The organism is Streptomyces sp. NPDC002206 (genome assembly GCF_053593595.1).
In genome coordinates this window covers 55,524-152,028 of sequence record NZ_JBSFCW010000016.1, presented here as the reverse complement: position 1 = coordinate 152,028, position 96,505 = coordinate 55,524, and the positions used below count along the sequence as shown (strand labels likewise).

The following is a 96,505-nucleotide window of genomic DNA, read 5'->3' as shown; positions in this document are numbered from 1 at the left end:
GGGCACTACCGCCCCCGGGGGGCCGGGGGGGGGGGGGGCGGGGGGGCGGCCCCCCACCCCGCCCACCCCACCTGGGCCCGCACCTTCGTGTGCGGGCCCGCCTTCATACCCGGCCCGCTCGGGCCGCAGGAGCCACCATGCACACTCGTACTCTCCGGTCCCTCCGGCGCGGCGCCGCCGCCGGCGCCCTCATCGCGCTCCTCACGCTCTCCGGCTGCAGCTCGGACGGCGGTTCCGACGCGGCGGCGAACCCGACGCGGAGCATCTCCGACGACCAGGCGGCCGGCGTTCCGGACGACCAGGCGAGCCCGGCTCCCGAGGAGTCGTCGAGCCCTTCCAAGGGCCCGGTTCTGCCCGACGCGAAGCTCACCCCGGCGACCGGTTCCTTCACCGCCGAGCAGAAGAGGTACCTGCACGGCCGTGTGCCGAAGAACATGGACCCGGCCGCCGTGCTCCAGGCCGGCCAGGAGACCTGTCAGCGCATCGAGCGCACCGCCGCCCACGACAAGGACGCCGCGATCGGCGCGCTCATCGCCGGGGACCTGCCGTCCGCCGGCGACGCGATCGCCCAGCTGTGCCCGAAGCAGAAGCCGCTGCTGGACAAGGCCGCGACCGGCTTCGCCGACGGCACACGCAAGAAGCCTGCACCAGGCACCTATCGTGCGCTGACCAGCGCCGAGGGCTGCACCTGGAAGGCACTGGGCGCGGACGACAAGGTGCTGGCCTCGGGCCCTGGCCCGGACGCCCCGAAGAAGGTCACCGCGAAGATCCCGTCCGGGACCCGTACGTTCGTCTCCTCGGGCTGCTACGCCTGGCTCCCCGCGTAGCGGATGTCGTTCGGATAGGCGCGGGTCCGCACCGATCCGAACGACCGAGGCCGTCGTTGCTAGGCCCGCTCGTACACGTCGAGGAGTGTGCCGAGGACCGCGTCCATGGCGAACGTCTCGGCGGTGAGCTTGCGGGCCGCCTCCGACGCGGCGCGCCGGGCGGCCGGGTCCAGCAGGTCGAGCACCGCCGGGGCGATGCCGTCGGGTCCCGTCACGACCCGGCCGGCGCCGGCCCGGTCCACGTCGCGGGCCAGGCCGTTGGAGTCGGTCACCACGACCGGCGTGCCCACGGCCATCGACTCCAGGACCGACATCGGGAACGGCTCGTCCACCGACGGCAGGACGTACACGTGCGCCCTGCGCAGCTCCTCGGTCATGCGTGTCCCGTCGAGCGGTCCCGGGCAGCTCACCCGCGCCGCGAGTCCGAGTTCGTCGATCCGCCGCCGCACGGCGGCGAGTTCGCCCTCGTCGGGGCCCGCCACGACGAACGTGGCCTCGGGGTGCCGGGCCAGGATCGCAGGGGCCGCCTCCACCAGGTCGACGGGGCGCTTACGGGCCTGGAGCCGGGCCGCGTACAGGATGCGCGGCGGTCCCTCCGGTGCCGGGCCCTCGGGCTGCGCGGGCACGCCGTTCACCAGGCGGACGGCGCGGTCGAGGCCCGTCCCGCCCACCACGGCCTCCAGGTCCCGCAGTTCACGCGGGGTGAGGTGCAGAACGGCGGTGGCTCCGCGCAGCACCCGCCGCACCGCGATCGCGTCGAGAACCCTGGCCGAGCGCCGCTCGCTCGGGTCGACCATGCCGTGCGTCTGGAGGACCAGCGGCTTCCCGGCACGCAGCGCGGCGAGCGCCACCGGCAGGGTCACCAGGTCGCGCGCCAGATGCACATGGACGACGTCGGCCTGCCGTACGAGACGGTGGGCGCCGGCGAGCAGGGACGGCGAGGTCAGGCCGCTGAACCCCAACGGCAGGATCCTGCGGGCCTGGTGGAGGCGGGCGGGCACGCCCTCCACCTCCTCGGGCAGCGGCCCCTCGAAGCCGTCGGCGAGGGCGGTGAGCCGGGCGTCGTGCCCGCGTTCCCGCATCCCCTTGCAGAGGTTGAGGGCGACCCGGACCGGGCCGCCGAAGGCGTGGGTGGGGCTGTGCAGGGTGACCGCGTGCAGCACTCTCACGCCGGCTCCTCGACGGGTCGGCGCCGGTTGTCGGCGGTGTGCAGGGTCAGCTCGGGCAGGTCCTTGTGGAGGACCGCGCCCGCACCCACGACGGCACAGCGGCCGACCTTCACCCCGGCGAGGACGGTGGCGCGGGTCGCGACCCAGGCTCCGTCGTCAACGGTGATCGGCGCGTTGCGGTACCGGAAGTCGGCGGCGCGGTGGTCGTGGCTGCCGGTGCACAGCAGGGCCTCCTGCGACACGCACACATGGGCGCCGAGGGTGACCGGCTCCAGGTTGAGGATCCATGCCCCCTCGCCGATCCAGGTGTGGTCGCCGACCGTCAGCTTCCACGGCCAGAGCACGCGCACCCGGTGCCGGATGAGCACCCCCGTGCCGATCTCGGCGCCGAAGGCCCGCAGCAGCGCCGTCCTGACCCGGGCCGGGGTGAACCACGCCATGAAGACCGTGTTCATCACCGCGAACCAGAGCGCCTGGACGAGTATCCCGCGCCCCTTGTCGTATCCGGCCAGTGTGAAGGCCGGGAGATCACGCATCGATCCATCCCCTCAACAGCGTCTCCCCGGACGCTACTTCGCCACACTCTAGTAGCTGACCGTTCACCGCAGGCCAGGGCTCGTTAGACTGCGCCGGGGATCTCTTTCGGGGCGGGGGCGCCATGACGCAGCAGATGGTCCGGGGCACGACCGGTACGCCCGGGTCACCGGAGCGGGGCTGGCAGGTGGCGGTGCCGCCCTTCCGGCCGCGCACGCTCCTCTCCCGCGCGCTGTCGGTGCCGCTCGTCCTCGGTTTCACGGTGTTCCTGCCGTTGCTCGTGCTGGTCCAGCCCGGCACCGGTCTGCACGACTCGGCGCTGTGGCTCCAGCTCGCGCTCACCATGTACGCCGGCATCCGGCTCTCGGGGATGATCCTCTCCAGCCGGCGCAAGCTGCTCGCCGGTTCGTTCTGGCTGTTCGTCTACATGGCGATGGGCGTGGCACCGCTCGCGCAGGCCGTGCTCGGCCGTACGCCGACCCCCGTGGTGGGTGCGCGCACCGATCTGACGGAGGCGGTCGCGCTCGTCCTGATCGGCTGTGTCGCCTTCGACATCGGCACCCTGCTGGCACGCCAGCGGCCCGAGCGGAAGCGGGAGGACAAGCTGCGGCCGGCGCTGGTGCACCGCCGCCGCCTGTACCTGCTGACCCTCCTCGCCTTCCTCGGCTCGGCGCTCCTCGTCGTCAAGCTGGGCGGTCCCGCGGTCTTCTTCACGAGCCGCCAGGAGATCATCAGCAGTGTCCAGGAGGTCGGGCTCTCCCAGGCGGACTCGCAGGCCGGGCAGGCCATCGTGCGCGGCTTCGGCACCGTGCCCGCCCTCATCGCCTGGCTGGCGTACACGCGCTGGCTGGTGACCTCGCGGCGGGCCCGCCGTTCCGTGGTGATCATCGCGGTCTGGGGGGCGCTGGCCGCGCTGAACGCGGTGGTCAACAACCCGATCTCCAATCCGCGTTTCTGGTTCCTCACCGTCCTCTTCTCGCTGCTGTTCACCGTCTTCCCGGTGAGCGCGGCCTTCTACCGGGTCGCGCTCAGCCTGGGCGTGATCGTGGCGCTGGTCGTCTTCCCGTTCGCGGACCGCTTCCGCTACGACGACGCCAACTACCGTCCGGTGCAGACCACTTCGCCGCTGGAGCCGCTGGCCCTCAAGGACTACGACCAGGTCGGCATGTTCGCCAACACCATCACGTACGTCCGGTCGGGCAGCGGCCACACCTTCGGCCGCCAGATGGCCGGCTCGGTGTTGTTCGCGGTCCCCCGCTCGGTGTGGCCCGACAAGCCGATGGACACCGGGGTCATGGTCGGCCAGTGGATGGGCGCGACGAACACGAACCTCTCGTCGCCGGTGTGGGCCGAGCTGTGGATCGACTTCGGCCCGGTCGGGATGGTGGCGGGGTTCGTGGCAATGGGATACGCGGCGGCACGGGTCGACCGGCGCTACGCCCGCCGCGCGGTGCGCAGTGCCCGGCCGGGGAGCCTGATCGCCCTGGCCGTCCCTCTGGTCGCCGGCTACTCGTTCATCCTGCTGCGGGGCCCACTGCTCCAGGCATCAGGGCGCGTGGCCATCGCGGCGTTCTGCATCGCCCTGATCACCACGTTCCGCCAGGACCGGGCGCCGGGGCTGCGCTGACCGGAGGGCCGGGGCCCTGGGGAGCGGCCGCGCGCCGTGCGCTCCGCTCCCCCACGCGGTGACGCTCAGTTCGCGGGGACCGCCGGTACCGCCGTCGTCGGGGTCGTCTCCTCCACCCGCAGGCGCGCGACCCGGGTCCAGGCCGCCACCGCCTTCAGTGCGGAGCCCGCGGCCAGACCCCAGGCCGCTCCGAGCGCCGAGCCGGTCAGCAGGTATCCGGTGAGCATGAGGACGACCGAGAGCAGCGAGAACACCACCTGCACCGACAGGGTGGCGCGCGGCCTGAGCACGCGCAGGGTCACGAGGGCGCAGGTGCCCAGGCCCATCACCGCGTACTGGGCGCCCGAGGCGGGCAACAGAGCGGCGGCCGACTGCCAGGTGGCGCCGAGGAGTTGGCGTCCGACGTGGTCGGGAAGGGCGTACAGCACGAGCCCCCAGGCGAGGCCGACGGCGCTGAGCACGAGGCCGAGCAGCGCGGCGGCGCGGGTGGTGGCGCGACGGCCGCCGAGCCGGTTGAGCAGCGGCGGCCCGAAGGCGTTGACCGAGTTGAACAGGACGTTGAGCGGCCCGAAGAGCGTGGTGGCGCCGCGCAGGGCGCCGACCGCGAGCGGGGCGGCGAACAGGCCGAGGCCGAGCACGGCGAGCTGGCTGGAGGCATTGCCGACGGCGAACTCCACGACGAAGCGCTGTCCGAGGTGGCCCCGGCGCACGTAGGGCCGCAGGTCCGCCCGTGCGCCGCGGACAAGGGGCCACAGCAGGCGCAGGCCGAGCAGCAGTGCCGGGACGGCCGACACGCCCCACACCGCCACGAGGAGTCCGGGCGCGGCGTGCCGGGGCTGGAGCAGCAGCGCGGGAACCACGCACACCAGACGCAGGGTGTCGGCGGCCAGGGCCAGGCCGGGGCGCCGCAGGGTGGAGAACGCGTACCGCAGCCCGTCCTGCACGAGGACCAGGGGCAGCACGACCCCGAGGGCAAGGAAGGCTCCGCCGGGTCCGGCCCAGCCGCCGGTGACGGCGCCGGTGACCGCGCCGACGGCGGCTAGCAGGACCCCGCCGACGGTGGAGGCGAGGGAGGTGAAGGCGATCGCGGACCTGCAGGCGGCGCCGGTGGCGGCGGTGTCGCCCCGGGTGAGGACGACGGCCTGGCCGACGTACGCCATGTTGAGGCCGAGCAGCACCGTGAAGGTGAGGTACACCATCGAGAAGGTGGCGAAGCCGTACGCGGTGGAGACGCGGGCGGCGATCACCAGCACGGCGATGTTGGTGAGGCTGGACGCCGCCTGGTCGAGCACCGAGGCGAGGGCGGCCGCCGACCGCCGCGGGGTGCGAGGCGGGTCGGACGGCGGCTTTTCCTCCGGGGCGGTCACCGGTCCCCCGAGCGGACGGTGCGCAGCGCGACCGTGTCGCTGCCGTCGCCGTCGAAGTGCCGCTCGGGTTCGGGGGTGTTGCTCGGCTCGGGAGTGGGGACCGGCTGGCTCTTGGGCGCCCGGCGTCGGCTGCCACGGCGGGCGACGGGCGCCCGGCCCCTCTTGGAGTCGGTGTGCGTCACCGCGCCGAGGACGGTACCGCCGGCGCCGACGATCAGTTCGCGGATACGCATCAGGTCGGCGCGGTGCACGGTCCGCGGGTCGCAGACGATGAGCACGCCATCGACCCGGTCGACGAGCGCGAGGGCGTCGGCGTACGCGAGGACGGGCGGGGCCACGACCACGACGGTGGCGTCCGGATCGTCGGCCTCGGCGATCAGCCGGGTGGTCCGGGCGGAGGTGAGCGCGCGCGGTACGTTGCGCACGCGTTCGCCGGGGACGAGTACGAAGGCTCCCGACTCGCCCGCGTCGACGAGGAGTTGTCCTCGGCTCGGCCACTCGCCCTCGGCGTGCTCACCGGTACGGCTCCAGCGGGGCCGGGAGGCGGCGGACACGTCGAGCCGCTCGGAGAGCGACGGGGTGCGCAGGTCGGCCTCCACCAGCAGGACGTTCTTGCCGGTCTCGGCGAACGAGGCGGCGAGGTTGACCGCGACGGCGACACTCGACTCCATGGAGCCGCGCGGGGCGACGACGAGCAGTCGGCGCCGGTCGGCGAAGCGCTCGTCGTAGGCGAGGCGGAAGGCGATCGAGCGGTACTCCTCGGCTGCCCGGGAGTCGGTGTGGCCGACCACCAGGGTTCCCGCCGAGCCGCGGGGCAGCGCGCCGAGGACGGGACCGCGGACGGCGCGGGCGACGTCACCGGCCGAGCGGGGCGCCGGGTCGAAGACGAGCCGCACCCAGGCGCCGAGCAGGCCGAGACCGACGCCGACGAGGCCGCCGAGGCCGAGCGACAGCGGCAGGCCGGGCCCGTCGGACGAGGAGGGGACCGTGGCGTTGCGGATCACGTTGCCGGGCGTCATGTCGAGCGCCTTCAGGCTGGTGATCTTGCTGCGGAGGTCGGTGATGCGGTTGAGCAGGTTGGCCTGCACCGCGTAGGCGGAGTCCGCGGCGGATCCGTCGGGAAGCTGCTTGATCTGCCGGGAGAGCTCGTCGTTCTGCTTGGCGACCGGATTGAGCTGGTCCTGCAGGCTCTTGAGCATCGAGTCGCGGACGGACTCCCACTGGTCCTTGCGCATGTCGATGTACGACGCGGTGAGGGCGTTGGCGCGGCGCGCCGCCTCCTTCGGGTCGGACGCGTTGTACGTGAAGTGCAGGACGAGGGTCTGCGGCGGGTTGGTGACCTGGAGCCCGCTCTGGAGCTGATCCACCTCGTCCGCGCTCATCTTGAGCTGCTTCGCGGCGCCTTGCGCGACCGAGCGGCTGAGTGCCGTCTGCCGCTCGGACCCCATGTTGAGCGCCTTGTCGCTGGAGAGCGTCGGCGCGAACGGGTCGCTGGTGGGGGCGCGGAGCACGATGTCGGTGGTGGCGGCGTAGCTGTCGGCGCCGGTGACGCCGAGCCAGGCGCCGGCCAGCAGTCCGACGCCGACCCCGCCGCCTATCAGCCACCGGTAGCGCAGCAGTTGGCGGAACTGCTCACGCAACTGCTCCGGCTCGTCCTCCCCCCGGACGGGAACGTTTGTCTCGTTCACCTTCCAAGTCCCCCCATTGCCTCGTCGATCAGCGCGTCGATGCGCGCGAGACCCGCCTCCCGTGACAGATGGGCCGCTACATGGCGCGGCCCCGCCGCGCCCAACTCGTCCGCCATCTTCGGATCTTCGGCGAGTCTACGCACCGCTGACAAGAACTGATCAGGATTCTCCGGTTCCACAAGCATTCCGGCACCGGATCGCAGCACTTCGCGGGCCGTACCGCCTTCGGCTGCGACCGAGGCGACCACCGGGCGGCCGGCCGCGAAGTAGGAGGTGAGCTTGGAGGGGACACTCATGTCGAGGACGGAGGCGCGCTGGGTCACGGCGAGTACGTCGGCGGCGGCCAGGACGTCCGGGAAGTCGGCGTCGTCCACCGACGGCAGGAACTCCAGGTTGGGCAGCCCCTCGGCGAGTGCGGTGAGGTGCTCGCGCTGGTTGCCGTCGCCCATCAGGACGATCCGGGTGGCCGGGTCGCGGCGGGCGGCGTCCACCAGCACCTCCAAGCCCTGCTTGAGGCCCATGTTCCCGGAGTGCAGGACCACGGTCTGCTCGGGCCGCCAGCCGAGCCGCTCGCGGGTACGGTCGCGTGGCGCCGAAGGGGCCTGTATGTGCGACCAGTTGGGCACCAGGCGTATGCGTCCGGGGTCAACACCCATGGCCCGCACCCGCTCGACGAACGTCTCGTGGATGACGCCGACCAGCGTGGCACGCCGCAGCACCCAGGACTCCGCGCGCTCGGCCAGCTCGGCGGCGCGGCCACCGCCCTGGATTCCCGACTGCGCGGCGGCGGCCCCCATGAGGTCCTGCACGACCGGCACGTACGGTACCCGGTGCCGGGCTGCGACGCGGGCGCCGAGCACGCCCCCGGCAAGGCTGGGCAGTTGGGCGAGTACGGCGTCGAGGCGGCCGGTGCGGGGCGGCACGACCAGGCCGTGGGCGAGTATCGAGCTCTCGAACAGGGCCCTGCGCAGGGCGCTCTGGCGCGGTGGGACGCTGTGCCGCCTGCGGTGCACGGTGACTCCGGCACGCTGCTCGGTGGCCCGCCACACCGTGCGGTAGGCGGGGTCGAGGCGCCAGGACGGGTAGTGCGGGAGCCCGGCAAGGACATGGGTGTCGTGGCCGCGGCGCGCCCAGTGCTCGGCGATACCGGTGGCGTACGGGCCGACACCCGTGTGCTCGGGCGCGTAGTTGGTGGACACCAGGAGCAACCGGAGTCTGTACGGGGCGAGTTCACCCTCCTCGTGAGTATCTGCAGCGACGTCCGGCTGAGTGGTGCGCTGCCGCGGCACGGAGGCCGCTGCGCGGGCAGCCCCGCTCCCGTCCCGATTGCGACGCTCGTCGTGGGTGTGTGTCACGCGACGAAACCCTCCCCCGGCCGCCTCGGCGGCCTCCCCTGTGTGTCCGCGCCTTACGGGACCCCCCGGTCCCACGCACTGCTCGGCAGTGAACCAGGACGCACCCCAATTGTTCACCCTTCCTGCACCGAGCGTGGACGCTATCGTCAAAGTCCGCACATCCCCGCAAAGGAGTGCGCACAGGGGGACATCATCGATCGCGGGGGCATCTGTGCCATTGAGCAAGCCGTATCGCGTGGGCTATGCGCCGGGCGCCTACGATCTTTTCCACATCGGGCACTTGAACATCCTGCGCCACGCACGTGCCCAGTGCGACTACCTGGTGGCAGGCGTGGTCCCGGACGAGATGACCGAACGGGCCAAGGGCAGGCGGCCGATGATCCCTCTCGTCGAGCGGCTGGAGATCGTCCGCAGCATCCGGTACGTGGACGCCGCTTTCGTCGAGACCGTGCCGGACAAGCTGGAGACGTGGAAACAGGTTCGCTTCGACGTGCTGTTCAAGGGCGACGACTGGCGGGACACGCCGAAGGGGGCACGGCTGGAGCGGGACTTCGCCACTGTGGGCGTGGACGTCGTCTACTTCCCGTACACCGTGCACACGTCGAGTACCCAGCTGCGACGTGCCATCGATGCCCTCGGCGGGACGCGGCTCACCGACGAACTGCGGACAGCTCCCGGAACCACTTGGTGAGGAAGGCGACGAGGAAGAGCACGGCGGCGACCGCGAGGACGGCGTAGGTCCACCGGAGGACGCCGCCGCGTCCCCCGAATACGGCCGTCTCCTCCGGGGGACGTACTCCCTTCGGGCCCGACGACGAGCACGATCTCCCGTCCGCGGGAAGCGCCGCGGACGCCGGTCCCGCTCGTCGCCACCCGGTCCTCGTGCGGCACGACGGTCGGGCCGGCCGCGGCGAGCGGCGCCGCAATCTCCTTGGGCGCGGCGTCCGTGACCTCGGGAGTCGGACCCGCCGGGACTGCTTCCCGACGTCACGCGCCGTGGCCGGACCTCCCTCGCCGGACCGACCCCGGCCCGCACCGACTTCCATGCGACGCCGAGCTGACACCTTGTCAGTGAAGTCAGCAGAGGGTCGGCATCGACCCGCCCGAAGGCGGTTACATGTGACGCCGGCTGCACATAGGCTGTCCTCCCTGAGGTCTTCGCTGACCTGGCAGAATGTAGCCCTGGAGCCGATCCGGCAGCGCTAGGAGCCGCCCGTGTTCTATTACGTGCTCAAATACGTCATTCTGGGGCCGTTGCTGCGGTTGCTGTTCCGGCCCAGGATCGAGGGACTGGAGCACATTCCGGAGGACGGCGCGGCGATCGTCGCCGGCAACCACCTGTCGTTCTCCGACCATTTCCTGATGCCCGCGATCATCAAACGGCGCATCACCTTCCTCGCCAAGGCGGAGTACTTCACCGGTCCGGGGCTGAAGGGGCGGCTGACCGCCGCGTTCTTCCACAGCGCCGGGCAGATCCCGGTGGACCGGTCCGGCAAGGATGCGGGACAGGCCGCGATCCGTGAAGGGCTCGGGGTGCTGAGCAAGGGCGAGCTGCTCGGGATCTATCCGGAGGGGACCCGTTCGCACGACGGCCGGCTCTACAAGGGCAAGGTCGGTGTCGCGGTGATGGCGATCAGGGCGCAGGTGCCGGTGGTGCCGTGCGCGATGGTCGGTACGTTCGAGATCCAGCCTCCCGGCAAGGTCGTCCCGCGGATCAAGCGGGTCACCATCCGCTTCGGTGAGCCGATGGATTTCTCCCGCTATGCCGGGATGGAGAATCAGAAGGCGGCGATCCGGGCGGTCACCGACGAGATCATGTACGCGATCCTCGGGCTCTCCGGTCAGGAGTACGTCGACGAGTACGCGGCCAAGGTGAAGGCTGCGCAGGCCGAACAGACGAAGAAGTTCCCGAGGCTGCGACGCTGACCGCGAATCCGCGATCGGCGAACGCGCATGGCCCAACGGGTCCGCTTCCGCCTAGCGTTCCTCCCATGGGCAAAGGGCACGCGTGGATTCTTGGAGCGACGGGACAGATCGGGCGGGCCGCGGTGCGGGCGCTCGTCGAGGACGGCTGGGAGGTGACGGCGGCCTCGCGCGGCGGTGGGCGGGACGAGCAATGGGCCGACGGCGTACGGACGACGACCCTCGACCGGGACGAGGAGGGGGCGCTCGCCGCGGCGCTGGGCGACGGCTGTGACGTACTCGTCGACATGGTGGCGTACGGCGAGCAGCACGCCCGGCAGCTGACCGGGCTGGCCGACCGGATGGGTTCGGCGGTCGTCATCTCCAGCGGTGCGGTGTACGAGGACGATCGCGGCCGCAGCTTCGACACCCAGGGCGAGCCCGACGGGGCCCCGCGGTACCCGGTGCCGATCCCGGAGACACAGCGCACGGTAGCGCCGGGGGATGCAACGTACGGGACCAGGAAGATCCGGCTGGAGCGGGACCTGCTGGCGGCGGGTGACGCCCTGCCGGTGACGCTGCTGCGGGCCGGTGCGATCCATGGCCCGCACTGCCGCTCGCCGCGCGAGCTGTACTTCGTGAAGCGGCTGCTGGACGGGCGCGGACGACGGGTGCTCGCGTACAACGGCACGAGCCGCTTCCATCCGGTCCACGTGTCCAACGTGGCCGAGCTGATCCGGCTCGCCGCCGGGCAGCCCGGGTCGAGGGTGCTCAACGCGGCTGATCCTCAGGCGCCCACGATCGCGGAGATCGCGTCGGCCATCGACGGGGTGCTCGGCCGGGAGACGGAGACGGTGCTGGTGGACGGAGCGCCGCCGGTGGGCGAGGTCGGCGAGACGCCGTGGAGCAGTGCCCATCCCATCGTGTACGACATGACGGCTGCCGCGAAGGAGCTCGGCTACCGACCGTTGACGGGCTACGTGGAGTCGCTGCCGGAGACCGTCGATTGGCTCGTCGGGCAGCTGGCCGGCCGGGACTGGCGGGACGCCTTCCCGGCGATGCTGCGGGCGTACGGCGAAGGCCTGTTCAACTATGAGGCGGAGGACGCCTGGCTGGAGCGGTACGGCCGGGAACGGCCGACGCGGTAGGGCCGGGGTCGGCGAGCGGGGCCCGTACGGGGGGACGGGCGGCCGGTGATGATCCTCCGGCCGCCCGCCCCCTCGCTCAGCCGATTACGGCTTCGGGGTGGCGTGCGGGGCGCACGTCACGTCCTGCCGGTCGGTCTGCCCGGTGAGCAGGTAGTTGTCCACCCGGTCGTTGATGCAGGGGTTGAGCAGGCCCGTGACGCCGTGCGAGCCGGCGTCCTTCTCGGTGATCAGACGCGAGCCCTTGAACCGCTTGTGCAGCTCGACGGCGCCCTCGTACGGAGTGGCGGCGTCACGCGTGGACTGCACGATCAGCACCGGCGGCAGGCCCTTGCCGGTCTTGACCTCCAGCGGGGTCTGCTGCTTGGCCGACCAGGTCGCACAGGGCAGGTTCATCCAGGCGTTGGCCCAGGTCATGAACGGGTAGTCCTTGTGCAGCCGGGTGTTGTCGCGGTCCCACTTCTGCCAGCTGGTGGGCCACTTGGCGTCCGCGCACTCGACAGCCGTGTACACGGCGTTGCCGTTCTCCGAGGAGGCGTTCCCCGCGAGATCCGACATGTCGGGGCCCGCGGCGTCGACCAGCGCCTGGGTGTCGCCCGCCCGGTAGTCGCTCCAGGTCTGGGCGACGAGCACCCAGGTGGAGTCGTAGTACGGCGTGTTCTGGAAGAAGCCGATGAGTTCGGCGGGTCCGACGACGCCGCCGATCGGGCTCTTCTTGGCCGAAGCGCGCAGCTTCAGCCACTCCTGCTCGACCTGGGCAGGCGTGGTGCCGATGTGGAAGGCCGCGTCGTTCTTGGCCACCCACGCCGTCCAGTCCTCCCAGCGCTGCTGGAAGGCGATGTCCTGGTTGAGGTTGGCCTCGTACCAGATGTTGTCCTTCGCCGGGTTGACCACGCTGTCGACGATCATGCGCCGGACGTGGTCCGGGAACAGCGTGCCGTAGACCGCCCCCAGGTACGTGCCGTAGGAGACGCCCAGGAAGTTGAGCTTCTTCTCACCGAGCGCGGCGCGGATGACATCCAGGTCGCGTGCGGTGTTCGGCGTCGTCATGTGGGGCAGCATGTCGCCGCTGCGCTCCGCGCAGCCGTCCGCGTACTCGGCGGCGAGCTTGCGCTGGGCGCGCTTGTCGGCCTCGCTGTCGGGTACCGGGTCGGCCTTCGGGGCCTTCACGAACTCCTGCGGGTCGACGCAGGAGATCGGCGCCGAGTGGCCGACACCGCGGGGGTCGAAGCCGACGAAGTCGTACGCCTTCGCGGCCTTCGTCCACAGCGGGTTCTTGTTGGTGATCCGGGCGGGGAACCGCAGCCCGGAGCCGCCGGGGCCGCCCGGGTTGTAGAGCAGCGCGCCCTGCCGCTCCGCCTCCGTACCGGTGCTGACGTGCCGGTCGACGGCGAGCTTGATCTGCTTGCCGTGGGGCTTGGCGTAGTCGAGCGGTACGGTCACCCAGCCGCACTGAATCGGAGTGGCCAGGGCCCAGTCGGCCGGGCAGTCCTTCCAGTCGATGCCGGTGTGGGCCGCCTGTGCGGCGGCGATCTGGACGCCGCGCGCCTCCGAACCGCTGTCATGGCGGCCGTCGGCTGTGGCCGTCGGTGCAGCTATCGCGCCCGCTATGAGCGTGCCCGCTATCAGAGTGCCGGCCGAGCCGAGCACTGCTGTGCGTCTCAAGTGGAACCTCCCCCATTGTCTGAAGCGCCGCGGTTGGCGGCGCAGTTCACATCGAGACCTCCCGCGGATCCTGTCGCCTGTGGGGTTCCTGAGAACAGGGCGTACACACACTTCTTTACCGAATCGATAACCGGACATCCGTGTCCCGCTGAGCGGTGCGCAACCGCGTCAGCCGGCCAGCACCTCGTCCAGCGCACCGTCCAGGACGCTGCGCAGCAGTCGTGCGTCGGGGGCCACGGCGGTCACCAGTACCGCGGGGCCGACCAGCCGGGTGAGAACGGCGGTCGGCCCCAGCAGTCTCGTATCGGGGCACTTGTCCTCGAATGCCGGGTCCACCACGAGGAGCTGGCCGATCGCACGGTGTCCGCCGAGCACGGCGCCACCGTCCCAGCCGCCGGGCGCCCCCGGTCCGTACGCCACTTGCTGATCGAGAAGCGGGCGTCCGGCGCGGTGGACGGTGAGGCGGCTGATGAGAGTGCCGGTGGTCTCGCCGTGGCGTCCGAGGATCTGCTCCTCCCGAAGCACCAGCTTTGCGGTCTCGGCCAGTTCGGCCCTGGTGGTCATGCGCAGCTCGCTGCCGCACGCCGAAATGAGCTGCTCCGGAAGCCAGTTGAGCTCCGCCCTCTTCCCCACCTTCAACTCGATGTCATATGTGGCGGGTTGGACATACGGTCCAGGGCCGGGCAGCGCCACGGTCGCCGCCGCGGAGTCCACGGTGAGCCGGGCGCCGTCCTCGACCCGCGCCTCGATGGCGAGCCGGTCGCCCCCCAGCGGCGCGCTCATCGCGCCGACGACGGTGACCCGGGCGCACGGGGCGACGATGGCCCTGGTCCGGCGCAGGGCCAGCGGCCCGTCGCTCTCGAGGACGGGAAGAGCCGTGGCGCCGCGGCCGTCGGGGACGGCGGTGATCCGGGCGGTCGCGTGGACGCTCATGCGGTCCAGGCGGCGAGCTGCGCCCGTACCCAGTCCGCGACGGGCTTGACGCCCTCGCCGGAGGTGAGGGAGGTGAAGGCGACGGGGAGTGTGCCGCGCTGCTCCGCGGCGTCCCGGGCCATCCGGTCCAGATCGGAGCCGACATACGGCGCGAGGTCGGTCTTGTTGATCACGAGGAGGTCAGAGGTGGTGACACCGGGCCCGCCCTTGCGCGGGATGTCGTCACCGCCCGCCACATCGATGACGAAGATCTGGGCGTCGACCAGGCCTTTGGAGAAGGTGGCGGTGAGGTTGTCGCCGCCGGACTCGACGAGGATCAGATCGAGAGGGCCGACGGTGTCCTCCAGGTCCTCGACGGCTTCGAGGTTGGCGGAGATGTCGTCGCGGATGGCGGTGTGCGGGCAGGCGCCGGTCTCGACGGCCTGGATGCGCTCGGGCGGCAGCACAGCGTTGCGCAGCAGGAACGCGGCGTCCTCGCGGGTGTAGATGTCATTGGTGACGACGGCGATGGACAGCTGGTCGCGCAGCGTGCGGCAGAGCGCTGCGACGGTCGCCGTCTTGCCGGATCCGACCGGGCCGCCGAGCCCGATGCGCAGGGCGCGGCGGGTGCCGTCGGGGCGTGCGGCGTCGGCACTGATGGCTGCCGGGCCGTCGTGGGAGTGGTCGAGGTGCATGGGGTGCGGCTCCTGAGGGGTGCGGTGCGGGTGGTCCTATGAGGCGAACAGGCGGACCGGCCAAGCGGCATGCGCTTCGGCGGTGATGTCGAGCAGAGGCGCGGAGGCCGCGGGCAGCGCGTCGATGCCGTGGTGAACGGCGGCGGCGGCCTGTTCGGCGACCCGGTCGAGTTCCGGCGCGAGGCGGGCGAGGACTGCGGTGGCCTCGAAGGGGTTCAGGGACAGCAGCCGGACCGCCGCGGTGGCCGGTCCGCTGACCGTTTCGTAAGCGACGCAGTGGGCCGCGTCCTCGGGTCCGAGACCCGCCGCGCGTGCGGTGAGGCCGAGCACGACGGGCTGGTGGGCGCCGCGCGGCCGGGCCTCCGCGAGTGCGGCGAGTTCGGGGCTGGGCCAGGTGGCACGGGCGGCCCGCATCAGCTGACGGCCGAGCTTGCGCGCGACCGCGCGCAGTGCGGGTGACGGGGTGCGGGCATCGGCGGCCTCGTCGAGCGCGAGCGGGTCGAGGCCGTGGGCGGCCGCCGCCGCGAGTGCGGCGGAGGTGAGTCCGGTGGTGTGCAGGCGGCCCCGGCAGAAGGCGGCGAGGTCCTCGACGTTACGGATGCGTCCTGCCTCGACGGCCGGTTCGGCGCCACCGGAGTGGGCGTGCCCCCCGGCGGGGAACCGGCCGTCGGCGAGGACGAGCAGTGCTGCGCGGCTCATCACTTGGCCTGTCTCAGAAGAGGAAGTAGCGCTGGGCCATGGGGAGTTCAGCGGCGGGCGCGGGTTCGACCGGTTCGCCGTCGATGGTCACGGCGAAGCTGTCCGGATCGACCTGGACCCGCGGCAGCGCGTCGTTCTCCCGCATGTCCGCCTTGGTGACCCCCCGAGTGCTGGTGATCGGCACGAAGCGTTTACCGAGTCCGAGGCGTTCCGGCAGCCCGTCCTCGATGGCCGCGCTCGCCACGAAGTTGAACGAGTTGGCGGCGGGCGCCCGGCCGAGTGCGCCGAACATCGGCCGGGGCATCACCGGCTGCGGAGTGGGGATGGACGCGTTGGCGTCGCCCATCTGTGCGTAGGCGATCTGTCCGCCCTTGATGACGGTCTGCGGCTTGACGCCGAAGAAGGCCGGGTCCCACAGCACCAGGTCCGCGAGTTTGCCGGTCTCGACGGAACCGATTTCCTGGTCGAGGCCCTGGGCGACGGCCGGGTTGATGGTGTATTTGGCGACATAGCGACGCACTCGGTGGTTGTCGGCCCGCCCGTCGCCGGGCAGGGGGCCGTGGCGCTTCTTCATCACATGGGCGGTCTGCCAGGTGCGCAGGACGACCTCGCCGACGCGGCCCATCGCCTGGGAGTCGGAGGAGATGATCGAGATCGCTCCGAGGTCGTGGAGGATGTCCTCGGCGGCGATGGTGGACGGCCGGATCCGCGATTCGGCGAACGCCAGGTCCTCCGGGACGGCCGGGTTGAGATGGTGGCAGACCATCAGCATGTCGAGGTGTTCCTCGATGGTGTTGACGGTGTGCGGCCGGGTGGGGTTGGTGGAACTGGGCAGGATGTACGGCTCCGAGACCACGGTGATGATGTCCGGCGCATGCCCGCCGCCGGCGCCTTCGGTGTGGTAGGCGTGGATGGAGCGGCCGGCGATCGCGGCGAGGGTGTCGCCGACGAAGCCGGCCTCGTTGAGGGTGTCCGTGTGGATGGCGAGCTGGGCGCCGCTCTCCTCGCATACGTTCAGACAGGCGTCGATGACAGCCGGGGTGGCCCCCCAGTCCTCATGAATCTTGAATCCGAGGGCCCCGCCGCGCAGTTGAGCCCGCAGAGCTTCGCCGGACATCGTGTTGCCCTTGCCGAGCAGTCCGATGTTGACGGGGTAGGCCTCCAACGACTCGAACATCCGGGCGAGGTGCCAGGCGCCCGGGGTGACCGTGGTGGCCTTGGTACCCTCGGCCGGTCCGGTGCCGCCGCCGACGAGCGTGGTGACACCGGCGGAGAGCGCCTGGTCGACGATGGTCGGCGAGATGAAGTGGACGTGCGCGTCGACGGCACCGGCGGTCACGAACTTGCCGTTGCCCGCGATGATTTCGGTCTCCGGGCCGATGACGAGGTCGGGGTGGACGCCGTCCATCGTGTCCGGGTTGCCCGCCTTGCCGATGCCGGTGATCCGGCCGTCGCGGATGCCGATGTCCGCCTTGACGATGCCCCAGTGGTCGATGATGACGGCGCCCGTGATGACGGTGTCGGGAGCCCCTTCGGCCCGGGTGGTGCGCGCCTGGCCCATCGATTCGCGGATCACCTTTCCACCGCCGAACACTGCCTCGTCGCCGGCGCGTCCGGGGCCACCGGAGCGGTCCTCCTCGATCTCGACGAGCAGATCGGTGTCGGCGAGCCGGACGCGGTCGCCGGTGGTCGGCCCGAACAGATCGGCGTACACGGCGCGGTTGAGCTCAGCCATCGAGGGCACCTCCGGTTTCGCCGCGCAGGCCCGGGACGATGCGCCGTCCGGCGAGGGGCACGAGTTCGATGTCGACGGGGATGCCGGGCTCGAAGCGGACCGCGGTCCCGGCGGCGATGTTCAGCCGCAGGCCGTGGGCGGCCGCACGGTCGAATTCGAGGCCGGGGTTGGCCTCCGCGAAGTGGTAGTGCGAGCCGACCTGGACGGGCCGGTCGGCGGCGTTGAGGACGGTGAGTCGGGTGATCGGGCGGCCCGGGTTGAGCGGCACCGGCCCGTCCGCGTAGAGGATCTCTCCGGGGATCATCGGCGGCGCCCCGTCAGACGATCGGATCATGGACGGTGACCAGCTTGGTGCCGTCCGGGAAGGTGGCCTCGACCTGGACATCGTGGATCATCTCGGGGATCCCCTCCATGACGTCGTCGCGGGTGAGTACCTTCCGCCCGGACGCCATCAGTTCGGAGACCGTACGGCCGTCGCGGGCGCCCTCCAGCAGATGCGCGGTGATCAGCGCCACCGCCTCGGGGTGGTTGAGCCGCAGTCCACGCGCCCGACGCTTCTCCGCCACGTCGGCGGCCACATGGATGAGCAGGCGTTCTTGCTCATGCGGGGTCAGTTGCAACGCTTCCACCTCACAGTCTTCCGCCCAGTACGGTGCTGGGCGCAGCGAGACATTAACTGCGCTCAACAGACTGTTGAACTCAGAACCGGTGTCTCACTCCGAGGTATTGCACGTTAGGGCGGAAGTTTTTCCGGCGCGTTAACTGATCTTTTGCAGGTCCATGGACATCAGGCCACGCAGGCCGTTCTCCAGCACCTCGGGCGCGGCGTCCCCGAACATCGCCGGCTGCACAATGAATCCCCGGGCGGTGGCGATCAAGGTGCGGGCCACATGATCGGACGGCACGTCGGCGGCCAGAATGCCGGCCTCGCGGTAGACCTCGACCAACTCTTCCCAGCCCGAGCACAGCCCTCCGTACGCCTCGCCGAGGGTGGCGGCGAGCCGCTCGCTGCGCAGGGTCTCGGACCACACCTGCACGATCAGCCCGGCGTAGGCCCGTCGGTCCATCCCCCGGCCTTCGCCACTGAACAGCGTCCGCGTCGCACGGCCGATCAGCACATCAGGGGTGGGTGGCGGGCTGACCCGGACCGCCTCCTCGAACGCCTGCCGGACACTGCCGACCGCCTCTCCGGCGATGGCCGCGATCAGATCGTCCTTGCCGCTGAAGTAGCGGTAGACCGCACCCGCCGAGAGCCCGACCTCGTGCAGTACGTCCTGCATGGAGGTGCCGTGGAAGCCGTTCCGTGCGAAGCAGCGCGCGGGACCATCCAGGATCTGCCTGCGGCGGGCGTCGAGGTGTACCTGGGATACGCGAGCCATGGCCGCAATCCAAAACGAACGTTCTTTCTTGACAGACGCCGCACTGGAGGACAGGTGACGCCCGCAAAACGAACGATCCTTCTCTCTGAATCGAGGCCCTCCATGCCCGCCACTCCGAACCACCGCATGGTGGCGGTCGTCCTCCTGATCCCCGTGGTGGTGACCATCGCGCTCTGGGCCTTCGCCTGGCCTGCCGCCCGGATCGCACCACGGGACCTCCCTCCGGGCATCGCGGGCTCCGCACCGGCCGCCGACCGGCTCCAGCAGCAGTTCGGGCAGCACGGGGACGCCTTCGAGATCCACCGCTTCGGTGACGGGGCCACGGCCCGTACCGCCATCGAGGACCGGGTCGTATACGGCGCGGTCGTGATCACACCGAAGGGGCCACGGCTGCTGACCGCCTCGGCGGCGAGCCCGATGGTGGCCCAGCTGCTCCGCGAGGCCGTCACCACCCGGGCCTTGGCCGGCAGCCAGGTGCAGGTCACTGATGTCGTGGCGGCTCCTGCCGGGGATCCGCGCGGGAGCGCGCTCGGCGCGGGCATCCTGCCGCTGGCGATCGCGGGTGTCGCCGCCGGATCCGCCGTCACGATGCTGAGGCTGCGCGGCGGCCGGGCCGCCGGGGCGCTGATCGGCGTCGCCGCGCTCGTACGCAGTGGCATCGCGACGTGGCGTCCGGCGACCTCACCGCGGGGGCACAGGCCGTCAGTTGCCCGGGTCGGTCCGCCCCCGGTGTTCCGCCGCGATGCCGAAGCGTCGCCGTTCGCCCGTGGCGGACGCGGCGGAGCCGATCGAGGAGACCGAGCTGATCACCTGCTCCTCGGCAGCCGTTTCTTCCTTCTCGAGTCGCTCCAGGTCAGCGGCCGAAACGAGCGCCACCAGCGGCTTGCCGTGCCGGGTCACCACGACTCGCTCGCCGCCGTAGACGACGCGGTTGATCAGTTCGGCGAGCTCAGCTCGGGCTTGCGTCACCGGAATCTCGTAGGCCATAGTCCCCATCATAACCTTCTGTACGTCCTGTACATTTTTCACAGATGCTTGTGCAGGCCCCGCGCAGACGCAGACACCGGAGGAGAGGCTTCACCATGTTCCGCCCTGCCGCCCGTTACGTACTGCCCGAGTTCACCGAGCGCACGACCGACGGGACCCGCACCCTCGACCCGTACTCCAAGCTGCTCGCCGAGCGGATCGTCTTCCTCGGCACCCCGGTCGACGACACCGCCGCCACCGATCTGATCGCGCAGTTCATGTACCTGGAACACGCCGCGCCCGACCGCCCCATCTCCCTCTACATCAACTCCCCCGGCGGCTCGTTCGACGCCATGGCGGCGATCTACGACACGATGGAGTACCTCACCTGCGAGATGGAAACCTTCTGCCTCGGACAGGCCGGTTCCAGCGCGGCCCTGCTGCTGGCCGCGGGCGCCCCCGGCCGACGGCACGCCCTCCCCGGGGCCAGGGTCGTCGTGCAGCAGCCCGCGCTTCCCGAGCCGCTGCAGGGCCAGCCGTCCGATCTGGAGATCGAGGCACGAGAACTGGTCCGCATCCGTGAACAGCTCACCCGCCTGCTGGCCCGTCACACCGGGCGAACTGCCGAGCGGATCGCCGCGGACATCGAGCGCGATCTCATCCTCGACGCCCCGGGCGCCAAGGCGTACGGCCTGGTGGACCACGTTCTGGAGAACCGCAAGACGTCGCTCCCGCCGAACAGCGCGAGGTGAACACCCGATGCAGTCACCGGAGTTCCCGCCGCTGCCCGCGCTGACGCGCGCCGAGGGCGAGTTCATCGACTGTTACCTGGAAGTCCTCGACCAGTTGGGCCGGATCAACCCCGCCCACGGCAGCGACACCTACGGCGCGCTGCGCGCGGCACAGGCACTCGCCTCGCGGGCCGTCGCCCTGCGGAACGCACTCGTGATGATGCACGAGCGCGGTGAAGCACAGATCCACGCCGCCACCTTGGCGCGGGCGCTTCGCGTGTTGGACGGGGAGCGGCGGGCCCGACGGGTCACCGTGCCCCCTGCCCAGACGAGTTGATCAACCCCCTTCCGCGACACGCCCGGCGGGCTGATCAAAATTCCTCGCTCGTTCGGAGTAGGAGATCCCCCGCACGAGGGATTGTTCAACTTGCGCTTCCGGCATGGCCGGTGAACGAAGTCTGCCATTCCGCCGCTGGTACGGGACCGGTCGGGCCGACCGGCCGGCCTCGCACAACTACCGCACCCACCCGGACGGATCAATCGCGATCAATCTTCTATATCGCTCCTTATCGTAGAAAATCCGGCACTCGGTGAGCCAAGATCCGTGGGACGACAAGCCCCCGCCACCGCGGCGGGGCGGTCCGGGCGGACGCCGAGTCCTGCCGCCACCCGGATGCCTGGTCGACAGAAGTGGATCGGCAGGAGTGGAGGACCCGAGCACAACGGGTCGACCGGATATCCGGTCGACCCTCGGGGTGAAGCCGCCGAGTGCGGCCGGGCAACTTCGCCAGCCCGAACCCGACAGGTCATCCTTCACAGGCGGCTGACGAAGGGTTGCGCATGACTGCGCAGGTTCATGTCCCGTCTCTGCTCACCCGGGCAGGTACTGCCACGGTTCTGACGCTCGCCGCCGTCGGCGGCTCCGTGATCGCCCCCGGCGCTGTGGCCGAAGCCCAGGCCGCGGCTCATTCGACGAAGGTGCTCAACATCGCCGCGTCGAAGAAGGGATCGCCGTACCGGTACGGGGGCACGGGCCCCCACCGCTTCGACTGTTCGGGTCTGACGATGTACGCCTTCAAAAGGGTGGGCAAGAAGCTCCCCCGCACGGCCCAGCAGCAGTACAACAAGACCCGGCACATCTCGGCCTCGCAGCGCCGACGCGGCGATCTGGTCTTCTTCCACTGGGGGCGCAGCGTCTTCCACGTGGGGATCTACGCCGGTAGGGGCAGGATCTGGCACTCCCCGAAGAGCGGTGCCGTGGTGCGGCTGGAGAAGATCTGGACGAGGAGCGTCTGGTACGGACGGGTCCGCTGACCTCTCTTCTGCCTGCTCCACCTTTCCCCGGTCACCTCCGCCGGTCAGTGCAGCAGGGGGCCGGTGCCCAGCGCCAGCCCCAGCGCGGTGAGCGCCGCGCCGCTGCCGCCCTCGATGGCGCGGGCGGCACGCGGCCGGCGCAGCCACCGGCCCAGGCGTTCCACCAGCAGCGCCACGGCCGGGAACCAGATCAGCGCGTGCAGCACGACGACGGTGGCCAGCAGCAGGGTCCTGGGCACGGGCGGCTGCCCGTCCGGAACGAACTGCGGCAGCAGGCTGAGAAAGAGCACGGGCGCCTTGGGATTCAGGGCGTTGGTCAGAAGGCCCTGGCGCAGCGCGCGTCCGGATCCGGTCACGGAAGGCCCACAGGCCCGCCGCGCGTCCGAGCCCGGGTCCGCCTCCGAACCGCCCCCGTCCGTGGTGCGGCGCCGTGCCGCGTACAGGGCGCCGATCCCGAGGTGGAGGACGTACGCCCCGCCGAGAAACTGCACGGTGCGGAACAGCGCGGGCACGGTGACCAACACCACCCCGGCGCGCGTCTTACGGCCGCGGGCCCATCCGTCCCGCCGGGGGGTGGAGAACGCCCTGGTCTAGGCGGGGGCGACACCCGCCGTGGTGTGCGAGTCACCGGGCTATGCACTCGTGTGCGCCCTGGTCAGTGCGGGGATCGGGCTCGCGGTGGTGCCTGAGATGGTCGCCGCGCTGTTGCCGACGCCCCTGTCCCTGCGACAGCTGGAGCCCGCGGCATTCCGGCGGACCATCTCGGTGGTGCACCACGGCGACCGTGCGAGTGGGGCGGCCGCGACGCTGTGCGCGCTGCTGCGCGGCGGCTTCGGGAGGGCTGCTGCGCAGTGACCATGTCGCGAAGGCCGGCGACGCGACCGGCGGCCGACTGCCGGGGACGCGACGTCCCGACCGGGCCTGAGTCCAGGTCCGCGAGGACGGTGGTCAAGTCTGGACGGGGAGCGTCCAGGGGAGTGCGATCCAGACGGTCTTGCCACCCTCGGCGGTCGGCGTGACCGTGAGCCGTCCGCCGCACTCCTTGGCCAGACAGCGAATGATCACCATGCCGCGCCCGTTGTCCTGCCGCACGGCGGCGGGCAGTCGCTGGGGCCAGCGGGGGTGACTGTCCGTCACGCCGAGATGCAGCTGCTCCTCCCGCTCCAGCCGCAGGTCCACGGTGAAGGTGGGCGACCGGCCGAAGGTGTGCTGGACGGCGTTGGTGGTGAGCTCGGAGACGATGAGCCGGATGGCGTCGGCGGTCTCCGTGTCATCGGGGAGACCCCAGTCGGCGAGCACTCCCGCCACGTATCTCCGGGCCGAGGAGACCGAGAGCGGCTCGCTCGGCAGAGTGACTCTTGCTTCTTGATGGTCTGCCATGGCGAGCCGTCCTTTTCCCGCCCGGACCGACCCGCGATCGGCCCGGAGTGCGCTTCGCGCCAGATTGCCACTGATGCGACCCTCCGTGACGGCGATCCACCAAGATATGCATATATCTGTCGCTCAAAGCGGTGAACTCTCGCCCGGAATACCGCACATCGGCGGCAAGATGGCCTCTCGGCACGAGAGGGAGGGAGGCCGCGGATGCAGCACGGTCCCGCGGTGCGCCGCCGCAAGCTCGGAGAGGAGCTGCGGAGTCTGCGCCACACATCCGGACTGACGAGTCGTGACGCGGCACAGCTGCTCGGCTGGCATCAGTCGAAGGTGAGCCGGATCGAGACCGGTACCAGTGGTGTGAAACCGGCCGATGTGAGCCGACTGCTGGATGCCTATGGTCTGGACGACCCGCAGTTACGGACGCTCCTGGAGACGCTCGCGGGCTCGGCGGGCGGCGGTGGAACCGGATGGTGGCACGCCTACCGCGGGCTCATCCCGCCCCAGTACCGGGACTTCATCAGTCTGGAGTCCCAGGCCAGAACCGCCCGCACGCTGGAGACCTCCGTGGTGCCCGGGCTCCTGCAGACCGCCGACTACGCGCGTGCGGTGACCCGTGCGTCGCTGGACGGACTACCCGCCGACCAGCTGGACTCGCTGGTGGAGGTGCGGCTCGCCCGGCAGGGGGTGCTGCGGACCGATCCGCCGCTACGGCTGACCGCGGTGCTCGACGAGGCGGTGCTACGGCGCGAGGTCGGCGGGCGCCGGGTGATGCACAATCAGTTGCGCCACCTGATCCGGCTCTCCCAACTGCCGCACATCGAACTGCAGTTGCTGCCGTTCTCGGTAGGTGGGTACATGGGTCTCACCGGACCCTTCGTCATCTTCTCTTTTCCCAACACTTCTGATCTGGATGTGGTCGTTCTCGACCACTTGACGAGTAGCCTCTACCTGGAACGGAAAGAAGACCTTGAGGCGTACAGCTCGGCCTTCTGCACGATGCAGGCACACGCGCTGTCGCCGGAGCACTCGTTGGACCTGATCGCCGCGATCGACCGCGACGGCTAGGAACCTGAGACTGCCCGAGGGGGCCCGATGTCCGATTGCCTCGCAGAGCACGCGTTACGGTGGCGGCGCAGCAGCCGCAGCACGGGGATGAACAACTGCGTGGAAGCAGCGCCGCTCGGTCCGGAGCAGCTGGCCGTGCGGGACTCCAAGGACGTGTCCAGGCCTCCGCTGCGGTTCTCGGCGGCGGCCTGGAAGTCGTTCGTCTCCGGCCTGACCGACGGGCCGGCCGGCTGACCGGCCGGTTCGCGGGTCCGGTCAGGCCGCCGGAGCCGTCCGCAGGACGGTCTCCACCGCGTTCGCGATCTGCGCTTCTGTCAGATCGGCGCGGGCAGTGAGCCGCAGCCGCGAGATGCCGTCCGGGACCGACGGCGGGCGGAAGCAGCCCACCGCGATCCCGGCCGTGCGGCAGTCGGCCGCCCAGCGCACCGCCGCGTCCGCCGAAGGCGCCCGGACCGAGACGACGGCGGCGTCGGGACGCACGGCGGTCAGTCCCGCGGCGGTCAGTTGTTCGTACAGGGCGGTGGCGACCGCGCCGGCCCTGCCGGCCCGTTCCGGCTCGCGGCGCAGCAGACGCAGGCTCGCGAGGGCGGCACCCGCGGCGGCAGGTGCGAGCCCGGTGTCGAAGATGAACGTACGGGCCGCGTTGACCAGATGGTCGATCACCCGGGCCGGTCCGAGGACCGCTCCGCCCTGACTGCCCAGGGACTTGGAGAGGGTGGCGGTGGCGACGATCCCTTCGCCGCCCGCGAGACCGGCGGCGGCGAGGGCGCCTCGTCCGCCTTCCCCGAGTACGCCCAGACCGTGCGCGTCGTCGACGAGCAGCGCGGCCCCCTGTGCACGGCAGACGTCGGCCAGTTCGGGCAGCGGTGCGGCGTCACCGTCGACGGAGAAGACGGAGTCGGTGACGGCCAGGGCGCGGCCGCCGTGCGCGTGCAGCGCCTTTGCGACAGCCTCGGGGTCGGCATGCGGTACGACGGCGGTCTCGGCCCGGGAGAGCCGGCATCCGTCGACGATGGAGGCGTGATTGCCCGCGTCGGAGACGATCAGGGAGCCCCGGCCGGTGAGGGCGGTGAGGGCGGCGAGATTGGCCGCGTAGCCGGAGGAGAGGACCAGCGCCGCCTCGAAGCCACAGAATGCGGCCAGTTCGCGTTCGAGTTCGGCGTGCAGTGCGGTGGACCCGGTGACCAGCCGGGAGCCGGTGGCGCCCGCACCCCACCGGTGCGCGGCCTCGGCGGCGGCCGCGGTCACCTCGGGGTGCCGGGTGAGGCCCAGGTAGTCGTTGCTCGCGAGGTCCAGCAGTTCCGGTTCGGCGGGCCGGGGGCGGAGCGTGCGGACGAGTCCGGCGTCCGCACGGCGGCGGGCCTCGTCGTCGATCCAGTCGAACGGGGCGAGGGGCATGGCGACGGTCCCTTTTGTAGGCAGCTCACAGACCCTAACCGGGGGCGCAGCCGGGCATGGTGTGGCAATACACACACCCTCTGCGGGCTCTGTTGTCCGGTTCCTCCTTGGCTGAGGGCGGTGGAGTAAGCAAGGATCATCGCCATGGACCTCCTGAACACGCTGGTGGACAAGGGGCTGCGGCGCGAGCTGCCGACCCGAGAAGAAGCGCTCGCCGTTCTGGCGACCTCCGACGACGACCTGCTCGAAGTGGTGGCCGCGGCCGGAAAGGTACGCCGCCAGTGGTTCGGCCGACGGGTGAAACTGAACTATCTGGTCAATCTCAAGTCCGGGCTCTGCCCCGAGGACTGCTCGTACTGCTCGCAGCGGCTCGGCTCGAAGGCCGAGATCCTCAAGTACACCTGGCTGAAGCCGGACGAGGCGTCGAAGGCCGCCGCCGCCGGGGTGGCGGGCGGCGCGAAGCGTGTGTGTCTGGTGGCGAGCGGCCGCGGCCCGACCGACCGGGACGTCGACCGGGTGTCGCAGACGATTGAGGCGATCAAGGAGCAGAACGAGGGCGTCGAGGTGTGCGCCTGCCTCGGTCTGCTCTCCGCGGGGCAGGCCGACCGGCTGCGATCGGCGGGCGCCGACGCGTACAACCACAACCTCAATACGTCGGAGGGGACGTATGGGGACATCACCACCACCCACACCTATGCGGACCGGGTGGAGACCGTGCAGCAGGCGCAGGCGGCGGGGCTCTCCGCGTGCTCCGGGCTGATCGCCGGGATGGGCGAGAGCGACACCGATCTGGTCGATGTCGTCTTCTCGCTGCGCGAGCTGGACCCGGATTCGGTTCCGGTGAACTTCCTGATCCCGTTCGAGGGCACGCCGCTCGCCAAGGAGTGGAACCTCACCCCGCAGCGCTGCCTGCGCATTCTGGCGATGGTCCGGTTCGTCTGTCCGGATGTCGAGGTCCGGCTCGCGGGCGGCCGCGAGGTGCATCTGCGCTCGATGCAGCCGCTCGCCCTGCACCTGGTCAACTCGATCTTCCTCGGCGACTATCTGACCAGCGAGGGCCAGGCGGGGCAGACGGATCTGGACATGATCGCGGACGCCGGTTTCGAGGTGGAGGGCGCGGGTACGACGACGCTGCCCCGGCATCGTGCAGAGGCGGGGGCCGAACCGGAGACCGGCGGCGGTTGCGGCGGACACTCCGCGGGCTGTGGGCCCTGCGGTGACGTGGCCGACGAGCCCGCGGCCGTCGACGCCGAGGCTCCGGCCGCGCGCACGGATCTGGTGTCGGTCCGCCGACGCGGCGCGGGAACGGATCTCGCCCCCAATGCCTGACCCCCTCTCCCCCGCGCAGTTGCGGACCCTGGACCGGGACCACGTCTGGCACCCGTACGGCCCGATGCCGGGCCGACAGGAGCCGCTGATCGTGGAGTCCGCGTCCGGGGTACGGCTCCGGCTCGCCGAACCGGCCCATGGGCAGCACGAGTTGATCGACGGCATGTCGTCGTGGTGGTCGGCGGTGCACGGCTACAACCATCCGGTGCTCAACGAGGCGGCGCGCGGCCAGCTGGACCGGATGAGCCATGTGATGTTCGGCGGCCTCACCCATGAGCCCGCCGTGCGGCTGGCAGCCCGGCTGGTCGAGATCACGCCGGAGCCGCTGCGTCATGTCTTCCTCGCCGACTCCGGTTCGGTGTCGGTCGAGGTCGCGGTGAAGATGTGCCTGCAGTACTGGCATTCCACCGGCCGGCCGGCCAAAAAGCGGCTGCTGACCTGGCGCGGCGGCTACCACGGGGACACCTGGCAGCCGATGTCGGTGTGCGACCCCGAGGGCGGCATGCACGGGCTGTGGTCCGGTGCGCTGCCCCAGCAGGTCTTCGCCGACGAGCCGCCCGGCGGTTTCGACACGCAGCCGGACGAGGCGTACGTACACCATCTGCGGGACCTGATCGCGCGCCATGCCGATGAGCTGGCCGCGGTGATCGTGGAGCCGGTGGTGCAGGGTGCGGGCGGGATGCGGTTCCACTCCCCCGCATATCTGCGGGCGCTGCGCGAGGCGTGCGACGCACATGACGTGCTGCTGGTGTTCGACGAGATCGCCAGCGGTTTCGGACGTACGGGGAAGCTGTTCGCGGCCGGACACGCCGGGATCTCTCCCGACGTAATGTGCGTCGGCAAGGCGCTGACCGGCGGCTATCTCACGATGGCGGCGACGCTGTGCACCTCACAGGTGGCGGACGGCATCTCGCGCGGCGAGGTGCCGGTGCTGGCGCACGGGCCGACGTTCATGGGCAACCCACTGGCCGCCGCGGTGGCCCTTGCCTCGATCGATCTGCTGCTCGGCCAGGACTGGCAGCAGGAGGTCAAGCGCCTGGAGACGGGGCTGCGGGACGGTCTTGCCGGTGCGCGCTCGATCGCGGGTGTACGGGACGTACGCGTCCTGGGCGCCATCGGCGTCGTCCAGCTCGATCACGACGTGAACATGGCTGCGGCCACCGAGGCCGCGGTCCGCGAGGGCGTGTGGCTGCGTCCGTTCCGGGACCTGATCTACACGATGCCGCCGTATGTGACCGGCGACGACGATCTGGCGCGCATCTGCCGTGCGGTGTGCGCCGCAGCGCGGGAGGGCTGAGATGCCGGTACTGGTAGTGAGCGGCACGGGTACGGAGATCGGCAAGACGGTCGTCACGGCGGCGGTTGCCGCGGTGGCGGTCGCCGCCGGGCGTTCGGTGGCCGTGCTCAAGCCGGCCCAGACGGGTGTCGCGCCTGGAGAACCGGGCGATGTCTTCGAGGTGCGTCGGCTGGCGGGCGAGGCAGTCACCGGCCTCGAACTGGACCGGTTCCCCGAGCCGTTGGCGCCGGACACGGCCGCCCGGCGGGCGGGCATGGCGCCCGTGCACCCGGAACAGATCGCGGAAGCGGCCGAGAAACTCGCGACCGAGCACGACCTGGTGCTGGTCGAGGGTGCAGGCGGGCTGCTCGTACGGTTCGACGACGAAGGCGCCACTCTCGCGGACGCGGCCCGGCTGCTGGCCGCCCCGGTTCTGGTCGTGACGTCTGCCGGGCTCGGCACACTCAACACGACCGCGCTCACCTCGGAAGCCCTGCGGGCGCGGGGGATCGGGTGCCTCGGGGTCGTGGTGGGCAGCATGCCGGCCGAGCCGGACCTGGCCGCGCGCTGCAATCTCGACGATCTTCCGGTGGTGGCGGGTGCGCCGCTGCTGGGCGTGGTGCCCGCCGGGGCGGGTGCGCTGGCGCCCGTCGACTTCCGTGCCCGGGCCACGAGTTGGCTGACGGCGGAGCTGGGCGGGATCCGGACCACCCGCTGAGCCGCGGAGCGGAGCCGACCGGGAATCCGGCCGTCGACTGAGCGGCTGAGCGGCGCGGGACGGGGGAGAATCTAAGTAGCCGTACAGTGCCGGTCGGGCTTCTCCGGTCGGTTTCGGGCGGGTCCGGCCCGCCCGCGCCGATCAGTCCGGTGGAGCCGACCCGGTGGATCCGGTCCTGTCGAGGAGGTCTGTCATGCGCCTGCGGAGCACGAAGATCCCGAAGGACGCGGTGCACCACCCGGTCTTCGCCCGGGTCTACGCCCGCGTGAGCGTGGCCGCGGAGACCAGATCCGGCATGGCGGCGATCCGCGCGGATCTGCTCACGGGTCTGTCGGGACGCATCATCGAGATCGGCGCCGGGAACGGCCTGAACTTCGCTCACTACCCGCCTGCCGTGTCCGAAGTGGTGGCGATCGAACCCGAGTGGTGCCTACGGCAGTTGGCGCTACGGTCCGCGCTGCGTGCCGGTATGCCGGTGGATGTCGTACCGGCTGCCGCGGAGGCGCTGCCGGTGAAGAGCGAGGCGTTCGACGGGGCCGTCGCGTCACTCGTGCTGTGCACCGTACGGAATGTGGAACGGTCGCTCGCGGAGATCCTCCGGGTGCTGCGCCCCGGCGGGGAGCTGCGCTTCTTCGAGCATGTACGGGCCGACGACCGCGCCATGGCGGCGACCCAGCGGACACTGGACCGGACGGTGTGGCCGCTGGTGTGCGGTGGGTGTCACACGTCGCGGGACACGCTCGCCGCGATCGAGAAGGCCGGGTTCGTGGTGGAGGAGTACCGCAGGGTCAAGATGCCGGAGAGGGGGATCCGGCTCCCCACCTCCGCGTGCGTGCTGGGCGTGGCCCGCCGGACGACCGTGGTGGACTGACGCGTCAGTCCTCCTGCTCCAGCTCGTCCGCGAACGCCCGCAGTGCGTCGGCCAGCTCCTTCTTCGTGGGCAGCTGGTCGACCTTCTTCTCGAGGTCGTCGATGCGCTTGGTCAGGTCGTCGATGCTCGCCGGGCCGGTGGGAGACGGGGTGGGTCCATCGGTGGGGTCAGGGCTGTCGGTGGGGTCCGGGGCATCGGTCGGGGTGGGGCTGGGATCCACGCCGCCCGAACCGCTCACGCTGCCGCCGTCCGTGCCACCACCATCGGTGGTGCCGCCGGCCGTGCCGCCCGAGACTCCGACGGAGCCGCCGTCGGACGTTTCGGTGGGGACGGGAGTCGGGTCGGCCGAGCCGCCGTCCGGGGCTCCGACGGCGATCGCCCCGCCGACGCCGAGCATCACGGCGGCCACAGCGCCGACAACCGCCACTGTCATCCGTCGCGCACGCGTGTTCCCTATGTGTGTCATGCGCCGGACATTAGCCACCGGTTCAGCGCGGAAGGACTCCTTCCTGAAACCCTACGCAAAGGGAGTCACAGGCTCCATTGACGGAGCTCGTCGGAGATGGCCCGGACGTCGGCCTTGCCCTCCTTGACCAGCCGGGCCAGGTCACGGACCTGCTCGGGCGAAGTGATGACCTTCAGTCCGGAAGCGACGAGATAGCCGTAGGCGACGGCGGAGGCGAACATCGCGTTGGAGTGTTCCAGCGCGGGGACATGGAGCAGCAACTGCAGAAGTGCGGCGGCCCTGATGTGCGGGTCGCTGTATACGGGGCTGCCGAAGATCTCCGCCTCATGACGGGCGACCGCGGCGACGAGCGCACCCCAGTCGACGACCTGTGGATCGCCGGGCGTCTTGTGCTCGGCGACCATGAGCAGCCACGAAAGGTCGATCCGGAGGTTCAACGGGTGCCTTTGCGCTCCGGGCCGAACTCCTCGGCGAAGACCGACTCGTACTGCTTCATGAAGTCGGCAGCGGCTTCGACAAACGTATGTCCGACTTCGCCCGCATCCTGTTTGACGAGCTCCTCTATGTAGCGGTTCACGCTCATCCCCCTCTGCAGCGCGCGCTGCCGCGCGGCCTCGGCGGTGGCCTCGTCCACTCGTACGTTCAGCTGAGTCTTGGGCACATCAACAAGCTAGCGCGGGATTGCTAGCACCGGCAAGGGGGGACGGTTCGGCATACGGACCACGCTCTCCCTTGGCAGAGTGTGTGGCCTGTCCATCGATCAACCCGGCGCGAGGAGAGGTCATGGCAAGGCCGTTTCGATTTGGAGTGAACATGCTGACGCCGGCCGGCGGGACGGACTGGCGCACCCGATGCCGCCGCGCGGAGCAGCTGGGATACGACGTCATCCTGGTCCCCGACCACCTGGGCCTGCCGGCCCCCTTCCCCGCGCTGGTCGCCGCCGCAGAGGCCACGGAGCGGCCCCGCGTCGGCACCTTCGTGCTCAATGCCGCCTTCTGGAACCCGACGCTGCTGGCCCGCGAGGCCGCTGGTACGGATGCGCTGACCGAGGGGCGCCTGGAGCTGGGGATCGGGGCCGGATACGTACGCGAGGAGCACGACCGGGCAGGTATCGAGTTCCTCTCCCCCGGCGGACGGGTGGACCATCTGCGACGTACGGTCGAGGAGCTGGACCGGCTGCTGCGCGACGACAGCCACGTCCCGAGGTCCCCGCAACACCCCAGGCCACCACTGCTGATCGGTGGGAACGGGGACCGGGTCCTGCGCCTGGCGGCCCGCTTCGCGGAGATCGTGGCGTTCACCGGGGCGGCGAGCGACCGGACCGGCAAACTCGTACCCCTCACCGCCGAGCAGCTCGACGAGCGCGTCGCCGCCTACCGGCGGTTCGCCACCGCGCGGGAGAGCCCGGCGGAGCTGAATCTGCTCATCCAGTTCGTCCGGACGACCCACGACCGTCGTGCAGCCGTGCGCGAGGTGCTGCCGCGGACACCGCACCTCGACGAGGACCAGGCCCTTGCACTGCCGCTGCTCGCGATGGGCACGGTGCGGGCGGTCGCCGATCAGCTGAGGGAGCGCCGGGAACGGTACGGCTTCTCGTACCTGACGGTGCTGGAGCCGAATATGGAGGCATTCGGCCCGATCGTCCAGGAGCTCGCCGGCAGCTGACCGCATGACGGCGTGCGTTCGACGGTCGGGCAGGACCGACTTGGTGGGAGGCACCTGCGGGACCGAGTACGACGCCGGCCACCGACCGTACTCCGATCGTCACGCTCCGATCCTCGTGCGGGACCGGGGCCCCGTATCCGGGCCGGCCGGATGCGCCAGCCCTCACGCGGGGCCACCCTGGAGTCATGGCGACACCACCGATCACCATCCACGCACCCACCCCGTCCGGCGCCCGGCCCGTAACCGTGCACGTCAACAATCGCGACGAGAGACTCGGACTCGCGCACAGCGATCACGACCTCATCGTGTTCCTCGCCGACGCCGGTTTGGCGGACCCGAAACGGATCCTCGACAACCGAGCCGTGGTCCAGTGGCAGGGCGCCGAAGCGCATCAGTACAAGGCCGCCTGATTCGCGGCGCACGCGAGCGGCTGGGCGTGCGCACCCTGAGGGGGTGAGCCCCCCGACAGTCGTGACGCTGTGCACCGACCGGTGGCCGGGCGGTCACGGTCAACGGTGCCATCGGCGGCCGCTCCCACGACGACTGCGACCTGATCGAATTTCTCCGGCGGGCCGGAATCCATGACGCCGAGCATCTCCTCGACGCCCCGCACCGGATCGAACGGCGTGGCGGGCGGGCCCACCGGTACGAAGCGGCATGACGAAACCCAGCTGCCTCCGGAGCGGATCAGAGAGCCCGGTGAGGTGGGTCAGGCGGTGGCGCCCCTGTCCCCGCGTCGATCCCCGACCCGCTCAGCGGTGGGGCTGGTTGATGGCGGCAGTGGCGAGTACGGAGCCGTCCGCGTTGAGCAGGCGGACGCTGGTGACCGGCGTCGTTCCGGCGACGTAGGGCGCACCCCAGGAGGCGTATCCCTCGTCGTCGAGGGCGAAGGAACCAACCTGGACGGTGGAACCGTCGGCCCGCTGGAGCTGGCAGCGGACAGTGCCGGAGTGCCCGTCGGCGTCAACCGCCATGTACAACCACGGCGAGGGCCCGGTGTAGAGGTAGACCTGCCCGAACGGCTTTCCCCCGTTGGCGAGTTGCGCGGTGAGCAGCTGCGGCTGCACCGGGGAGACGATGGGCGCGACCGGGGCCGGACGGCCAACGGATGCGCCGAGCACCCAACCGCCTCCGCCAAGGGCCAGGCCCGCTGCCGCTGCGGCCGCAGCAAGGGCGAACCGCCGCCACTGTACGCGCCGGCGCGGCCGTCGCCCGGAGGAGAATCCGAGCCGGTCGATCACCCTGTCCTCGAAGCCGACCGGCGGTTCGCTGCCAGGGACAAGATCCAGCAGCGCGTCCGAGGTGGCCGCCAGCTCGTGGACGTGTTCGCGGCAGGCCGGGCAGTTCTCCAGGTGGTCCATCGCCCCGGCCCGGTCCCTGGCGGGCAGTATGCCCAGCGCCAGCTCCGCGCCCATCTCCCTGAGCTGCTCACAGGTGAACCCACCGTGGTCAGTCATAGTCCACCTGCCTGGCTGCGAGGGACGCCCTGACCTTGCCCATGGCTGCCCTGATCCGGGTCTTGGCGGTACCGAGCGGTATCTTCTCGAAGTCGGCGACCTGCTGAGCCGTCATCCCGTAGATACCGGCCATCACCAGAGCGCGTGCCTGATCCCGTGGCAGCGTGCCGACCGCGCGGCGCAGTTCCACCGCGGCTTCGGCGGAGAGCGCATGCCGTTCCGGTGTGTCGGCGACGGTCTCCATCATGTTCTCCAGGTCTGCGGGGTCGACTGGAGCGGCCTTGCGGGCGCGTACGGCGTCGATCGCAAGGTTGTGTGCGATGGCCACCAGCCAGGTGGGCACCGATCCCCGGCGCGGGTCGTAGACCTGAGCGTGTCGACAGGCACGCTCAAAGGTCTGTTGAGCGATGTCCTCGGCGAGCTGGACGTCGCCCACCACAGCGATGGCCACACCGAAAACCCGACGCTGGAACCGCCGGACGAACGCCACGGCGATTTCGGGATCGCCGGTCATGAGCCCGGCCAGCAGCGCTTCGTCGGGCACCCGCTCCAGGGGGATGCCAATCCTGCGCATACTCCTTACGTAACACGAGCCCGCAAGGATTGCCTCCGTCAGACACCGCGCGGCGCGGTGGAAGGCCGGCACAGCGGCCCGTCCAAGGCTCAGGGGCAGGGTCCGGCGGAGAGCGCGGACGCGAGGTCCGGCGGAGAGCGCGGACGCGAGGTCCGGCGGAGAGCGCGGACGCGAGGGCATCGGCACCGGCGGGCCGAGGCTGAGCCGTTTCCGAGCACCAGCGAATGAGCACCACCGCTGCCGTGGCCCTGGGCAGTCGGCATCCGGGCGGGACGGGCCCGGGACAGTGCTGCTGGGGTTCCTGGCAATGGAGGCGGTATCGGGCCCCGGCATCCGTGCGCGGCGACAACAGCAGACGGCTCCGGGCAAGAAAATTTCAGGAAAAGGCAATCCCACGAGCGCTCCGGAGCGTATCCCGTCCAGAAGCCTCTTCAGGAGGGAAGCCCATGGCGATCTTCAGTCAACTCATCCCCGCCAGACACCGTCACGAAAAGAGGGACATGACGTCGGGGCGCTCCGACAGCACCGGAAGGGACCGTCGTCGCCGTCGCCGTCGTCGTCACACCAACCACGGTCACCACTGGTGACCACAGAGGACGGCTGAGCGGCTCCGGCTCCTGGTCCGCTCAGCCGGCGATCCTTGAGGAACGCGTCAATGAGGCGTGACTCGCGGCATGTTGTGCGACGGCTGCTGTCGGTGGCCGACGACCCCGAGGCGGTCGTCGCCGCCGCGCCACCAGTCGCCCCACGTGAGGTGTTCCGGCGCTTCTGGCCCTATACACGCGGTGGCCGGCGCTGGCTCATCCCGATACTCGTCCTCAGCATGATCGGACCCGTCATCGACGCGGCCGAGATCTGGCTCTTCAAGACCGTGGTGGACGACGTCCTCGTTCCGCGCGATCTGCGTCCATTCCTCTGGATCGCCCTGGCGTACACAGGGCTCATCATCTGCTCCGGCGTTCTGGATTTCACCGACGACGTGATGTCCACCTGGGTCGGCGAGCGATTCCTGCTGGCCCTTCGGTCGGATGTGTTCCAGCACCTCCAGGGCCTCTCGCTCGGGTTCTTCGAACGACGGCGGTTGGGGGACGTGCTGTCGCGTATCACAGGCGATGTCGACGCAGTCGAGACGTTTCTCCTCTCCGGGGTGGCGAACGGCCTCTATTACGTGATCCGGTTGGGCGTCTTCCTCGGTCTGCTGTTCTACCTGCGATGGGATCTGACCGTCCTCGCGATCGTCATCGTGCCGCTCTTCTGGTGCGCGGCCCGGCACTTCTCCCGGCTGATCAAGGCCGCATCGCGGGAGCGGCGGCGGCGCAGCGGTTCGATCAGCGCGATCGCCGAGGAGTCGCTCGGCAATATCGCACTCGTGCAGGCGTACAACCGACAGGAGACGGAGGGGCGCCGGTTCGAACGCGAGAGCATGGGCAAGTTCCGCGCAGCGATGGCCTCGGCACGCATCCGCGCTGTGTACAGCCCGATCGTCGAGGTCATCGAGCTGACCGGCGCGCTGGCCGTCATGGGCCTGGGCACGTGGAAGTTGGCGCAGGGGCAGCTCACCCTGGGCGGGCTGCTGGTCTTCCTCGCGCTGCTGAGCAACCTCTACAGTCCGATCCGCGACCTGTCCCACCTCACGAACACGTTCTACGCGGCATCCGCCTCCGCCGAACGGATCATCGAGTTGCTCGACCAGCGCCCCCAGGTCGTCGAAGCCGCCGAGGCCCGGCGGATCGGGCGCGCCAGGGGCGACATCGAGTTCCGAGGCGTCTCCTTCCGCTATCCGGGTACGTCCCGGTGGGCGCTCTCCCACGTGTCGTTCCACGTGACACCCGGCACGACGCTGGCGCTGGTCGGCGCGAGCGGCGCCGGCAAATCCACGGTCGGAAAGCTGCAACTGCGCTTCTACGACCCGGATCAGGGGGCAGTCCTTCTCGACGGCACGGACCTCAGGGACCTGCGGTTGTCCGAGCTGCGCGAGAACATCGCGGTAGTACTGCAGGAGACGCTCGTCCTCCACGGCACCGTACGGGAGAACATTGCCTACGGCCGTCCGGACGCGGCAGAGGCGGACATCGTCGCGGCGGCCCGTGCCGCCGACGCCCATGACTTCATCCAGTTGCTCCCCGAGGGCTACGACACCGTGGTGGGGCAGCGTGGCCGGACGCTGTCCGGCGGGCAGGCCCAGCGCCTCGCGATCGCCCGCGCGATGGTCAGGGACGCACCCGTACTTCTCCTGGACGAACCGACCACGGGTCTGGACGCCGAGTCGGGCCGCCGGATCATGGAACCGCTTCGCCGGCTCATGGCCGGGCGGACCACTGTCGTCATCTCGCACAATCTGCTCACCGTCCGCGGCGCCACAGCCACCGTGGTGCTGGACCACGGCCGGATCGTCGAGCGCGGCACGCACGAAGACCTGCTGCTGCGTGGCGGGACCTACGCCCGGCTTCACCGGCTGAACGGAGTGACCGGCCCCGCCCTCGCCGGCTCCCCACCCCCGCGGAAGGTCCTCTCATGAGCCACGCCACAGCCCGACCGGCTCCGCCCCTCGCGCCAGGAACGAAACCCGCGCCGGGGTACGAGGTCCTGGCGCACCTGGCCCGGACCGGCTGGCTCGATCTCTACGACGCCTGGAGCGAGGAGCGCGACTGCCGATGCGTCGTGAAGGTCCTGCGCCCCGACCGCCGCCGCGAGGAGCAGCTGCGCGACCGGCTGCTGCGAGAGGGCCGTTGGCTCCGGACATTCACTCATCCGCACCTGGTCCGCGCGTACGAGACCTTCGAGTCGCCCGAGCCGCTCGTCGTGCTGGAAACGCTGACAGGCGAAACGCTGTCGCACCTCATCGGCCGGTTGCGCCGGCGGCCGGCCGCCGGGGACGTGGCCCTCCTCGGTGTGCATCTGTGTTCCGCGATGCACTACCTCCACGGTCACGGCCTGCTGCATCTGGACCTCAAGCCGTCCAACGTCGTGGTCGACTGCGGGCACGCCAAAGTGCTCGACCTCAGCGTCGCCCGAGCGCCCGGGACCGCCCCTCCGGGCGTCGGCACCTTCTGCTACCTGGCTCCCGAACAGGCGCGCGGCGGGCCGCTGTCGGCCGCGGCCGACGTGTGGGGCATCGGCGTCACCCTGTACGAAGTCGCCACCGGCGACGCGCCGTTCGACAGCGGCGAGACCATGGACGGGACCGACGACGGCGACGGCACGGGCGGCCAGGACGATTGGTATCCGCAGCTCGAAGAAGCTGCTCCGCCGATCAGGTCCCGCCGACGCCTCCCTCGTGAGCTCGCCACGGCCATCGACAGCTGCCTCCGGCCCGACCCGGCTGCCAGGCCGACGATCCCCGAGCTCGCCGCCGCCATCGACGCGACTCTGCCCTGGCAGCGGCGCCACATCGCCCCGTCATCGGTCGCCTCCGGTACTCAGTCCAGCCGGGTCAGGTCCGGCCGTAGCCGTTGCCGGACCGGATGACGCAGGCGGCCGGCGGCGGTCCACTCCGAGGCGGTGACCTCCGCGACCGGCCGCGGCTCGCCCCAGTGCGCGTCAGTCACCCGGACCGGGTCGGTGAACGGTGACGTCGGGCGCGCGATGACCGCCAGGTACGCGGCGAGTTCGGCCAGCTCACGCTCGGACATCCCCGACCCCACCGATCCTGCGTACCGCAGGCCGGCCGGCGTGTCCACGCCGACCAGAACCGCGCCCGGCACGTCCCCGGCCGCGCCCCGCCTCCGCGTCCAGCCGCCGATGACCACGTCCAGGGTCTCGACCCTCTTGGTCTTGTGCCAGTCGGGCGAGCGGGCCCCTGGCGTGCAGGGGGAGGACAGCCTCTTGGCGACCACGCCTTCCAGGCCCTCGCGCACAACGGCTTCCGTGCACGTATCCGGGCACCGACCAGTGCGGACCGGCCGGCCCCAGTCCTGACAGGACCCGGCGACGCTCGCGGTAGGAGGAGGCGAGCAGCGAGCAGCCGTCCAGGAACATCACGTCGAAGGCCACGGGCTGGACGGATGTCTGCTGTGCCAGGCGAGTGGCGTGGCGTGCGTTCGCCACACCCATCCGGCGCTGGAGCAACCCGAAGTCGGGTCGTCCCTCGGTGTCCAGGACCACGACCTCACCGTCGAGCAAGACACCCCTGCCACGCAGGATCCCGCCGAGCGCCCTTCGACGATCGAACGACGAACATGACTCCGCAGGCCCGGTCCAGGCGGCGGCTCTCGATTCCTCAGTGCCGAAAACGTTCGCCGAACGGGTCGGAGTTCTGATTGGCTCACCCAATGAGTGATCTCTACATCCGTTGTGCCGGCCTCTCGGACATCGACGCCGTGCTTCAGTTCTGGAGCGAAGCCGCAGAAGGAACCAGCGTCAGCGACGACTACGACGGGGTGGCCCGACTCATCTCGAGAGACCCCGAAGCCCTGCTTCTCGCCGAGCGTGACGGTCTTCTCGCGGGAACCGTCATAGCCGGTTTCGATGGTTGGCGATGCTCCGCCTACCGGCTGGCCGTGCACCCGGACCGCCGTCGGCAAGGCATCGCCACCGCCTTGCTGGAAGCAGCAGAACAACGATTCATCGACCTGGGCGGGCGACGGGTCGACGCCATGGTCCTGGAAGCCAACGAACGGGCGCACCACACATGGGCTGCCGCTGGCTATCACCGCGAGGATCACTGGCGACGCTGGGTGAAACCGCTGTAGGCACAGGCCAGGACTGCTCCGGATCAAGCCCCTGCGGGACCGAGAGCCGGTCGGCGAACACCCGCAGAGCAGATGACTTTGCCGACCCTTTACTATAGGTACACCGTCGACCCGTCCTCCCGAAAGGTGTGAGCGTCCGCCCATGGGCGAGCCTCCCAGTAGAAGCCGACATCGCCGACATCGAGCGATCCTCCTGTCCCTGCCCGATCATGGGACGGAGGTGAACCGATGACCGAAGTGCTCCTGCTGATCGTGGCGGTACTGCTCTCGCTCGCCTGCGGCGCCTTCGTCGCGGCCGAATTCTCCCTGACCACCGTCGAGCGCGGTCAGCTCGAAAGGGCGGTGACGCGGGGCGAGCGGGGCGCGGCCAGCGCCATGAAGGCGGTGCGCAGCCTCACCTTCCAGCTCTCCGGCGCGCAGCTCGGCATCACTGTCACCAATCTGGTCGTCGGCATGATCTCCGAGCCGTCGATCGCGAAACTGATCCGTGGTCCGGTCGAGGCGACCGGACTGTCCCCGAGTGTGGCGTCCTCGGTGGCGCTGGTGCTCGGAACGGCACTGTCCACGGTGTTCCTGATGGTCGTCGGCGAACTCGTCCCGAAGAACTGGGCGATCTCCTCGCCGCTCGCCATGGCAAAGACCGTGGCCACCCCGCAGCGGGCCTTCACCGCAGTCTTCCGGCCCTTCATCAGCCACCTCAACAACACGGCCAACCGGATCGTGCGCCGGGTCGGTCTCGAACCGACCGAGGAGCTGGCCTCCGCCCGCAGCCCGCAGGAGCTGGTGGCGCTGGCCCGTCACTCGGCGAAGGCAGGCGCGCTGGAAGCGGACACCGCGGAACTCTTCGTCCGCACCCTCAATCTCGCAGATCTGACCGCGGAGAATGTGATGACCCCACGGGTGCAGGTCACCGCGCTGGAGGTGCAGGCGACCGCCGAGGACGTCGCGAACGCCACCCGGGCGACCGGACTGTCCCGCTTCCCCGTCTACCGGGGCAGCCTCGACACCGTCGTCGGCGTCGCACACATCAAGGACGTGCTGGCGATCCCGGCCGAGGAGAGGCCACGTACGCGCGTGTCGGAGATGCTGCGCGAGCCCCTGCTCGTACCGGAGACCCTCACCGTGGACCGGCTGCTCGACCGGCTGTCCGGCAAGCTCGCGATGGCCGTGGTCATCGACGAGTACGGCGGCACGGCCGGAGTCGTCACGCTGGAGGACATCGTCGAGGAGGTGGTCGGCGAGGTACGCGACGAGCACGACCCGCACGAGACGCCGGACCTCGCACCGGCCGGTGAGGACGCCTACGGACGCACCCTTTGGTCGGCCGACGGCGCCGCCCGCACCGACCAGCTGCGGACCATCGGACTCCGGGTGCCGGAAGGACCGTACGAGACGCTCGCCGGACTGATCGCCACGGAGGTGGGCCGGATCCCGGCGGTGGGCGACTCCATCGAGCTGGCGGGCTGGCGGCTCGATGTGGCGGACGCCTCGGGGCGCCGTGCGGCGCGGGTACTGCTGCACGCACCGCTGCCCGGCTCCGACGACGGGACGGAGGACGGACGATGACTGCCGTCCAGCTCTTCATCGGTCTGCTGACCCTGGTCGCCAACGCGTTCTTCGTCGGCGCCGAGTTCGCGCTGATCTCCGTACGCCGCAGCCAGATCGAGCCCGAGGCCGAGGCCGGGAACCGACGGGCGCGGAGCGTCATCTGGGGTCTGGAGCATGTGTCGGCGCTGCTCGCGGCGGCGCAGCTGGGCATCACGCTGTGCACGCTGGTCCTCGGTATCGTCGCCGAACCGGCCATCGCGCACCTGCTGGAGCCCGTCTTCGACGTGGTGGGTATGCCGCACGGACTGGTCCATCCGATCTCGTTCGTGATCGCGCTGACCGTGGCGACGTACCTGCACATGCTGCTCGGCGAGATGGTGCCGAAGAACATCGCGCTGGCGGAGCCGGTGCGGACCGCGCTGCTGCTCGGTCCGCCGCTGGTCACCCTCGCCAGGGCGCTGCGCCCGGTGATCTTCACGGTGAACGCCTTCGCCAACGCCCTGCTGAAGCTTCTGCGGGTGGAGACGAAGAACGAGGTGTCCGCCACGTTCTCCGACGACGAACTGGCCCGTCTCGTGAAGGACGCCGGAGACGCCGGTCTCGTCGACGACCGCGCGGCCGAGCGTCTGCGGCATGCCCTGGAGCTGGGCCGTCGCCCGGTACGGGATGTGGTGCTGCCGGTCGACCAGGTGGTGTCCACCCGGGTCGGGACCACACCCGAGGAGCTGGAACGACTCTCGTACGAGTCGGGTTTCTCGCGTTTCCCGGTGATGGACAGCGAGCAGCGGATCCTGGGCTATCTCCATGTGAAGGACGCCCTGGACGCCACACCGCGTGATGTGCCGTTCCCGGTAACGGCCATGCGGCCGATCGCCCGGGTGCGGGCCGCGACGCCGCTCGACGATGCGCTGACCGCGCTGCGAAGGAGTCGCACACACCTCGCGGCGGTGCTCGACGAGGACGACAAGCTGGCCGGACTGGTCACGATGGAGGATGTCCTGCGCGAATTGGTGGGACGGCCGCAAGGACGCTGACAGGGCCGGCGTGGGCCGTGGTGACGGTCAGACGTACGCGCCGGCCCCACGGCCCGCACCGCCCGGTGGGCTCGGTCCGGTCTCCCTGAAAGGCGCCGGACCCCACCGCGATACGATCGCATCGCCATGGAAATGAATGCCTCCTACACCAGTCTTGTCGCGGTCGGCGACTCGTTCACCGAGGGCATGTCGGACCTGCTGCCGGACGGTTCGTACCGCGGCTGGGCCGATGTCCTCGCCGGTCGGCTCGCCACCCGCTCCCCCGGGTTCCGGTACGCGAACCTCGCCGTACGCGGAAAGCTGATCCGCCAGATAGTCGACGAGCAGGTCGAGGCGGCGGTCGCCATGCAGGCGGATGTCGTCACGCTCGTCGGCGGTCTCAACGACACGCTGCGGCCGAAGTGCGACATGGGCATGGTGCGGGGGCAGCTGGAAGAGGCCGTGGAGCGTCTCGCGCCGACGTGCAAGAAGCTGGTGCTGATGCGCAGCCCCGGTCGCAACGGCCCGGTGATGGAGCGGTTCCGTCCGCGCATGGAGGAGCTGTTCACCCTGGTCGACGAGTTGGCGAACCGCCACGGTGCGCTGGTCGTCGATCTGTACGGAGCTCCGGCGCTGGGAGATCCCCGGCTGTGGGACGTCGACCGGCTGCACCTGACCGACGAGGGACACTGCAGAGTTGCCGAGGCGGTCTGGCAGACGTTGGGGCTTCCGGCCGAGAACGACTGGCAGACGCCGCTCCCCGCCGCCGTACCTCCGCGGTGGACGACGCGGCGCGTCGACGACCTCCGCTTCGCGCGCCGGCATCTGGCTCCATGGATCGGTCGGCGTCTGACCGGCCGGTCGTCCGGCGACGGACGGACGGGCGCCCAGTTCAGCGCCGAGCTCGGGAAGGCCTTCTGGGTCACCCCCGAGGACGACCGGGACCCGGGCCCGGTCGCGATGTGGCGCCCGGTGGACGGCGCCCGCTAGGGAAGGCCTGTCGGGGCTGCTGGGCGCTGCTGCCGTAGCTCTCGAACCGGTCACCCGCTTCGGATCCGACAGCCGTCGCCCCGGACTGCCGATGTGTCAGGCGTGGCAGGTGCTGCAGCTGTTGTCACTGAGGTGTGGGCCCCGGCGCCAGTCCGGGGGTGACGCCCATGACGCGTTGCGGGAGGCCTGACGTTGTTCGCCGAACTCGCGGTTGCTGAGCGTCTGCCTGCGATGGGCATCAGGGAGGTCCGGCATCGACAGGAGCCGGTCGCAGGCCCTGAGCGAACCCTCGATGTCCCCGACCCAGTAGGCAGTGATCGAGTACTCGAAGAGCAGCCCCCATCGATACACCCACGGCTGGATGAACAGCAGGTCGTCCGGCGGTTCCCGGTCGAGCCCGGCGCAGACGAACGCGTGCGCGGCACGGTGGCGGCCGAGGCCGCGCAGCCGCGAGGAGAGTTCGTAGCAGGCCTCGAGCCGTTGCGGCCGCGACTCCCAGGCACGCGAGAGCGCGTCCATCGCGGCCGGCCAGTCGTCGGCATCGGCCTTGAGGATCCCGGCCTGCAGCAGCGAGTAGTACACCTCCTCGCCCCAGCCGCCCATCCGCGCGCGGCGCTCGTACAGGGCGATCGCCTTGTCCCTCTCGCCGAGATCCCGCATGGTCTGCGCCAGATGGAAGACCGTCCGGGTGTTGGCGGGGTCGCGCTCGAGTTCGGCACCGAGCAGGCGTGCATCGCGCTCGAACTTTTCGTGCCGCGTTCCCCCGTCGGCGTGGTCCTCGATGACGAGCGCGTCGAAAGTCTGCGGGTCGTCGCGCTGGTCGGAGGTGAGGTACTCATGGGTGACGCCTTCGTACCGCCAGGCGATGTCGCCGCGTACCAGACGCTTGATGCGGCACTCGGTCGCGCCTTCGTGCCTCAGCAGGTACGAGTCGGCGGTCAGCGGGGACAGCGGCCCGTGTCTGTGGATCACCAGATCGGCGTCGAGGAGGAGCAGATAGTCGGCCTTGGCGTGGGCGTGCCTGATGTTCAGGCTCCGGTTGTGGCCGAAGTCCACCCAGGGCTCCTCGTGTAGCTCGCCCGGGATGCCGTCGAGTGCGGTACGGATCAGCTGCTGTGTTCCGTCGCTCGAACCCGTATCGGAGATCACCCAGGTGTCGATCAGGTCGCGAACGGAGGCGAGGCAGCGCTCGATGACGTGGGCCTCGTTCTTGACGATCATGCACAGGCAGATGGACGGCTTCACGGCAACACCAATCCCGGACGTACGAGTCCGGGCGACCCTATTGACGGGGCGTCCGGGAGCGGTGGCGGCTCGCCGGTGCCGCGGCCCGGATCAGTTGTCTCGTACGTACCCGTCGGGGCGGAGCGTCACAGGGCGTGCAGCGTCCCGCTGTTGGGCTCGGGGCACACAGGACTCCGCGTGTCGTGCGTCCGCGCCGACGGGTCCGGGCTCAGCGCGCGTCGGAGTTGCCCCGGGTGTCGTTCCCGGGTCCCTCAGCCGCTCCCGGGTCCGCCGGGATCGGTTTCGCCTTCTCCCTCTTGCCGGACCCGCTCCCCTTCGATGGCTGAGCAGCGAGGAGGCCGTCGCAGTAGTCCGGCACGGCCGACGCGCCACCGGCCGCCGACGCCAGCCGGTCGAAGGCCGTCGCGTCCGCGGCCTTCCCGCTGTCCTGCACCTGGCGGTACGCACGGCAGAGCGCCGTATCGTCCTGTGCCTGGCCGGGGTGGCTGGAAGCAGGCCCGGTGGCCGGGGTGTCCGTGGGCCCTTGTTGCGTACGGTCCGCGCGCGGCGTCGGCGTACCCCTATGACTGTCGCCGGGCGTGGCGGGCTCACTGTTCGCCGGGTGCGCGGGGTGCGGCCGGTCGTGGCCGCCCTCACCGAACGGTCCCGGCATCGCCCCTGAACCGGCGGCCACCGCGACCCCACCCAGAGCCACCGCCGCCGTGAGGCCGGCGAGCACGGCCCGGACCGAGCGCACTCCGCGCCACCGCTCGACCGGACGCCAATCGTCGCGCCGACGGCGCCGCAGCGGCGACACCGATGCGTGTGCGCCCTCGTCGCGCGCCGCCCGGAACGCATCGAGCGCCCGCTTCTCGGCAACGGGGCCGGCTTCCCCGGCGCGCTGCGCAGCTGCCAGCAGGGCGGCCACTTCGGGGGTTACCGGCATTCCGGTCGCCCGCTGCGTCTCATCTCTCATGTCTCATCTCTCAGCGTGCGCCGCGCCGCAGACGTCACAGTGCCCGATCCCGCCGAGGTCATGCGCTCGGCCAGTCGCTTCAGTCCACGGTAGGCGGAGGTGCGTACGGCCCCGGCTCGCTTGCCGAGCACACGCGCCGTCGCGGGGCCGTCGAGGCCGACGACGACGCGCAGCAGAACGGCTTCCGCCTGCTCCCGCGGCAACTGCCCGATGAGCGTGAGCGCCTGCTCGGTGGAGAGCGTTTCCAGGGCGGCCGCGGCCGTGTCGTGACCACTGGGCAGTTCGAGGACGTCCTGCTCCAGGAATGCGGTGCGCGGCCGCCGCTTCTGTCTGCGCAGATGGTCCAGCGCCCGGTGCCGGGCGATCGTCGCGGTCCAGCCGCGGAACCCGGCCCCGTCTCCGCGGAACCGCCCGAGATCGCGGGAGATCTCCAGCCAGGCGTCGGAGGCCACGTCCTCGCCGTCCTCGCCGACCAGGCCCCGTACGTAGCCGAGCAGCCCGGGATGGACCATCCGGTACGCCACCGCGAAGGCTTCCTCGTCCCCCTGCTGGGCCCGCTCCACCGCAGCGCCGAGCTCGGCGTCATCCACTTTCCCGCGGTGTTGTTCCCCGCCGTTGGTCACACTTTCCTCTTCGTACCGACTGCGTCAGACGCGCGCCGCCCCGACACCGCTCACGGTGCCCATGCCCCCGGGCCCGCGAGCCTCTCAACTACTTCTGCGTGACGGCGCACAGAAGTGTCACAGCAAGGGGTTTCGCAATGACGAAACGCACTGACCGGGCCTGCCGCCGCCGGGGCAGACGTGAAGCGCAGCCAGGAGGACGCACCCGAGGCCTGGAAGCCTCAAGAGCCCGACAAGTCATGTGACTCACAGCACACTTCGCCGACCCGTGTGACGTTTCGACCCCTGGGTGCGCTGGGTACACCAGGCCGCCCGTGTGACGGGTGTGTCTCGAGCAAACTTCTCGGAGGGGTGGGGCATTTGAGCCCGCGCACGTCGCATGCGTACAGACCGATGAGCCTGAAGCGCCGCGCCTGGCTGACCGTCGGCGCTGTCGTTCTCGGTGGGGCCGGAGTGGTGACGGTGGCGATAGCCAATCCGTCCGACGGCCCGGCAGGACCCAAGGGACCGGAGGTCCGGCCGGCGAAGCTGCGGTCGGTGGCGATTGACGGCGGCACGGCCACGGAGCGGCAGTTGCCGGCCACGAACACCGCAGCGTTCTCGATGGTCGGCATCGGCTGGGACGGCGCGGCAAAGGTCGGCGGCACCGCCGAAGTGCGTACGCGGGCTGCCGGGACCGGCAAGTGGTCGCCCTGGCGTGAGCTGGAGGTGTCGGCCGACGGGCCGGACGGGCGGGAGCAGGCAGCCGCCAACCGGGCCACCGAGCCGATGTGGGTCGGGGCGTCGGACGCCGTGCAGGTGAAGGTGGGGTCGGGCCGGCCGGGCAAGGCACTGCCGAAGAACCTGAAGCTGCACATGGTCGACCCCGGGGTCAGCAAGGCCGAGTCCAAGAACCCGGCGGAGGCGACCCTCGCACCCAGCGGTCCTGAGAACGCGGCGTTCGCACTGGAGGGGACCCCGACTCCCACCGCGTCGGACACCGCCGGCGCTCCCACGGACACCGCCACGCCGACCGATCCCGCAACGCCGTCGGCCACGGTGACCGCCGCACCCACGGAGACCGCCACCGGCACCCCGACGGAGACGGCCACGGGCACCCCGACGGATACCGCGACGGCCACCCCCACGGACACGGCCACCCCCTCCCCCGTACCCACCGCGCCGCCGTCGACCGTCAACCGGCCGCCGATCATCAGCCGCGCCCAATGGGGCGCCGACGAGTCGCTGGTCGAGGATCCGCCCGAGTACATCGACAAGGTGCAGGCGGTCTTCATCCACCACACCGTCGACACGAACAACTACAGCTGCGGCGACTCGGCCGCGATGGTCCGCGCGATCATGACATACCACGTGAAGACCGAAGGCTGGAACGACCTCGGCTACAACTTCCTGGTCGACAAGTGCGGCCAGATCTTCGAGGGCCGCGCCGGCGGCACAGATCTCCCGGTCAAGGGCGCGCACACATACGGCTTCAACTCGTACTCGACAGGCATCTCCCTGCTCGGCAACTTCGAGACGGGCAAGCCGACGCCGGCCGCGCTCCAGTCCGCGGCGCGCATCGCCGCGTGGAAGCTCGGCCAGTACGGTGTCGGCCCCACCGCCAAGGTGACGCTGACCCGCCTCGTCACCGACGCCGACGGCAACACCCAGCCCGACGGTGACGTCACGTTCAACACCATCGCCGGACACCGCGACGGCTTCGCCACCGCATGCCCCGGTGCGAACCTGTACGCCAAGCTCGGTGCCATCCGGACGTACGCGACCAACGGCACCCGCAACGCCGCGATCCCGACCAGCGACTTCAACCGGGACGGCATCACCGACCTGGTCGTCGGCCTCCCGAAGGCGGCGAGCAGCAGCGGAAGCGTCAGCGTGCTGCCCGGCACCGAGGACGGCCCGAGCTCGACGGCGAAGCGGACGCTGAACCAGAGCAGTGCGGGGGTGCCCGGCAGCTCCGAGGCGGGCGACCTGTTCGGCTCGTCCGACGCCTGGGGCGACGTGAACGGCGACGGGTACGCCGACCTGGTCATCGGTGGGCCCGGCGAGGACATCACGCAGGCCGACAACGGCACGGTCGTCGTGATGTACGGCCCCGCCCTCACCACCGGCAAGAGCTATTCGGTCACCGCTTCGGGCCGGATCGGCGGCGAGAATCTCGGTACGACCGTCACCTCGGGCGACTTCAATGCCGACGGCAAGGCTGACATCTTCTCCGTAGCGCCGGGCAAGCCCGGCCGCTGGTGGGCCTGGGACGGCAAGACCGGTGCGGCCAAGTCCGGTTACCTGAACACCGCCGCGTACACCGCTGCCGTGGGCTACGCGGCCGCGGTCACCGGCGACTTCAACAAGGACGGCTACGCGGACACCGCCGTCAGCTACCGCGACCCGAGCGGCATCGGACGCCTGCTGTGGCTGAAGGGGTCCACCACCGGGCTCCAGCGCGTCGGCATCCTCGACGCCCGCGGCGGACGCGCGCTGGCCGCCGGTGACATCAACGGCGACGGCGCCACCGACCTGGCGGTCGGCCAGCCGTCCGCCACCGAGTCCGGACATACCGCCAAGGGCGGCGCGGTCACGGCCGTGTTCGGTTCGGCCACCGGACTGACCTCGACCGGCCGCAAGACGATCCACCAGGACACCACCGGTGTACCGGGCACCGGCGAGACCGGCGACGACATGGGAGCGTCCGTCTCCATCGGCGATGTCGACCTCGACGGGTACGGCGACATTCTCACCGGCGCGCCGGGCGAGGACATCACCCGCAGCGGCGTGAACGAGAGCAACGCCGGCCAGGTCTTCCTGATCCGCGGCTCCGCCACCGGCCCCACCGGCACCGGGGCCGTCGGATACAGCCAGGACACCACGGGCATCCCCGGCTCCACCGAACCAAACGACCGCCTCGGCTCGTCCGTGTCCCTCACCGACCTCTCCGGCTACAGCCGGGCGGACATCGCGATCGGCGCAGACGGCGAGGACGCCAACAACGGCACGATCCTGCAGATCGACAACACCAGCACCTCTGGAATCAAGGCGGACACCGGCCTCTACTACGGGGTGTCGGCGCTCGGTTCATCCACCGGGATCCGGATCGGACTGACTCTGGCCCCGTAACTCCCCGGTCCCGCACCGGACACAGACACCGGAGCCCCTCGGCCTGACCCGAGGGGCTCCGGTCATGTGGCACGGCAGACGGCCACCGTCTCGTCACCCTCGGTCTGTACGGTGCGCCGGTACAGCGGTGCAGGTGAGGCAAGGGACAAGCGCGAGGTGGATGCGATGGCTGGTGCGGCGGGCGGTGGTGTGAACAGCGGTACGGGCGCCAACGGATTGAGGCGCCGCCTGGGGGTCTTCGATGCGGTGGTCATCGGCCTGGGCTCGATGATCGGAGCAGGTGTCTTCGCCACGCTCGCTCCGGCCGCCCGCGCGGCAGGGTCGGGGCTTCTGATCGGTCTGGCAGTGGCCGCGGTCGTGGCGTAGTGCAATGCCACGTCGCCGGCGCGGCCCGCTATCCGGCCTCCGGCGGCACGTACGTCTACGGGCGGGAGCGTCTGGGCGAGTTCTGGGGCTACCTGGCAGGCTGGAGTTTCGTCGTCGGGAAGACGGCCTCCTGTTCGGCCATGGCCCTGACCGTCGGCTCCTACGCCTGGCCGGGACAGGCCCGTGCAGTGGCGGTCGGCGCGGTGGTGGCGCTCACCGTCGTGAACTGTCTGGGGGTTCAGAAGTCCGCCTGGCTGACCAGGGTGATCGTGGCCGTGGTCCTCGCGGTCCTCGCCGCTGTCGTCACCGCGTGCCTCACCGGCGGCGTCGTCCAGGCGTCCCGGCCGGCACCGGGTTCCGACGCCACGGTGAGCGGAGTGCTGCAGGCCGCTGGGCTGCTGTTCTTCGCATTCGCCGGATACGCCCGCATCGCCACGCTGGGCGAGGAGGTCCGGGAACCGGCTCGCACGATTCCGCGAGCCATCCCCGTGGCTCTCGGGATCACACTGATCGTGTACGCGGCCGTCGGCGTGGCGGTGCTGTCGGTCCTCGGGCCCGCCCGGCCGGCCGATGCCACAGCACCACTGGCGGAGGCAGTCCGTACCGCCGGCGCCCCCGGACTGGTGCCGGTGGTCCGTGCAGGTGCGGCGGTCGCCGCGCTCGGTTCGCTGCTCGCACTGCTGCTCGGGGTCTCCCGTACGACGCCGGCGATGGCCCGCGACCGCCACCTGCCGCACGTCCTGGCCGCCGTCCATCCCCGTTTCGCCGTCCCCCGCCGCGCCGAAGTCGCCGTTGGCGCGGTCGCCGCTCTCGTCGCCGCCACCGGCGATGTCCGCGGCGCGATCGGGTTCTCCTCCTTCGGCGTGCTGCTGTACTACGCCATCGCCAACGCGGCCGCCCTCACCCTCACACCGGCCGAGGGCCGTCCCTTGCGCGCGGTTCCGGTCCTCGGTCTGGCCGGCTGCCTGGTCCTCGCTGTCACCCTTCCCGTGCCGTCGGTGCTGTCGCGGGCGCGGCGGTGGCGCTGCTCGGCGCGGCTGCCTACGGCCTCCGCAGGGGCCGTACCGCGCGTTTCTGAAGCGGGCGGGCCCACAAGCCCGGGTGAATGCGGGCTGCGGAGCATGCTGAGGCATACCGAATGACCCGAAGCCGGGGTCCGGGCGGCTTCCCTCGCACGGGAGACCGCGTTCGTAGTAAGCCACAAACCGGGCCGCGGCGCTGGCCTGCAGAAACCGCCAGTAGAATCTGGACACGTGACTGCTGTGTCTGCGAAGCCTCGCATCCCCAATGTCCTGGCCGGCCGCTATGCCTCCACCGAGCTGGCCGTCCTCTGGTCCCCCGAGCAGAAGGTGAAGCTGGAGCGCCAGCTGTGGCTGGCGGTGCTGCGCGCTCAGAAGGACCTCGGGATCGAGGTGCCCGACGCAGCCCTCGCCGACTACGAGCGGGTCCTCGACCAGGTCGACCTGGCGTCCATGGCCGAGCGTGAGAAGGTCACCCGGCACGACGTGAAGGCACGGATCGAAGAGTTCAACGCTCTCGCCGGGCACGAGCAGGTCCACAAGGGCATGACGTCCCGGGACCTCACCGAGAACGTCGAGCAGCTGCAGATCCGGCTCTCGCTCGAGCTGATGCGTGACCGCACGGTGGCCGTGCTGGCCCGGCTCGGCAGGCTGGCCGGCGAGTACAGCGAGCTGGTCATTGCCGGTCGCTCCCACAATGTCGCCGCCCAGGCGACCACCCTCGGCAAGCGCTTCGCCACCGCCGCGGACGAGCTGCTCGTGGCGTACGGACGGCTCGAGGACCTGCTGGGCCGCTACCCGCTGCGCGGTATCAAGGGCCCCGTCGGCACGGCGCAGGACATGCTCGACCTGCTGGGCGGCGACGCCGCGAAGCTCGGCGAGCTGGAACAGCGCATCGCCGGCCACCTCGGCTTCGGTCAGGCCTTCACCTCCGTCGGCCAGGTCTACCCCCGCTCGCTCGACTACGACGTGGTGACCGCGCTGGTGCAGCTGGCCGCCGCACCTTCGTCCGTCGCGAAGACGATCCGGCTGATGGCCGGGCACGAGCTGGTCACCGAGGGCTTCAAGCCGGGTCAGGTCGGCTCGTCCGCGATGCCGCACAAGATGAACACCCGCTCCTGCGAGCGTGTCAACGGCCTGATGGTGATCCTCCGCGGCTATGCCTCGATGACCGGTGAGCTGGCGGGCGACCAGTGGAACGAGGGTGATGTGTCCTGCTCCGTGGTCCGCCGGGTGGCACTCCCGGACGCCTTCTTCGCGTTCGACGGTCTGCTGGAAACCTTCCTCACGGTGCTCGACGAGTTCGGGGCGTTCCCCGCGGTCGTGGCCCGCGAATTGGACCGGTACCTGCCGTTCCTCGCCACGACCAAGGTGCTGATGGGTGCCGTCCGCGCCGGTGTCGGCCGCGAGGTCGCGCACGAGGCGATCAAGGAGAACGCGGTCGCCTCCGCCCTGGCCATGCGCGAGCAGGGCACGGAGCGCAACGAGCTGCTGGACAAGCTGGCTGCCGACGACCGCATCCCGCTGGACCGCGCCCAGCTCGACACCCTGATGGCCGACAAGCTCTCCTTCACGGGAGCGGCGGCCGCCCAGGTCACCGCGCTCGTCGCCCGGATCGAGGAGATCACCAAGCGGCACCCGGAGGCCGCCGGATACACGCCGGGCTCCATCCTCTGACGGCCGAAACCAGGACCGGATGACACCCGAAGAGCTCCAGGCCGCCCGCAACCGCACCGTTCCCGATGTGGTCGCGGGTGGCCTGCGTGTGTTGTTCTGCGGAATCAACCCGAGCCTGATGACCGGCGCCACGGGACATCATTTCGCCCGCCCCGGCAACCGCTTCTGGCCGGTGCTCCACCTGTCGGGCTTCACCCCCCGCCAGTTGAAGCCATCGGAACAGAACGAGCTGCTCGACCACAGCCTGGGCATCACCAATGTGGTGGCCCGCGCCACGGCGCGCGCCGACGAACTGGCGGCCGAGGAGTTCCGCGAGGGCGGTGTCATCCTGGCGGCCAAGGTCGAGCGTCTGCGACCGCAGTGGCTGGCCGTTGTGGGCGTCACGGCTTACCGGACCGCCTTCGGTGACCGACGCGCGCAGATCGGCCCGCAGGACAGGACGATCGGCGGTGCTCGGGTCTGGGCCCTGCCCAACCCCAGCGGCCTGAACGCCCATTGGACCGCTCAGACCATGGCCGAGGAGTACGGACGCCTCCGTGCGGCCGTCGACTCGGCCAGTCCCGGTCTTTCGGGCTGAGACTCGGACCGCTCGGACCACTGGGACCGCTCGGACCGCTCCGACCGGGATGGGCAGCGTCGCCAGTCAGGGCGGGTCGATCTCCGTGACCACGACGCTCAGTTCGCAGCCGGGGCCCTCCTCGTCCAGATGGAGTCCCATCGCGATCCACCGGTCCTCGATGCGCCAGAGTTGCAGGAATTCGCATCCGACGACCGGATCGGTCCAGGGCTCCGGTATCTCCTCGCCTGCCATCATCCGCTCCTGCGCACTCCACAGACTGATCATCTGCGGCTCACCCCAGCGCCCCGTGAGCAGCGTCAGCAGCGCGTCGTGCTCCGCAAGACACTGTGCCCGGTGCTCCAGACGCCCTGCCTCGTCGTCGTCCCCGTGCTCGTCGTCCGCGTGCAAGGACACCATGTGGTAACCGGGCCCGCTGACTCCTGAGCCCGACTGGATACGCTCCGCGGGGAAGTCCCGGGCGCGCATCCCGTCGATGAGGCGGAGGTGATCTGCGGTCGTCATACCGCCAGTAAACCGCCCGGCACTGACAATCACTTCCCTGGCCTGAGCCTTGAGGGTTTTTCAGCCGCCTCGCGGCGATGGACGGCGCGCCACCAGGGTTCTGACAGTGGGCAGTCCGGCCCTCAGGCGTCCCTGCGCCGCATCGCCCACCAGCCCGCCAGCAGCGCGGCTCCCGCCCACGCCGCTGTGACTGCAAGCCCCGTCCACGGCCCGAGGCTCCCCTCCGGATTCTGGTGCAGCACCAACTGCCCTGCCCGGTCGGGCAGATATTGCGCGACGCCGCCCGCGATGTCTCCGACCACGAAGGAGACGATCAGGATGAACGGGATGAGCAGACTGAGAACGGCGACGGCGCTGCGCAGCAAGACCGTCAGGCCGGCCGCGAGCAGGGCCATCAGGGCCAGATACATACCTCCGCCGAGAGCAGCTCGCAGGGCTCCGGGTTCCCCCAGGCCGATCGCGTACTCCCCCATGAACAACTGCCCCACCAGGAACGCGGTGAAGCTGGTGACGAGCCCGATGACCAGGGCGAGTGTACCGACGAGGGTCATTTTGGCTGCGTAGAAGAGGTCACGGTGCGGCACTGCGGCGAGCGATATCCGCAGGGCACCGTTCAGGTACTCCGAGGAGAGCGCGGTCGCGCCGAAGCTGATGGCCGCGATCTGGCCGAAGTTCAGCGCGTAGAAGGCGCCGAAGACCGGATCGGCATCCGGGTTGTCCGCCTCGGCCTGGCCGACGGTGGCGAACGCGAGCACAGTGACGGCGAGTGTCGCCAGAAAGACCGCTATCAGCGAGCCGGCCACGGACCGTACCGATCTGATCTTGATCCACTCGGATCGGAGCACTGCGATGGTCGACATGGTCAGGCCTCCTGACGAGTGGTGGGTGAGGTGGCTGCGGACGCGAATTCCGTCGCGTCGGCGGTGAGGTCGAGATAGGCCTGCTCCAAGGTGGCCTGTTCGTCGGTGAGTTCAAGGATGGGGATGCCTTCGAGGGCGGCTATGGGACCGATCTCCACCGCCTTGGCCCCTTCGACGCTCCAGCGCCCGTCGTCGCCCTGCGACAAGGCGTATCCCTTGCGGGTCAGCACGTCACGGAGTCGGCTGGACTCGGTCGTGCGTACGCGCACGCGCGGGCGGCTGCGGGAGTCGAGGAACTCCTGCATCGGCAGGTCGACGAGGAGTCTGCCCCGGCCGAGGACCACGAGGTGGTCGGCGAACGACGACGTCTCGTTCATCAGGTGGCTGGAGACCAGAACCGTGCGGCCCTCGCGGGCCAGCCGCTTCATCAGTTCACGGATCCAGACAATGCCTTCCGGGTCCAGCCCGTTCGACGGCTCGTCGAGCATCACGACTTCCGGGTCACCGAGCAATGCGGCCGCGATACCCAGACGCTGTCGCATGCCGAGCGAGAACGTTTTGATCCGGTGACCGCCGACCCGGCCGAGCCCCGCCTCCTCCAGTACCTCTTCGACCCTGGTGGGAGCTATGCGGTTACTGGTGGCGAGAGCCAGCAGATGGTTCCGCGCGGTCCGCGAGCCGTGGGCGGCCTGCGCGTCGAGCAGCGCGCCCACCCGGCGCAGCGGATCGTGGAGCGTGGTGTATGCCCGGCCACCGATCCTGGCCGTGCCGCCCGTCGGCCGGTCCAGACCGAGGACAAGTCTCATGGTGGTGGACTTGCCGGCGCCGTTGGGGCCGAGGAAGCCGGTGACCCGGCCGGGTAGCACGCTGAACGTGAGACGGTCCACCGCGCGAGTGGCCCCGTATGCCTTGGTGAGCTCATGGACGTCGATGCTGGTCATGTCCTCAGCCTGACGGCCGCGCCCAGCTCCTGACCTCCCCCGCCGGAGGGGATCATCTCCCTCGCTCGGGGGAGCCGCCGCGCTCGGGGCCACTGACACGATGGCAGCATGCGCCGCTTCCTCCGTCCGCTGACCGACCCTGTCACCTACACCCGCTGGCTGCATCTGCTCATTCCGACCGCGATCGTCAGCGTGTGGCTGTTCATTTCCCCCGATACACCGTGGGCGCCGATGGTCTTCGCCGTGCCGGTGGGACTGCTGCCCGCCATGCGGCTCGCCGAGGGCGTCCAGGCGCAGTTGTTGCTCACACCTGACGAGCGGGGCAGTCCCGACGCATCGATCTCTGCCGCGTCCGCGGTGACCTGGGCGGACCGCTGGCGGACCGTGGCCTGGCTGGAAGTGCGGCTGTTGCTCTCCGGCGTGGCGACGTTCGCAACGGTGTGGCTGCCCGCAACGGCGGTCGACCTCGTGCTCACCGTGACCGATGCGGGCCCGAGCGGGGATTGGCTCCTCCGCTGGGTGGAGCCGCACTCGTGGTACATCCTGTTCGTGCCGTTGCCGCTGCTGGTGCTGCTAACCGTCATGGTGGTGTGCGGCGAGCTGGTCACGGGCGCTGCGCGGTGGCTGCTCAGCCAGTCGCCGGTGGAGCGGCTGACCGCACTGGAGGAGCGCACCGAGCAGCTGCTGGAGCGCAATCGCATCGCGCGCGAGCTCCACGACTCGATCGGGCATGCCTTGACCGTCGCGGTCGTCCAGGCGGGCGCGGCGCGGGCGGCGAAGGACCCTGAATTCACCGAGCGGGCGCTGGCCGCGATCGAGGAGACGGGCCGGGATGCGCTGGACGATCTGGAGCGGGTGCTGCGGGTGCTGCGCGAGTCGGACGCACCGGTGAGTCAGCGGCCGACGCTTGCCGAGGCGGACCGGCTGCTGGAGTCGGCGCGCGGCTCCGGGGCGAAGGTCGATGCCGAGATGTCCGGTCCGGTGGAGCTGGTGCCGGGGCCGGTGTCGCGCGAGGGCTATCGGATCCTGCAGGAAGCTCTCACCAATGTCTTGCGCCACTCCGGGACCGTCCCCGTACGGGTACGCATCACGGTGGCGGACGGCTGGCTCGAGCTGGAGGTGGCGAATCCACTCACCGAATCGCCGGGCCAGCCCGGGGGCGGAAGCGGGCTGCGGGGCATACGCGAACGGGCCGCGCTCCTGGGCGGAAAGGCCAAGACCGGTCCGTACGACGGTGAGTGGCGGGTGCACGCAAGCCTCCCGCTGGACCGCCTAGGCTGACCGGATGCCGGTTACCGTTCTTCTGGTCGATGACGAACCTCTCGTACGCGCGGGGCTGCGCGCGGTCCTTGAGGCTCAGCCCGATATCGAGGTGGTGGGCGAGGCGGCCGACGGCGCAGCAGTGATCCCGCTGGTGCACAGGTTGCGCCCCGATGTGGTGGCGATGGATGTGCGGATGCCCTTGATGGACGGCATCGAGGCGACCCGGGTGGTGCTGCGCACGGTGCCTGATCCGCCGAAGATCCTGGTGGTGACGACATTCGAGAACGACGAGTACGTGTACGAGGCGCTGCGCGCCGGGGCGGACGGCTTTCTGCTCAAGCGTGCCCGGCCCGCGGAGATCGTGCATGCGGTGCGCCTGGTCGCCGAGGGTGAGTCTCTGCTGTTCCCGGCCGCGGTCCGGCAGCTCGCCGCCGAGTACGGGACGAGTAAGGCGAAGGCGGTCATGAAGCGGGCATCGCTCACCGAGCGCGAGGCTGCGGTGCTCCGGTTGATGGCCCGGGGACTTTCGAATGCGGAGATCGCCGCCAAGCTCGTGGTCGGCGTCGAGACGGTGAAGACCCATGTCAGTGCGGTGCTGGCCAAGTTGGGGGCCAGGGATCGGACCCAGGCGGTGATCGCCGCGTACGAGTCCGGGTTCGTGGCTCCGAGCTGACGCCGGCCCCACCCGGAACCCGTCGCGGCCAACGGTCGCCCTGCTTCCAGGCAGCGAGTACCATCCGCCTGACATGCGCACGAGCTGGAAGGAATCACCGTGGGCCGGCTGACCGGTGGGGACCCGTCGCTGCTGCGACGGATCAATTCCGCGGTGGTGCTTCATGCGCTCAGGGGTGCCCACTCCCCCACGCTCACGGACCTGACCCGGATCACAGGACTGTCCCGGCCCACGGTGGAAGGCGTCGTCGAGGGGCTTTTCGAGGCCGGGCTGGTCGTCGAAGCGACGCCCGACGAGGGTGAAGCCAGGCGTCAGGGCAGGCCGGCCCGCCGGTTCCGGTTCCGCGCGGAGGCAGGGCATCTGCTCGGCATCGAGATCGGTCCGCACCGCGTCTCCGCGCTGCTGTCCGGGCTGGACGGCCGGATCATCGGTGCCGGTTCGCGCGAGGTGTCGGAGACCGCCGGCGCGGATGACCGGCTCGACCGGGTCAGGGCCGTGGTCGCCGATCTCCTGCGGCGTACCGGGGTGGCCCGGAGCAGTCTGCGTGCGGTCGGGGTGGGCAGCCCGGGCATCGTTGAGGCCGACGGGACGGTACGGCTGGGCACCGCGCTGCCGGACTGGACCGGTCTCGCGCTCGGTGAGCGGCTGCGGCGCTCCTTCCGATGTCCGGTCCTGGTGGAGAACGACGCCAATGCAGCGGCCGTGGCGGAGCACTGGAAGGGCGCGGCCACCGAGTCCGACGACATCGTGTTCGTCCTTGCGGGGCTGAGTCCGGGAGCCGGTTCACTGATCGGCGGTCGGCTGCACCGCGGTTTCGGTGGGGCAGCGGGAGAGATCGGCGCGCTGCATCTGCTGGGCCGCGAAGTCACTCCGGAGAAGCTGCTGTCGACGACGGACACGCCGCTGGACCCGTTGGACGAGCAGGCTGTCGCCGCGGTGTTCGCGCAGGCTCGCCACGGCGACGCGCGGGCAATGGCGGCGGTCGAGCGGTTCATCCAGCGCCTGGTGCACGATGTGGCGGCGCTGGTGCTGGCCCTCGACCCGGAGCTGGTGGTCGTCGGCGGGTGGGCCGCGGGACTGGACGGCGTCCTTGATCCGCTCCGCGGCGAACTGGCCCGTTACTGTCTCCGGCCACCGCGGGTCACGCTGTCGCTGCTCGGCGAGGCGGCCGTGGCCACCGGCGCGCTGCGCCTGGCACTCGACCATGTCGAGGAGCAGCTGTTCGCGGTGGAGGGCACGGTGACGGCCCGCCGCTGAGTGCGACGGGCCGCGCGTTCATGTACGGGGCCGACGGGGCCGGCCGGTTTCAGGAAGCCTTGCGCTCCTGACCGGGGTGACTGATTTCCAGGTCACCCGCGGCGCCGAAGGTGAGCCGGCAGGTGTCGGCCCGATAGGTGGCGACGGAGACAGCGGCCGTGCCTCCTGCGGCAAGGTAGCGGGTGGTGACGACAAGCACAGGTGCGCCGGGGAGGCGGTCGAGCTCCTTGGCGTCGTCCGCACGGGCCGAACCGAGCTCCACCGAACGGTCCTGGCCGTCGAGGCCGAGACGATGCAGTTCACGCACGACACTGCGGGCGCGGGTGGGACCCGACGGGCTCTCGATCGCCGACAGTTCGGGCACGGACGACGACGGCACGTACAGGAGCTCCGCCGCGACAGGCTGTCCCTGGGTGACCCGGATCCGGCGGACGATGTGCACGGACTCGTCGCTCTCCACGTCGAGCATGGCGAGCACCGGGGCGGGTGCGACGGCGGTCGTGCAGTCGACGGCCTGCCAGGCCTCGCCGGCACCGCCGTCCGTCCAGTCGTGCTGCGCGGTCGAGACGGCTACGCCGAGGCGCGGCGGTGCGACGGTGGTCCCGACGCCCCGGCGGCGCTGCAGCCTGCCTTCGAGTTCGAGCTGCTCCAGAGCCTGCCGGAGCGTGGCCCGTGCAACGCCGAACCGGGCAGCGAGCTCACGCTCGTTGGGCAGGATCTCTCCCACCGCAAAGTCCGAGTCGAGTGCCTCACTGAGCACGGTCTTGAGGTGCCAGTACTTCGGCTCCTGTACCGATTCCAGCTGCGTGGTCCCCACCCTGTCCTCCGCAATCACCCAGCGTCTTATTCCGCGACGTTATTTATTAAAGGTTCCTGTCTTAACGTTGAGACCATAGGACGGCACACCCCCTTGGTCAAGACCAATCCTTATTCCGTCACGCAGCGAAACGGGCCTCAGCCACAGAGCGTTCACAGGACGTTCGTGGTGCCGTGAGGCCCGCGCAGCACAAAGCCCCACGTCCGGCGGGTCCGTGGGGCTTCGGTCGAGGCAGGTGTCGGGGGCGGGCGTCGAATCGGGCGGGCTATTCGGCAGCCAGGCTGATGAGTTTGTCAGGATTGCGGACGACATATATGCACTGGATGACGCCGTCCTTGACGTCGACCTGGAAGACGGAATCGGGCTTTCCACCCAAAAGCACCAGCAGGGCCGGGCCGCCGTTGAGCTCCACGAATCGGATCTCCATGTCCGGAGCCTGATCGTGGGCGACGGCCATGAGGAAGCGGCCGACCTTGTCCTGGCTCTCGATGATCCGCAGCGGCGCCTTCGACTTTCCGCCACTGTCGCCGACCAGCCGCACATCGGGGGCGAGCAGCGCCAGCAGCTCCTCGATGTCGCCGCCCGCCGCCGCGGAGAGAAACCGTTCCGTGAGGTCACGGCGCTGGGCCGGGTCCACGTCGTAACGCGGCTTGCGCTCCTCCACATGCCGCCGGGCACGCCCGGCGAGCTGACGTACCGCAGCCTCGGTCCGGTCGAGGGTCGTGGCGATCTCCGCGTACGGGAAGCCGAAGGCCTCGCGCAGGACGAAGACGGCGCGCTCCAGCGGGGAGAGCGATTCGAGGACGACGAGCACGGCGACCGATACGGAGTCGGCGAGGACAGCCTGCTCGGCGGTGTCGGGAACAGCGGCACCGAAGTCGGTGACGAGCGGTTCGGGCAGCCAGGGTCCGACGTACGCCTCGCGCCGCGACTGCAACTGCCGGAGCCGGTCGACGGCGAGGCGGGTGGTGATCCGTACGAGGAACGCCCGCGGCTCCCGTACGTCCTCGCGCGACGCGGACGACCAGCGCAGCCACGCCTCCTGCACCACGTCCTCGGCGTCGGCGATCCGGCCGAGCATGCGGTAGGCGACCCCGGTGAGGACGGGGCGGTGTTCTTCGAAGACGTCTGTCACGGTGTCGGTGGTCACCGCTCCATCCCAGCCGACGCGCCGCGCCGTGTCCAGCACGAATTTCCCAGCCCCCTTGAACTGCGGGCTACCGCACGGTAATTGTTGTTGACGAGGCGTCTAAATCCCTTCAGGCAACACCTTTTGCACAGCCCACACGGAAGACGGCACTCCAGTCCTTCACGCACGGCCCACCCCTGGGAGCAGCAGCATGGCCGGCACGGTCTCGTTCAGCGTCGACTCACCCCGAGGTCCGCGGACCGTTTCCGTGGCATACGAACGGACCGGTTCCGGAGAGCCGCTGCTGCTGCTCCACGGCATCGGACACCACCACCAGGCCTGGGATCCGGTGCTGCCCGTGCTGGCGTCGGAGCGGGATGTCATAGCCGTGGATCTGCCCGGTTTCGGCGTCTCCCCGGCGCTCCCGGACGGTGTTCCGTACGACCTGGGGAGCGTGGTGCCGGTGCTCGGCGCGTTCTGTGAGGCGCTCGGCGTGGACCGGCCGCATGTCGCAGGGAACTCGCTCGGTGGACTGCTGGCACTGGAGCTGGGCCGCGAGAAGCTCGTACGGTCGGTGACGGCGCTGTCGCCCGCCGGTTTCTGGACGCAGAGCGAGCGGCGCTACGCGTTCGCAACGCTGCGGGCCATGCGACGGGGAGCGCTGGCCATGCCGATGCCCTTGATCGTAGGGCTCTCGCGGAGCGCGGCCGGGCGTACCGCGCTGACGAGCACCATCTACGCGCGACCCGGCCGCCGTTCACCCGAGGCGGTCGTCTCGGAGACCGTGGCCCTGCGCGAGGCGTCCGGATTCCACGAGACGCTCGCCGTCGGACGGAGTGTCGCGTTCACCGACGATGTGCCGGGGCTGCCGGTGACTGTCGCCTGGGGCAGTCGCGACCGTCTGCTGCTGCGCCGGCAGGGGATCAGAGCCAAGCACACCATCCCCGGGGCCCGGCTGGTGCGGCTGCCCGGCTGCGGGCACGTGCCGATGAACGACGATCCGGCGCTCGTGGCACGCGTCATCCTCGACACCAGTCGCTGACCAGGCAGAGGCCTCCGGACCGGTTTCACCTAGCGGCATGGCGGGCCGCACAACGCCCAACGGGAAGCGCACGGACGGGACATCGACGCCTGGCCCGCGGCCCGCTGTTCATCCGAGGTTGGTGTGCTCGCCGCCGACGGGCACAAAGGTGGGGCCCGTCGACCGGCCACCCGTACCTCTGTCCCGCTGCCCCCGGAGGCACCTCAATGTCGTACCGTCCGCGCATCCCTTCGCCCGACCGCCGCGCTGTGCTGCGCGGTTCACTGGCCGCTTCGGCCGCGCTCACGCTCCCGGTGGCAGCGGCGGCAGCCCCCGCCTTCGCCCTGTCCGGCCGGCCGCGCGCGGCCTGGGGCGTTCAGGTGGGTGATGTCACCGCATCGTCCGCCCTGGTCTGGGTGCGTTCGGACCGTCCGGCGCGGATGATCGTGGAGACGTCGGCAACGGAGTCGTTCCGGCGGGCGCGCACCTGGCACGGGCCTCTGGTCGGCTCCGGTACCGACTTCACCGGCACGACGCCGCTGTACGGGCTGCCCGCCGGCGAGCAGGTGCACTACCGGGTGACGCTCGCGGACCCGGACGATCCGCGCCGGACCGGTGAGCCGGTGTACGGGACGTTCCGTACCGCGCCCGCCCGGCGCCGCGACGGGGTCCGCTTCCTGTGGTCCGGCGACATCGCGGGACAGGGCTGGGGCATCAACCCGGACATCGGCGGCTACCGGGTGTACGACGAGATGCGCCGTCTCGACCCGGATTTCTTTCTCTGCAGCGGTGACAACATCTACGCGGACGGGGTGATCGAGCCGAGCGTGACGCTGCCCGACGGCCGGGTCTGGCGCAACGTCACCACCGAGGAAAAGGCGAAGGTCGCCGAGACGCTCGCCGAGTACCGCGGAAACTTCCGCTACAACCTCCTTGACGACAACCTGAGGAAGTTCAACGCACAGGTGCCGTCGATCATCCAGTGGGACGACCACGAGGTGCGCAACAACTGGTATCCGGGGCAGATCCTGGACGACGTCCGGTACACCGAGAAGAACGTCGACGTCCTGGCCGCGCGTTCGATGCGGGCGTTCCGCGAGTACTTCCCCGTGTCCACGCTGCACGAATCGTCCGGCGACGGCCGGGTGCACCGGGTGGTGCGGCACGGCCCGCTGCTCGACGTGTTCGTCCTCGACATGCGGTCGTTCCGCAACGCCAATTCCCCCGGCCGGCAGCCCGACGACACCACGGGCATCCTCGGCGCCGAGCAGCTCGACTGGCTCAAGCGCGAGCTGTCGCGGTCCCGCGCGGTGTGGAAGGTGATCGCCGCGGACATGCCGCTGGGACTTGTCGTCACGGACGGCGCGACGGACTTCGAGGCGGTGGCCCAGGGCGATCCCGGCGCCCCGCTCGGCCGTGAGCTGCAGATCGCGGAGCTACTGCGGTTCATCAAGCACCGCCGGATCACCGGCACACTCTGGCTGACGGCCGATGTGCACTACACATCGGCGCAGCATTACGCCCCCGAGCGCGCGGCGTTCAAGGACTTCGCACCGTTCTGGGAGTTCGTGTCGGGGCCGCTGGCCGCCGGTGGTTTCCCCGCCAATGCACTGGACAGCACGTTCGGTCCCGATCGGGTCTTCGTGCGGGCGCCCGACCGGGCGAATGTGTCGCCGATGGAGTCGCCGCAGTTCTTCGGCGAGGTCGATATCGACGGCGACAGTGGCGAGTTGACGGTGCGACTGCGGGCTCAGGGCGGTTCGGTGCTGTTCAGCAAGGTGCTGCAGCCGGGACGCGTCGGACAGTGATCCTGCGCCGCTGACCGGCGCGGGCGGAGGCCCCGGGCAGCTGTCCCGGGCCGATTGTCAGTGGCGGGTTCTACGGTTTTTGCATGACCCGATCAGTACAGGCATTGGCCTACTCCCGCCCTTCCGCCCTGGAGTCGTCCCAGGCCGGGCAGCTGCTCGGCCTGGAGACATCCGGCGGTCTCACTCCGCGCGGCGCCGAGCCCCATCCCCGGTTCTTCGCCGGCTTTCTCGCCTCGCCGAGGATCGCCGCCCGCGGCCTGCTGGCCGTGGCGGACGTGGCGTCGGCACGCTACTACCGGCGGACCCTGGCCACTTCGCTCGACCCGGTGGTGACGGGGAACGGCGACCGGCTGCGCTTCGAGTCGTTCTCCGGCTGCTGCGGGGTCTATGCGCGCCTCGACGTGCTGCAGGACGGGCTGGACGGGGCCGAGACGGGTCACGGCACGACAAATGTGGATGTCAACAATCCGCTGAGGGAAGCGCTGTCGCGGGTAGCCGGGGACGATCCGCTGCATCTGCGAGTCGGCCCGCACGAGATGGCGGTCACCACGCCGGACGGCCCGGTCGTGGAGAAGAAGGTGCCGCTGCCCGACCGGTGGCTGCGTGGGTTCGCCGAGTCGCAGGTGGCCTCGGCCGGTTTCGATCTGCGGGCCGAGCTGTCCGCCGTGGAGGCGGTGACGTTCCTGCGGTCGCTGCCCCGCTCGTCGGGCAACGCGTCGCGGGGCGCCCAGTGGGTGGTTCCCGCCGGGAAGAGCCTGCGGCCGACCACCCGGCCCACGGCAGGTGCGGTGTGCCTGCCCGGTCCCGAGCGGCTCGCGGCGCTGCAGCGAGTGCTGCGTCACGCGACGGCATTGCGGGTGTACGGGCCGGTGACGGACGGTGCGGCGGCTGCGAGCGCCTGGGAGGTGGTGCTGCCGGGGATGCGGCTCACGCTGACACTGTCGCCGGATGCCTCACGCGGCTTCTCCGGTGAGGGCGGCGTGCTCGACGCGCTGGCCACCGGCGACGCGGCAGCCGACGCCGAGCTGGTGTCCGTGCTGCTGGCCTGGGAGCCGCGGATCGAACCGGCCGACTTGGCTGAGCAGTCGGGTCTGGCCGTGGAGCGGGTACGGGCCGCGCTCACCCGGCTCAGCACAGCCGGCCGGGTGGGATACGACCTCGCGGACGCGGCGTACTTCCATCGGGAACTGCCGTACGACGCCGACCGGGCCGAGCGGCACAATCCGCGCCTGGTCGCCGCCCGGCAGCTGGCAGGTTCGGGCGCGGTCGCGCTCGACGGGGAACTGGCGGCCGTGGCCTCGGGGGAACGCCGCTATCAAGTGCGGGAGAGGGGCGGAGTGCTGAGCTGTACCTGCCAGTGGTGGGCGGACTACCGGGGGCGGCGGGGCCCGTGCAAGCACGCGCTGGCTGTCCGGATGGTCCGCCGGGGTGCGCCGGCTGCCGGGAGTGCGCGATGAAGGAGTTGCTCACCGCCGTACGGGAAGGGCGCAAGGAAGACGTCCCTGCGCTCCTTGCACCGCTGGACCGCGCGAAGCGAAGGCTGGCGCTGGCGGAGTTGAAGGCGCTCCGCAAGGAGGCGCGGAGCTGGGGTTGGCGTGAACGAGACAAGATTCAAAAGGCCCTGCTGATCGCGGGTGCGGGCTGTCACAGTGGCGCTGCGGGCTGCGCCACCTGGATCGGCGGCCGGGAGCTGCGCGACTGGACGCGATCCCCGTACCCACTGGTGCTGGAAGCTCTCGCGGACCGCGATCCTGCCTGGCTGGGCGACCTCGCCCATCGGCTGGCAGCGCGGCCCACGGCCTCCCGGATCGACTACCGGTTCGTCTCCGAACTGGCGAAGTTGGCACAGTGCCCGGTGCCCGCCACGGAGGGCTTCGTGCTGGGCTGGGCGGAGACGATCTCCACCGCACAGTGGCAGCACAGGAGTCGGCGTCCGCTGATCGACATTCTGCGCACCGATCCGCATCTCACGGTGCTGGTGCCCCGGCTATTCGAGACGACGGAACTGCCCCCGCAGGTGATCTGGTACGGCGATCCGGACTCCCACTCCGCCGACCACTGGCCCACCGCCCTGGCCACTTTGGTGGAAGAGGGGCTCCTGGAGCGCTCCGTGCTCGTCGACAGCTGTGTGACCCGGCTGCTTCGTGGCGGGAAACCCGGCGACCTGCGGTTCTTCCTGGACGTGTTGCGGCGCCTCGCACTCACCGAGCGGGAGGAGGCCGAGCGGGTCGCCGACTGGATCGGGATGGCGGCCGAGGGCATCTCCACTGTCGCGGGCCACGCGCAGGAGGTGCTTGCCCGGCTGGACGAGCGCGGAAAGCTGACCACGCGGGCTCTGGCGGACGTCTCGGGTTCGGTGCTGTTCCGTACCGAGAAGAAGCTGGTCCGGGCCCAGCTCGTGCTGCTCGGTAAGGCGCTGCGCCGCGACGCTTCGACGGCCGAGGAGCTGCTGCCGGTCGTCACCGAGGCCTTCGGGCACGAGGACATCGGCATCCAGGAGCGGGCACTGAAGCTGGTGGCTCGGTACGCACCTGCTCCCGGTGACCCGCTCCGCGAGGAACTCGCCCTGTCCGCAGGGGCGTTGGGCCTGGCGCACCGGACCGTGGCGGCCGAGGTGTTCGGGGATCTGCTCGTCGCCAGGCCGCAGACGGAGCCGTACATGGAGCTGCTGCCACCCGCACCTGCCCCGCGTCGCCTCGAACCGGCACCGGAGACGTTGGCCGAGCTCGTCGAGGAGGTGGTGGCACTGGTGAGATCCGGATCGCGTGAGGTCACCGCTTTCGAACGGGCTCTGGACGGGCTGGTCCGCCATGCCCACACGGACCGGTCGGCGTTGGCGGAGGCTTTGCGCGAGGCGCTGGCGGGTCAGTGGTGGCTCGACGACGACATGCTGTCCGGCGTCGAGCGCCGGCTCACCAGGGAGGCGGGCATCGAACTCGTCGTTGCCGTACTGCTGGGCAGAGTGTCGGTGCGGGCAGTGCATGACGGGCGCGCCGTCCGCACCGGGACGGCAACCTGTGTGCACGCCGCGTTCGACGAGGTGCTCCGGGCACGGCTCTGGGAGGCCGCCTACTCCGTGCTGATCGGCAGGTCGCCGTTTCTGCTGGCCACGCCGACGTGGCACACCGGCTCGGTGGACCCTGCAGAACTGGTTGAGCGACTGCGTACGTATCAGCGGTTCGGCATCGAACCCGGGGCCGCCGACTTCGCCCAGGCGCTGTTGCGCGTACGGCGCAGTGGTCAGCGCGAGGCAGCCGCGGCGGCCGCCCTGCTCGGCACCGTGCAGGGCAACCGGCTGGCCGCCTGGCTGAAAGCGGACGAACCGGACGCGCCCGTGTTCCGGCGCCATCAGGAGACCGAACAGGCCCCGTCCCGCAGCTGGTTGCAGCGATCGACTGCCGGAGCACGGCGCGTCCTGCTGGCCGCAGAGGAACGGCCGGTCATCCAGCAGGAGTTCCCGCGTCCTTTCCACTGGCTGGGCAGTCCGCACCTGCCGGACCGCCGCCACTGCTACCACGGGGGTGAGCAGCCCGAGTCCTGGTTCGCCACTCTGCCCGAGGACGGCGAGACAGTGGCCACCTGGCTTCTCCCCGTCATCACGGCCTGTGCGACCGAGGAACTGCGGGGTGCGGCCCGGCCGCTGCCTGGGCTCGTCGAACTCGGCGGCCCGGCCGCCGAGGCCATCCATCTGGCCCTGGCGTACGGGTTGGGGGCCCGCCATCCCGAGGACCGGCTGTCGGCAGTGGATGCCCTGCTGGTGCTCGCCGCCCAGGGCAGGCTGGACGCGGCACTGCTCGGCAGGGAGCTGGCGGCTCTCGTCGGCCGTGACCGGGTGAAGCCCAATCGGCTTGCGGAGTCCGCTCGTACGGCCGCCGCCACCGGCGCATACAGGACGGTGCTCTCCGTGCTGGCCGCCGTACTGCCCGCGCTGCTGGCATACGAAAAGGCACCGCACGGGCTGAGCGTCCTGCTGTCCGTGGCCGCCGAATGCACGGAGCGCTGCGGTGGGGTAGGGGCCGGGCCGATAGCGGGGCTCTCCACACTGGCCGCGCGCGGCGGATCGTCGCAGTCGGTGCGCCACGCGGTGCGGCTGCAGGCCGCCTGGGAGCAGGGTGCGGGGGCGACGGCCGTGGACATCGTCCCGTAACCGGATTCGCCTCGCTGTAACCGGGCGCGCATCGCCGTGACCGGACAGGCCCCGAATCGGCCCGCCCCACCACGCCACTCGCTGCCCGCACCCGCTGCGAACGGTTCACAAGCTGCCGCAACCCGCGCACGCACCGCCACAACCGCAATCACTCAAGACGTTAACCCGCCAAAAACCGGCGATAGGGGACTAGATCCATACTTAACCCATCAGTCACAAGGCGTTCGTGATCAGGCAACACCGCTCCGTCACAGTGGAGCCATGACTGATGTGACATCCGCGAAGAGTGCCCGCCGCCCCCACCACTGGCGGCGGGACCTGATCGAACTGGCCGCCCTGTTCATCGCGGTCGCGGTGGCCGACGCGATCGCCAACCTGATCGGGCACCAGCCGGACGGGCCGTACCTGCTGGTCGCCTCGGCCGTGGCGCTGACTGCAACGGCCACGTTCCACACATGGTGGGCACGGCGGCACAGTCACGCGCCGCCGCCGACCGCCGACGGCCTGGGTGCCGACCACGACAGCTCGGACCCGGGCCTTTCCGCCGACCGCCTCGCCGCCGCCACACGTACCGGCACCACTACCGGCGCCGTCGCTCCGGTGACTGCGCCCGCCGCCGCAGGCCCTGCCCTCTCCCCCGGGGAAACGGTGCTGTGGCGGATGCGTACCACTGTCCGCGACACCCCCGGCAGCCTGGCCGCGCTGTGCATCGCGCTCGCCCGGCACCGGGTCGACATCCTCACCCTGCAGACGCACCCGCTGGCCGAGGGCACGGTCGACGAGTTCCTGCTGCGTGCCCCGGCCACGCTCCAGGCGCAGCAGCTGAGCCGGGCCATTTCCGCCGCGGGCGGCAGCTCCACCTGGATCGAGCGTGCCGACGCGCACGATCTGGTGGATGCTCCGACGCGCATTCTGGGCCTCGCCACGCGCACAGCCCTGGATGCGGCCGAACTCCCCCTCGCCCTGCGTCAGCTGCTCGGCCGCTGCACCATCCACTCGACCCCGGCCGTCTCACTCAGTGGCCGCGCCACCGGCGAGACCGCGCCGGTCGAGGGGGTGCTGGAGGAGACCGTGATGCGGCTGCGTGACCCGTCCGGCGGTGCGATCACGATCGAACGGCCCTATCTGCCGTTCACGCCGACCGAGTTCGCCCGGGCCCGTGCCCTGGTCGAGCTCGACGCGCGGCTCGGCCCCCGCGTCCCGCGCAGCGAGCACGTGCTCACGCTCCCCGAGGGCAACGAGATCACCGTGCGCCGCGCGGACCAGAGCGACGTGGCAGCCGCCCGCGCCATGCACGACCGCTGCTCCGATCAGACACTGCGGCTGCGGTACCACGGCCCGGTCCGTGACGCCGACCGCTATCTGGACCACCTGCTCAGCCCCCGGTTCGGCCGCACCCTGGCTGTTCAGACGGCCTCCGGCCGGCTCGTCGCCCTCGGCCACCTCCTCTGGGACGGTGACGAGACCGAGGTCGCCCTCCTCGTCGAGGACGAGTGGCAGCGCCGCGGCATCGGCTCCGAGTTGCTGGGCCGCCTGGTGACGCTCGCCATCGAGGCCGGCTGCGAGAGCGTCTACGCGGTCACCCAGGCGTCCAACACCGGCATGGTCGCCGCGATGCGGGCCCTCGCGCTGCCTCTCGACTACCAGATCGAGGAAGGCACGCTCGTCATCACCGCCCGGCTGGAAGCGACACCGGTACGGTCGCTGCCGCCGTACGAGCAGGCGGGTCGCTGAGCGCCTGACACAGGTCGGCCCACAGGTCCTCGACGTCCTCCAGACCGACCGACATGCGCAGCAGCCGGTCGCCGACACCCGCGGCCTGCCGGTCTCCCTCATCCACAATGCGGTGGCTGATGGAGGCCGGATGCTGGATCAGGCTGTCGACACTGCCGAGGCTGACCGCCGGCGTGATGAGCCGTACCGCGGAGATCACCCGGTGCGGATCCCCGTACACCTCGAACGAGACCATCGCTCCGCCCACCTTCGGGTAGTGGACCCGGGCAATGCGTGGGTCGGCAGTCAGCCGACGGGACAGTTCGGCGGCGCTCGTGGAAGCGGCCCGGACCCGCACCGGCAGGGTGGAGAGCCCGCGCAGCAGCAGATACCCGGCCATGGGGTGCAGCACCCCGCCGGTGGCGAAGCGGACCTGACGCAGGCGGGCCGCGAACTCCTCGTCGCAGGCGACGACCCCGCCCATCACATCGCCGTGCCCGCCCAGGTACTTGGTGGCGCTGTGCAGGACGATCCTGGCCCCGTGCTCGACGGGCCGTTGCAGGACGGGGGTGGCGAAGGTGTTGTCGACGAGCAGCGGCACCGAGCCGCAGGAGTGCGCGAGCGCCCGGATGTCGACCTCGGCGAGCGTCGGGTTCGCCGGCGTCTCGACCATCACCAGACCTGTGTCCGGACGGATGGCTCCCGCGATGCCCGCCGGATCGGTCCAGGTGACTTCGGTGCCCAGCAGTCCGGCGCCGAGGAGATGGTCGCTGCAGCCGTAGAGCGGGCGGACGGCGACCACATGGCGCAGCCCCATGCTCGCGCGGGCCAGCAGGACGGCGGTGAGCGCCGCCATTCCGCTGGCGAACGACACGGCGCTCGCGGTCCCTTCGAGCCGGGCGAGTGCCGTCTCGAATCGGGCCGTGGTCGGGTTGTCGAGCCGGGCGTAGACGGGCGGCCCGTCGAGCCTGGCGCCGGTGGTGGCGAAGGTGTCGATCCGTTCCGCCTCTCCCCTGGAGTCGTACGAGGGGTAGGTGGTGGACAGATCGATCGGCGGGGCGTGCAGGCCGAGTGCAGCGAGGTCGTCGCGTCCGGCGTGCACTGCTTCGGTGGCCAGCGCCCTGGACCGGGGTGTCGTCAAGGGCCGCATCGAGGCTTCGGTGTCCATGACACCACTCTGAACAGTCGCCGGACCATCGCGGTGAAGTGTCGTGCTACGTTCGGCGAATGACCGAATCTGTCGTTCTGGACCCGGTGGACCTGCACATTCTGCGGCTCCTGCAGAACGATGCCCGGACCACCTACCGTGAGCTGGCCACGGAGGTCGGCGTCGCGCCGTCGACCTGCCTGGACCGGGTGACCCGGCTGCGACGCTCGGGGGTGATTCTCGGCCATCAGCTCCGTCTCGACCCGGCTCGGCTCGGCCGCGGTCTGGAGGCGCTCCTCTCGGTACAGGTCCGCCCGCACCGCAGGGAGCTCATCGGCCCGTTCGTCGAACGGATCAGGGCCCTGCCGGAGTCCCGTGCACTTTTCCATCTGACCGGCCCCGACGACTACCTGGTCCATGTGGCAGTCGCGGACACCGCGGATCTGCAGCGGCTGGTGCTGGACGAGTTCACCTCGCGGCGTGAGGTGGCCCGGGTGGAGACCCGGCTGATATTCCAGCAGTGGGAGTGCGGGCCGCTGCTGCCTCCGTCGGCCGCAGCGGCCGGACGGGTCGCGGAGACCGAATGACCGGCCCGGCCACCTCGTCGAACGGCCGGGACCGGCCATCGCGGCCGAACGATCAAGTCCGGTCACCGGGAATGTCACATCTGCGACAGGCCGTCGAGGCCGATTGCTAGTGACGCAGGCCCCCTGCCCGTACGAGGATATTCGCATGTCAGAGACTACGCACAGCGCACTGCCCCGCCAGGTCGCCGACGACTACGTCGACGCATTCATCGAACTCGACCCGATCGCAGGCACCTACCTCGGCGTCGAGGCAAGCTCCAGCCGCCTGCCCGACTTCTCCCCCGCCGGGCAGGAAGCTCTTGCCGAGCTGGCCCGCACCACCCTGGTGAAACTCGACGCGGCCGAGCAGCTGCCGGGCGCGGACAGCGATGCCGAGCGCCGCTGCGGCCGCCTGCTGCGCGAGCGGCTGACGGCGGAACTCGCCGTCCATGAGGCCGATGAGAGCTTGCGCGCCGTCTCCAATCTGCACTCCCCGGCGCACAGCGTCCGCGAGGTGCTGACGGTGACGCCGACCGAGACCGACGAGGACTGGGCCGCGATCGTGGAGCGGCTGCGCGCGGTTCCCGCGGCCCTGGAGGGGTACCGCACCTCCCTCGCGCTGGGTCTGGAACGGAAGCTGTACGGCGGCCCGCGGGCCACCACCACCTTTGTCGGCCAGCTGACGGAGTGGATCGGCGACAACGGGACGGGGTTCTTCCAGAGCTTCGTCGCTCCGGGCCCGGACGCGCTGCGCGCCGATCTGGACGACGCCGCCCGGCAGGCCACGACGTCCTTGGTGGCGCTGCGCGACTGGATGCGCGATGTGTACGCCCCCGAGATCGAGGGTGCGCCCGACACGGTGGGCCGCGAGCGGTACGCCCGCTGGTCGCGCTATTTCAACGGCACCGATCTGGACCTCGACGAGGCGTACGCGTACGGCTGGTCCGAGTACCACCGGCTGCTCGCCGAGATGAAGACCGAGGCCGAGAAGGTACTGCCGGGCGCGGGTCCCTGGGAGGCGCTGGCCCACCTCGACGTGCACGGCAAGCACATCGAGGGTGTCGACGAGGTCCAGGCGTGGCTGCAGGGCCTGATGGACGAGGCCATAGAAGCACTCGACGGTACGCACTTCGAACTCGCCGAGCGGGTACGGAAGGTAGAGTCCCGGATTGCACCGCCCGGCGGCGCCGCGGCTCCCTACTACACCGGCCCCTCCGAGGACTTCTCGCGTCCCGGCCGCACCTGGCTGCCCACCATGGGCGAGACCCGCTTCCCGGTGTACGACCTGGTCTCCACCTGGTACCACGAGGGCGTGCCCGGTCACCACCTGCAGATCGCGCAGTGGACGCATGTCGCCGACAGTCTCTCCCGCTACCAGGCGTCGATCGGCATGGTCAGCGCCAACGCCGAGGGCTGGGCCCTGTACGCGGAGCGGCTCATGGACGAGCTGGGCTTCCTGCCCGACGCCGAGCGCCGCCTCGGCTACCTGGACGCGCAGATGATGCGCGCCTGCCGGGTGATCGTGGACATCGGCATGCATGCGGAACTGGAGATCCCGTCGGACTCCCCCTTCCGTCCCGGCGAGCGGTGGACGCCCGAGCTGGCCCAGGAGTTCTTCGGCAACCACAGTGGCCGGCCGGCGGAGTTCGTGGAGAGCGAACTGACTCGCTACCTGTCCATGCCGGGCCAGGCCATCGGCTACAAGCTGGGCGAGCGTGCCTGGCTGCTGGGCCGGGAGAACGCCCGCAAGGCGCGCGGCGACGCGTTCGACGCCAAGGCCTGGCACATGGCTGCCCTGTCGCAGGGGCCGCTGGGTCTGGACGATCTGGTCGACGAGCTGTCGAAGCTCTGACTCCGGACCGCACTCAGTGGGACGGCGGCCGGGCCCGGTCCAGTGCCATGGGCCCGGCCGCCGTCGGCCACCCGCTTGCGCCCGCTGCCTCCCGCTGCCCAGGTCAGTTTCCGCCGGGGCGGCGGGACCGGCGATGGTCGTCGGTCCCGTCGGGACGCATGGCTTGCGCCGTTCAGCAGCCGCAGTCGTCGGAGCCGACCGGTGCGGTGAACGGGTCGGCGGTGCGCCGCCGGCGCCCTTCCCAGGTCTCGAACTCGAAGCCCTCGCGCGCCCAGTACTCGAATCCGCCGAGCATTTCCTTGACCTGGTAGCCGAGTTCGGCGAGGGCCAGCGCGGCGCGGGCGCCGCCGTTGCAGCCGGGGCCCCAGCAGTACGTGACCACGGGCACGGCCGGGTCGAGGAGGTCCCGGGCCTGCTCGGCGATGAGCGCGGTGGGCAGGTGGACGGCGCCGGGGATGTGCCCCTGGTCCCAGGAGGCGGTGGACCGGGAGTCGAGGACGACGAAGCCGGGGTCCGCGTCGGCCGCGAGCGCGGCGGCGACGTCGGAGACATCGGCGTGGAAGGCGAGCGAGGCGCCGAAGTAGGCGGCGGCCGCGGCCGGGGAGGCCGGCGGGACGCGGAGGACGGGGTTACCGACGGAGGCCATGAGCTGCGAAGTCATGACCAAAAATCTACGACTGGTGATCCTTTGCGGGAAGAGGAGATCCCCGGCACAGCGCTTGATTCGCCGGGGAATTCCCTGTTGTCTCGTCGGCATGACCGACTATTCCACGGACGCAACCGACTGGCGCATCCTCGATGTCCTGCAGCGCGACGGACGGGCCACCTTCGCCGAACTGGCGCGTGAGGTCGCCATGTCGCCCAGCGCGGTGACGGAGCGGGTGCGCCGCCTGGAGGAGGCGGGCATCATCCGTGGTTACGCCGCCGTGGTGGACCCGGAGCGGCTCGGGCTGCCGATTCTCGCCCTCGTGCGGCTGCGCTATCCGAACGGCAACTACAAGCCGTTCCACGATCTCCTCGACACCACGCCCGAAATCGTGGAGGCCCACCATGTCACCGGCGACGACTGCTTCGTACTCAAGGTCACCGCCCGCTCGATGAGTCACCTGGAAGGGGTCTCGGGGAAGATCGGCGCGCTCGGCTCCGTCACCACCAGTGTCGTCTACTCCTCGCCCCTCCCCCGGCGGGCCGTCAGCCGCTGACCGCACCGCCGGCCCGGTGCCGCACCGCCGATCCGTGCCGCTCCTTGACCACTTCGAGCTGGGCGGGGATACGGCGGCGCAGATCGGCGACATGGCTGACGATGCCGACGCTGCGGTCCCGCTCACGCAGCGAGTCCAGTACGTCGAGCACCTCGTCCAGGGTCTGGTCGTCCAGACTGCCGAACCCCTCGTCGATGAAGAGGGTGTCCAGCCGGACCCCGCCCGCCTCGTCGGTGACGACATCGGCGAGGCCGAGCGCCAGCGCGAGCGAGGCGAAGAACGTCTCGCCGCCGGAGAGCGTGGCTGTGTCACGCTCGCGGCCGGTCCAGGCGTCGACGACATGCAGCCCGAGGCCGGCCCGGCGACCTCCGGTGCGCGCGTCGGAGTGGACCAGTGTGTAGCGGCCCGACGACATGCGCTGCAGCCGGGCCGTGGCGGCGGCCGCGACCTGTTCGAGCCGGGCGGCGAGCACGTACGACTCCAACCGCATCTTGCGTTCGTTGTCGGCCGAGGTTCCGGCGGTGAGGCCGGCGAGCCGTGCGACCCGCTCGTACTCCTCGCGCAGCGGGCCCAGCCTGCGCACCTCGTCCGTCGCGCGGCGCGACAGCCGGTCGAGTTCGATGCAGCGTTCCCGGGTGGCGGCGAGCGTGGCGGCGGCGTCCCTCATCTGTCGCTCGGCCGCGTCGTACGCGGCCTGCGCTGCGTCCGGATCGGCCTGCGGGCGTTCGGCGGCGGCGCGGGTCTCCACCTCGGCGAGCCGGTCGGCGACGGCGGCGGCCTCGGCCTGCCAGGCGTCGATCAGCTGCTGGAGTTCACGCTGCTCGAGAGCCGGGAGCAGGGTCGCCGCGGCCGCCTGCGGCGTGTCGAAACCGGCCCGGAACGCGGCGTCCGCGAGCCGGCCGTCGGCCTCCTTGCTGCGCTGCGCCGCCGCTTCCTCGGCGCGCACCGCCTCCGCGGCGTCAGCGAGCAGGGCGACCCGGCGCTCCAGCAGGGCGGCGTGCGCGGCGACGCTGCCGGACTCCCCGCGGGCGGTCACCAACTCGGCTTCCAGGGCGGACTGTTCGCGGTCGAGCCCTTCCCGCCGGGAGGTCCGGGCAGCGGCGCGGCGCTCGGCCGAATGGCGCCCTTCGAGCCGCTCGGTCTGCTCCCGTTCGGCGGCTGCGAGAGCCTCGCGTGCGGCGTGCGTGCCGGCGGCGGTGCGGTGCGCCTGGGCGTGCTCGGTCGCCAACCGGGTGACCAGGGCGTCGAGCTCGGCGACGGTGGGGTCGGGGTCCGGTGACGTGACGACGTGGGCCGCATCGGCAGCGGCGGCACCGTCACCGGACAGGTCGTCGGCGCCCGGTCCAGCGATGCGGCCCTCGCCGCCATCTGCCGCACCCGCGCCCCGCGCCTGCGCCGCCGGCCGTGCCGCCGCTCGCGCCGCAGCGTGCTTCTCGCGTACGACTCCGAGCTCCCGGTCCGCCTCCGTACGGACCTGCTCGGCCCGCCGGTACGTATCGAGGGCGGCCTCCTCGGCCGCCTTGTCGACATGCCCGTCACCGGCCCGGGCCGGCTTCGGGTGGTCGCCCGACCCGCACACCTTGCAGGCCTCGCCGTCGACCAGCTGCGCCGCGAGCTCGGCGGCGATGTCCCGCAGCCGCCGTTCGCGCAGCTCGAGCCACTTCTCATGGGCGCCGAACGCGCGCTCCCGGGCCGCGGCCAGCCGGTCCGCGGCGGCCCCAGTCTCCGTCGCGAGCGCATCACGGCGCCGCGCCGCTTCCAGCTGTCGGCGAGCCGGTTCCAGCCGGCCCGCCAACTGTTCGGCGCGGGTCGCGGACTCCTGCGCCGCTTCGATGTGTTCCTGAAGGCCACGGCGAGTGGATTCCCAGCCCGCGAGCCAGCCTTCCGCCTCCAGGATCAGTTCGTCGTCGGCCCGGGCCTGCCGCTCAAGTTCGGCCCGCTCGGTGTCGATCTGCGCGCTGCGCCGCTCGGCCCGACGCGCGGCGTCGAGGCCGCCCAGCTCCTGCCGGAGCCTGCGCTCCAGAGCCGCCAGCTGTTCCGCACCGGCGTCGACGAGGGTGTCCGGCAGCTGGGCGCGGGCGCGCTCGCGGGCCGCGCTCGCTGCGCGGTAGGCCCGCTCCGCTTCGTCACGCAACTCCAGTGCGGGGGCGACGAGATCTGCTTTGCGGGCGCGTTCGAGCCGGTCGTGGTGCCCGTCGCGGTCGGGGCGACGGGCTTCGAGTTCGGTGGCTCGGCGCCGCGTCTCCTCGTACCGCTGCTGAAGCCTGGCGAGTTCGCGCGCGGTGTCGAGTTCGCGGCGGGCTGCCGCCTGTCGGCTCTCGGCCGCGGCCAGGACGGACTCAGCGACGTCGAGCCGTTCCCGGGCGCCGCTGCGGGCGACGGCGGACCACTCGAGTACGGCGCCGGACAGTCCCGGTTCGCCGGGCTGGGCGTCCGGCAGGGGCAGCTCGCCGGCCGCCGGTCCTGCGGCCTGGGCGATCCGCTGGGCGATCGCGAGAATCTGTTCGTCGCCGGCCTTGACCTGGGTTTCTGCGGTACGGCGCAGTTCGGTGAGGCGTTCCTCGACGGCCGCGAAGCGGCGGGTGTCGAAGAGTCTGCCGAGCAGCTTGCCGCGTGCTTCGGCGTCGGCGCGCAGAAAGCGTGCGAAGTCGCCCTGCGGCAGAAGGACCACCTGGCAGAACTGGTCCCGGCTCATCCCGATGAGCTGGGTGATCTCCTCACCGATCTCCTGATGCGACCGGCTGAGCGCCTGCCAGCCGTTCTCGGGGTCGTACTCGCGCAGCCAGCTCTGGGCCTTCTCGGTGGTGAAGCCGTCGCCCTTCTTCTTGGGGCGGGGCTGGGCGGGGCGCCGGGTGATCTCCAGGCGCCGTCCGCCGACGGTCAGTTCCAGTCGCACTTCGGTGGGGAGGCCGGCCGGGGCGTGGTCGCTGCGCAGCGAGGTGCCGGGGCTCTGGCGGGCGCCGGGCACCGCGCCGTACAACCCATAGCAGACGGCGTCGAGGACGGAGGTCTTCCCGGCGCCGGTGGGACCGTGCAGCAGAAAGAGTCCGGCAGATGAGAGCGCGTCGAAGTCGACTTCCTGGGTGGCGCCGAACGGGCCGAAGGCGGTGAGGGCGAGTCCGTGGAGTCTCAACGGTTCACCTCGCGTACGCCGTCGTCCACCCGTACGTGGTCGAAGGCGCCGCGCAGCACCGTACGCTCCCGGTCGTCCGCCCCGTGCCCGCCCCGGACATGCGCCACGAAGTCCTCCGCGATCTGCTGGTCGTCGCGCCCCTTGAGGCGCTGTGCGTACGAGGCGAGCGGGTCCTCGGGGGCCCGCTCGGGTTCGAGGACGAGGCTGAGGGTGTGCGGGAACCGCGTCATGAGACGGGCCATCGGCTCGTCCGGACGGACGGGGTCGGTGAGGGTGGCCTCCACCCACGCCTCCTCGTGCCGAGCCAGCGCGGGGTCGTCGAGAAGCGTGTCGAGGCGGCCGCGGAGCCGGGCGAGCGGCCGGGGCACCGGGAAGTCGATCCGTTCGGCGGCGATCGCTCCCGTGGCGTCGAGGTCGATCAGCCACATGGTCTTGCGGTGGTCCACCTCGGAGAAGGAGTAGGCGAGGGGCGAGCCGGAGTAGCGGACCCGATCGGTGACGACCTGACTGCCGTGCAGGTGGCCGAGCGCCGTGTAGTCGACGCCGTCGAAGACTCCGGCGGGGACGGCGGCCACTCCGCCGACGGTGATGTCGCGCTCGCTGTCGCTGGGTGCGCCGCCCGCGACGAAGGCGTGGGCGAGCACCACGGACCGGGTGGAGTCCGGCCGTGTCGCGAGATCGGCGCGGACCCGGTCCATGGCGGCGGTCAGCACGGCCTCGTGTCCGGCCCGCTCTGCTTTGAACACATCCTTGACCAGGGCTGGTTCGAGGTAGGGAAGTCCGTAGAACGCGACGTCGCCGTGTTCGTCCCGCAGGACGACGGGGGTGGCGCACTGCGCGGGGTCGGTCCGCAGATGGATGCCGGCCCGGCCCATCAGACCGGCGCCCACGCCGAGCCTGCGGGCCGAGTCATGGTTCCCGGAGATCATCACCGTGGGTACGCCGACGGCGGCGAGCCGGTGCAGGGCCCGGTCGAAGAGCTCGACGGCGGACAGCGGCGGCACGGCCCTGTCGTACACATCACCCGCCACCACGACGGCGTCGACATCGCGTTCGCGCACAGTCGACACCAGATGATCGAGACAGTCGGCCTGCGCCTCGAGCAGGGAGGCCCGGTGGAACGACCGACCCAGGTGCCAGTCCGATGTGTGCAAAATCCTCAAGACCTGGCTCCGACCTGCATGTTTCGCTTCCTTCGCACCCAGCGTCCGCGCCTGCCGTGCCCGGGAGCCGCACCGGACCGGCGCGGGACTGCACGGACGTCACCGACCACGCTGACGCCGCTGTTCCCCTGATCCCTCACGAACCTGCTTCCTCACAGCCCACAGTCTCGCATCGCCACGCACCACCTCCGACATGTTCAGCGAATGAGATCGAGCTGGGTTCCGATGCCCAGCTGTTCCGCCCGCCGGGGGTCCCGCAGCCCGGCCGTCCCACCCCGCCAGGCGCGATCAGGCGTCCCCGTACGCCTCACCGCCCAGCTCCAGCAGCGCCTCACCTGCGGTCGCATCGGCCAGCCAGCTCCGGAAGCTCTCGACATCGGAGTCCGGCAGTCCGACCTCGATGATCACCGCCTCCGCGTACCGGACCTCCCGCACGGCCAGTCCCGTGGCGCGCAGATCGTTCTCCAGCCTGCCGGCCCGCTGGTGGCCGACGGTGATCGTGGCGAGCCGGAACCGCTGTCGGGTGATCGTGCCGAGCTCGTCCAGAGCCTCGCCCACCACCCCTCCGTAAGCCCGGATCAGCCCCCCGGCGCCGAGTTTCACACCGCCGTAGTAGCGGGTGACGACGGCGACGACGTACCGCATCTCTCGGCGCATCAGCATCTGCAGCATCGGGACGCCCGCGGTGCCGCCGGGCTCGCCGTCGTCACTGGCCTTCTGCACGGAGGCGTCGGTGCCGATCACGTACGCGAAGCAGTTGTGGGTGGCGGTCGGGTGTTCCCTGCGGATGCGTGCGACGAAGTCCTGCGCCTCCTGCTCGGTGGCGGCGGGGGCGAGCGCGCAGATGAAGCGCGATCGGTTGATCTCGGTCTCGTGCACGCCCGCTCGGGCGACCGTCCGGTACTGCTCCTGCATCCGGCCACCCTATGCGCAAGGCGGGAATGGCCCACGACCGCTCTCCGTTGACCGAATCATGTATGCAGACGCAGTGGGGACTGAGACGGAGACGATCCGCAGGATTCTCCGGCACACGGGCGACACCTGGGCCGTGGTGGGACTGTCCAACAACGAGTCGCGCGCGGCCTACGGCGTCGCCGCGGCCCTCCAGCGCTTCGGCAAGCGCGTGGTCCCCGTGCATCCCAAGGCGGAGCGGGTCCATGGCGAGGACGGGTACGCCTCGCTGGCGGACATTCCGTTCCCGGTCGATGTCGTGGACGTCTTCGTCAACAGCGAACTGGCGGGCGCCGTCGCGGACGAGGCGGTCACGCTCGGCGCGAAGGCGGTCTGGTTCCAGCTCGGTGTGATCGACGAAGCGGCGTACGAACGCACGCGGGCGGCCGGACTCGACATGGTGATGGACCATTGCCCGGCGATCGAGATCCTCCGACTGGACGGATGAGCGAGGTGCCACGTCTCGGCCGAATGTGCGGGGTGTCACACATGCCGAGCGGCTGGGAGAATGTCCCGCTGTGAGTGTTACCGGTGCGTCCGCCGTCCTGACCGTTCCCCACCACCGAAGCCGGCTGGCCGATGAGCTGTCCGAACTCGGTGTGGTGCGGGGTGGTGTCCTCATGGTGCATGCGTCGATGCGCGCGACGGGGACGGTGAGCGGCGGGGTACGAGCAGTGATCGGCGCACTGCGGGACGCGATCGGAGCGGACGGCACCCTGGTCGTCCCGTCGTTCACACCGGAGAACTCCGATACGTCCCCGCACTACCGGGAGCGGGTGCGCGGCCTCAGCGACCCGGCCCGGGAGGCTGTGCGGGCGAGCATGCCGCCCTTCGACCGGGCGACGTCGGCCGCACCGTCGATGGGCCGCCTCTCGGAGGCCGTTCGACAGACGCCGGGGGCCGCACGCAGCGGCCACCCCCAGACGTCGTTCACCGCGCTGGGCCCCCTGGCCAAGAAGCTCGTCGCGCACCACCGCCGCGACTGCCATCTCGGCGAGGACTCGCCGCTGGCCTGCCTCTATGACATACGGGCTCAAGTACTGCTGCTGGGCACCGGGTTCGACTCCTGCAGCGCGTTCCACCTCGGCGAGTACCGCGTGCCCGACCCGCCCCGCCGCAGCTACCGCTGTGTGGTGACCACCGGAGGCAGGCGCCACTGGTGGGAGTACGAGGACGTCGCGCTGGACGACAGCGACTTCGCCGCGCTCGGAGCGGAGTTCGAGCGCACGGCCGACGGCACCGCGGTACACACCGGCACGGTGGGCTCGGCGACGGCGCGGCTCTTCCGCTTCACCGACGCGGTGGACTTCGCGACCCGTCGGCTTCCGTCCCACCGGGCGGCGCGGCCGTAACGGGGCCGAACGCCCCCTCGGTTCCCGGTGCCTGCCGCTGCCTGCGTCGTGTTGCGCGGGCCTCGGCACCGCGACGGGTTCGAACAGGGGCGTCGGCGCTCACACCGTGACGCCGAGCCCCTCGACGAGCACCGCGTTCGGCAGCGCCGCGAGCGCCTTCCCCGGGACGATCAGCTTGCCCCGGCGGCTACCGCTGCCGATCAGTACCCACTCCTCGTCCACCACTGCGGGATCGAGCAGCAGCGGCCAGTCGGCCGGGAGTCCGATCGGGGTGATGCCGCCATACTCCATGCCGGTCTCGCCGACCGCCGTGTCCATGGAGGCGAACGACGCCTTGCGGGCGCCGAGGTGCTTGCGGACCGCCCCGTTCACATCGACGCGCGTGCGGGAGAGGACGACGCAGGCTGCCAGAGTGACCTCGCCGCCGCGCTTGCCGGCCACCACGACGCAGTTGGCCGACCGGTCGAGCAGATCGGCGCCGTGGTGGGCGACGAAGACCGCCGTGTCCGCGATCTCCGGGTCCGTGTCGACATGGAGGATCCGGTCGGCGGGAACACCGCCCCACCCCTCGCGCACGGCCTCGGCGACCGGAGGGGTGAGGAGGTCGATGCGGTCGACGGCGGGGGCGGCATTTTCGAAGGTGCCGATGGGTGCGCGCATACGCGCCACGCTAACAGCGACCGTACGGCGGCCGATCGGGCGTCTCAGCGTACGGGCGGGATGGACACCGCCATCGTGAACTCGGCCGGTTCGGAGCCTTCGTTGCGGTAGGCATGCGGGTGGTGTGCCTCGAAGGTGGCGGAGGTGCCCGCGGGTACGGAGTGGGCCTCGCCGTCGACTTCCAGGGTGAGCACGCCCGCCGTGACGTGGAGCAGTTCGACGGTGCCTTCGGGGTGCGGGTCGGAGGTGCTGCGGTCGCCGGGCATCAGGCGCCAGGACCAGAGTTCGATCGGGCCTCTGGCCTCCGTACCGACGAGCAGGGTGGTGGAACTGCCCGCCTCGGTGGACCACATGCGCACCGCCTGGCTCTCGGGAACCAGCCGGACATGCGATCCCTGTTCGTAGTCGAGCAGGGTGGTGATGCTGATGCCCAGGGCGTCGGCGAGCTTGACCGTGGTGCCGACACTCGGATTGGTGCGCGCCTGCTCGATCTGGATGATCATGCCGCGACTGACCCCCGCGCGCGCGGCGAGGGCATCCAGGGTGAAGCCACGTTCACCGCGCCAGCGCTTGAGGTTGCGCGCGAGCGACTGGGTGAGCTGGTCGAGGTCAGACACATTCCGTCCAATATTCTGGATGACAGAGTCAAAAATACTGCACTACGGTGTGGTGCACCCAACCGTTCACCGCACTGTACTGCGAGGCATGCCGATGACAGCACTGTTCGCCCTGGCCACCAGCCTGCTGTGGGGGCTGGCCGACTTCGGCGGCGGGCTGCTCACCCGGCGTACGCCCGCGCTCACCGTGGTCGTCGCCTCGCAGACCGTCGCGGCGGTCGTGCTGGGCATCATCGTGGTCGCCACCGGAGGCTGGAGCGAGGCCGGCGGTCAGCTCTGGTTCGCCGTGGCCGCCGGTGCCGTCGGCCCGGTGGCCATGCTGAGCTTCTACAAGGCGCTGGCGCTCGGCCCCATGGGGGTCGTCTCGCCACTCGGCTCGCTGGGCGTCGCGGTGCCGGTGAGTGTCGGACTGGTCATCGGCGAGCGGCCCGGGCTGCTGCAGTTCGCCGGGGTCGGCGTCGCCATCGCCGGCATCGTGCTGGCCGGTGGACCGGAGCTGCGCGGGGCGCCGGTGCAGCGGCAGGCGGTGCTGCTGACGCTGGTGGCCGCATTCGGCTTCGGGGCGGTGATGTCGCTGATCGCGGAGGCGTCCACGACGGTCACCGGGCTGTTCCTGGCGCTCTTCGTGCAGCGCCTCACCAACATCGCGGTCGGCGGCGCAGCACTGTACGTATCGGTACGGCGCGGGGCGCGCGCGCTGCCCGAGGAGGGTGGGGCGGCCGTACTGCTGGCCACGCTGCCCGCCCTGGCGTTCGTCGGCCTCGCCGATGTCGCGGCCAACGGCACCTACTCGATCGCCGCGCAGCACGGCCCGGTCACCGTGGCCGCCGTCCTGGCCTCGCTCTATCCGGTGGTCACGGCCCTGGCCGCCCGCGGCGTCCTGGGCGAACGGCTGCGCGGGGTGCAGGCGGCGGGGGCCGGTCTGGCCCTGGTGGGGACCGTACTGCTCGCCACCGGGTAGGAAGCCGGCCCCAAGGGCTGTCCCCGAAATCCCTGGCGGGCGCACGACGACAGCTACGGCATCTCCCCGCGTTGCCGGAACGCCCGAATACGCCCCGAATGAGGACGCCCCTTCGCCTTGTGCGATGCACCGCATCCGACGCCGCGCGCTGATCCACCGGGGATTAGGGGACAGCCCTCAGGACCTTTCCTCGAGTTCCGCGACGGCCAGCAGCTGTTCGGGCGTGACATCGGCCGGGATCGGCACCGGAGCGGGCGTGCGCAGAGGCGGCTGCCAGCCCTTCACCGGGTCCCAGCTGCGTACGACACGTGCCGGTGCCCCGGCCACCACCGCACGGTCGGGCACCTCTCCGCGTACCACCGCGCCTGCCGCGACCACCACGTTGCGGCCGAGCCGGGCCCCCGGCAGGATCACCGCGCCCGTGCCGATCCAGCAGCCCGGTCCGATCGCGACCGGCTCCATGCGTGGCCACTGTCTGCCGACCGGCTCGTGCGGATCGTCGTAGCTGTGGTTGGTGGACGTGATGTACACGTACGGCCCGCAGTACGTGTTCGAGCCGATGGTCACCGTGGTGTCGGCGACGACATGGCTGCCGCGGCCGAGCACCACGCCGTCCCCCAGGGTGAGGATCGGCGCGGAGCCGAGGTCCAGGTCCGGCATCAGTCCGGCGGTCAAGGTGACCTGCTCGCCGATGATGCAGTGGCCGCCGAGCTCGATCCACGGCTCACCGAAGACGGTGCCCTGCGGGAAGGCCAGTCGGGTCCCCTCGCCGATGCGGCCGAAACGGAGCCCGCCCGGGTGCTGCGCGGTGATCGCGCCCGCTTCCTGGATCGCACGCCAGCCGCGGTGGACGGCGCGGGACAGGACACGGCGCCGCCAGGCGGTGAGGGATGAGAACGTGTTGCTGTTCTTCGGCACTCGCTCACGGTAGTCGGCGCGGCCGGAACGATCACCGCGGTGTCCTGTGATGTTCACCCCACTCCGCGGCGGGGGAACGGCCGTCGCATACCGTTCCCCTGGCTCGATCGAACAAAGGCGATCGAACAGCGGCGGCCGGACCACGCGGCCGAACGAAGCGGAGCACGGAGGAACGGGCGATGGCAGAGCAGGCGTTGATCACGGGCATGGGCGGCCACGAACCGGACATCGACGTGGCGGCCTTCACCGCACCGACGTCCGTCGTGATCGGCGAGGTCACCATGGCCGCGGGCTCCAGCGCGTGGTACCAGGCGGTGCTGCGGGCCGACTGCGCTCCCATCACCATCGGTGCCGACAGCAACATCCAGGACAACTGCAGCGTCCATGCCGACCCCGGGTTCCCCGTCACGGTCGGCGAGCGCGTCTCGGTCGGCCACAACGCCGTACTGCACGGCTGCACCGTCGAGGACGACGTCCTGGTCGGCATGGGGGCCACGGTCCTCAATGGGGCGCACATCGGCGCCGGTTCGCTGATCGCCGCTCAGGCGCTGGTCCCGCAGGGGATGCGGGTGCCGCCCGGTTCACTCGTCGCGGGCGTACCGGCCAAGGTCAAGCGCGAGCTGACCGCGGAGGAGCTCGAGGGCATCAAGTTCAACGCGGTGGGCTACGTCGAGCTGGCCAAGGCGCACCGCCAGGCGCACCAGGGCTGAGCGCCGTACGAGCCGTCGGCCCGAGCAGCCGGGCCGACGACTCAGTCCGCTGCCGGCACCGTTTCCGCCTCGGCTGCGGTGCGCTCCCCGGCCTGCGCCGCCGCCTTCTTGGCGCGGCTCTTGAGGACCAGCATCGAGGTCAGCCCGATCAGCAGCGCGACCACCAGTCCGAGCCAGGAGAAACGCTTCAGCCAGGCCTCGGCGACGACCCCCACCGAGTAGATGACGGCCGTGGTGCCGCCCGCCCAGACGATGCCGCCGAGCACATTGGCGATCAGGAACTTCCAGTACGGCATCCGCAGGACGCCGGCCAGCGGTCCGGCGAAGATGCGCAGCAGTGCGACGAAGCGGCCGAAGAACACCGCCCACATGCCCCACTTCTGGAACGACCGTTCCGCCATGGCGATCTGGTCCGCACCGAAGTGTTTGGGGAACTTGCCGCCGAGCCAGGCGAGCAGCGGCCGCCCGCCCCTGCGCCCGATCGCGTACCCGATCGAGTCCCCGATGATCGCTCCGGCGGAGGCGCAGGCCCCGAGGATCACCGGGTCGATGCCGCTGTGCCCGGCGGCCAGCAGTGCCGCGCTGACGAGGACGATCTCACCGGGCAGCGGAATACCCAGGCTCTCCAGACCGATGACGACGCCCACCAGGACGTACACGCTGACCGCGGGGACTGTCTCCAGCCACTCCTGGATGTGCAACGCCGATTCCTCCCGTACTGATGTGCTGTCGCCCGCCGGGCAACTCCTCGGCGCACGCCGGGCAGCCTACCCGTCGCACCACCTGCCCGGACAGCACGAAGGGCCGCCCCGCGCCCTCGTCAGGGGCGGGACGGCCCGGGTCGGGCGGTGCGGTCCTCAGGCGTTCGGGCGGAGCGTCCAGACGACGGTCATCTCACCGGTCACCGCGCCGTCCGCGCGCTGGATCTCGATGGTGACGGGGAATTCGGGCCGCTTGCCCTCATCGAGTTCGGCGACCACGTCCGCCACCGGTCGGCCCAGGGTCGCGGTCGCGGTGACAACACCCATCGCCAGCTTCTTGTAGCCGATCTCCGCCTTCACGGCGAGCGGTACGGCGCGGGACATCTGGTCGCCGAAGGCGGCGATGACGATCGCGCCGCTCGCCGACTCGGCGAGCGTGAACATCGCTCCGGCATGCGGTCCGCCGACGTGGTTGTGGTAGTCCGCCTGGTCGGGCATGCGGACGACCGCACGCTCCGCGGTCGTCTCGAGGAACTCCAGATTGAGGGTCCTGGCCATCGGAACGGTGGCGACGAGCATGTCTCCGACTGTCATCTGTTCAGCGCTCATGCGCCGAATGTTACTCACGAGTAGAACCGTTTGACCATCCCCGCTCTCCTCAAGACGACCACGTGGCAGTCGCCTTGACCGTTCCCTCACAGGGGCGGCCGTAGCCGACCGGCCGCCGCCCCTCTATCGTTACTCGCCATGTGGCCAGGACAGCAGCCGCCCGGGGGCGAGCAGAACCCGCAGGACCAGAGTCAGAACCCGTACCAGCAGCCGGGGTACCAGCAGCCGAATCCCTATCAGCAGCCGGGATATCAGCAGCCGGGCCAGCCCGGTTACCCGCAGCAGGGGCAGCAGCCGGGTTATCCGCAGCAGGGGCAGCCGGGATATCCGCAGCCGAACCCGTACCAGCAGCCGACCGTGCCGCAGTACGCGGTTCCCGGTCCGCCCGGTGCGCCGCAGCCGGGCGACGGCAAGAAGAAGTCGACGACCGTCGTCGCGATCGTCGCGGCCACCGCCGTGGTCGTGGCTGCCGTGGTCACCGGTGTCGTGGTGATGAACAAGAAGGACGACAAGGGCGGTACGGACGTCGCCGGCGGGGGGAAGTCGTCGTCCTCCCCGAAGCCGTCCGACAGCGCGTCCTCGCCCGAGGCGAACCCGCGCGGCACCGACGGGGACGCCAAGCCCCTCATCGCCGGCTGGAAGGTCGTCACCAACCCCAAGTGGGGCACCCAGTTCGACGTGCCCGGTGACTGGGAGGTCGCCGCACCCGGGGTGTTCTCCTTCTTCGAGGACGACAAGAAGGGCGACGGGTCGCCCGCGGTCGGCTTCTCCGCGCCGGCGTACTACAAGAGCAAGTGGTGCGTCGACGATGCCGACAAGGACGGCACCAAGGAGGACATGAGCCTGGCCGGGGTCGGCACCAAGGGCGCCCAGGGTGCGAAGAGCACCGACGAGGCCGCAACGAACGAGGCCGCGAACTGGGTGTGGGCCGCCTATGCACAGCACATGCCGAAGGGCACCATCAAGATCGGCAAGCCCAAGCCGTACACCACCAAGTCCGGTGTCACCGGAAGTGTCGTCACGGCCACCGCGCCCGGCGTCACCAAGAAGAAGAAGTGCGACAGCGACGGCAAGTCGATCGCGTTCTCCTTCAAGAACAAGAACGGTGAGTACTCCTCGTGGATCCTCTACGCCGGAGCGGATGTGGAGGGCGAACTTCCGGACACCACGATCCAGAAGATCCTCAGCACCTTGCGGCTCACGGACATCACCAAGTCCTGATGCACGTCTGATCGGCCCCTGATCCACATCCGCTGCACGTACAGCCCGGGCAGCGCATTTGGCAGGTCGGGCTCCGGACAGGGATAGTCCCTTGGTGACCCCTGCTTCCGTTCCCCCGTCCCGCATACGCCGCCCTGCCTAGGCCGGGCGCAACTACAGTCTGCTGACCGCCGCCGCGATCATCACGGGCCTGGGGACCCATGGCGCGTTGATCGCGGCGGCGTTCGCCGTTCTGGAGTCGGGCGGTGACGGCGGCGACGTCGGCCTGGTCGCCGCTGCCCGTACCGCACCTCTGGTCGTCTTCCTGCTCATCGGCGGTGCCATCGCCGACCGACTGCCGCGCCACCGCGTGATGGTCGCGGCGAACGCCCTCAACTGCGTCTCTCAGGCCGCCTTCGCCTGGCTGGTCCTGGCCGGCGATCCGAAGCTGTGGCAGATGATGGTGCTCACCGCGGCGTGCGGCACCGGTCAGGCCTTCTTCAACCCGGCGGCCGAGGGCATGCTGATGTCCAGCGTCAGCGGCGAACAGGCCAGCCGCGCCTTCGCTCTCTTCCGGATGTCGATGCACGGCGCCGCCATCGGTGGTGCGGCGCTCGGTGGCGCCATGATCGCGGCGATGAACCCGGGCTGGGTTCTGGCCGTCGACGCCGCGGCGTTCGCGGTGGCCGGGGCGCTGCGCGCCTTCCTCGACGTCGCTCACATCCCGTCGCGCGCACCGGGCGGCGGGCTGCTCTCGGATCTGCGCGAAGGCTGGCAGGAGTTCATCGGCCGCCCCTGGCTGTGGTCCATCGTGGCGCAGTTCTCGGTGGTGGTGGCGGTGGTCGGGGCCGCCGAGTCGGTGTACGGGCCGCTGGTCGCCAGGGACGAGCTCGGCGGCGCCCGCCCCTGGGGTTTCGCGCTCGCCGCATTCGGGGTCGGCACGCTGTGCGGGGCACTGCTGATGGTGCGCTGGAAGCCCCGGCGACTGCTGCTCGCCGGGACGCTCTGCGTCTTCCCGCTCGCCCTGCCCTCGGCGGCGCTGGCAGTACCGCTGCCGGTGGCCGGGCTCAGCACGGTGATGTTCGTCAGCGGCGTCGCCATCGAGGTGTTCGGCGTCTCCTGGATGACGGCCATGCACCAGGAGATCCCGGAGGAGAAGCTGTCGCGTGTCTCGGCGTACGACTGGTTCGGCTCGGTGGCGATGCTGCCCCTGGCCACCGCGGTCGCCGGTCCGGTGGAGGACCTGGTCGGGCGAGGCCAGGCGCTCTGGGGCTGCGCGGTGCTGGTCGTGCTGGTCACGGGGGCCGTGCTGTTCGTACCCGACGTACGCAACCTCACCCGCCGGACGGCCGCCACGGTGACGGTGGCCGCAGGGCCGTCCGCCGCAGCCGGGAAGGCATCGTCAGCCGATGCTGAAGGCGCCGTCGGGCGGCTCGGGTGACGGTACCGCGTCGGCGTCCCCGACCGGCCTGGCCGCACCGATGAGCCGGTCCAGCGCGGCACCGTGCTCGACCCGGGCCGGAAAGGCGTCGGCCGCGCAGCGGCGGGCCAGGCTCGCAATGTCGAAGGGGCTGCGGGAGGCGACCAGGACAACGTTCCCGAAGCGCCGGCCGCGCAGCACCGCCGGTTCGGCGATCACAGCGAGCTCGTCGAAGACGGCCGCGAAGTTGGCGAGCTGCGAGCGCAGGAAGCCGAAGGGCGTGCTGTCGGCGAGGTTGGCGGCATAGACGCCGTCGTCCCGCAGCGCCCGACCGGCCGCCCTCGCGTACTCGACCGAGGTGAGGTGCGCGGGCACACGGGAGCCGCCGAAGACATCCGCGATCAGCACGTCCACGGAGCCGGCCGGTGTCTCCTCCAGCAGACCGCGGGCGTCCGTGGCGTGCACGGTGACCCCGCTGCCGTCGGGGACCGGCAGCTGCTCGGTGACCAGGGCGAGGAGGCCGCGGTCGGCCTCGGCGACGATCTGCCGGGAGCCCGGCCGGGTCGCGGCGACATAGCGGGGCAGCGTGAGCGCTCCGCCTCCTAGGTGGAGTACGTCGAGGGGCGCGTCCGGCTCCCCCGCGCAGTCCAGGACATGGGCGAGCCGTCGCGCGTACTCGAACTCCACATGGGCCGGATCGTCGAGGTCGACGTACGACTGGGGTGCGCCGTCGACGGTGAGCAGCCAGGCCCGGTCCCGGTCCACATCGGGAAGCAGTCTGGCGGTGCCCTGATCCACGTCCCGGATCACAGGTATCGGCTCGTTCACTCTTCCATTGTGGGGTGCGGGTTCAGCCGTTCAGAACCGCGGCGACCTTCTCGGTGTGCGCCGCGGACTGGGCGAGTCCGGCTTGCGCGGCGGCCGCCCGGCGGCTCGGGTCGAGGGGGTTGCGGCCGAATGCCTTCCTGGCGGCCGCGTCCGGGGTGATGACGGCGACCCGGGCGCCCCTCGCTTCGAGGTCGGTGGCCTGGGACCGGGGCGAGACGATCACCTTGTTGCCACTGGCCGTCGGTGCGATGACGACGACGCGCTCACATCCGGCGGCGAGATGGGCGTTGGCCGGGGAGTACACCCCGCCGTCGATCCAGTCCTGACCGTTGATGGTGGCAACCGGCCAGACCGCGGGAACGGCGCAGCTGACGGTGACGGCGTCCGCGAGCGGGACGCCGCTGTCCCTGTCGAACGTGTGGAGTTCCCCGGTCGCCGCGTGGACGGCGGTGATGCGCAGCTGTCGCTCGGGCCACTCGGACGTCAGGAGCCGGCTCGCGATCAGAGCCCGCCGATCGGCCGCGGTGGTTCCGGTCCGGGCCTCCCGCGCCATTCGGGCCAGCTTCTGCCCGTAGGCCTCGGGGGTGCCCGCGGTCAGCACGGCCCGGGCGTAGCGCATGAGCGTGGCCGTGCCGATCCTGCCGCCGGTCTCGCCCTGCGGATCGGCGAGCTGGCGGGCGTACAGTTCCGGGAGCGCGAGCAGTCCGGAGGCGAGCTGGGCGCCGACGACGGCCCCGGCGGAGCTGCCGATGATGAGGTCGGCGGTGGACAGGTCCACACTCGCCTCGGCGAGTCCGTACAGGATCCCGGTCTCCCAGGCGCTTCCGGTGACGCCGCCGGCTCCGAGCACCAGTGCAATGTCTGCCATGCCGTCAGTCTTGCGCATGGCAACGGACCCGCCTCCCGTGTGGCGCGGGGGACAGGTCCGTTGCGTGAGCGGATACGGATCAGAGCAGGGCGGTCACGGTGCCCGCGCCGACCGTGCGGCCGCCTTCCCGGATCGCGAAGCCGAGGCCGGACTCCAGCGGGGTGTCACGGCCCAGTTCGACGGTCATGGTGACCGTGTCGCCGGGGCGCGCCACTGCCGCTTCGCCGAGGTCGATGTCGCCGACCACGTCCGCGGTACGGATGTAGAACTGCGGCCGGTAGCCGGTGGCCACCGGTGTGGTCCGGCCGCCTTCCCGCGCCGACAGGATGTACACCTGCGCGGTGAAGCGACGGCTGGGCGTCACGCTGCCCGGCGCCGCCACCACATGGCCGCGGCGAACCCGGTCGCGCTCCACCCCGCGCACCAGCAGCGCCACGTTGTCGCCGGCCTGCGCGGACTCCATCGGCTTCCCGAAGGTCTCCAGACCGGTGACGACCGTCTCGATGTCCGCCCCGAGCACGGACACCCGGTCGCCGACACGGACGGTGCCGCGCTCGACGGCCCCGGTGACGACCGTGCCCCGGCCGGTGATGGTCAGGACGTTCTCCACGGGCAGCAGGAATGGCGCGTCGGTGTAGCGCACCGGCATCGGCACGTACGTGTCGACGGCGTCCAGCAGCGCCTCGACGGAAGCGGTCCAGCGCGGGTCGCCGGCCAGCGCCTTCAGACCCGACACCCGGACGACGGGGACACCGTCGCCGCCGTAGCCGTGCGCGGAGAGCAGCTCGCGGACCTCCAGCTCGACCAGGTCGGTCAGCTCGGGGTCGCCCGCGTCGGCCTTGTTGAGGGCGACGACGATGTGGTCGACGCCGACCTGACGGGCGAGCAGGACGTGCTCGGCGGTCTGCGGCATGATCCCGTCGACCGCGGACACGACGAGGATCGCCCCGTCGAGCTGCGCGGCGCCGGTGACCATGTTCTTGACGTAGTCGGCATGGCCGGGCATGTCGACATGCGCGTAGTGGCGGGTGTCGGTCTCGTACTCGACGTGCGCGATGTTGATGGTGATGCCGCGCTGCGCCTCCTCGGGCGCCCGGTCGATCCGGTCGAACGAGACGTACGAGGTGCTGCTGCCGGCACGGTCGCTGAGGACCTTGGTGATGGCCGCGGTCAGGGTGGTCTTGCCGTGGTCGACGTGGCCCATGGTGCCGATGTTGAGGTGCGGCTTGGTGCGCACGTATGCCGTCTTGGGCATGGCTCGATTCCTTCTGGATACGAAGCTGAGAGAGAAGACCCCAGGGCCCTGCCGACCCTCCCCTTACGGGGTCCGCCGGACTGTCGGGGGAGGGTCAGCTTCGGGCGCCGCCGAAGGGCGCTGCGGCAGCGACGAACGCTGCTGCGTCAACTGCTGCTGCGGCAGCAGCGACATCGGGGACGACGGCAGCCTTCGGCGCGTCCGCGACTGCGGACTGCGCTGCGAGGAAGGCGTACCGGAACATGGGTCCGATCATGGCCGACGCCCGCGGACCCGTCGAATGGTTTTCTCTCCGGGCGTTCCGGCAGCCCCGGTACGGGAGTTCGTCCCCGGGCCCACCGGCTTCGGAGCTGCTTCGTGTCCGCGCCCCTGCAGCGGCGAGGGCCGGTCCCGGACACTGTCGACGAAGTCCCGTACTGCCGACGGGGCGGCCCGTACGGGGCACATTACGGCGATCGGACAAGGGTGTCGGTTAGTCTCCCCGAATGCTCGACCCCGCCCCCGACACCCGGTCCGCCACCGGCCTGGCCGTGCGCTGTTCGAGGGCGCTGCGCTCGCCCTGGTCCCGGTTCTCGCTGCTCGTGCTGCTGCTGCTGGCCGCCGCGGCGGCGATGCTGCTCCTCGAACCGCAGCGGTTGCTGGCCACCGGCTGGCCTGCCCGGTTGAGCAGCGGCGGCGCTGCGGTTGCGTTGTTCGGCGTCGCGTACGGGGTGTGCACCGTGGCGTTCGTACCGCGGCCGCTCCTCAATCTGGCCGCGGGGGCGCTCTTCGGTGCGCAGGCCGGTCTGGCCGCCGCGCTGGCGGGCACGGTGCTGGGCGCGGGCATCTCGTTCGGCCTGGGCAGGGTTCTGGGGCAGGACGCGCTCCGTACGCTGCTGCGCGGGCGCTGGCTGAAGGCGGCGGATGGCCAGCTGAGCCGGCACGGCTTCCGTTCGATGCTGGCCCTGCGGCTCTTCCCGGGCGTGCCGTTCGCGGCCGCCAACTACTGCGCCGCGGTGTCGCGGATGGGGTATCCGCCGTTCCTGATGGCCACCGGGATCGGTTCCATCCCGAACACCGCCGCATACGTCGTCGCGGGCAGCGAGGCCTCGTCGCCGACGTCGCCCGCGTTCCTGGCCGCGATGGGCTTCATCGTGCTGACCGGGATCGGCGCGGCCGCCGTGGCCTGGCGCAAGCGGCACCACCTCGGCGCGAAATGACCGGCGTGCAGGGCAAGAGGCACAGTTCCGACGCGGACTGATTCGCGGGCGGCGCCGGCGCAACCGCCCCGCCGCCGAACAACCTGGCGCGCGACGTCGGCGAGCCGCCCGCGGGCCCGCCGAACGGGACCGTGCACAGCGCCGGCTCCGGTTCGATGGCCGGGGGCAGCCGTCACCCCGTTCACCCAAGGGCGATACGCTGCCCGCGCACGACAGACGATCATCGGGCCCGCCGTGGCCCTTCCCTCACATGACCGCACTCCGCACGTTGCCGACGGCCTTGCTGTCCGTCGGCCGATGCACGATGACCTCCGGGATGGCCAAAGCCCCATGAGCTGGTTCGAATCGTTCGTCCTGGGCCTCGTTCAGGGACTGACCGAGTTCCTGCCGATCTCCTCCAGCGCGCACCTGCGGCTGACCGCTGCGTTCGCCGGCTGGCACGACCCGGGTGCGGCATTCACCGCCATCACCCAGATCGGCACCGAGGCGGCCGTTCTCATCTACTTCCGGAAGGACATCGCGCGGATCGTCTCGGCCTGGTTCCGCTCGCTGACCAACCGGTCGATGCGGAGCAACCACGACGCCCAGATGGGCTGGCTGGTCATCGTCGGCTCCATCCCGATCGGCGTCCTCGGCGTGACCTTCAAGGACCAGATCGAAGGCCCCTTCCGCGACCTGCGGCTCATCGCCACCACCCTGATCGTCATGGGCATCGTCCTCGGCATCGCCGACCGTCTCGCAGCCCGGGACGAGACCGGCGGCAGGCACCGGGCCATCAAGGAGCGGAAGTCCCTCAAGGAGCTGGGCGTCAAGGACGGTCTGATCTTCGGCTTCTGCCAGGCGATGGCCCTGATCCCGGGTGTCTCCCGCTCCGGCGCCACGATCAGCGGTGGTCTGCTGATGGGCTACACCCGCGAGGCGGCGGCCCGCTACTCGTTCCTGCTCGCAATCCCGGCGGTGCTCGCCTCGGGCGTCTTCGAGCTGAAGGATGCGAGCGAGGGGCACGTGTCGTGGGGTCCGACGATCTTCGCGACGTTCATCGCCTTCGGCGTGGGCTACGCCGTCATCGCATGGTTCATGAAGTTCATCACGACCAAGAGCTTCATGCCGTTCGTCATCTACCGCGTGCTGCTGGGCGTGCTGCTGTTCGCCCTGGTGGGGGCCGGTGTGCTGAGCCCGCACGCGGGTGAGTCGGCGGGGTAGTTCGCCTTCGAGCGTGATCAGGGCGGGGCGAGCCACCCGGAACGGTGATTCGACCGCCCGTTCGAGGCGGGTCGCGCCCAGCCACGGGTCGGACGCCCGCAGTGCGGTCGAGTCCATGCGGTCGAGGGTGACCGCCGACAGGTCGTAGCAGCTGGCTTCACGCTGATGTCGTGTGCTGCAGGAGTACGGGATCCGGTCTGCGAGCTGTCGCTGCGATCGATGAATCCCCTGCCCGAGCCAGGACACCTCGAGCCAGTTCGCCTCGCTGAGACGCAGCGGCCCGGTCTACCGGCCAGAGCCCCGCCACCACCACCTCTGATGGATGGGGCGAGGTCTGACCAGTCCACAGCCTCGTGGGCGGAGGCAACCGCTACCTGTTCATGTGGGACCGCGAGGACGAATCCATCTCCGCGTGATCAGTGACGCCGAAGCGGGAGAGCGCTGCGTCAGTCAGTGTCAGCTGCCGGCAGGTCGGGGGGCGCGACGAACAGGCCCGCGTACTGCGGCCGCGGCGGCTCTACACGGTCGAGGGCGACCGTCGTGCCTATGTCCTCGGCGCTGTCGTCCGCGCGGCGCGGTGAAGCGTCAGCCATCAAGTCTCCTGTGCATAGCGGTCGTTGTGAGGGCTCCGAGCCCGAGAAGGCTGCGGCTGGTGTCCGGCGACGGCGCCTCTGCACCACTCCGGCGGCACACCAGGGCATCCGGATCGTCCGGCGGGGCCTGCAGGGAGTATCCACCAGGACACGTCCGGCCGTCAGCACCGGGGCTACTGCCCCGCCCCTCCGTACCGTCCCTGCCCTCAGGGCGGGGCGGCCGGCCAGGCCTGCATCCCCCTTCGGTGCACGTTCTCGGCCGCTCCTCAGTCACCGGGCAGGGTGCCCTGTCGCGTCAGCGGACGACCTGGACGGCATCGCTCATGACGGAGTTCGGGTCTCCAGAGTCTCGATCTTCAGGGTGACGCGTTGGACCTCCCAACGTTGACCGTCGATGTCGAAGCACAGTCCGACGGGCGGAAGTTGGCGGATCGTGAAGATGGGCCCGACCTTGCCCCCGTTGTTGTTCACCGTCACGTAGTAGCTCTCCGCTCCTGCCATGGCGGCAAGACCAGAAGATCGGAACAGGTGCCGGACAGCGCCCCCGCGCTGACCTTCGGGCGGGGCGATTTCCATCGATATCCGTCGGCATTCGACAAAGCTTGGCTCTCACCGACACCTCGGACACCGGGGCGGGCTGACTGCCGACGCCTGGAGTGGGCCGGGTCGGCGCCGGTCTCATGAGCGGTCCGCGGTGAAGTCGCGCGCCTTGATCTTCGCCATCCGCCCGTCGGGGTGGTGCCAGACGATGCCCTCGCACCCGTCGGCCGTGGCCAGGGCCAGCGCGGCGCTCCGGATGCCCTCGAAGGTCAGCTCGGGCACAGCGACGTCCCGCGCGACGGCGTGCTCGACAAGGAGATGGAAGTCGCTGCGCTCCGGGTTTCCGTTGATCTTCGGGCCGACCAGTTCGAAGGTCCCGGTGATTCCCTCGCAGGGTCCGATGTTCTGGACCGCCTCTGCGTGGAACTTCGCGAATGACGACTGGTCGATCGGCTCCCAGCCGACTGTCTTGCCGGTTGCGTCGTCGGTGGAAATGACCACACAGTTCGGCGGCGATGCCTTGCCGGGTTTCACCTCGCGCCGTGCCCACCAATCGCCTGCTTCGTCGAGCAGCACGCACGTGCCGTCGTACTTGCGGGTCGCGCGCCCTTCTCCGGCGAGCACCCACTCGCAGCCGGGCATCACCTCCGGCAGCACGCGCGCCGGGCGAGTGGCGAAGTCGCGGACGAACATGGTGGGAATCTTGTTCATGCCGGAAGTCTCCCGGTTGACCGGCCGGCCCGCACGGGGATTCCGCCCACGGGCGGTTGTCCCGCTTCGGTGGCCCGCCCCATCGGTCCACCACCACGGACCAGCGGACGGCCACCGCACAGGTCAAGGGGCAAGCCGGCACTCCGTACGCGACGGCTCAGTACGCGACGACCGCCCATATCAGCGCCCCGACGACGGCCACCGCGTAGCACCCCACGGCGGCGCGGACGAGGGTGCGTCGGGTGGAGACGCTCCACGGCGTGCCGGCCAGCACCCTGGCCAGCACAGGCAGCACAAGGATCGCGTGCAGGCTGACTCCGTGCAGCGGTTTGAGTGATGCCGTGGAGGCGTAGCCGGCCAACTGGTGACCGGTGCGCGTCAGATAGACGCCGCGGGCGATCATCGCAGCGCCCGCCAGCAGCCCGACGACAAGGATCGCGAACCCGGCCCGCAGCGCGAGCGCCATCCCGGCCGGCCCTTCGGGGCGCCGGACGAACGAGGCCACCGCCAGGGCGGTGAGGATGACGACCAGCGCTCCCCCGCCGACGGCCAGCGACATAGAGACCGCCGTATTGAAGGGCGTCTCCATGTTGAAGTGGGACGGTACGCCGCGCCAGGCCTGGAGTGTGATGCCGGCGACCTCCAGCACGCAGTCGGCGGCGAACACCGCGAGCAGCACGGTACGGGTACGGGCGCGTAGGCGTACGTACGAGGCCACCCAGCAGATCGCGATGAGCGTCAGGCCGAAGGAGAGCCCGAAAGTGACGGGCTTGCGCCAGGAGACCGGGCCGTCCCAGGGGCCGCCGTCGACGGCGAAGACAATCAGGTGCAGCAGCCCGGAGACGACGAGCGCCGCGCCGATCACGTAACAGAGGCGCTCCACCGGGCTCGGCTTCCGCCCTGTGGGCGCGGTCGGCGGTGAGTCGGGCGTGCTGCTGCGGGGCGGTTCCGTCCTGGTGGATGCTGCGGGCCGGTTCTCCATGTCCGGAGCATCCCTCGAGGGGCGCGCGGCCGTCGTCGTACGTCCGGAGGCAGTCGCCGTACGCCCTCCGGAGTACCGCGATCACCCCTCACCGGATGACCGGACCCAGGCGCAGGCCGACGCCGTGGTCGAGGGACTCGGCGACCGCGATCACTGGCTGACGCCGATCGGTTCGATCACCAACCCTGAAACCTGTCCGCTCGTACCCTTCCGCGACGCGCTTCAGCGCTGCGCACCGCTTCGCTGTTCGCACGTCGGCTGCTCCTGCGCCGGACGCCGACCGGCCGTAGCGTACGGAACACGACCGGGGTAATACGGGGCGGACACGGCCGAAAGCCCATGCCAAATGCCCCGTACACGTACCAGCCTGGGACATGTACCGCTGGACCCTGGAGGACTCCATGACCACCGCCGAGCTTCCTGTGATCGCCGCCGTCGACGGTTCGTGGCGCAGCTACGAGGCGCTCGAGTGGGCCGCGCGCGACGCCGTCCGGCGAGGGCTTGCGCTGACGATCGTGCATGTCAGGCCGCTCAATCGGCGTACCAGCCAGGAGGCGCAGCGGCGCGAGGCCGAGGAACTGCTCGCGGAGTCCGTGGGCCGGGTGGCGCAGGTCGCTCCGACCCTGCACACGTCGACCCTCGCCCCGCTGGACTTCCCGGCGGCGGCGCTGACCGCGCTGAGCGAGCACGCGTCGTTGCTGGTTCTGGGCTCACGCGGGCTGGGCGGGTTCCGGTCACTGCTGATCGGCTCGAACAGTCTGACGACCGCCTCGATGGCCCAATGTCCCGTCGTCGTCGTTCACAGTGGCCGGGCGGACGAGGAGGAGGCGGAGGCGGCGGAGACATTCACGGATATCGTCGCGGGGGTGGCCGCCGACGAAAGCAGTGAGGCGGTGCTGGACTTCGCGTTCGAGGCCGCCATGACCCGGCCCGGAGCGCGCCTGCGGATCGTGCACGGCTGGACGATGTTCTCGTCGATGCTCTCCGGCGGTCCCGTCTTCGACCGGGATGCGGCGGCAGGCGCGGCCGAGCGGACCCTCGCGGAGCTCACCGCCGGGCGGCCTGAGAAGTATCCGCAGGTCGAGGTTGTGCAGGAACCGGTCCACGGGTCCGCGTCCCACACCCTGGTCACGGCGTCGGCGACCGCCGCCCTCACGGTGATCGGGCGGCGCAGGGGCGGCGAGGAACTTGGATTCGGGCTGTCCCCGGTGGCGCAGACAACACTCACTCATGCGCTCGGGCCGGTGGCCGTGGTCCCCTGCTGAGACGGACACGGGTGGTGCGGGTTCCGGCCGGGGCGTTCCCGTTGT

General features: G+C 70.7%; 93 protein-coding genes, 5 pseudogenes and 1 riboswitch. Of the genes and pseudogenes, 48 read left to right on the top strand and 50 right to left on the bottom strand.

Annotated features, from left to right (window positions below; translation table 11 throughout):
* Positions 1 to 137 precede the first annotated feature (137 nt).
* Complete coding sequence (locus ACWCP8_RS26335) at positions 138 to 827, top strand: hypothetical protein (RefSeq protein WP_451118510.1); 690 nt, start codon at positions 138 to 140, stop codon at positions 825 to 827.
* A 59-nt stretch (positions 828 to 886) separates the two neighbouring features.
* Here the strand turns inward: ACWCP8_RS26335 and ACWCP8_RS26330 are convergent, their stop codons facing one another.
* Together ACWCP8_RS26330 and ACWCP8_RS26325 are read right to left on the bottom strand one after the other, a co-directional pair.
* Positions 887 to 1,996 carry a glycosyltransferase gene (locus tag ACWCP8_RS26330; RefSeq protein WP_451118509.1) on the bottom strand — a complete coding sequence of 370 codons (1,110 nt, stop codon included), beginning with the start codon at positions 1,994 to 1,996 and terminating at the stop codon, positions 887 to 889.
* A complete protein-coding gene (locus tag ACWCP8_RS26325; protein ID WP_352269091.1) occupies positions 1,993 to 2,532 on the bottom strand; it encodes a WcaF family extracellular polysaccharide biosynthesis acetyltransferase in 540 nt (179 codons plus the stop codon). The genes ACWCP8_RS26330 and ACWCP8_RS26325 overlap by 4 nt, the downstream gene beginning before the upstream one ends.
* Before the next feature lie 122 nt (positions 2,533 to 2,654).
* Between ACWCP8_RS26325 and ACWCP8_RS26320 the strand changes: the two genes are divergently transcribed.
* Complete coding sequence (locus tag ACWCP8_RS26320; protein WP_352269090.1) at positions 2,655 to 4,157, top strand: hypothetical protein; 1,503 nt, start codon at positions 2,655 to 2,657, stop codon at positions 4,155 to 4,157.
* Positions 4,158 to 4,222: 65 nt separating this feature from the next.
* Here ACWCP8_RS26320 and ACWCP8_RS26315 read toward each other — a convergent pair whose 3' ends face one another.
* From ACWCP8_RS26315 to ACWCP8_RS26305, 3 genes are read right to left on the bottom strand one after another with little or no spacing between them, the layout of a single operon-like run.
* On the bottom strand, positions 4,223 to 5,524 hold the full coding sequence (locus tag ACWCP8_RS26315) for a hypothetical protein (protein WP_451118507.1): 1,302 nt from the start codon (positions 5,522 to 5,524) through the stop codon (positions 4,223 to 4,225).
* Positions 5,521 to 7,212 (bottom strand): lipopolysaccharide biosynthesis protein, encoded by a 1,692-nt coding sequence (locus ACWCP8_RS26310; protein WP_451118505.1) that lies wholly within the window; start codon positions 7,210 to 7,212, stop codon positions 5,521 to 5,523. Before ACWCP8_RS26310 ends, ACWCP8_RS26315 begins: the two co-directional genes overlap by 4 nt.
* Positions 7,209 to 8,414, bottom strand: a complete 1,206-nt coding sequence (locus ACWCP8_RS26305) for a glycosyltransferase family 4 protein (protein WP_451118517.1) — start codon at positions 8,412 to 8,414, stop codon at positions 7,209 to 7,211. Before ACWCP8_RS26305 ends, ACWCP8_RS26310 begins: the two co-directional genes overlap by 4 nt.
* Before the next feature lie 370 nt (positions 8,415 to 8,784).
* On the opposite strand from ACWCP8_RS26305, the gene ACWCP8_RS26300 reads away from it, so the two are divergent.
* The 3 genes from ACWCP8_RS26300 (at position 8,785) to ACWCP8_RS26290 (ending at position 11,617) form a co-directional block, all read left to right on the top strand.
* Complete coding sequence (locus ACWCP8_RS26300) at positions 8,785 to 9,258, top strand: adenylyltransferase/cytidyltransferase family protein (RefSeq protein ID WP_451118503.1); 474 nt, start codon at positions 8,785 to 8,787, stop codon at positions 9,256 to 9,258.
* 524 nt (positions 9,259 to 9,782) lie between these two features.
* Positions 9,783 to 10,493 carry a lysophospholipid acyltransferase family protein gene (locus ACWCP8_RS26295; protein ID WP_352269085.1) on the top strand — a complete coding sequence of 237 codons (711 nt, stop codon included), beginning with the start codon at positions 9,783 to 9,785 and terminating at the stop codon, positions 10,491 to 10,493.
* A 65-nt stretch (positions 10,494 to 10,558) separates the two neighbouring features.
* The gene (locus ACWCP8_RS26290; RefSeq protein WP_352269084.1) at positions 10,559 to 11,617 is read left to right on the top strand and encodes an NAD-dependent epimerase/dehydratase family protein; all 1,059 of its coding nucleotides are present in this window, start codon (positions 10,559 to 10,561) and stop codon (positions 11,615 to 11,617) included.
* An 84-nt stretch (positions 11,618 to 11,701) separates the two neighbouring features.
* Here the strand turns inward: ACWCP8_RS26290 and ACWCP8_RS26285 are convergent, their stop codons facing one another.
* The 8 genes from ACWCP8_RS26285 to ACWCP8_RS26250 all read right to left on the bottom strand — a co-directional run bounded on the left by ACWCP8_RS26285 (position 11,702) and on the right by ACWCP8_RS26250 (position 18,699).
* Positions 11,702 to 13,279, bottom strand: a complete 1,578-nt coding sequence (locus tag ACWCP8_RS26285; RefSeq protein WP_352269082.1) for an alpha/beta hydrolase — start codon at positions 13,277 to 13,279, stop codon at positions 11,702 to 11,704.
* 168 nt (positions 13,280 to 13,447) lie between these two features.
* The gene (locus tag ACWCP8_RS26280; RefSeq protein WP_451118500.1) at positions 13,448 to 14,212 is read right to left on the bottom strand and encodes an urease accessory protein UreD; all 765 of its coding nucleotides are present in this window, start codon (positions 14,210 to 14,212) and stop codon (positions 13,448 to 13,450) included.
* A complete protein-coding gene (gene ureG, locus ACWCP8_RS26275; RefSeq protein WP_352269079.1) occupies positions 14,209 to 14,886 on the bottom strand; it encodes an urease accessory protein UreG in 678 nt (225 codons plus the stop codon). Before ureG ends, ACWCP8_RS26280 begins: the two co-directional genes overlap by 4 nt.
* Positions 14,887 to 14,922: 36 nt before the next feature.
* A complete protein-coding gene (locus tag ACWCP8_RS26270) occupies positions 14,923 to 15,585 on the bottom strand; it encodes an urease accessory protein UreF (protein ID WP_352269078.1) in 663 nt (220 codons plus the stop codon).
* A gap of 13 nt (positions 15,586 to 15,598) precedes the next feature.
* Positions 15,599 to 17,320 (bottom strand): urease subunit alpha, encoded by a 1,722-nt coding sequence (locus ACWCP8_RS26265; RefSeq protein WP_451118498.1) that lies wholly within the window; start codon positions 17,318 to 17,320, stop codon positions 15,599 to 15,601.
* Complete coding sequence (locus tag ACWCP8_RS26260) at positions 17,313 to 17,624, bottom strand: urease subunit beta (protein ID WP_352269103.1); 312 nt, start codon at positions 17,622 to 17,624, stop codon at positions 17,313 to 17,315. The genes ACWCP8_RS26265 and ACWCP8_RS26260 overlap by 8 nt, the downstream gene beginning before the upstream one ends.
* Before the next feature lie 13 nt (positions 17,625 to 17,637).
* Complete coding sequence (locus ACWCP8_RS26255) at positions 17,638 to 17,940, bottom strand: urease subunit gamma (protein ID WP_352269076.1); 303 nt, start codon at positions 17,938 to 17,940, stop codon at positions 17,638 to 17,640.
* Positions 17,941 to 18,078: 138 nt separating this feature from the next.
* Positions 18,079 to 18,699: a TetR/AcrR family transcriptional regulator gene (locus ACWCP8_RS26250; RefSeq protein WP_352269075.1), complete on the bottom strand. Its 621-nt coding sequence runs from the start codon at positions 18,697 to 18,699 to the stop codon at positions 18,079 to 18,081.
* A gap of 102 nt (positions 18,700 to 18,801) precedes the next feature.
* On the opposite strand from ACWCP8_RS26250, the pseudogene ACWCP8_RS26245 reads away from it, so the two are divergent.
* Positions 18,802 to 19,347: pseudogene (locus ACWCP8_RS26245) on the top strand (ABC transporter permease); the annotation flags it as partial.
* Between the two features lie 54 nt (positions 19,348 to 19,401).
* On the opposite strand, the gene ACWCP8_RS26240 reads toward ACWCP8_RS26245, so the two are convergent.
* A complete protein-coding gene (locus tag ACWCP8_RS26240; protein WP_352269074.1) occupies positions 19,402 to 19,686 on the bottom strand; it encodes a type II toxin-antitoxin system Phd/YefM family antitoxin in 285 nt (94 codons plus the stop codon).
* 95 nt (positions 19,687 to 19,781) lie between these two features.
* Here ACWCP8_RS26240 and ACWCP8_RS26235 point away from each other — a divergent pair, with 95 nt between their 5' ends.
* The 3 genes from ACWCP8_RS26235 (at position 19,782) to ACWCP8_RS26225 (ending at position 21,710) form a co-directional block, all read left to right on the top strand.
* Complete coding sequence (locus tag ACWCP8_RS26235; protein WP_267006387.1) at positions 19,782 to 20,417, top strand: ATP-dependent Clp protease proteolytic subunit; 636 nt, start codon at positions 19,782 to 19,784, stop codon at positions 20,415 to 20,417.
* Between the two features lie 7 nt (positions 20,418 to 20,424).
* Positions 20,425 to 20,733, top strand: coding sequence for a hypothetical protein (locus tag ACWCP8_RS26230; protein ID WP_352269072.1), 309 nt, complete (start codon positions 20,425 to 20,427; stop codon positions 20,731 to 20,733).
* A gap of 327 nt (positions 20,734 to 21,060) precedes the next feature.
* Positions 21,061 to 21,233: riboswitch (cyclic di-AMP (ydaO/yuaA leader) on the top strand.
* 3 nt (positions 21,234 to 21,236) lie between these two features.
* Positions 21,237 to 21,710, top strand: coding sequence for a C40 family peptidase (locus ACWCP8_RS26225; RefSeq protein WP_352269071.1), 474 nt, complete (start codon positions 21,237 to 21,239; stop codon positions 21,708 to 21,710).
* A gap of 44 nt (positions 21,711 to 21,754) precedes the next feature.
* Here ACWCP8_RS26225 and ACWCP8_RS26220 read toward each other — a convergent pair.
* Positions 21,755 to 22,234, bottom strand: a pseudogene (locus tag ACWCP8_RS26220) (LysE family translocator); the annotation flags it as partial.
* A gap of 31 nt (positions 22,235 to 22,265) precedes the next feature.
* Between ACWCP8_RS26220 and ACWCP8_RS26215 the strand changes: the two are divergent.
* A pseudogene (locus tag ACWCP8_RS26215) lies at positions 22,266 to 22,565 on the top strand (LysR family transcriptional regulator substrate-binding protein); the annotation flags it as partial.
* Positions 22,566 to 22,658: 93 nt separating this feature from the next.
* Here the strand turns inward: ACWCP8_RS26215 and ACWCP8_RS26210 are convergent.
* The gene (locus ACWCP8_RS26210) at positions 22,659 to 23,090 is read right to left on the bottom strand and encodes an ATP-binding protein (protein WP_451118494.1); all 432 of its coding nucleotides are present in this window, start codon (positions 23,088 to 23,090) and stop codon (positions 22,659 to 22,661) included.
* 204 nt (positions 23,091 to 23,294) lie between these two features.
* On the opposite strand from ACWCP8_RS26210, the gene ACWCP8_RS26205 reads away from it, so the two are divergent.
* Both ACWCP8_RS26205 and ACWCP8_RS26200 read left to right on the top strand, forming a co-directional pair.
* Positions 23,295 to 24,152 carry a helix-turn-helix domain-containing protein gene (locus ACWCP8_RS26205; protein WP_352269068.1) on the top strand — a complete coding sequence of 286 codons (858 nt, stop codon included), beginning with the start codon at positions 23,295 to 23,297 and terminating at the stop codon, positions 24,150 to 24,152.
* 27 nt (positions 24,153 to 24,179) lie between these two features.
* On the top strand, positions 24,180 to 24,386 hold the full coding sequence (locus ACWCP8_RS26200; RefSeq protein ID WP_352269067.1) for a DUF397 domain-containing protein: 207 nt from the start codon (positions 24,180 to 24,182) through the stop codon (positions 24,384 to 24,386).
* Between the two features lie 21 nt (positions 24,387 to 24,407).
* On the opposite strand, the gene ACWCP8_RS26195 is transcribed toward ACWCP8_RS26200, so the two are convergent.
* A complete protein-coding gene (locus ACWCP8_RS26195; protein ID WP_352269065.1) occupies positions 24,408 to 25,550 on the bottom strand; it encodes an 8-amino-7-oxononanoate synthase in 1,143 nt (380 codons plus the stop codon).
* 144 nt (positions 25,551 to 25,694) lie between these two features.
* Here ACWCP8_RS26195 and bioB point away from each other — a divergent pair, with 144 nt between their 5' ends.
* The 4 genes from bioB (at position 25,695) to ACWCP8_RS26175 (ending at position 29,744) form a co-directional block, all read left to right on the top strand.
* Positions 25,695 to 26,879 (top strand): biotin synthase BioB, encoded by a 1,185-nt coding sequence (bioB, locus tag ACWCP8_RS26190; protein WP_352269064.1) that lies wholly within the window; start codon positions 25,695 to 25,697, stop codon positions 26,877 to 26,879.
* On the top strand, positions 26,872 to 28,176 hold the full coding sequence (locus tag ACWCP8_RS26185; RefSeq protein WP_451118490.1) for an adenosylmethionine--8-amino-7-oxononanoate transaminase: 1,305 nt from the start codon (positions 26,872 to 26,874) through the stop codon (positions 28,174 to 28,176). Before bioB ends, ACWCP8_RS26185 begins: the two co-directional genes overlap by 8 nt.
* 1 nt (position 28,177) lies before the next feature.
* Complete coding sequence (gene bioD, locus ACWCP8_RS26180; RefSeq protein WP_451118488.1) at positions 28,178 to 28,873, top strand: dethiobiotin synthase; 696 nt, start codon at positions 28,178 to 28,180, stop codon at positions 28,871 to 28,873.
* A gap of 193 nt (positions 28,874 to 29,066) precedes the next feature.
* Positions 29,067 to 29,744: a class I SAM-dependent methyltransferase gene (locus tag ACWCP8_RS26175; RefSeq protein ID WP_352269060.1), complete on the top strand. Its 678-nt coding sequence runs from the start codon at positions 29,067 to 29,069 to the stop codon at positions 29,742 to 29,744.
* A gap of 4 nt (positions 29,745 to 29,748) precedes the next feature.
* Here the strand turns inward: ACWCP8_RS26175 and ACWCP8_RS26170 are convergent, their stop codons facing one another.
* From ACWCP8_RS26170 to ACWCP8_RS26160, 3 genes are all read right to left on the bottom strand, one after another.
* On the bottom strand, positions 29,749 to 30,210 hold the full coding sequence (locus tag ACWCP8_RS26170; RefSeq protein ID WP_352269058.1) for a hypothetical protein: 462 nt from the start codon (positions 30,208 to 30,210) through the stop codon (positions 29,749 to 29,751).
* A gap of 65 nt (positions 30,211 to 30,275) precedes the next feature.
* A complete protein-coding gene (locus ACWCP8_RS26165; protein ID WP_327123546.1) occupies positions 30,276 to 30,647 on the bottom strand; it encodes a fic family toxin-antitoxin system, toxin component in 372 nt (123 codons plus the stop codon).
* On the bottom strand, positions 30,644 to 30,871 hold the full coding sequence (locus tag ACWCP8_RS26160; protein WP_030921856.1) for a hypothetical protein: 228 nt from the start codon (positions 30,869 to 30,871) through the stop codon (positions 30,644 to 30,646). The genes ACWCP8_RS26165 and ACWCP8_RS26160 overlap by 4 nt, the downstream gene beginning before the upstream one ends.
* A gap of 122 nt (positions 30,872 to 30,993) precedes the next feature.
* On the opposite strand from ACWCP8_RS26160, the gene ACWCP8_RS26155 reads away from it, so the two are divergent.
* Both ACWCP8_RS26155 and ACWCP8_RS26150 read left to right on the top strand, forming a co-directional pair.
* Positions 30,994 to 31,875, top strand: a complete 882-nt coding sequence (locus tag ACWCP8_RS26155; RefSeq protein WP_352269056.1) for an LLM class F420-dependent oxidoreductase — start codon at positions 30,994 to 30,996, stop codon at positions 31,873 to 31,875.
* Between the two features lie 185 nt (positions 31,876 to 32,060).
* Entirely contained in the window at positions 32,061 to 32,285 is a 225-nt protein-coding gene (locus ACWCP8_RS26150) for a hypothetical protein (protein ID WP_267006372.1), read from the top strand.
* Positions 32,286 to 32,627: 342 nt separating this feature from the next.
* On the opposite strand, the gene ACWCP8_RS26145 is transcribed toward ACWCP8_RS26150, so the two are convergent.
* Both ACWCP8_RS26145 and ACWCP8_RS26140 read right to left on the bottom strand, forming a co-directional pair.
* The gene (locus ACWCP8_RS26145) at positions 32,628 to 33,332 is read right to left on the bottom strand and encodes an anti-sigma factor family protein (protein ID WP_451118485.1); all 705 of its coding nucleotides are present in this window, start codon (positions 33,330 to 33,332) and stop codon (positions 32,628 to 32,630) included.
* Positions 33,325 to 33,906, bottom strand: a complete 582-nt coding sequence (locus tag ACWCP8_RS26140) for an RNA polymerase sigma factor (protein WP_352269054.1) — start codon at positions 33,904 to 33,906, stop codon at positions 33,325 to 33,327. The genes ACWCP8_RS26145 and ACWCP8_RS26140 overlap by 8 nt, the downstream gene beginning before the upstream one ends.
* A 655-nt stretch (positions 33,907 to 34,561) precedes the next feature.
* Here ACWCP8_RS26140 and ACWCP8_RS26135 point away from each other — a divergent pair.
* Together ACWCP8_RS26135 and ACWCP8_RS26130 are read left to right on the top strand one after the other, a co-directional pair.
* On the top strand, positions 34,562 to 36,424 hold the full coding sequence (locus ACWCP8_RS26135; protein WP_352269052.1) for an ABC transporter ATP-binding protein: 1,863 nt from the start codon (positions 34,562 to 34,564) through the stop codon (positions 36,422 to 36,424).
* Positions 36,421 to 37,374, top strand: a complete 954-nt coding sequence (locus ACWCP8_RS26130; RefSeq protein ID WP_451118483.1) for a serine/threonine-protein kinase — start codon at positions 36,421 to 36,423, stop codon at positions 37,372 to 37,374. The genes ACWCP8_RS26135 and ACWCP8_RS26130 overlap by 4 nt, the downstream gene beginning before the upstream one ends.
* Here ACWCP8_RS26130 and ACWCP8_RS26125 read toward each other — a convergent pair.
* On the bottom strand, positions 37,326 to 37,763 hold the full coding sequence (locus tag ACWCP8_RS26125) for an ATP dependent DNA ligase (protein WP_352269050.1): 438 nt from the start codon (positions 37,761 to 37,763) through the stop codon (positions 37,326 to 37,328). The genes ACWCP8_RS26130 and ACWCP8_RS26125 overlap by 49 nt on opposite strands.
* A gap of 118 nt (positions 37,764 to 37,881) precedes the next feature.
* A pseudogene (locus tag ACWCP8_RS26120) lies at positions 37,882 to 38,010 on the bottom strand (ATP-dependent DNA ligase); the annotation flags it as partial.
* A 167-nt stretch (positions 38,011 to 38,177) separates the two neighbouring features.
* On the opposite strand from ACWCP8_RS26120, the gene ACWCP8_RS26115 reads away from it, so the two are divergent.
* The 4 genes from ACWCP8_RS26115 (at position 38,178) to ACWCP8_RS26100 (ending at position 42,148) form a co-directional block, all read left to right on the top strand.
* Complete coding sequence (locus ACWCP8_RS26115) at positions 38,178 to 38,597, top strand: GNAT family N-acetyltransferase (RefSeq protein ID WP_451118481.1); 420 nt, start codon at positions 38,178 to 38,180, stop codon at positions 38,595 to 38,597.
* A gap of 228 nt (positions 38,598 to 38,825) precedes the next feature.
* Positions 38,826 to 40,163, top strand: coding sequence for a hemolysin family protein (locus ACWCP8_RS26110; protein ID WP_352269047.1), 1,338 nt, complete (start codon positions 38,826 to 38,828; stop codon positions 40,161 to 40,163).
* A complete protein-coding gene (locus tag ACWCP8_RS26105) occupies positions 40,160 to 41,179 on the top strand; it encodes a hemolysin family protein (RefSeq protein WP_451118478.1) in 1,020 nt (339 codons plus the stop codon). Before ACWCP8_RS26110 ends, ACWCP8_RS26105 begins: the two co-directional genes overlap by 4 nt.
* 126 nt (positions 41,180 to 41,305) lie before the next feature.
* A complete protein-coding gene (locus ACWCP8_RS26100) occupies positions 41,306 to 42,148 on the top strand; it encodes an SGNH/GDSL hydrolase family protein (RefSeq protein WP_451118476.1) in 843 nt (280 codons plus the stop codon).
* Between the two features lie 96 nt (positions 42,149 to 42,244).
* Here the strand turns inward: ACWCP8_RS26100 and ACWCP8_RS26095 are convergent, their stop codons facing one another.
* The 3 genes from ACWCP8_RS26095 to ACWCP8_RS26085 form a co-directional block, all read right to left on the bottom strand.
* Positions 42,245 to 43,393: a glycosyltransferase gene (locus ACWCP8_RS26095; protein WP_352269042.1), complete on the bottom strand. Its 1,149-nt coding sequence runs from the start codon at positions 43,391 to 43,393 to the stop codon at positions 42,245 to 42,247.
* Between the two features lie 208 nt (positions 43,394 to 43,601).
* Positions 43,602 to 44,348: a hypothetical protein gene (locus tag ACWCP8_RS26090; protein ID WP_451118473.1), complete on the bottom strand. Its 747-nt coding sequence runs from the start codon at positions 44,346 to 44,348 to the stop codon at positions 43,602 to 43,604.
* Complete coding sequence (locus ACWCP8_RS26085) at positions 44,345 to 44,971, bottom strand: RNA polymerase sigma factor (RefSeq protein WP_352269040.1); 627 nt, start codon at positions 44,969 to 44,971, stop codon at positions 44,345 to 44,347. Before ACWCP8_RS26085 ends, ACWCP8_RS26090 begins: the two co-directional genes overlap by 4 nt.
* 393 nt (positions 44,972 to 45,364) lie before the next feature.
* Between ACWCP8_RS26085 and ACWCP8_RS26080 the strand changes: the two genes are divergently transcribed.
* The 4 genes and pseudogenes from ACWCP8_RS26080 to mug all read left to right on the top strand — a co-directional run bounded on the left by ACWCP8_RS26080 (position 45,365) and on the right by mug (position 51,721).
* The gene (locus ACWCP8_RS26080; RefSeq protein WP_451118471.1) at positions 45,365 to 48,082 is read left to right on the top strand and encodes an FG-GAP-like repeat-containing protein; all 2,718 of its coding nucleotides are present in this window, start codon (positions 45,365 to 45,367) and stop codon (positions 48,080 to 48,082) included.
* A 165-nt stretch (positions 48,083 to 48,247) separates the two neighbouring features.
* Positions 48,248 to 49,526 (top strand): annotated as a pseudogene (locus ACWCP8_RS26075) (APC family permease).
* 175 nt (positions 49,527 to 49,701) lie between these two features.
* The gene (gene purB / locus ACWCP8_RS26070; protein WP_451118469.1) at positions 49,702 to 51,144 is read left to right on the top strand and encodes an adenylosuccinate lyase; all 1,443 of its coding nucleotides are present in this window, start codon (positions 49,702 to 49,704) and stop codon (positions 51,142 to 51,144) included.
* A gap of 19 nt (positions 51,145 to 51,163) precedes the next feature.
* The gene (mug, locus tag ACWCP8_RS26065) at positions 51,164 to 51,721 is read left to right on the top strand and encodes a G/U mismatch-specific DNA glycosylase (RefSeq protein WP_382832645.1); all 558 of its coding nucleotides are present in this window, start codon (positions 51,164 to 51,166) and stop codon (positions 51,719 to 51,721) included.
* 66 nt (positions 51,722 to 51,787) lie between these two features.
* On the opposite strand, the gene ACWCP8_RS26060 is transcribed toward mug, so the two are convergent.
* The 3 genes from ACWCP8_RS26060 to ACWCP8_RS26050 all read right to left on the bottom strand — a co-directional run bounded on the left by ACWCP8_RS26060 (position 51,788) and on the right by ACWCP8_RS26050 (position 54,026).
* A complete protein-coding gene (locus tag ACWCP8_RS26060; protein ID WP_451118467.1) occupies positions 51,788 to 52,225 on the bottom strand; it encodes a hypothetical protein in 438 nt (145 codons plus the stop codon).
* Between the two features lie 122 nt (positions 52,226 to 52,347).
* Positions 52,348 to 53,085, bottom strand: coding sequence for an ABC transporter permease (locus ACWCP8_RS26055; protein ID WP_451118465.1), 738 nt, complete (start codon positions 53,083 to 53,085; stop codon positions 52,348 to 52,350).
* A 2-nt stretch (positions 53,086 to 53,087) separates the two neighbouring features.
* Entirely contained in the window at positions 53,088 to 54,026 is a 939-nt protein-coding gene (locus ACWCP8_RS26050) for an ABC transporter ATP-binding protein (protein WP_352269031.1), read from the bottom strand.
* 108 nt (positions 54,027 to 54,134) lie between these two features.
* On the opposite strand from ACWCP8_RS26050, the gene ACWCP8_RS26045 reads away from it, so the two are divergent.
* From ACWCP8_RS26045 to ACWCP8_RS26035, 3 genes are all read left to right on the top strand, one after another.
* Complete coding sequence (locus tag ACWCP8_RS26045) at positions 54,135 to 55,307, top strand: sensor histidine kinase (RefSeq protein WP_451118463.1); 1,173 nt, start codon at positions 54,135 to 54,137, stop codon at positions 55,305 to 55,307.
* A gap of 4 nt (positions 55,308 to 55,311) precedes the next feature.
* Entirely contained in the window at positions 55,312 to 55,962 is a 651-nt protein-coding gene (locus tag ACWCP8_RS26040; protein ID WP_352269027.1) for a response regulator transcription factor, read from the top strand.
* A gap of 99 nt (positions 55,963 to 56,061) precedes the next feature.
* Positions 56,062 to 57,219: an ROK family transcriptional regulator gene (locus ACWCP8_RS26035; RefSeq protein WP_352269026.1), complete on the top strand. Its 1,158-nt coding sequence runs from the start codon at positions 56,062 to 56,064 to the stop codon at positions 57,217 to 57,219.
* A gap of 49 nt (positions 57,220 to 57,268) precedes the next feature.
* On the opposite strand, the gene ACWCP8_RS26030 is transcribed toward ACWCP8_RS26035, so the two are convergent.
* Positions 57,269 to 58,036, bottom strand: a complete 768-nt coding sequence (locus tag ACWCP8_RS26030) for a GntR family transcriptional regulator (protein ID WP_326632077.1) — start codon at positions 58,034 to 58,036, stop codon at positions 57,269 to 57,271.
* Positions 58,037 to 58,301: 265 nt separating this feature from the next.
* Positions 58,302 to 59,186, bottom strand: a complete 885-nt coding sequence (locus ACWCP8_RS26025) for an RNA polymerase sigma-70 factor (protein ID WP_451118460.1) — start codon at positions 59,184 to 59,186, stop codon at positions 58,302 to 58,304.
* A 190-nt stretch (positions 59,187 to 59,376) separates the two neighbouring features.
* Between ACWCP8_RS26025 and ACWCP8_RS26020 the strand changes: the two genes are divergently transcribed.
* From ACWCP8_RS26020 to ACWCP8_RS26000, 5 genes are all read left to right on the top strand, one after another.
* Positions 59,377 to 60,207 (top strand): alpha/beta fold hydrolase, encoded by an 831-nt coding sequence (locus ACWCP8_RS26020; protein WP_352269023.1) that lies wholly within the window; start codon positions 59,377 to 59,379, stop codon positions 60,205 to 60,207.
* 206 nt (positions 60,208 to 60,413) lie between these two features.
* Positions 60,414 to 61,994, top strand: coding sequence for an alkaline phosphatase D family protein (locus ACWCP8_RS26015; protein WP_352269021.1), 1,581 nt, complete (start codon positions 60,414 to 60,416; stop codon positions 61,992 to 61,994).
* Positions 61,995 to 62,077: 83 nt separating this feature from the next.
* Positions 62,078 to 63,451 (top strand): SWIM zinc finger family protein, encoded by a 1,374-nt coding sequence (locus ACWCP8_RS26010; protein ID WP_451118457.1) that lies wholly within the window; start codon positions 62,078 to 62,080, stop codon positions 63,449 to 63,451.
* Complete coding sequence (locus ACWCP8_RS26005; protein ID WP_451118455.1) at positions 63,448 to 66,141, top strand: DUF6493 family protein; 2,694 nt, start codon at positions 63,448 to 63,450, stop codon at positions 66,139 to 66,141. The genes ACWCP8_RS26010 and ACWCP8_RS26005 overlap by 4 nt, the downstream gene beginning before the upstream one ends.
* A gap of 261 nt (positions 66,142 to 66,402) precedes the next feature.
* Complete coding sequence (locus ACWCP8_RS26000; protein WP_451118453.1) at positions 66,403 to 67,875, top strand: GNAT family N-acetyltransferase; 1,473 nt, start codon at positions 66,403 to 66,405, stop codon at positions 67,873 to 67,875.
* Here the strand turns inward: ACWCP8_RS26000 and ACWCP8_RS25995 are convergent.
* Complete coding sequence (locus tag ACWCP8_RS25995; protein ID WP_352269016.1) at positions 67,811 to 69,022, bottom strand: trans-sulfuration enzyme family protein; 1,212 nt, start codon at positions 69,020 to 69,022, stop codon at positions 67,811 to 67,813. The two genes, ACWCP8_RS26000 and ACWCP8_RS25995, sit on opposite strands and share 65 nt — an antisense overlap.
* A 59-nt stretch (positions 69,023 to 69,081) precedes the next feature.
* On the opposite strand from ACWCP8_RS25995, the gene ACWCP8_RS25990 reads away from it, so the two are divergent.
* Positions 69,082 to 69,588: an Lrp/AsnC family transcriptional regulator gene (locus ACWCP8_RS25990; RefSeq protein ID WP_451118450.1), complete on the top strand. Its 507-nt coding sequence runs from the start codon at positions 69,082 to 69,084 to the stop codon at positions 69,586 to 69,588.
* Positions 69,589 to 69,733: 145 nt separating this feature from the next.
* Positions 69,734 to 71,419: a DUF885 domain-containing protein gene (locus ACWCP8_RS25985; protein WP_355998123.1), complete on the top strand. Its 1,686-nt coding sequence runs from the start codon at positions 69,734 to 69,736 to the stop codon at positions 71,417 to 71,419.
* 172 nt (positions 71,420 to 71,591) lie between these two features.
* Here the strand turns inward: ACWCP8_RS25985 and ACWCP8_RS25980 are convergent, their stop codons facing one another.
* Positions 71,592 to 72,080: a rhodanese-like domain-containing protein gene (locus ACWCP8_RS25980; protein WP_352269012.1), complete on the bottom strand. Its 489-nt coding sequence runs from the start codon at positions 72,078 to 72,080 to the stop codon at positions 71,592 to 71,594.
* 94 nt (positions 72,081 to 72,174) lie between these two features.
* Between ACWCP8_RS25980 and ACWCP8_RS25975 the strand changes: the two genes are divergently transcribed.
* Complete coding sequence (locus ACWCP8_RS25975) at positions 72,175 to 72,621, top strand: Lrp/AsnC family transcriptional regulator (protein ID WP_352269011.1); 447 nt, start codon at positions 72,175 to 72,177, stop codon at positions 72,619 to 72,621.
* Here ACWCP8_RS25975 and ACWCP8_RS25970 read toward each other — a convergent pair.
* The 3 genes from ACWCP8_RS25970 to ACWCP8_RS25960 all read right to left on the bottom strand — a co-directional run bounded on the left by ACWCP8_RS25970 (position 72,611) and on the right by ACWCP8_RS25960 (position 77,832).
* On the bottom strand, positions 72,611 to 75,754 hold the full coding sequence (locus ACWCP8_RS25970) for an AAA family ATPase (protein WP_451118447.1): 3,144 nt from the start codon (positions 75,752 to 75,754) through the stop codon (positions 72,611 to 72,613). The genes ACWCP8_RS25975 and ACWCP8_RS25970 overlap by 11 nt on opposite strands.
* Complete coding sequence (locus tag ACWCP8_RS25965; protein WP_352269008.1) at positions 75,751 to 76,917, bottom strand: exonuclease SbcCD subunit D; 1,167 nt, start codon at positions 76,915 to 76,917, stop codon at positions 75,751 to 75,753. Before ACWCP8_RS25965 ends, ACWCP8_RS25970 begins: the two co-directional genes overlap by 4 nt.
* Positions 76,918 to 77,205: 288 nt before the next feature.
* A complete protein-coding gene (locus ACWCP8_RS25960) occupies positions 77,206 to 77,832 on the bottom strand; it encodes a YigZ family protein (protein WP_352269007.1) in 627 nt (208 codons plus the stop codon).
* A gap of 58 nt (positions 77,833 to 77,890) precedes the next feature.
* On the opposite strand from ACWCP8_RS25960, the gene ACWCP8_RS25955 reads away from it, so the two are divergent.
* Both ACWCP8_RS25955 and ACWCP8_RS25950 read left to right on the top strand, forming a co-directional pair.
* Positions 77,891 to 78,316 (top strand): CoA-binding protein, encoded by a 426-nt coding sequence (locus tag ACWCP8_RS25955; protein WP_352269006.1) that lies wholly within the window; start codon positions 77,891 to 77,893, stop codon positions 78,314 to 78,316.
* 70 nt (positions 78,317 to 78,386) lie between these two features.
* The gene (locus tag ACWCP8_RS25950; RefSeq protein ID WP_451118445.1) at positions 78,387 to 79,220 is read left to right on the top strand and encodes an aminoglycoside N(3)-acetyltransferase; all 834 of its coding nucleotides are present in this window, start codon (positions 78,387 to 78,389) and stop codon (positions 79,218 to 79,220) included.
* A gap of 99 nt (positions 79,221 to 79,319) precedes the next feature.
* Here the strand turns inward: ACWCP8_RS25950 and ACWCP8_RS25945 are convergent, their stop codons facing one another.
* Together ACWCP8_RS25945 and ACWCP8_RS25940 are read right to left on the bottom strand one after the other, a co-directional pair.
* Entirely contained in the window at positions 79,320 to 79,880 is a 561-nt protein-coding gene (locus ACWCP8_RS25945) for a YbaK/EbsC family protein (protein WP_352269005.1), read from the bottom strand.
* 44 nt (positions 79,881 to 79,924) lie between these two features.
* Positions 79,925 to 80,497, bottom strand: coding sequence for a helix-turn-helix domain-containing protein (locus ACWCP8_RS25940; RefSeq protein ID WP_352269004.1), 573 nt, complete (start codon positions 80,495 to 80,497; stop codon positions 79,925 to 79,927).
* Positions 80,498 to 80,591: 94 nt separating this feature from the next.
* Here ACWCP8_RS25940 and ACWCP8_RS25935 point away from each other — a divergent pair, with 94 nt between their 5' ends.
* Positions 80,592 to 81,458, top strand: a complete 867-nt coding sequence (locus ACWCP8_RS25935; protein ID WP_352269100.1) for a DMT family transporter — start codon at positions 80,592 to 80,594, stop codon at positions 81,456 to 81,458.
* Between the two features lie 177 nt (positions 81,459 to 81,635).
* Here ACWCP8_RS25935 and ACWCP8_RS25930 read toward each other — a convergent pair whose 3' ends face one another.
* A complete protein-coding gene (locus tag ACWCP8_RS25930; protein WP_352269003.1) occupies positions 81,636 to 82,376 on the bottom strand; it encodes an acyltransferase in 741 nt (246 codons plus the stop codon).
* 179 nt (positions 82,377 to 82,555) lie between these two features.
* Between ACWCP8_RS25930 and ACWCP8_RS25925 the strand changes: the two genes are divergently transcribed.
* Positions 82,556 to 83,086, top strand: coding sequence for a gamma carbonic anhydrase family protein (locus ACWCP8_RS25925; protein ID WP_352269002.1), 531 nt, complete (start codon positions 82,556 to 82,558; stop codon positions 83,084 to 83,086).
* 41 nt (positions 83,087 to 83,127) lie between these two features.
* Here ACWCP8_RS25925 and ACWCP8_RS25920 read toward each other — a convergent pair whose 3' ends face one another.
* Entirely contained in the window at positions 83,128 to 83,787 is a 660-nt protein-coding gene (locus ACWCP8_RS25920) for a DedA family protein (protein WP_352269000.1), read from the bottom strand.
* Between the two features lie 156 nt (positions 83,788 to 83,943).
* Positions 83,944 to 84,381, bottom strand: a complete 438-nt coding sequence (locus ACWCP8_RS25915; RefSeq protein WP_030976335.1) for a DUF4442 domain-containing protein — start codon at positions 84,379 to 84,381, stop codon at positions 83,944 to 83,946.
* Positions 84,382 to 84,534: 153 nt separating this feature from the next.
* Here ACWCP8_RS25915 and ACWCP8_RS25910 point away from each other — a divergent pair, with 153 nt between their 5' ends.
* Together ACWCP8_RS25910 and ACWCP8_RS25905 are read left to right on the top strand one after the other, a co-directional pair.
* Complete coding sequence (locus ACWCP8_RS25910; protein WP_352268999.1) at positions 84,535 to 85,617, top strand: hypothetical protein; 1,083 nt, start codon at positions 84,535 to 84,537, stop codon at positions 85,615 to 85,617.
* A gap of 160 nt (positions 85,618 to 85,777) precedes the next feature.
* Positions 85,778 to 87,037, top strand: a complete 1,260-nt coding sequence (locus ACWCP8_RS25905; protein ID WP_451118515.1) for an MFS transporter — start codon at positions 85,778 to 85,780, stop codon at positions 87,035 to 87,037.
* On the opposite strand, the gene ACWCP8_RS25900 is transcribed toward ACWCP8_RS25905, so the two are convergent.
* The 4 genes from ACWCP8_RS25900 to ACWCP8_RS25885 all read right to left on the bottom strand — a co-directional run bounded on the left by ACWCP8_RS25900 (position 86,999) and on the right by ACWCP8_RS25885 (position 90,211).
* Positions 86,999 to 87,844, bottom strand: a complete 846-nt coding sequence (locus ACWCP8_RS25900; RefSeq protein WP_352268998.1) for a spermidine synthase — start codon at positions 87,842 to 87,844, stop codon at positions 86,999 to 87,001. The two genes, ACWCP8_RS25905 and ACWCP8_RS25900, sit on opposite strands and share 39 nt — an antisense overlap.
* 22 nt (positions 87,845 to 87,866) lie before the next feature.
* Positions 87,867 to 88,712: a patatin-like phospholipase family protein gene (locus ACWCP8_RS25895; RefSeq protein ID WP_451118441.1), complete on the bottom strand. Its 846-nt coding sequence runs from the start codon at positions 88,710 to 88,712 to the stop codon at positions 87,867 to 87,869.
* Positions 88,713 to 88,791: 79 nt separating this feature from the next.
* Entirely contained in the window at positions 88,792 to 89,967 is a 1,176-nt protein-coding gene (tuf, locus tag ACWCP8_RS25890) for an elongation factor Tu (protein ID WP_313936213.1), read from the bottom strand.
* Positions 89,968 to 90,061: 94 nt separating this feature from the next.
* Entirely contained in the window at positions 90,062 to 90,211 is a 150-nt protein-coding gene (locus ACWCP8_RS25885; protein ID WP_352268994.1) for a hypothetical protein, read from the bottom strand.
* A gap of 241 nt (positions 90,212 to 90,452) precedes the next feature.
* Between ACWCP8_RS25885 and ACWCP8_RS25880 the strand changes: the two genes are divergently transcribed.
* A complete protein-coding gene (locus ACWCP8_RS25880) occupies positions 90,453 to 91,166 on the top strand; it encodes a TVP38/TMEM64 family protein (protein WP_352268992.1) in 714 nt (237 codons plus the stop codon).
* Positions 91,167 to 91,496: 330 nt separating this feature from the next.
* A complete protein-coding gene (locus ACWCP8_RS25875) occupies positions 91,497 to 92,369 on the top strand; it encodes an undecaprenyl-diphosphate phosphatase (protein ID WP_352268991.1) in 873 nt (290 codons plus the stop codon).
* 446 nt (positions 92,370 to 92,815) lie between these two features.
* Here the strand turns inward: ACWCP8_RS25875 and ACWCP8_RS25870 are convergent, their stop codons facing one another.
* From ACWCP8_RS25870 to ACWCP8_RS25855, 4 genes are all read right to left on the bottom strand, one after another.
* Positions 92,816 to 92,962, bottom strand: a complete 147-nt coding sequence (locus ACWCP8_RS25870; RefSeq protein ID WP_326602383.1) for a hypothetical protein — start codon at positions 92,960 to 92,962, stop codon at positions 92,816 to 92,818.
* Positions 92,963 to 93,283: 321 nt separating this feature from the next.
* Complete coding sequence (locus tag ACWCP8_RS25865) at positions 93,284 to 93,463, bottom strand: hypothetical protein (RefSeq protein ID WP_451118437.1); 180 nt, start codon at positions 93,461 to 93,463, stop codon at positions 93,284 to 93,286.
* A gap of 177 nt (positions 93,464 to 93,640) precedes the next feature.
* Complete coding sequence (locus ACWCP8_RS25860) at positions 93,641 to 94,213, bottom strand: RNA ligase 1 family protein (RefSeq protein ID WP_451118435.1); 573 nt, start codon at positions 94,211 to 94,213, stop codon at positions 93,641 to 93,643.
* Between the two features lie 157 nt (positions 94,214 to 94,370).
* Positions 94,371 to 95,195 carry a hypothetical protein gene (locus tag ACWCP8_RS25855; RefSeq protein ID WP_352268987.1) on the bottom strand — a complete coding sequence of 275 codons (825 nt, stop codon included), beginning with the start codon at positions 95,193 to 95,195 and terminating at the stop codon, positions 94,371 to 94,373.
* 401 nt (positions 95,196 to 95,596) lie between these two features.
* Here ACWCP8_RS25855 and ACWCP8_RS25850 point away from each other — a divergent pair, with 401 nt between their 5' ends.
* Positions 95,597 to 96,460, top strand: a complete 864-nt coding sequence (locus ACWCP8_RS25850) for a universal stress protein (protein WP_451118513.1) — start codon at positions 95,597 to 95,599, stop codon at positions 96,458 to 96,460.
* The last annotated feature ends 45 nt before the right edge of the window (positions 96,461 to 96,505 follow it).

Excerpts from the sequence above, each read along its gene's own strand:
- ACWCP8_RS26000 (WP_451118453.1), top strand. The coding sequence starts at position 66,403 with ATGACTGATGTGACATCCGCGAAGAGTGCCCGCCGCCCCCACCACTGG.
- ACWCP8_RS26060 (WP_451118467.1), bottom strand. The coding sequence starts at position 52,225 with ATGACGACCGCAGATCACCTCCGCCTCATCGACGGGATGCGCGCCCGG.
- ACWCP8_RS26250 (WP_352269075.1), bottom strand. The coding sequence starts at position 18,699 with ATGGCTCGCGTATCCCAGGTACACCTCGACGCCCGCCGCAGGCAGATC.
- ACWCP8_RS26140 (WP_352269054.1), bottom strand. The coding sequence starts at position 33,906 with ATGCGCAGGATTGGCATCCCCCTGGAGCGGGTGCCCGACGAAGCGCTG.
- ACWCP8_RS26325 (WP_352269091.1), bottom strand. The coding sequence starts at position 2,532 with ATGCGTGATCTCCCGGCCTTCACACTGGCCGGATACGACAAGGGGCGC.
- ACWCP8_RS26335 (WP_451118510.1), top strand. The coding sequence starts at position 138 with ATGCACACTCGTACTCTCCGGTCCCTCCGGCGCGGCGCCGCCGCCGGC.
- ACWCP8_RS26170 (WP_352269058.1), bottom strand. The coding sequence starts at position 30,210 with ATGACACACATAGGGAACACGCGTGCGCGACGGATGACAGTGGCGGTT.
- ACWCP8_RS25955 (WP_352269006.1), top strand. The coding sequence starts at position 77,891 with ATGTATGCAGACGCAGTGGGGACTGAGACGGAGACGATCCGCAGGATT.
- ACWCP8_RS26050 (WP_352269031.1), bottom strand. The coding sequence starts at position 54,026 with ATGACCAGCATCGACGTCCATGAGCTCACCAAGGCATACGGGGCCACT.
- ACWCP8_RS25960 (WP_352269007.1), bottom strand. The coding sequence starts at position 77,832 with ATGCAGGAGCAGTACCGGACGGTCGCCCGAGCGGGCGTGCACGAGACC.
- ACWCP8_RS25945 (WP_352269005.1), bottom strand. The coding sequence starts at position 79,880 with ATGCGCGCACCCATCGGCACCTTCGAAAATGCCGCCCCCGCCGTCGAC.
- tuf (WP_313936213.1), bottom strand. The coding sequence starts at position 89,967 with ATGCCCAAGACGGCATACGTGCGCACCAAGCCGCACCTCAACATCGGC.
- ACWCP8_RS26020 (WP_352269023.1), top strand. The coding sequence starts at position 59,377 with ATGGCCGGCACGGTCTCGTTCAGCGTCGACTCACCCCGAGGTCCGCGG.
- ACWCP8_RS25925 (WP_352269002.1), top strand. The coding sequence starts at position 82,556 with ATGGCAGAGCAGGCGTTGATCACGGGCATGGGCGGCCACGAACCGGAC.
- ACWCP8_RS26270 (WP_352269078.1), bottom strand. The coding sequence starts at position 15,585 with ATGAGCCGCGCAGCACTGCTCGTCCTCGCCGACGGCCGGTTCCCCGCC.
- ACWCP8_RS25995 (WP_352269016.1), bottom strand. The coding sequence starts at position 69,022 with ATGGACACCGAAGCCTCGATGCGGCCCTTGACGACACCCCGGTCCAGG.
- ACWCP8_RS26240 (WP_352269074.1), bottom strand. The coding sequence starts at position 19,686 with ATGGCCTACGAGATTCCGGTGACGCAAGCCCGAGCTGAGCTCGCCGAA.
- ACWCP8_RS26015 (WP_352269021.1), top strand. The coding sequence starts at position 60,414 with ATGTCGTACCGTCCGCGCATCCCTTCGCCCGACCGCCGCGCTGTGCTG.
- ACWCP8_RS26105 (WP_451118478.1), top strand. The coding sequence starts at position 40,160 with ATGACTGCCGTCCAGCTCTTCATCGGTCTGCTGACCCTGGTCGCCAAC.
- ACWCP8_RS25875 (WP_352268991.1), top strand. The coding sequence starts at position 91,497 with ATGAGCTGGTTCGAATCGTTCGTCCTGGGCCTCGTTCAGGGACTGACC.
- ACWCP8_RS25990 (WP_451118450.1), top strand. The coding sequence starts at position 69,082 with ATGACCGAATCTGTCGTTCTGGACCCGGTGGACCTGCACATTCTGCGG.
- ACWCP8_RS26210 (WP_451118494.1), bottom strand. The coding sequence starts at position 23,090 with ATGGCAGACCATCAAGAAGCAAGAGTCACTCTGCCGAGCGAGCCGCTC.
- ACWCP8_RS25880 (WP_352268992.1), top strand. The coding sequence starts at position 90,453 with ATGCTCGACCCCGCCCCCGACACCCGGTCCGCCACCGGCCTGGCCGTG.
- ACWCP8_RS26145 (WP_451118485.1), bottom strand. The coding sequence starts at position 33,332 with ATGACTGACCACGGTGGGTTCACCTGTGAGCAGCTCAGGGAGATGGGC.
- ACWCP8_RS26175 (WP_352269060.1), top strand. The coding sequence starts at position 29,067 with ATGCGCCTGCGGAGCACGAAGATCCCGAAGGACGCGGTGCACCACCCG.
- ACWCP8_RS25850 (WP_451118513.1), top strand. The coding sequence starts at position 95,597 with ATGACCACCGCCGAGCTTCCTGTGATCGCCGCCGTCGACGGTTCGTGG.
- ACWCP8_RS26185 (WP_451118490.1), top strand. The coding sequence starts at position 26,872 with ATGCCTGACCCCCTCTCCCCCGCGCAGTTGCGGACCCTGGACCGGGAC.
- ACWCP8_RS26155 (WP_352269056.1), top strand. The coding sequence starts at position 30,994 with ATGGCAAGGCCGTTTCGATTTGGAGTGAACATGCTGACGCCGGCCGGC.
- ACWCP8_RS26130 (WP_451118483.1), top strand. The coding sequence starts at position 36,421 with ATGAGCCACGCCACAGCCCGACCGGCTCCGCCCCTCGCGCCAGGAACG.
- ACWCP8_RS26200 (WP_352269067.1), top strand. The coding sequence starts at position 24,180 with ATGTCCGATTGCCTCGCAGAGCACGCGTTACGGTGGCGGCGCAGCAGC.
- bioD (WP_451118488.1), top strand. The coding sequence starts at position 28,178 with ATGCCGGTACTGGTAGTGAGCGGCACGGGTACGGAGATCGGCAAGACG.
- ACWCP8_RS25860 (WP_451118435.1), bottom strand. The coding sequence starts at position 94,213 with ATGAACAAGATTCCCACCATGTTCGTCCGCGACTTCGCCACTCGCCCG.
- ACWCP8_RS26045 (WP_451118463.1), top strand. The coding sequence starts at position 54,135 with ATGCGCCGCTTCCTCCGTCCGCTGACCGACCCTGTCACCTACACCCGC.
- ACWCP8_RS26320 (WP_352269090.1), top strand. The coding sequence starts at position 2,655 with ATGACGCAGCAGATGGTCCGGGGCACGACCGGTACGCCCGGGTCACCG.
- ACWCP8_RS26265 (WP_451118498.1), bottom strand. The coding sequence starts at position 17,320 with ATGGCTGAGCTCAACCGCGCCGTGTACGCCGATCTGTTCGGGCCGACC.
- ACWCP8_RS26115 (WP_451118481.1), top strand. The coding sequence starts at position 38,178 with ATGAGTGATCTCTACATCCGTTGTGCCGGCCTCTCGGACATCGACGCC.
- ACWCP8_RS26260 (WP_352269103.1), bottom strand. The coding sequence starts at position 17,624 with ATGATCCCCGGAGAGATCCTCTACGCGGACGGGCCGGTGCCGCTCAAC.
- bioB (WP_352269064.1), top strand. The coding sequence starts at position 25,695 with ATGGACCTCCTGAACACGCTGGTGGACAAGGGGCTGCGGCGCGAGCTG.
- ACWCP8_RS26010 (WP_451118457.1), top strand. The coding sequence starts at position 62,078 with ATGACCCGATCAGTACAGGCATTGGCCTACTCCCGCCCTTCCGCCCTG.
- ACWCP8_RS26235 (WP_267006387.1), top strand. The coding sequence starts at position 19,782 with ATGTTCCGCCCTGCCGCCCGTTACGTACTGCCCGAGTTCACCGAGCGC.
- ACWCP8_RS26005 (WP_451118455.1), top strand. The coding sequence starts at position 63,448 with ATGAAGGAGTTGCTCACCGCCGTACGGGAAGGGCGCAAGGAAGACGTC.
- ACWCP8_RS26055 (WP_451118465.1), bottom strand. The coding sequence starts at position 53,085 with ATGTCGACCATCGCAGTGCTCCGATCCGAGTGGATCAAGATCAGATCG.
- ACWCP8_RS26195 (WP_352269065.1), bottom strand. The coding sequence starts at position 25,550 with ATGCCCCTCGCCCCGTTCGACTGGATCGACGACGAGGCCCGCCGCCGT.
- mug (WP_382832645.1), top strand. The coding sequence starts at position 51,164 with ATGACACCCGAAGAGCTCCAGGCCGCCCGCAACCGCACCGTTCCCGAT.
- ACWCP8_RS26080 (WP_451118471.1), top strand. The coding sequence starts at position 45,365 with ATGAGCCTGAAGCGCCGCGCCTGGCTGACCGTCGGCGCTGTCGTTCTC.
- ACWCP8_RS25915 (WP_030976335.1), bottom strand. The coding sequence starts at position 84,381 with ATGACAGTCGGAGACATGCTCGTCGCCACCGTTCCGATGGCCAGGACC.
- ACWCP8_RS25935 (WP_352269100.1), top strand. The coding sequence starts at position 80,592 with ATGACAGCACTGTTCGCCCTGGCCACCAGCCTGCTGTGGGGGCTGGCC.
- ACWCP8_RS26040 (WP_352269027.1), top strand. The coding sequence starts at position 55,312 with ATGCCGGTTACCGTTCTTCTGGTCGATGACGAACCTCTCGTACGCGCG.
- ACWCP8_RS26090 (WP_451118473.1), bottom strand. The coding sequence starts at position 44,348 with ATGAGAGATGAGACGCAGCGGGCGACCGGAATGCCGGTAACCCCCGAA.
- ACWCP8_RS26150 (WP_267006372.1), top strand. The coding sequence starts at position 32,061 with ATGGCGACACCACCGATCACCATCCACGCACCCACCCCGTCCGGCGCC.
- ACWCP8_RS26280 (WP_451118500.1), bottom strand. The coding sequence starts at position 14,212 with ATGAGCGTCCACGCGACCGCCCGGATCACCGCCGTCCCCGACGGCCGC.
- ACWCP8_RS25985 (WP_355998123.1), top strand. The coding sequence starts at position 69,734 with ATGTCAGAGACTACGCACAGCGCACTGCCCCGCCAGGTCGCCGACGAC.
- ACWCP8_RS25975 (WP_352269011.1), top strand. The coding sequence starts at position 72,175 with ATGACCGACTATTCCACGGACGCAACCGACTGGCGCATCCTCGATGTC.
- ACWCP8_RS25910 (WP_352268999.1), top strand. The coding sequence starts at position 84,535 with ATGTGGCCAGGACAGCAGCCGCCCGGGGGCGAGCAGAACCCGCAGGAC.
- ACWCP8_RS26230 (WP_352269072.1), top strand. The coding sequence starts at position 20,425 with ATGCAGTCACCGGAGTTCCCGCCGCTGCCCGCGCTGACGCGCGCCGAG.
- ACWCP8_RS25895 (WP_451118441.1), bottom strand. The coding sequence starts at position 88,712 with ATGGCAGACATTGCACTGGTGCTCGGAGCCGGCGGCGTCACCGGAAGC.
- ACWCP8_RS26290 (WP_352269084.1), top strand. The coding sequence starts at position 10,559 with ATGGGCAAAGGGCACGCGTGGATTCTTGGAGCGACGGGACAGATCGGG.
- ACWCP8_RS26225 (WP_352269071.1), top strand. The coding sequence starts at position 21,237 with ATGACTGCGCAGGTTCATGTCCCGTCTCTGCTCACCCGGGCAGGTACT.
- ACWCP8_RS26110 (WP_352269047.1), top strand. The coding sequence starts at position 38,826 with ATGACCGAAGTGCTCCTGCTGATCGTGGCGGTACTGCTCTCGCTCGCC.
- ACWCP8_RS25885 (WP_352268994.1), bottom strand. The coding sequence starts at position 90,211 with ATGTTCCGGTACGCCTTCCTCGCAGCGCAGTCCGCAGTCGCGGACGCG.
- ACWCP8_RS25865 (WP_451118437.1), bottom strand. The coding sequence starts at position 93,463 with ATGGCAGGAGCGGAGAGCTACTACGTGACGGTGAACAACAACGGGGGC.
- ACWCP8_RS26205 (WP_352269068.1), top strand. The coding sequence starts at position 23,295 with ATGCAGCACGGTCCCGCGGTGCGCCGCCGCAAGCTCGGAGAGGAGCTG.
- ACWCP8_RS25870 (WP_326602383.1), bottom strand. The coding sequence starts at position 92,962 with ATGGCTGACGCTTCACCGCGCCGCGCGGACGACAGCGCCGAGGACATA.
- ureG (WP_352269079.1), bottom strand. The coding sequence starts at position 14,886 with ATGCACCTCGACCACTCCCACGACGGCCCGGCAGCCATCAGTGCCGAC.
- ACWCP8_RS26135 (WP_352269052.1), top strand. The coding sequence starts at position 34,562 with ATGAGGCGTGACTCGCGGCATGTTGTGCGACGGCTGCTGTCGGTGGCC.
- ACWCP8_RS25980 (WP_352269012.1), bottom strand. The coding sequence starts at position 72,080 with ATGACTTCGCAGCTCATGGCCTCCGTCGGTAACCCCGTCCTCCGCGTC.
- ACWCP8_RS25855 (WP_352268987.1), bottom strand. The coding sequence starts at position 95,195 with ATGGAGAACCGGCCCGCAGCATCCACCAGGACGGAACCGCCCCGCAGC.
- ACWCP8_RS26100 (WP_451118476.1), top strand. The coding sequence starts at position 41,306 with ATGGAAATGAATGCCTCCTACACCAGTCTTGTCGCGGTCGGCGACTCG.